The organism is Sphingobacterium populi (assembly GCF_001586775.1).
Taxonomy (GTDB): domain Bacteria; phylum Bacteroidota; class Bacteroidia; order Sphingobacteriales; family Sphingobacteriaceae; genus Sphingobacterium; species Sphingobacterium populi.
Genome location: NZ_LQXS01000003.1, coordinates 519043 through 634385, shown reverse-complemented (window position 1 = coordinate 634385; position 115343 = coordinate 519043). Strand labels below are relative to the sequence as shown.

Sequence of the window (115343 nt, the reverse complement as noted above, 5' to 3'; positions counted from 1 at the left end):
ATCGGTTTGAGTCTTGGCGGAACTACTGGTTACGCTATCAACCCCGCAAGAGATCTTGCTCCACGTATGGTATACTGGATTATTCCATTACCAACAAAGCAACCTTTTGATCCTTCCTACACGTGGATACCGCTGGTCGGCCCAATGATTGGCTCTGCAATAGCTACTTTACTTCACCAAATCCTTATCAGCCCCTAATGTATTACAACTTCATAACCAATCTATAAAATACATCTCACCCCCTAACCTATGAACATGTTATGTAATTCCCCCAACAAAACCGGACTATCTTCCACCAGAAGATATTTCCTGTTATGCGCGTGGATCTTCTGCTTTTTAGGCATTATCCAGCCGATAAGTGCTAACCTTTTAATAGATTCGACAAGTCAAAAACTTGAAACATCCATGCAGGTGCGCGTGGAAGGCAAGGTGTTAGATGCTTCGGACAATAGCCCTATCTCGGGTGCTACTATTCGAAGTGATAATCGATCACTTGGATCTACCAATGCTAATGGTGAATTTACCATCGTAATTGCTCCCGGAACTGAGATCCAAATCACTAGCCTAGGATATGCGATTCATCGCCAGCGTATAGAAACAAGTACCAATAAGATCACCATTCTACTTTCTAGCAATACCAGCGAGGTAGAAGAAGTAGTGGTAACGGCATTGGGAATCGAGCGAAACAAAAAGTCGCTTGGTTATGCCGCCACAGAGATGAAAGGCGAAAAGTTAACCGAAGCTTTGGCCAATAACTGGACAGAGGCGCTATCCGGAAAGATCGCGGGCGTGAATTTAGTTCGCTCTGGCGCTGGGCCGGCAGGTTCCAATAAAATTATACTACGCGGTGAAAATAATCTTACCGGAGACAATCAGGCATTGATCGTTATAGACGGCGTGGTCATTAGCAATAGTAGCGGCAACATGGTTGGCAATGGCCACGGCGCTTATCTTGGCGGCGATTCGCCTTCCGATTTCGGAACTGGGATTAATGACATTAACCCCGAAGACATCGAATCGTTGACGGTATTGAAAGGTGCCAATGCAACCGCATTGTACGGACAGCGTGGCGCTGGTGGTGCCATCGTGATTACGACCAAATCAGGCCGCGCCAGCAAAGGTATTGGTGTTACGCTAACTTCTAACACAACGATTGAGCAGATATCGCGCTGGCCTGACTATCAATATGAATACGGACAGGGAACGGAAGGTGTTCGATATTATTCGTTTTTGGCTTCAGAAGATGGCGGAAGTACACGTAGTACCAGCTCCGCCTGGGGACCAAAGTTTGACGGTCAATATTACTTTCAATACGACCCTACGACTCAGACACGTGGTAACGAACGTACCTTGTGGCAGCCGTATCCAAATGCTCGTAAAGATTTTTTTGACACCGGAGTTACGTTTACCAATTCTGTAGGTATTGATGGCGCAACGGAAAAAACCCAAATGCGATTCTCATTTACAGATCTGCGGAATAGCTGGATAATACCTAATACTGGCTATGCCAGAAATAATGTATCATTAACCGCTAACCACGATGTAACGAGCAAGCTAAAACTACGTACACGTCTCAATTTTCGTCAAAACCGTAGCGATAATCTACCATCGAGCGGATATAATAACCAATCTTTAATGTACTGGAACATGTTTTGGGTACCCAATGCACCGCTGGATTGGTTAGAAGAATATTGGGCAATAGGACAAGAAAATCGTGTCCAAAGTTATCCCTTCAGCAGTTTGGTAGACAACCCCTATCTTATCACCAATGAGATGCTTAACAAAAATAAGCGGAATGGCCTGACGGGTAATATTGAAGCGGCTTACAAGTTTAATGAAGAATGGGACGTAATGGTTCGTACAACGTTGGATCTAAATGCCGAGCAAAGAAGCCAACAACGACCGTGGGATACCGAAAAATTTCGAAAAGGTATGTACCGCACTCAGGCACTCAACAATACCGAGATGACTTCTGAAGTAATGGTCAATTATAATAAACAAATCAATGACGATATAAAAATCCGTGTAACTACTGGTGCTAGCACACTGCGAAACGAAGCCAATCAAGAGCGAAATGCAGCCGATTCACTATCATTTCCAGGGATTTTCAATTTAGGAAACCGTGCTGGCATTCTTATCAGCAATCCTTACCGAAGCGAACTAGTGCTAAACAGTTTATATGCCTTAGCTACCGTTTCATTCAAAGATTATTTATTTGCCGATTTCTCCGCTCGTAATGACTGGAATAGTGCTTTGGCCACTCCGCTCAACAAAGGAAATTCTTCCTTTTTTTATCCTTCGATGAATCTTAGTTTCGTGCTTTCTGATGTGGTAAAGCTTCCTACTGCTTTTTCGTTGGTCAAATTCCGAGGTTCTATTGCCGAAGTAGGAAGCGGATCCATGATCCCATACCGCACATCATACACCTATGCAGTGCAAGATGGCTATCCTGCCGGTTTAGCAAACCCGACGCTATTTCCAAATCAAGCACTTCAGCCTTTAAAAACACTAAGTTACGAAGCAGGCACCGATCTCAACCTATTTAACAATCGCTGGTCACTCAATATGACGTACTATCGATCCAACACAACCAATCAACACCTCACATCTGTGGTAGATCGGGCATCGGGGGTTAGCACCGTATTGGTCAATGCTGGTGAAATTCAGAATAGTGGCTTCGAAGTCGAATCGCGAATTACACCGATCCGTAAGCAAGGGATTTTCGAATGGAATATCAATGCCATGTTTAGCGCGAATAAAAATAAAGTCATAGAACTCGTAAACGGAGATCGAGAAATGACGCTCCAGAATGGACCCGGTAGCCGAGGATCGATCATTGCTCGACTAGGCGGCAGGCTTGATGATTTATATGGCCGCGGTTACCAACGTGCACCAGATGGACAAATCATTTATCAAAATGGATTGCCACAACTAACCGATTCTATGCAATACATCGGACATACAAATCCTAAATGGCGTGCTGGTATTACCAATGAGTTCCGATACAAGCAGTTTAGGTTAAGCGTCCTTTTTGACGCACAATTCGGTGCCGTCGGATATTCACTCACCTCGGCCGTACTTGCAGAGCAAGGCAAAACCATGAACACTGTTCCCGGCCGTTATAATGGTATCATCGGCAATGGTGTAATCGCCAATGGCGACGGTACGTATCGTCCAAACGATGTGATCTCCGAAAACGTATGGGACTATTACAACGCCCATCTAGGTAGAGATAACGTAGAAGGCACATCGTATTCTACCGATTTTCTTAAGCTGCGAGAAATGCGCTTTGACTATAGTCTAAGTAAGAATTTATTAGCAAGAACAGGACTACAACGTGCTACTGTCGGTGTCTTCGGACGCGATCTGTTTATCTGGTCTAGTTGGCCAGCATTCGATCCAGAATTCGGCACACTAGGTAATGGCGACATTACCCGTGGATTCGAGCTTGGCCAGTTCCCAGCAACACGTACGTTTGGACTTAACATAGTAGTCGGTTTTTAAAAGTAATTACAATGATGAAATTAAACAAAATAAGCAGTCAGATTATAGCGTATTGTACCGTTATAGTATTGCTGACTTCCTGCAATAAGAACTTTGAAGAGATTAATACCAACCCCAATGCTAGTCCAGTAGCGCTGCCACAAAACTTGCTGGCTCCGGCTCTGACCAAAGTTGTAGGGTATAATATGAACCGCAGCCAACGAGTAACGAATGAACTAATGCAGGTAACCGTGAACATGGGAGACGGTGAAGGACGTATTTTTCGTTACGAAATTCGTACGGCAGAAGCTGATTACTTGTGGAACAATTGGTACCTACAATTAAAAAACTTCAAAGATATCCATGATTTTGCAGCAGAACTCGACCAACCAGCCTATCAAGGCGTGGCGTTAGTTTGTCAGGCCTGGGTATTTTCATTACTTACCGACACATACGGCGATGTTCCTTATACAGCGGCATCTACTGGACCTGAAACAAATTCATTCAGGCCGGCTTTTGATCGACAAGAAGATATTTATCCAGATTTGCTACGTAAGTTAGAAGAGGCTAATCGGATTTTTTCTACGCTACCCAATACAGCTCGAATATTAGAGTCGTCAGACCCGATTTACCAAGGTAGTGTAGACAAATGGCGGCGTTTTGGCAATTCACTTTACCTACGTTTGGCATTGCGTATTGCACACAAGGCTCCATCTGTCATTGATACTGTATTCCAAAAGATGGTGGACAATTCCCCTAACACTTATCCGCTAATGCGTGATAATGATGATTCAGCAATATTGCGTTGGACTGGACAAGCTCCCTACATTTCTCCTTTTGCAACTTGGCGCTTGGCAGATTGGTATACACCAAAATCCGCAAGTTTCTTTGTCGATAATTTAAACGAACGCAGCGATCCTAGAATACAAAAATGGGTGGCGCTTTTTGAGGGTGACTATGCTGGCGTGCCGAGCGGTTATCCGATCGGACAACCGCCTGTAGCACGTTCTACCCCGCATACAGATCTGATCTCCGAACCATTACTTGGCAATATGATGAATTATGGGGAACTACAACTTATTCTTGCCGAAGCAGCTGTGAAGGGGTGGATTACTGCAGAATCTGCACAAACTTATTATGAGCGCGGCACAGTTGCTGGAATAGAACTATGGGACTTTGAGCTACCCTCTTATTATTTGGGCAGCGATTTAGTAAAGTGGGAAGATGGCTACGATGAGTTTAAGAAAATGGAACTCATTCATATGCAGAAATACTTTTCTTTATTTTTTACCGACTTACAAAGTTGGTTTGAATACAGACGCACCGGGCACCCAGTATTACCTATACGGTCAGGCCATCTTAATAATCAGCAGATGCCTGCACGACTCATGTATCCTGTTTATATCCAATCTTCCAACCGCGACAATTATCTTAATGCTGTACGCGTACAGGGAGCAGATAATATCAACACCTTAGTGTGGTGGCAAAAACCATAGATATCCACGTCATAAAAACCGAAAAAGCTATGAATTACAGATCACTATATAGCCTCCTGTCCATATGCATATTACTAACCGCGTATGCTTGCGAAAAACGCAACATTATTGACGGAACGCCTAGTCCTTACATCGCCATACAAGATTTACGGACGATTCATAAAGATACGGACGTATCATTAGACCCAGACCGACTTTCGCAGGCCGAAAAAATCACTGGTGTGGTTATATCAGATTACCGAAATGGAAACGTACCCGATGGTATGCTCATCATTCAGCAACATCGCCGCAATCAGCTCCATGGTATCGCACTACAACTGGGTGACGACGTAGTCAATTATTTACCTGGCGATTCTTTAATAGTTCACGTTGCTAACAAAGAATTGAAACGAGAAGGTTTCTTGTACATCAGCCATGTAACTCCAGCCGATATCGAAAAAGTAAGCACAGCACCGTACCTCACGTTTCGGACGATAACGGCTTATAACGCTTATCTCCGACCGAATGATTATGAAGGTACTTTAGTAAAGATTGTAGGCGCAGAGCTCAGCCCGAGACCGACCGACGGAGAAACTTTAGAAGGAGTAAAGCACATGTTAAATGGCGCAGATACGCTGTCGATACACACGCAATCTAGTGCTGACTTTGCCGCTACACCATTACCACGCAATGTGAACGCTACAGGTATTTTACTTCGCGAGTCAAATACGTACAGACGTTTCGCTATTTGGCCGAGATACCATAGCGATATCGAAGATGTATCCGACCCAGAGATTCCGGGCGACCTTGGAGATATGCCTCTGATTATTACGGGATTTTGCAATGACCCTGCTGGCGGAGATGGCAATTATGAATACGTACAACTGATGGCGAATACCGACATCGATTTTTCGGAAATTCCTTTCTCCATCGTGACCAGTAATAATGCTGGCTCGGTAATGCATACGGCTGGCTGGGCAACCGGTGGAGCTAGAACGTATAAATTTAACCTCACTGAAGGATCCGTAAAGAAAGGAGAATTCTTTTATGTGGGCGGAAGTCAAAAACGCATTAACGGAGCCAACTCCACTTCTATCGCGAATGCTAACTGGATTCGAACCATTACCTATGCAAGTACGCTGGGAGATGGGTTAGGAAATAATAACAGTAATTTGCTCGCCAACAGTGGCAACGCCAGCGGAATTGCACTTTTCGTAGGCACGAACATTTCTGAAAGTACGATACCAATCGATGTGGTATTTTATGGTGGTACAGGTACCGCTTCGATCATCGATTTAGATCTTGGATTGGGATACCGTATAGCTAACAACGATCATTACACGACTTATTCCAGAGAAAGCGGCGAACTCACGCCATTCTTTTCTATGGGCGAAGGCATCAATGACTTCAGGCATCCGCACCACGGATCGCCAACTAATACAGACATTGGATATTATTTCATGCTTGGTGGCGAATTCAATACGCAAACCCGTGAGTGGACCACTCCTCGTACGCATACGTTGATTCATTTGGATAAACCATCTACACTAGCCGAGATTGAAACCGGCCCAGGAATAACCAAACAGGTCGAGTAAATTATACTGCATACAAATGGCTTCGACCAGTGCCGGTCGCAAGCCATTTGTATGCATTTTTATGTTAAACAGCAAAAAATAAGACAGCATAATTATGAATAGAAGAATATTTTTAAAATCTGCTGGGCTCTTGGTTGGTGGATATTGTCTTTCTGAAAGTGCTTTTGCGCACCTACAAGCAGACGATCACAGTTCAATAATCAGAGGGCGCGTCGTTGCAGTGTCAAAAGGTGTACAAGGAGTGGCGGTGTCAGATGGCTATGCGATCGCCGTAACAGACAAAAATGGCGACTATCAGATCACAACAAATCCAGAGAGTGCGTTCTTGTTTATCTGCAACCCTAGTGGTTATGAGATCGAGCAGGATGCGGGTTTTGCCGCCATCTATCGATCTTTAGACCAGCAACATTATACTTTCCATCTACGAAAAAGCGAATTGGATGATCTGCATCATGGATTTATTGGGTTAGGCGATCCACAAGTACGTGTTCAAGATGATGTTCGTCAATTCCAACAAGAATCGATTCCTGATATGCAACAATTCATACAACTACAGACACACCGCTCCTTTCATGGCATATCTGTAGGAGATTCGATATGGGATAAGCCCGATATGTGGCAACCTTATCAAGAGGCCGTAGCTCAATTGGGCATTCCATTTTTCCAAACGGTAGGCAATCATGATAAGCATGAGAGCACTCAACACCAGCCAGATACTGCCGCGCTATTCAAGATGCATTGTGGCCCTACTTACTATTCTTTTAATCGAGGAATGGCGCATTACGTCGTGCTGGACAACGTGAATTATACAAGCATTAAAGATTATAACGGTGAAATATCCGCAGAACAATTGGCGTGGCTAGCCAAAGACCTAGCCTTGGTACCGCACGATCATCTATTGATTTTAAGCGTGCACATCCCTGTATACAATGCCGTCAAAAACAAACAGGATTTGTATGCACTGCTAGCGCCATTTTCCAATGTTCATATTTTATCAGGACACACACACCAAAACACCAATCATATACATCAGCACATCTTTGAGCATACTATCGCATCGGTATGTGGCGCTTGGTGGACTGGCTCAGTCTGTACCGACGGTACGCCTCGTGGGTATGCTGTATTTGAAGTGCAAGGATCTACACTAAGCTGGTGCTACAAATCGATCGGAAAAGACACCGACTACCAATTCCGGACATCCGTACAGCGACTTAACAAAGGCCATCGTATTACAGTAAACGTCTGGAACTACGATCCTGAATGGAAAGTACAATGGTATGCCGACGGAAAATTGATGGGACATATGGATCAGACAAAAACGCTAGATCCGCTCGCGCGCTCACTGTATGAAGGACCCCAACTACCTGCCGACAGACGAGGTTGGGTAGAACCACGACGTACCGCACACATCTTTTACACTCAGACACGTGCGAAGCAAGTACAAATCGTTGTTACAGATCGTTTCGGCAGGGAATTTAAAGAAGATGTAAACTTGAAAGAAACCTACGCAATATCATAGTTCCTTTCCTATAAAACCGCACAATAAGATATGCTGAGCAGACATTTAATATTATCCCTCATTGCCAGTGCATGCATGATCTATGCTTGTACAAGTCGAAAAGCTTTATTAGCAGAGCGACCTGATACGTTTCCAACTTTTTCTTACGAAGGGCATCGCGGCGCACGTGGTCTATATCCCGAAAATACTATTCATGCGATGTATACAGCTTTGGACTACGGAGTAACCACGCTAGAAATGGATGCACAGATTACGCAAGATAGCCAAGTAGTGATTGCGCACGATGCGTATCTTAATCCGAAATTTGCTAGACAGCCTGATGGTCAGGATATCGTGGACAAAAGCTTGCTCATCTATCAAACAAACTACGAGCAACTTAGTCAGTACGACGTTGGATCGAAGGATCATCCTGACTTTCCTAGTCAACAATCCATTCGAGAATACATTCCTCGGTTAGCAGATTTGATCGATTCAGTGGAAGAGTACAGTCACCAGAAAGGCCTTAAACCTCATTTTTATAATATCGAAACGAAACTAAGTGCGAAAGGCGATGGCAAAAATCATCCAGACCCTGAAACCTTTGTGCGAATGTTATTGACTGTTATTCAGGATAAAAACATTACAGATCGAACAGTAATACAGTCTTTTGACCCACGTACATTGAAAATATTACATCGAGATCATCCTCACATCAAGATATCACTGCTCACAAGCGATACTACGCGAAGCGTGAAACAGCATATTCAATCTTTGGGCTTTATCCCTTTCATCTTTAGTCCAAACTACAAAATGGTGAATGCCGAACTCATTGAGGCATGTCATCGCCTTCATATGCGAGTAATACCTTGGACAGCCAATTCGGCCGAAGATATCGCAAACCTAAAATCGATGAACGTGGATGGAATCATATCAGATTATCCAAACCTGTTCAATTTAAAAGCTAAAAAGTAATTATCATGTGGAAAAATTGGATGCAGCCCGCGCCACATAAGGAATTAGTACCCTTAGACAAAACAGATACGACGTACAAGCAACTACGCTGGAAAGTATTCTTAGGAATATTTATCGGCTATGCCGGATACTATTTGGTACGGAAAAATTTCTCTTTGGCTATGCCAGATCTCATTGCACAAGGTTATTCAAAGTCGGATCTTGGTTGGGCTATTTCAGGCGTATCCATCGCCTATGGACTCAGCAAATTCTTGATGGGCAATGTTTCTGATCGTAGTAATGCCCGTAACTTTCTAACGATTGGCTTGGTATTGTCCGCTTTGACCATGATTGCAATGGGCTTTTTCCAATGGATGACCTCTTCCCTGCTGATCATGTTTGCTATGTTGTTCATTAATGGTTGGTTTCAGGGAATGGGTTGGCCGCCCTGCGGCCGCGTGATGACACATTGGTTTTCGGTACGCGAACGCGGAACCAAGATGGCTATATGGAATGTGGCTCATAACGTAGGCGGTGGCCTGATTGGTCCGTTGGCGATCGTAGGTATCGTCATCTTCGGCGATTGGCAAAGTAAATTTTACTTCCCCGGTATTGTAGCATTGTTGATCGCATGTATCGCATATTGGCTGGTGCGCGATACTCCTCAATCCTGTGGTCTGCCTCCGATCGAAAAGTACAAAAACGATTACCCAAAGGATTACTCCGAGAAAGAAGAAAAAGAACTCAGCGCCAAACAAATTTTTGTAGATTATATCCTAAAAAATAAGATGCTCTGGTATATCGCCATTGCAAATGCTTTTGTATACTTTGTACGATATGGAATTCTAGACTGGGCTCCTACCTACTTGGAAGAGGCCAAAGGATTTTCAGTGAATGAATCTGGTTGGGCGTACTTTGCATACGAATACGCAGGTATACCTGGCACGCTGCTCTGCGGGTGGATTAGTGACAAAGTCTTTCATGGGCGGCGAGCTCCCGCTACTATTATTTACATGACGTTGGTAGCGATTGCCGTAGTTATCTATTGGCAAAACCCTCCAGGAAATATATTAATTGACAATATTGCGCTTATGTCCATCGGATTTTTGATATACGGTCCTGTTATGTTGATCGGTGTACAAGCGCTAGATCTCGCTCCCAAAAAGGCAGCTGGAACCGCAGCAGGACTCACCGGTTTGTTCGGATACCTAGGTGGTGCACTATTCGCCAACATCGCTATGGGCTACATTGTAGATCACTTCCAATGGGATGGCGGTTTTATTGTCATCATCGGCTCTTGTATACTAGCGATACTGTTTACCGCATTCACCTGGAAAAGAGAGATGGCCGTACTGGGAAATACATAATTAATAAGGATCGACGTCTGCGATAACGCGCACGCCCGAATTCTTTTTATCTAACTCGAAATGCAGTAATGCTTGGCGAATCAACTCTTTTACTTTGACAATACTGATACCTGCACGTTCGATCTTTAGGGTAATTGTCTGTATATAATTATTCCGGATACGAGCTACCAACGGTTGTTCTGGGCCGAGAACACGCTGCTCCAAAGAAGTACGTAGCAGGTTGGCTAATTTCTGCGCAGAATCTAGGCATTTGTCCTGATCCGTATGCTTAACATCCAAACGGATCAAACGATAAAAAGGTGGATAATGGTACGCTTTTCGTTCCGTGATTTCGTTAGTAAACATCGCTAAATAATCATGCTGTACCACTTGCTCCAGCACGCGATGGTTAGGCGAATAGGTTTGGATAATTACCCGACCTTGCGTTTGCCGACGTCCGGATCGGCCTGCTACCTGCGAAAACAAGGAATAAGCGCGCTCGTACGACCGAAAATCTGGAAAATTGATCATCGCATCAGCGTTAATGATGCCTATAAGGTTCACACGACCGAAGTCCAAACCTTTGGCCACCATCTGCGTGCCGATCAACACATCAAATTCATGATCATCGAATGCCGTAATCACTTTATCAAATCCGTGCTTACCGCGTGTAGAATCCAAATCCAGACGACCGATGCGCAAGTCTGGCATGAGCAATTCGAGCTCCTCTTCGATTCGTTCGGTGCCGTAGCCTTTATTTTCCAAATGCGTAGAACCACAAGCTGGGCACACCTGTATTGTATCTTCTGAAAAACCACAGTAATGGCAGTGTAGCAGGTTACTGGATTTATGGTACGTCAAGCTCACATCGCACTGCACACATTTGGCGACATAGCCACAGGTCTTACACTGTAAGAAAGGCGTGTGCCCACGGCGATTTTGAAAGAGAATGACTTGTTCTTTCAGAGCCACCGCATCTTCAATGCCTTTAAGCAAAGTTTTGCTGAAATAATTCACCATTTGATCTTTCCGACTTTCTTCTGTCACATGAATGATCTCGATGGCAGGCAACTGTACCTCACCAAATCGCTCAGAAAGCGTTACCAAACCATATTTACCTGCTTTGGCATTGTAAAAACTTTCGACTGATGGTGTGGCAGATCCCAATAACACTTTAGCATCATACGAATTTGCGAGATAAATAGCTGCATCTCGCGCATGATATCGCGGTGCCGGTTCGAATTGTTTGTACGAGCTTTCGTGCTCCTCATCCACCACAATTAGGCCTAGATTTTGAAACGGCAATAGCACGGCTGACCGCGCACCTACAATAATCTTAAGTTCTCCGTTCAGTACTTTGTACCATACCTCTGCTCGCTCGTTATCGTTAAATTTGGAATGATATACACCCAACTGATCACCAAAATACAATTTTAATCGTTCGGTAATCTGCGCTGTCAGCGCAATTTCAGGTAGTAGAAACAGCACTTGCCGACCTTGTTCTAACACCTTTTCGATCAGGCGTACATACAATTGGGTTTTGCCCGACGCCGTGACCCCGTGCAACAAGACGACGTCTTTCTCTTCAAAAAATTCATTTATTTGATCGTACGCTTGTTGTTGCGGTGTACTAAACGTAAAATCTTTTTGCAAGACAATATCAGTACCTTGAAAACGGCTCACTACCTTTTCTTTCACATCAAACACGCCTTTATCGATCAAAGCGGTGATGGCCGATGAACCGCAGCCAGACGCTTCCATAATATCTTGACGAGTGATTTCGCCACCTTGCTTTTGCAGCTGCATAAAAGCTAACACAGCGTCTTGCTGCGTTGGTGCACGGTTCAGTGCATCTAGCAACTCGCGTTTTGCCTCACCATCAGCATATAACGACGATAACGTTAGGAAAGTTTTGACCTTAGGCTTATACTTTTGCTTGATCTCTTCGGATATCAGGATAAAACCTTTATCAAACAAACTTTTCAGTAGAGGAAACACTGTTTTCTGACCTAGTATTTTAACAACATCGCTAATGCGGAGTTCGCCAGCAACATCCAGTGCGTCCATTACGAGAAATGCTTTATCGTTCAATCCGCTACGATCCCGATCTTCTTGATCCGCAGAGCGAATCTTTGTCTCGGAAGCCATTTTCAAAGCCGCTGGCAAAGCCGCTTGCATCACATCGCCAAGGTAGCACATATAATAATCGGCAATCCAGTGCCAGAAATCAAGCTGTTTTACGCCCACTATGCCTTGTTCATCTACTACGTCCAAAATGTATTTTGCTTCGTAGCGTAGCGGGGCTTCTTCCGTTACACGCTCCACTATAGCTGCATAGATTCGATTTTTGCCGAATTGCACAATCACGCGCACACCCAGCTTTACCTTGTCGTTGAGCGCTTCTGGCACACGATACGTATACGACTTGGCTATCGACAAGGGCAATACAACCTCTACAAAAAGCGTCTGACGCGCAGCGGCGGATTCGAAAAGCTGGGGTGATGACATATACAAATGTAAAAAAATACCCTCGATTAGCAGGCACTAACCGAGGGCATCACTAAGTTCTAACATGTAATATTATGCTCGATGGCGCAATGCTGCCGAGAATAAACCGATCCAGCCGATGATAAAAAACAATCCGCCGACAGGTGTAATCGGACCCAAGATATTGATCTGCGTAATCCCAATCAGTTCTCGTGTGCTCAATAAATACAGCGAGCCTGAGAATAAAAATATACCAACTGTAAAAGCGATAAAAGACAATCTTATGGATTGACTTTTTGCCCGCGAAAAAGTGGACAAAAACAAAAGAGCCAACGTATGGTAAAAATGATAACGGTTAGCGGTTTCCCATGTTTCCAACTGAGAATTACTCACCTTTCCTTCTAAGCCATGTGCGCCAAATGCTCCTAATATCACTGCAACCATTCCAAAAAATGCTGCGGTAAGAATAATTTGTTTGTTCATAATAGTATATCAAGCTATACAGCCGATTTCATGTGGATAAATGTATACAATTTGATGCATACTCAGAGCGATTTTTATCAATTTTTAAATATTCTAATTGAAATTTGCAGGCAGATTTTTTTAGGTTTGTAATAGATGAAGGGTACCATTATAGTTTCTATCATATTGTTTGTAGCCGTAGTAGCTGCCTCCGTTTTCTATTTTACGGGGTTAGGGAGTGCGCAAAAGGATATGACCAAGCCGCTCACCTTTCTTCCAGAAGAAACATTACTCATCGCTGCATTCAAAAACGAGGAAACTACGGATAACATTTTCAAAGATTACGAAGTATTTGATGCTTTATTAGGTTTCGAGCAAAAACAAAATATGAACGACCTAAAGCAACAACTCCTACGTAGTCCTACGCTCACTCCGTATCTAGCTGGCACCGACGTGTATGTTTCTTTTCATGACGTAGACAAATCGGTAGAGATGTTGTTTACCATACCCACCATAGAACCAATAAAAGAAAGTTCGGTCAACAACTTTTTAGCACAGCTTTCAGATCGGTATCAATTCACCGCCTTAGATACCCTAGGCCAACGCATCTTTGCGCTGCAACGCGATAGCAGCGAAGTGACGTGGTATGCCGCCTATCATGCCGATATATTCTTTGTTTCTCCAGCGCTCTCAGTTTTAGAAAAAGTGCTCGATAAGAGACACCCTAAGCTGAGTCGTCAGCAGATTGCATTTTTCTTGGAGAATACCAACAGAAATGTGCCTTTGAGTTTCTACTTTGCGCACGAGCAGATCGATAGCTTGTCCAAAAAATTTCTGCGCAATAGGCCAGGACATTTTATACAACAATTTTTGGGATTAGATGGGCAATCCACTTGGAACATTAACTATAAGCAGGATGCGCTGATGCTTACTGGAGAAAGTGAACTGGATAAAAAAGAACAAAATTATTTATCGCTATTCGCTTTCCAACAGAAGACCACCCAACGCTTGTATCACTATTTCCCTGCCAATACTGCCCTGTATTTGGAATACTCCGTTAGCGATTTGCGGAAGTACCGCCAAGATCTGGAAAAATATCTAACACGCAAACCTAATCAAAAGCGGATTTTGGATCAGTTAGAGAATACCCGCAGTAGCCGGCCCAATATTACTAGCGGCTTTGAGGCGGCGGGTGGTAGCGGATTCGCTGTCGCAGAATTGAACAATGGTGACAACTTGGGTTTTCTATCTTTACGCGACTCAACCGCTCTGGATGGAATGCTGTCTGATTTAGCCGAGGATGTGGGCAATGGCCTGTATCGCCTTAAATATGAGAATCTGCTCTATGCCTATTATGGCGATGCTTTTCAAATCTTTCCTCGTCCATATTTCACGATTATAGATGACGTTGTTGTATTCGCAAATCAATCCGCAACAGTTAGCAACTACCTAAGTCAATGGCAAAATAGCGATCTACTGGTAGGCACCTTGGGCTTCAAAAACTACGAACGCATGCAAGGCGACGAAGCCAACGTGACTTTCTTTCTGCATACCAAAAATGCGAGCCGCATGCTCAGCAACAACTTAATTCGACCTCTGGCGCAGAACTTACGAGACAGCAAAGCATATGGATACCAAGATTTTTATGCGTGGTCCGCACAGCTCATGGGCAATGGTGGCAACTTTATCAGTAGTATTTATGGTATCTACAAAAGCTCGACGGCATTAGGCTCATCTCCTGATTGGACATATGCGTTCAACAATCGACTAATAACGCGACCATACGTCTTCGAGCATTCGGATACCAGTCAATTCATCTTGGTACAAGAACAAGATCATACGCTTCATGCCATTCACCCTAGTGGTACCAAAATTTGGTCAACTGTATTTTCTGGTCGAGTGATCGGTGATATGATTCAATTGGCAGATCGCTCTATTCTGTTAGTGACTGACCGAAATCGTCTGTATCGTTTTGACCCCAAAGGCAATGGGTTGCCTGGCTTTTCTATAAGCTTACCCGAAGAGCCTACTGGATCGCCGGTAGTGCTAACTATCGATCGTCGTGATATTATTTTCGTTCCGTTGAGAGATCGTTTACTTGCGTATGACATGGAAGGAAATGCAGTATCTAATTGGGCTTCGACAGCTGTTTCTGGTCGCTTACTCAGCGGCATTTATCTAGCGAATAATGAAATCGTCGTCGGTAGTACATCGGGCAAAGTATATTATTTCAATTCGGAAGGCCAGATTGTACACGAAATAGCGGCCCCGACCGAAGCCGAAGCAACATTCCGGAATCCACTAGGACATATAATCAGCGCAAGTTCAGGTGCCGAGGATGTATTTATCACCACAGATAGTGCTGGCAAGCTTTATCGTTATGCTAAATCCAATGGTGTAAGCAGCACATCCAATGCTGAGCTTTCCGGCAATCATCGCGCATTCTTTGCGCCGCTATCTGTTGCTTCCATACCAGATATGGTCGTTCTTGACGATAATAAGCTCAGTGTCTATCAAACCGCGGACAGCACATCGCTACGCTACAGTCAAGGATTCACCAAAGAAATATATAGTTCTCCTCTGTTTTTCCCCATCTCCCGAACGATAGTACAGTTGGGAGTCAGTGTACCGTCAAACAATTTAATCTACGTATTTACGGAGAATGGCAACGTGATAGACGGATTTCCGGTAGAGGCGCTTCCATTGTTTTATTATGGCCCGATCAACTACAATAGTGGCAATTATTTACTATCCACCAAGCGCGACCATAAACTCTATGCGTACAAACACTAATAATTTATCCCACACCATTTTAGGATGACGAAAAAAATTTTATCAGAATATTTTTTTTGGTAGGTTTGCATTCATAAAACAGATATGTTAGAAGGAAAAGAGAATATCACTTTATTAGACTCCCCGAGGAAAATTGTAATCACCACACATCACAAGCCAGATGGCGATGCGTTGGGTTCTTCATTAGGGCTTTCACAATGGTTACGTGCGGCAGGTCATACAGTATCGGTAGTCGTATCTTCGGATTTCCCGACGTTTCTAGATTGGATGCCTGGCCGCGACGAAGTGATCATTTTCCCCGATCAGCCCGATTTGGTCTACAACCTTTTTGCTGAAGCGGAGATCATCTTTTGCCTTGATTATAGCGCGCTATCGCGCACTAATATTCTGGAGCCCGTGATCCGTGGCGCCAATGGACAAAAATGGATGATCGATCATCATCTTGATCCCGAAGATTTTGCCGACCTCAGCTATTGGGATTCGCAAGCAGCGGCAACTGCACAATTGGTATACCGATTTATTGTCGAAGAATTGGACGGCAAGGATAAATTGAACGCTGATATGGCGACGTGCCTATATACCGGAATCATGACCGATACCGGGTCCTTTCGATTCAAAGCTGCCAATGCAGCCGTGCATCGTATTATTGCCGACTTGATCGAGATCGGGGTACGCAACTGGGAGATTCATCAACAAGTATATAACAGCTCTACAGAGAATCGTCTTAAATTTTTAGGCTATTGCTTGCTAAACTGTCTTGAGGTGATACCTGAATATAATACTGCCATTTTTGCATTAAGCAAAGATGATCTAAAACAGTTTGCTATCACGACCGGTGATACCGAAGGCTTGGTCAACTATGCACTATCCATAAAAGGTGTGCGCCTAGCCGGATTATTTGTTGACAGAACCGAATTAATTAAGCTATCTTTGCGATCAATTGGAGAAATTCCCTGCAACGAGATTTGCAAAACCCATTTTAATGGGGGTGGCCACTTAAATGCATCAGGTGGAAGTTCTACCGAAGATTTGCTAACCGTAGTAGAAAGATTTAAATCCATACTTCCGCAGTATGCTGAAGTATTAACGAATTAACATAAAAATTATACATCAAAATACAAATGAAGAAGTCAATTCTATTTTTAACGGCGGTAGCCGCTCTTGCGATGAGCTCATGTCAAAGCTTCAAAAAAGGTGAAGGTGGGTTAGAGTACAAATTTATTAAAGAAGGCAGCGGTGAGAAAGCGACCACAGGTGATGTGTTAGCATTTAATCTGATCGTGGAAACGGATCGTGACTCAGTGTTGGCAAACACCTACGATATGGGATTGCCACAAGCACAGCCTATCATGCCAGATTCTACTTTGCAAGGATCCTATCCAGGAGATCCGAATAGCATCTTGCGCATGCTGGGTGAAGGCGATAGCGCGGTATTCCGTATTAACTTGGATACTATGGCTGCACGCACAGGTCAACCAAAACCAGAGTTTGCAGACAAATACCTTCAATTTACTTTCAAAGTAGAAAAAGTATTTAAGAAAGGCGATTTGGCTGATTCTGTATTGTTCGAGCAAGTCAACCAATATTTTGAAGGCGAAATAGAGAAAATCAAAAACGCTGAAGAAGGAAAAATCAATTCCTACATCCAAAAAAATAAATTGGAGCCAAAGAAAACAGCTTCCGGACTTCAGTACATTATTAAAGAAGAAGGTGCTGGCAAATTGGCTGCTCTTGGCGATACTGTTGTATTGAACTACACGGGTTCTCTTGCAGCTAACTCCAAAATCTTTGACACTAATGATACTGAATTAGCAAAGAAAAATAAGATTCATAACCCGATGCGTACGTACGAACCAATCCGTATCCGTGTAGGTAAAGATCCAGTGATCCAGGGATGGACAGAAGGTTTACAATTATTGAAAAAAGGTAGCAAAGCGACCTTCATTATTCCTTCTAACTTAGGCTATGGTCAGCAAGGTTCTATGGGAGCTATTCCGCAATATGCACCATTAGTATTCGAAGTAGAGGTACTAGACATTATTGCTGGACCAAAAGAAGAAGAAGCCGATGCGCCTGAGATGCCAGCTATGACGCCTCCGACCACTCGATAATAAAATTGATAAATTTTCAATATAAACGCGATTCTATAACAGAATCGCGTTTTTTGTTGGCAAACAGCATTACTTATCAATAAAATGTTAATTTTGGACATGAGTCGGATTGATCTTGTCCTCACAGACACCCATACCCATATCTACTATCATGCCGGTAGCCCGCTTTTGGCCGAACAGATGAATCGTTGTTTCGAGCAAGATGTGCGTCGGCTATTTTTACCAAATGTGGATGTGGATTCGATAACCTCGGTAATGCAAACCGTAGATGCATATCCGCAACATTGCTTTGCGATGTTGGGTTTACATCCTTGCAGTGTCAAGGAAAATTACATAGCTGATCTTGCCGCAATTGAAAAAGCGATACAATCCCATAAAATCTTCGCTATTGGCGAGATTGGCATCGATCTGTATTGGGACCAATCTACATTGGCCATACAGCAAGACGCCTTTAGAACACAGATTGGATGGGCAAAGGCATTGGGATTACCGATTGACATACACTGTAGAGAAGCATTCGACGAAGTATTCGCGGTTCTCGAAGAACTGAAGGACGATCGCTTGTTTGGCATATTTCACTGTTTCACTGGCACTTTGGAGCAAGCGCAGCGCGCCATTAATCTCGGGTTTAAATTAGGAATCGGTGGCGTTGTAACCTTCAAAAAAGCCGGATTAGATCATGTAGTGAGCCAGATACCATTAGAGCATATTGTACTCGAAACGGATGCACCTTACCTCGCTCCTAGTCCTTTTCGCGGCAAGGAAAATGAAAGCAGCTATCTTCGCTATGTAGCACAAAAGGTGGCCGACTTACATCAGATTTCGATTGAGAAATTAGCAGAGATCACCACACGTAATTCAATAGACGTTTTCGGAATATAGCATATGCACAACATTTTCATCATATACACCGGTGGCACCATCGGGATGGTCAAAGATCCCAAAACAGGTTCGTTCGTACCATTCGATTTTGAATTGATCGCTAATAACCTTCCCGACCTGAGTCGGCTTAACTATAAGATTACCGTGCATTCGTTTGATCCGATTATTGATTCTTCGGATATGAAGGAGCATATCTGGGTCGAGATGGCAAAGATCGTACAGAAGAATTATGAATTGTATGATGGCTTTGTCATCTTACATGGATCGGACACTATGTCCTTTTCGGCTTCTATTCTTAGCTTCATGCTGGAGGGCTTGCAAAAGCCAGTCATTCTATCGGGATCTCAACTTCCGATCGGCGAAATACGAACCGATGCGCGCGAGAACTTGATGACGGCTTTGGAGATTGCTTCGGCGAAACGAGAAGGTCGCTCGATCGTACAGGAAGTCTGTATTTTATTTGACAATAAGCTATTTCGTGGCAATCGTTCCTTTAAGTATAATTCCGCAAAATTTGAGGCCTTCCGTTCGCCCAATTATCCGGTGCTAGCTGAGGCTGGTATACATATTCAGTATAACGAGGATGCCTTGCTGGATAACAGCGGACAGAACTTTATTATGCACACTAGCTTGGATAATCGTGTAGCTGTGCTGAAGCTTTTCCCCGGCATTAATCGCACCACGGTACGGCAGATCTTGCATTGCGGTGCGCGCGGTATTATCATGGAAACGTTCGGCGCAGGGAATACGATGACTGATCAGTGGTTTATCGATGAACTAAGTGAGGCTATCCAGTCCGGTATCAATGTGATTGATATATCGCAATGTAAAGTGGGATCGGTAGAAATGGGTAGGTACGGCACTAGTGCCAAGCTGAAAGGCATTGGCGTATTGAACGGTTATGATATGACCTTTGAAGCTGCGATTACCAAGTTGATGTATTTACAAGGCCATTTTGACGATCAGGCAGAAGTGGCCAAATATGTGGAGCAACCTATTCGTGGTGAGCTAACGCCCAACGATTAAAGAAAGAATGCGCCGATGGCGCATTCTTTCTTTAATCGTATATTCCCTTTCTTAAGAAGACTTAAGCCACTCTCGTACCTGCTTCACCAGTATTGGTAAGGCTGGATATACCATTCCATGATCGTAGCCATCAAGTTCTAATAGTTGGATATTGGTATTTCCCACGATCTTGAGCATCCTTGCCAGATACGCGTTTTCCTCGTAGCGTCCCACCATTTCCAGATCCCGATCGCCTGTTATTAATGTGACTGGCGGCACTTCATTGCGCACCCAGAATAGCGGGGCATGTTGATCTATTGTTGGCTGATTGATCTCGATACCCTGCTCTTGCCTTGCCGTAAAATGTGTAATCGCTTGGCAACTGAATGGCACCACACCGAGCAAATGATCCGCATCGATGGCATGCTGTTGCAAATAATTTTTATTGAGCGCCAGCATTATAGCCAAATAGCCACCCGCGCTATGTCCAGAAAGTACGATCTTCGATTTCGAGCCACCCATATTTTCAATTTCATCAAAAACCCATCTTACAGATTGTGCCGCATCCTGAATAATCTCTTCGACCTTCACTTGCGGCGAAAATCGGTAGCCTACGCCAACCACAGCCATTCCCTTGCCTTTCAGATACTCTGGAATTTCCTTTTGACCTCCGGTCAATCCGCCACCATGAAACCACACAATAGTCGCAAAATCAGATTCCCCTTCAGGGATATAAACATCGAGCAAAGACTGCTGGTTGGTATATGCATCTTGCGATGTGCCATAATAGGCTACATTTTGCTTAGCGAGCTCAGCAGATTGCGCCAATACGCCAACAGTAGATAGCCAAAAAATCGTCGCAAATAGAGTAGTTACTTGTTTTATCATGGATTAAAACTACAAATATTTAGATAAGATCCCAACCAATACTGCTCCCAAAAAATAAAATGAATTTCGTATTTTTACACAAGCTGACAGGCTGACGCTACTTACCCGGTTGACTATATTTTACCCTTAAGCAAATGAGTGACGAGATTAATAACACGAACGCGGAAAACCACGACGAACTTCCTGATGCCCAAAATGGCGAGTTGGCGAGTAATACCATTCCGCTTTCAGGTCTGTATGAAAACTGGTTCTTGGATTATGCTTCGTACGTCATACTAGATCGTGCGGTACCACATATCAACGATGGTTTCAAACCGGTACAACGTCGTATTTTGCACTCGCTTAGGGAAATGGACGATGGCCGGTACAATAAAGCAGCCAACGTAATTGGCAACACGATGAAATATCATCCGCATGGTGATGCATCGATTGGTGATGCCATGGTACAGATCGGCCAGAAAGATTTACTTATTGACTGTCAGGGAAACTGGGGCGACCCGATCACGGGCGATTCGGCTGCTGCACCCCGTTATATCGAAGCGCGCTTATCCAAATTTGCTAACGACGTAGTATTTAATCCGGACACGACTGAATGGCAACTTAGCTACGATGGTAGAAATAACGAACCCATTACTTTACCCGTAAAATTTCCGCTATTGCTGGCGCAAGGTGCCGAAGGTATCGCCGTGGGACTGGCGACGAAGATTATGCCGCACAATTTCGTGGAATTGATCGATGGCTGTATTCAAGCATTACAAGGTGAGAGACCGGATATTTACCCGGATTTCCCCACTGGTGGGATGGCCGATGTATCATTGTACAATGAAGGAACTCGTGGTGGAAAGATTCGCGTACGCGCAAAAATCGAAGAACGCGATAAGAAAACGCTTGCCATCACCGAAATTCCGTTTGGAACGACTACCGGTAGCTTGATTGATAGTGTAGTTGCAGCCAATGATAAAGGCAAAATAAAAATTAAGAAAATCGAAGATAATACCGCAGAGCACGTCGAGATTATCGTGCATCTGGCTCCGGGCATCTCTCCCGACATGACCATCGATGCGCTGTATGCTTTTACATCCTGCGAGAATGCAATCTCTCCGAATACCTGCGTCATCAAAGACAGCAGACCACATTTTATGTCGGTCAATGATATTCTGATCGAAAATGCAAAGCAAACAAAAGCCCTACTTAAGAAGGAATTAGAAATTCGCTTGCACGAATTACAAGAAAAGATTTTCTTTAGTTCGCTCCTAAAAATCTTTATCGGCGAAGGCATGTACAAGCATAGCCAGTACGAGCAAGCAGGCGATTTCAAGACAGTAGTTGCCGTGCTTGACCAATTATTCAGCCCTTTTTTCGATCAGTTTTATCGTGCGATTACCAGCGACGATTACAAACGATTAATCGACAAACCGATGAGTAGCATCACTCGTTTTGATGTGGCCAAGGCCGATGAACAGATGAAGAGTCTGGAAAACGACATAAAAGAGGTAAAACGCCATCTTCGGCAGCTTACCGAATATGCTATCCGTTGGTTTGAATATCTTCGGGAGAAGTATGGCAAAGGACGCGAGCGTAAAACAGAAATTCGTGTGTTCGACAAGGTAGAGGCTGCACAGGTTGCGTTGGCCAATGCCAAGCTATATGTCAATCGAGAAGAGGGATTCATCGGCACAAACATGAAAAAAGATGAATTTGTATCGGAGTGCTCAGACATTGACGATATCATCACATTTCGCGCCGATGGCAAATATTCCATTAACAAGATTCAAGACAAAATATTTGTTGGGAAAGATATTATTCACGTCGCCGTATTCAAAAAAGGTGACGATCGTACAACCTACAATGCGATCTATAAAGACGGTGCCTCTGGCATTAGCTACGTCAAACGTTTCGCCGTCACGGGTGTGACGCGCGATAAACCTTACGACATCACCAAAGGAGCCAAAGGATCCAAAGTATTGTATTTTACGGCGAATGCCAATGGTGAAGCTGAAACGGTCAACATCCAACTAAGACCACATTCTCAACTAAGGAAATTAAGTTTTGATATTGACTTCGCAGAACTTGCTATAAAAGGTCGGGGCTCACAAGGAAATATTGTGAGCAAATACCCCATCAAAAAAATCACATTCAAACATGCTGGCGTATCTACTTTGGCTGGTCGCAAGATCTGGTACGACCCGACTTTGCATCGACTCAATGCCGATGAACGAGGCACTTATCTGGGTGAATTCGACGGTGCAGACAAAATTTTAGTTGTCTTGCCTGATGGCTCGTACGAACTATCTACCTTTGATCTGAATAATCATTTCGACGACAAGATGATCAGGTTGGAGCGCTTCGTACCAGAGCAAATCTATACAGCTATTCAGCAAGATGGCAAAACTGGAACTTACTATGTCAAACGCTTCAAATTTGATGATATACTGGTGGGCAAGCGTGTGAAATTCATCAATGAAGATGCTGGTTCGAAGTTGATATTGCTAACTAATGGTACAGCACCGGTGGTACGGTTGAACATTCTAAAAGGTAAATCGCAAACTCCGGAACAATTTGAGCAACCCTTGCAAGATATTATCGATGTGAAAGGACTAAAAGCCCAAGGTAATCGATTATCATTTCACACGGTCGAAAAGATTAAGCTGCTGACATCCGAAGTGGATTTGTCCGTAATGGCGACCTCAAAGGAAATGGATTCTGATGTAACGGAAAGTGCGGCGTCCACAGCAAATCACAAGGAAAGCAACGCATCGATGGAGGTTGCGAAAGAAGCAGAGAAAGGTGATGGCCCGACTATGGAAATTACCAATCCGGATGATATACATCTGGATGAAGACGGACAGGTTTCTTTGTTCTAAAAACACCTGATTGGGCGTGATCAGATAAAATTAGGCAGGTGCGCTATTCTTTTGTCTGAATGGAGGTCAAAACTTCAGCAACTACAAAAGTACTCCCTCCCACAAAGATCAAATCTCCTGGCTGCCAAGCGGCCAATGCTGCTTTATACGCATCTACTACTGTTTGATAATGGGTTCCTTGTAAATCGTATTGCCCAGCCAGATTTTGCAGCTCTTGAGCGAGCATGGCACGCGGCATATCTGGCGCACAAAAATGGTATAAAGCATCCTGAGGTAGTAAAGGCAAGATATGACTGAGATCTTTATCCTTCATTGCGCCAAGTACGAAGTGTAATTGACGGTATGAAGTACGTGCTAGATTTCGTACGACTTGCCTTACGCCATCTTCATTGTGCCCTGTATCGCAGATCACATAGGGTTCGGTTGAGATAGTTTGCCATCTGCCCATTAATCCGGTACGCTTTTGCACCTGTCGCAAACCAGAATAAATGTGTTCATCAGCAATACGAAATCCTTGCGTACGTAACGTGTGGACGACCTGCAATACACCCTTCAAGTTATTTGTTTGATAGGATCCCAATAAATCCAATTGTATCTGCATAGGATCCGCAGCTTTGCAAAGATTGGTCACGTCCAAAACCTGATAACCTACAACATCTATCGGCGCAGATTCCACTTCCCAGATCTCCGACGCGAAAATGATTGGCGCCTGCTTAGCTTCTGCTTGCTCACGAAATACAGCCGCAGTTTCATGATGCCACTCCGATATAACTACAGGGACGCTCTTCTTTATAATCCCCGCTTTCTCGGCAGCAATAAGGGATAAAGTATCGCCCAGCATATCCATATGATCCAGACCGATATTAGTGATTAATGAAACGATCGGATGAATAACATTGGTGCTGTCTAATCTTCCTCCTAGGCCTACTTCTATAATGGCAACATCTACATTCTGTTGGGCAAAGTAGTCAAAAGCCATGGCTACGGTAACTTCGAAAAAAGAGGGTTTGATCTGCTCAATGAATGCTTGATGCTTTTGTACAAATTGTAATACGTATGTTGGGCTGACGGGCGCACCATGTACGCGTATACGCTCTCTAAAATCCACCAAATGCGGTGAGGTATACAATCCGGTCTTTAGTCCAGCAGCCTCCAAGATGGAAGTGATCATGTGTGACGATGATCCCTTTCCGTTGGTACCTGCTACGTGAATAGTTTTGAACTTTCGCTGCGGATTGCCAAGGTATTCGCAAAATTGAATAGTTCGGTCTAAACCCTTATTGATAGCAGCAGCGCCATCTCTGGTAAACATAGGCAATCGAGCATATAGATAATCAAGTGCCTGTGTGTAATTATTCATAAGAATGTATGATGATAATACCTATCGAACCTTGAAACGGAAGGTCACTTTGCCAACTTGACTGTCGGGCGCGTTGGCTAATGAATTCAGTTTAGCATTTTCTACGGCTCGGATACATTTCTGCACCAATCGGTAATCGGCAATAGTCGTTCTAGAACCTTGGCGCGCACGAATGATGCGTCCGCTTTTGTCAACGGTAAACTCGACTTCGACAATACCTACAGACTGCCCGTCATCTTGTATACTTGGCGGCACATCCCAACGTCTGTTTGCCAGCGAAAGCATCATATTACCAAATCCAGAACCGCCCTCACCATAATTACTGGCCAAAGGATCACCTAACTCTGAGCCTTGGTTGCCTGGCGTAGAACCAGTACCATCGCCGCCACCTTGTCCACTATTTTTTTTGCCTTTAAAAAGAGCATTTTGATTGACGGCCTGCGTTGCATTCTTTTTCTCTACCGTGCTTTGCTCCGCATTATTTTGCTTTGGTTTTTCGGTTTTAGTTATCGCTGGCGCATCATCTACATCTTGTGTTGCAATGGTTTTTTCAGCCACTTGCTGTGTCGGCGTCGGAATTGGTGTGGTATTAGGATCGATTTTATCGGGTCGCACCTCATTTGCATTTTCATCAACCGAAGGTTCGTCAACGCTCATATAATCGTCGCCCATGCCTTCTGGTGATGTCCCATAATTTACTACAATACCACCCATTCCATATTCTGGAATTTGTTGACCAAACACAATAAAAAATCCAATCGCCACTAATCCGGCCATCACCAAACTGGATATGCCCAATGCCTTTGGCATATTGTTCTCTTCCATATTTTGTTGGTGGTACTGCATATTATGATTTATCTTACTGGTCTATAGACCAATCCTGCTACTAATTGTTTAAAGTTTCAACCGAAAATATTTAATTGTTTTTCGGTTCGGTTGCTAAGACGAGTTTTACCCGAAGGCGATTCGCCACATCCATCACAGATATTACGTTTTGTATCGGCACGGTGCTATCTGCGTATAGCATGATGGTCAACTCCTCCCCTGTTGCTAGATTGTTTTGGATGTATCCTTCCAAACTTTCCAATGGGACAGCTTGCTTATCTACGTGATAAACCAAATCACTGGTGATAGAGATTGTCATCGTTTTTTTCGCTACCGATTGTTCACCCGCACTAGAGCGAGGCAGCAGTAATTTTACGACTTGCGGATTGGCCACTGCTGATGCTAGTAAGAAAAACAGCATCAGAAAGAACATGATATCGTTCAGTGCTGCCGTGTGCACTTCTGCCGTAGGCTTATTTCTTTTGTTTCTTAAATTCATTTGAGATAAAGCGTTTTGAGCAGCAGTTATGATCCTGGCTCGTCCAACAGATCGATAAACTCAATAGCATCCGTTTCCATACGCAGGATCACTCGCTCTACCATCATATTTAAAATGTGGTAACCGATGTACGCTAAGATACCAATAGTTAATCCTGATGCGGATGCAATCATTTTAACATATAAACCTCCCGAAACTGAACCGATGTCGATACCACCGGCAATCTCTACTTCGCGAAATATCTGGATAACTCCAAAGATCGTACCTACGAAACCAAGCATCGGCGCAATACCTGCTACGATACCAAGGATATTGATGTTCTTTTCTAACCGTGCAACTTCCAGTTTACCTTGGTTCTCAATCGCGCCTTCAATATCTTTAATTGGGCGTCCGACACGGGTAAGGCCTTTTTGCAGCATACGGGACAAGGCCGAATTACTAGAGCGACAAACTGCAATAGCGGAATCCAATTTGCCAGATAATACATTTGACTTTACTTGTGGTAATAATCCAGCTTCCCGTCTTGATGCTTTGCGTATCGTTAGGTATCGCTCTACAAAGATGACCAATCCAATGAAAAATAATAAAATGATAGGCACCATAATCCATCCACCTCTCATCAACAACTGCAGAAGGTTGGTATCTTCTTGTACTGGAGCTAGATTCACTGTTTGTTGCATTTGGCTTATAGAATCAACCGGATATGCTTGTAAAAGTAATGACATCATGTAATTTAAGATATACTAGTTTAATGTGTATTCAATTTATTTCCTAACCGCCTTGTGCCATGCATCGGCTACAAAGTTTTTGCGCACGTGCCTTAAGGCAGAATCCGCTTTTTCTTTGGTTACGTAAGAATCCCAAATGACGGTAGCAGGACTATCCGTACCCTTTCCAGGAATCAGACGAACTCGTGTTTGACCTTTTTTGTTATATTCTTGTACCATCTGCTTTGCATCGTCCAACGGCAAGCGCGAGCCAATAACAATATACCAATGATGATTTGCAGGAATAATTGGTTGATCCATAGCAAGTGGTGAAGCTGCCGCTGCTGTACTCGACGTAACATTTGCCGTATCGGGTCTGTCACGAAGCACTGCGGATGTATCGATCACGTCTGCGGACGCCGGCGGCACTTGGTACTCTTCATCTATAGCGTATGGATTTCTTTGCTCATCTTCCATGTCAGATTGGCTAATATCCGAGTACAGTGAAACTGGACGCGTCACATACCAAAGGGCACCAATCACTGATAAGGCGACCACCGCCGCAAGAATGTACCAAATCTTTTGCGAGCGATTAGTATCTTCTACATATTCGCTTGCGTAGGTATAACCGTCGTTATCGCTGGATGGAAGTATTTCTGGTGCCGGCGTACTTTTTCCAACGTTGCTTGATAAACTTCCTTGATATTTATTCTGAACCAACGGTGGCGCTTCTGGCACTGGTACAGCACTATGCAAATCTTGTGATACAGATTCCTCCACTAAATTTTGTTCGCTTTCCTTGCTACGTTCGTCGGTATGCTGCGCAACACCAAACTCTTCTTCTTCCAAGGTGGGCACTTTGGAATCAGGTAGTGCGCTAGTACTTTCTGTTTCTGCTTTAGCACTTTCGGCTTCAGCTTCTTCAGTGACGTCGTTTGTATCTGTTTCTATCTGATCGCTTGGCGTATCAGCTATCCCCACAGATTCTTCTTCAATCTGCTGCTCCTCCGAATCAGCTTTATCTAAATCTGAAGAAATCGCTAACACTTCAGATGCTGCGGCTGCTTCACTTTCCAGATCACGCTCAGTAGATTCTTGTTTTTCCGAGATTGATGTATCTTCCGGCTCATCGACTGACGTTATGTTATCTTGTTCAGGCTGATCAGTGACCTGTATCGGTTGCGCGATATTAGAGATTGGCTCGAAAGCGAAACTTGATAAATCTATCGCACGAAAAACGTATCCTGCTCCGTGCGCCAATAGATCACCCAATTGTGGAATATGCGCCTTTCCATGTTCCGTGATATTAGAAGCGATAGCTTCTACTTCGCGCGCTACTAAGTCCTGAGCATCAGTTTTCGAAATTTCATTTTCTTGACGAAGATATTCTGCTAGATCTAGACCATCATCAGCGCGATCGTCGAATTCGATATAATCGACGGGAGGCAAGAATACATTATGCTGCTCATCGAAAGATGACGGTTGATGTACTTTTATAAATGAACCAAGTCCACGCACGTACACGCTTGGATAATGTTTGAGTACTTGTTGTATTTTCTTACCTAAGTCCATAGTGATGATGGGATTAAAACACAAATTTAGTTCAAAGAATCAATTAAAACGAAAAATTGAGCCCACCAATCACGTTAAATCCTAATCTTGGGTAATACAAGTATCGTTGATACTCGTTATTTAACATATTATTTGCTTTCACAAAGATGCCTAATTGCTTAGTAGCTTTATATTCGGCTCCGGCACTAAGGTCCAAGAATGAAGGAATGCTCTGGACTCTAGGGGCCGTTGGATCTATCGCAACACCATCTGAATTGTACGAAAAAGTGCGTGCTGATGTCTGCCCATGAAACAATGCTTCGGCATCGATATATAATTTTTCCGAAATATTGAATCGCGCATTTGCTGTCAAACGAACATTTGGTGTATGCCAAGCTTCGGCTTGGTAAGCCATGGTGTAGTTATCGATGTTCAATCGACCACCTAAGTTAACCGCTTCCGATACTCGGATATTAATTTCGCCTTCAATACCGACGTGTTTTACTGATTCTTCTCCATCTCCATCGTATACTAGATCAAATTGGAAAGGATTAGTTACATTGTTCACAAACAAAGCCATTCCTTCTAGCTGACGGTAGAATGCTTTGGCTTTCCAACCAAATGTAGCACCCGCATTTCCCTTAATACCTCCATAGGCATGCATACGCTCGATCGTATTTTGGATGGTAATGCCCGAAGCCAAAAATGGGTTTAGCCGCGCAAATTCACGATACGGCCCTCGCTCTACTCCACCGGTAACTCCACCGAAAATATAGAAGTATTCGGGCACAAGTGAGAAATCAATTTCTGCCTTTGGAAATATATTAAAAGATGACACATCGCCAAATTCAGAAACTAAGTTGGCACCTAACTGTATGGTGTAATTAGCCCCTTTGAAACTGATGTATGGATTGGCTGACGCCACGGAGTTACTCACTCCTGATCCGCCAAGCATATTCATCGCACCTTCTACATTATTGATATCTACGGCAGCATTAACTCCGACATTAAAGGTGCGCACACGTTTATTTAAAAATCCTCCTAAGGCAAATGAATTTTCGCGTGTATCGTACCGATCCGAGAATGTGTAAGCGTCGGCTTTCAGCGAAAAACTCAAAGCATCTTCATTTTCTGGATCAAAGTTGCTCATCATTTCGCCCGTAAAATAGAGGTCATTAAAGACCTGCCCTTCGCGGGAAGGGTTTAGAGAATTGCCTTCCTGATTAACTGGAATACCATAAAAATTTGTTCCCAAACGATTGTAACCTAGTTGACCATCAATTGTCAGTGTCGGGAAAACTCGTCTACCGAAAGCTCCTACTTCTTGGCGACTGAAACGTTGATCGTCCAAACTACCTTTTTGATTCAAGTGCTTTACAAAACCACCAAAACGGATGTCTTCATAATCTTCTACTGCAAAATACGCTTCGCCTAAGATCGTCCCTAAGTTTCCAACACCAGCTTTCACATAGTTGCTGTACGTATCGCGTGAGCGGATAAACGGAGTTTCCATGATCTTCAACTCGCTCAATCCTGTATTGATATCCAATTTTTTGTCGGGAACATTGCCATATGTTAAGCGTGGCATGTATTCTCTTTTATTGGTCATATCCGGACTACGGCGAATCTTCACCGCGTCTGCTAATAATGGCCGATAGTCACGTACGATCACAAACGAATCAATGGCGACTGGTTTTTCTGTTTCTTCGCGTTGTTGAGCAGCAGCTTCAAAACTGACACCGGTAAGCATCGCTAAAAACGCTGTTTGCGTTAGTATCTTCTGAAATTTCATCTTCACTACCCTAATCTTATTTAATTTTCTGCAATAACTCCTTCGCTTCTTTGACAACGCCATCTTCATCGTTATCGTAGTTGTCGATCACGCTTTCCAAAGTTGCTTTGGCCTGGAAGTTGTCTCCTTTTCCTCTATATGCTTCTGCCATAGTGACAAAACCTTTGGCTACCCAATACTCGAATGACGAGAATTGATCTCCTATTTCCATCGCCGTTTGAATAGCTTTATCCCACTGCTTACTTTGCACTTGCTGTTTGGCAATGAGGTATCGGGCTTCTGCACCAGTCTCTGTTTTAGATTTGGCGGCAGCGGCACTCAGCTCTTTTGTCGCATCAGCAGCTTTGTTAGTTGCTTGATAGGCTTTCGCTGCGTACAAGTGTGCTTTGGCAATCTCTTCTTCTGATGATTTTTCGTAACCTTTGACAATGTTGGCATACGTTAAGGTTTCTACGTAATCATTGATGTTGAAATAACTCACCATTAGGTTGTTAATCGCCCAACCGTAATTCTCTTTGTATTCCGACGTTAGTTCTAATTTTTTGAGTACCTGAACGGCTTCATTGTACGCTTTACTTCGCAAATGCAACCGCGCCACGCTGAGCAAGGTACGCTCCGTATAAGCACTCGTCCAATCATTCATAATGATATTGAAATCGTGCAATGCTTCGGTGTCCTTACGTAATTGCGCATAACTTTCGCCGCGAATAAAACGCGCATGTTTCTCATTGATTGGTTTTGGAAACTTATCGAAGTACGCATTGACTGCTTCGACAGCTCCTTGCCAGTTACCACGGTCAAATAATGTACGTGCTACAGCGAAAGTATGCCCATCTTGCTCTGCTGTACTCAAATCTCCAATATTGGTGCTGGTCGCATAGCGAATATATCCCGAAGCATCATTCTTATCAAGATAAATATTTTCAATAGATGCTAACGATTGCTTAGCTTCGTCTGTAGTAGGATATTGACTTACCACCCGTTGGAAAGTAGCTAATGCAGCATCACGATTATCCTGATTATATTGTACCAACCCAATAGTCACCAATGCACGAGGCACATAGCTACTGCGTGGGTATTGCTCTACCATCTTTTGCAGACCAGCAATTGCTTGATCGTACTGCTCGAGCAAGAAGTATGTGTATGGAATTTCGAAAGCTACGTCGTCCGCATAATTGGAATTCGGAAACTTTTGTACCACCGAATTTAGCGTGGCAATTTTTGCTTGACTGTTGCCCTGCAAACCTTGGATAATACCGCGTTGGAATAACGCATAATCCTGACTTTGTGCACCAGAGCTAATAAGGCGATCGTAATACGACATAGCACGACCGTAGTTTTTAGTGCCAAAGTACGAATCGGCTGCGCGCGCAATCGCGTCGTTACGTGTATTGGCATCGACTCCATCGCGTGCTGCACCAGAAAGAAAACGTTCGAAGTAATTGGCTGCTGTGCTGTAATTATCGTTGCGGAAAGCCGCATAGGCTAATGCATAGTTGGCGTAATGATATACATCTGTTTTGCGTGCCGCTGGCAATTGCAAAAACTTATTGAAATTGGCCGTTGCTTCTTTGTACTTGCGCACTTCGTACATGGCTTCGGCTTTCCAATAGGTAGATAGTGCGTAGATTTCTTCGTCAAAACGATTCTCTTCCGAACGCATAAACATGGATATACCATTTTCGAAAGCACGCTCATTGTAATATTCCAAACCGCGGTAATACGTTACTTTTTGATAAGCTGCTTTTGCTTCACGGCTGCTTCGGTTGATGCCTTCTAGTACGTCTACCGCTGCGCGGTAATTTTTAGTTCCTAAAAGTACTTCGGCCAATAGCGTTTTTGCTTCTTCGCTACGTGCAGAAGATGGATAAGTGGTTAAATATTCTTGAACTGCATCTAACGCTACTTGGTGAAACTCTAATTCGTACGATAGTTTGGCATAGTTAAATAAACCTTCTTCTTTTAATTGTGGATCAAAATCTAACTTAGAAGCACGGAAAAATGCGTTACGTGCACTCTGCTTATTATTGGTTTTGATAAAAGAATCACCCAACGTAATCATGGCACTATGGTAGTAGGCATCTGGCTCGTCAAGCTTTTCTAGCTCCGCTATGGCACGCTCGTAATTCCCTAATTTGTAATTAATGTAGCCGATCTGGTAGCTATCTTGATTGTTTTGTGTGCGCCCTTGATCTGCCGCCTGAAAACGATCGTAATACTGCTTGGATTTATCCAAATCTCCTTTGATAAAATAGGTCGCCGCTACAATACGAAACATATCGGTTTCGCTTTCTTGCTTCGTGTTTTGTAAGATCGGAAGCGCGTAGGCCAGTACATCATCATAGCGCTTATCTAAGAAATAAAGCGCAGTGATATAATATGGATAACTATTTTCATAGGTTTTCGAACCTTTTAATCGCTCAAATTCATTCAGCGCAGTTTTATATTCTGCGTCGAGATAACTGAGGTAAGCATTATAATAAATAGCTGCTTCCTGATATGCGGAGTTACGATCTTTTAGATCTGCAAATACTGGTTTTGCTGCTTCATAATCTTTGGTCATGAAACGAGCGTAGGCCAACTTAAACCGGTATTCCGTATTCTCGGCTCCTGCCAAGCTTTTACTATCTATACGGGTAAACCACTCAATCGCTTTTTCAAACTCCTGCCGAGTATAATAGAATTTACCAATTTGGAAATTGGCTGCTTTGGAATTAGCGCTCGAAGGAAAATCACGAATATATTTTAAGAATAAGCTTTCTGCATTGCTTTCTTCTAATTCTAAAGCACACACCGCTTGATAATAGCGAATATTCTCCTTTAGCAAGGTTAATTCTTGTGTCTCATCTAGCTGCAACGTCGATTTTGTACGTACGCTTTCAGCACGATCAAACTGCTTTGCGGCGGAGCTAAACTTGCCACGCTCAAATAGTTCTAAGCCCGATTTGTAGGCGTTATTCACATCCTGCCAAGCCGTTTGCTGAGCCACTGCAGCTGTGCCCATTAGGCATAATGCCACACCAACTTGATATATCTTATTGTACATATAAACGAATTCTTTCTATTTATTGGATAACGTCCTTTCGTACGGTCACTTTTTCGATCAACATCTACCTGAGCATGACGTCGGTCGACAGATTCCTACAGCATACGAAAATAGAAGTTACCCTTTATGTTTTCCTCAAAAGTTATTAACATTAGTGCATAAGTATGCGTTTTAACGATACTTTAACAGATATAAGCGCAATTGCCCCGTCAAACTTGCTTATCGCAACAGGCACAATTTAGCCACGTTTGCCGGCAAGTAGGTAGAGTACGGCCATCCGTACAGCGACTCCATTTTCGACCTGATCTAAGATGATGGAATGCGAACTATCAGCTACATCCGATGTAATCTCCACCCCACGATTGATAGGACCGGGATGCATGATTACAATCTCTTTATCCAGGTTATCTAAAATTTGCTTGTTCAAACCGTACAGCATAGAATATTCGCGGAGCGAAGGAAAGTAGGCAATATCTTGCCGCTCTAATTGGATGCGCAACATATTGGCGACATCGCACCAATTTAGTGCTTTCATGAGATCATGTTCTACTTTTACACCTAGCGCGCCAATGTATTTAGGAATTAGGGTAGTTGGCCCGCACACCATTACTTCTGCACCTTGTTTTTGCAAGCAAAGAATGTTGGAAAGCGCGACTCGAGAATGCAAAACATCGCCAATAATAGCCACTTTCTTGCCCGCCAAATCTCCTAACCGCTCGCGAATGGAAAAAGAATCTAGTAGCGCTTGTGTAGGATGCTCATGCGCTCCATCACCTGCATTTACAATCTGCGCATTGATATGTCTACTCAAGAATACTCCAGCACCGGCATAAGGATGGCGCATCACGATCATATCTACTTTCATCGCCAAAATGTTGTTGACGGTATCGATCAAGGTTTCGCCTTTGCTTACTGACGAAGAGGACGCCGCAAAATTGATGGTATCAGCAGAGAGACGCTTTTCGGCCAACTCGAAAGACAACCGCGTACGGGTAGAGTTTTCGAAGAATACGTTGGCAATCGTGATATCCCGAAGTGATGGAACTTTCTTAATCGGCCGATTCAACACATCCTTGAAGTTGGACGCCGTATCCAGTATCAATTGTATATCTTGTTCGTTAAGATCTTTTATACCTAATAGGTGACGTGTACTGAGTTGTTCTGTGCTTGACATGTGCTATATGGATCTGTATTCTCTTTATTTTTCTTCTGTGATCAAAACGACGCTATCTTCCTGATCTGTCTCTTGCCAGCTCACGATGACTTTCTGCGCATCAATGGAATCGACTTGCATGCCAATGTAATCTGGCTCGATCGGTAGTTGGCGGGAGAATCTCCGATCGACGAGTACCATCAGTTCGATCTTCTTTGGCCGACCAAAAGACTGTATAGCGTCCATCGCTGACCGGATTGTACGTCCGGTCCACAAGACATCATCTACAAAAACTACGACTTTGTCATCTACCAAAAAGTCGATATCTGTACGGCTTGCTTGCAAAGGACTGGATCCTTTCATACGAAAATCATCACGATGAAAGGTGATATCTAATGCGCCTGTATGCACATGAGCACCAGAAATCGTTTTTATCTCCTGCTGAAGCCGGTTAGCCATATATGGTCCGCGAGGTTGTACTCCGATGATAACGGTATCGCTAAAATCACCGTGATTCTCAATAAGCTGTTGACACAGACGTTTGAGTGTAATCTCAAACCTAGGTCCATTTAAAAGCAAAGATTGTTTCATATGTATATGCTCGTCTTGCACCTTGCAATAAACTCTTGATTTTATTGCAAGGTGCGATAGGTTCAAGAGCTATTTGTATGCGAATTTGTTCAGGCAAAATTAGCCATTTTTTTAAAAAGACCACATGGTCTTTGGATATACAAAAACAGCTTCGGTAAGGAAGCTGTTTATTCTATTTTAAAAATGATTACTAATCGACGTTGTCGTGTAGAAATGAATTGTTCGGTCTGATTTCAGTTTCACCACTATCGAATGATAAAGTAAAACGAGATACTTGCGATTGCGAAGAGTGTGGTACGTCGTCCAACGATTTTTGCTTTCTCTTATATGCAGGTTCATTTTCCATTTCTTGAAGACCGTTTGTAGAACGCAGTTTCATGCTCAATTCTTTTAAGCGAAGGATACGCTCTTTGGTTTTCATCAATTGATCTTCGAAATTAGCTTCTTCGGCTTTAGCATCTTCTAATGCTGATGGCACAGGAGCTGCTGCACTACTCGGTGCTGCGAAGTTATTGGCAGGTTGCTGGTATGCAGCTTGCGAATGTTCTTGAGATCCTAATGCTTGTGGTTGCTGGTATGAATCAAAAACCGTAGGCACTTTGAACTCAAACATCGAAGGCGATGTTTTTAGTTCAAAACCGTGTGTATCTTGCGGCTCTTGCTCTTGTTCTTCCTGCTCATTCAGATCCAAGGTATGACGCACTACGTGCGCTTCATGATCTGCACTGCGTGAAGAAGGTTGCGTTTGTGGCTGTTGTACCGCTGAAGGTTGGGTTAGCGGCGCAGAAGAAAATGATCTATTGATCGAGTTAGCCGTAAATAAATCTGTCTGTTGGATAGGCTGCTCGAATGCTGCGTTTGTAACACCTACTGGTTTTACCACTGGCTCAGCATGACTTGGCCTGTCCGAAAACTGATTTTGAGAAACGGGTTTCACGAAAGCTGATTTAGACTCTTCTGGTGTTAAGCGGTGTGCAATTTTTTCTTTTTCCTTATCCTTGACCCGTTCTTCCGTAGTTTGGAATCCCGTTGCGATGATAGTAACCGACAAATCGTCACCCATATTATCATCAATACAGTTACCCCAGATTAGGTCGGCTGATAAGCCCGCTTTTTCTTGAATATAATCGGTAATGATCGATACTTCATCCATCGTTACTTCTTTAGATCCAGAAGTGATATTTAATAAGATATAGCGTGCTCCTTCAATTTCATTATCTTTCAACAATGGTGATGCCAAGGCTCCTGTAACGGCTTGCAATGCGCGGTCATCGCCGTTAGCAACTGCATTACCCATGATAGCAACACCACTATCATTCATCACCGTGCGCACATCTTTAAAATCCACGTTGACATAACCTGGGATAGTAATGATCTCAGCTATACCTTTGGCTGCAGTGGTTAAAATGTCATCCGCTTTTGCGAATGCAGCAGTCATGGTTAGGTTGCCAAATATTTCACGTAATCTATCGTTGGAAATAACCAAATAAGAATCGACGTATTTGCGCAACTCACCCAAACCTTCTTCGGCTTGAGATTTACGACGCTTGCCTTCAAAAGTGAATGGTGTAGTAATGATGGCAACGGTTAATATGCCCATCTCTTTAGCCGCTTTGGCTAAAACAGGACTTGCACCAGTACCAGTTCCTCCACCCATACCTGCTGTAATAAACAACATCTTGGTATTCGTACCCAACATGCGTTTGATATCTTCGATACTTTCTATCGCGGAGTTTTCGCCTACATCAGGATCTGCTCCTGCACCCATTCCTTCGGTTAAGCTTGCGCCTAACTGGACTTTATTGGGTATTGGACTCAACTCCAATGCTTGTGCATCCGTATTACATATAATAAAATCAACTCCACTAATTCCAGCTTTATACATGTGGTTTACGGCATTACCACCACCGCCACCTACACCAACTACTTTGATGATAGACGACTGCTCTTTTAACATTTCAAATTGTATCGACATATCTAATACCTATTATACTTTAAATCAACCTGTTGCAACGATGAATTTAACCCTCTAATTCTAACGTAATATTAACAAATTATCCACAAGAGTTTTCCACATTTGTCAATTTGTGGAAAAAAGAGACGGTTGTTAATAAATTACTTTTTCCCAATAAAACTATCATCGTCAATATCTTCCCCATCGGTAATCCAATTGCCTAAAATACGCGTGAGCCAACCTTCTTTTCTGCCTTGGTCGCTCGCGATATCGCTTACTTTAATACTGGATTTTGCGCGGGAACTAGCCCCTACTTTTGCTTCTTTTTCGAGTTCTCTTTTCTCACCTTCTTCAATTTCTTGAATTCCTTTGATCAAAAGGCCAATACCGGTCGCATAAAGCGGACTTTTCAATTCGTCAAATGCTTGCTTGTTTAGCATATCTGTCTTTGCTAAGTACTCATTTGGATAGCCAATACGACAGTCAATGCCGGTGACATATTCTACCAACTGCACTAAGTGCTTTAGCTGTGCACCACCTCCAGTAATAACGATACCAGCAATTAATCGATCTTCGTAACCTGAAGCTTTGATCTCATAATGCACGTGCTCAATGATTTCTTCCATACGAGCCTGGATGATGTATGCCAGATTTTTGACAGAGATTTCTTTGGCTTCGCGACCACGGATACCAGGTACACAGATCACCTCGTTCTCCTTATTCTCATCGGCCAATGCGGAGCCATAGCGTACTTTCAGTTGCTCTGCTTGATTGCGCAATACCGAACATCCTTGACGGATATCTTCGGTCACGATATTACCACCTAGTGGAATAACCGCCGTATGACGAATAATTCCTTCGTGGAAGATGGCCACATCTGTGGTACCACCACCAATATCGACCAATACTACGCCAGCCGTTTTTTCCTCTTCATCTAACACAGCTTCAGATGATGCCAATGGCTCAAGGATCAATTCAGATACTTCCAAATCGGAGTTATCGACACAACGTTTGATATTTTTAATATCAGTGACGCGGCCTGAGATAATGTGGAAGTTGGCTTCTACACGACGACCCGCCATCCCGATCGGTTCTTTGATACCGGGCTCGTTATCGATCGTAAATTCTTGCGGAAGCACATGGATAATTTCTTCGCCCGGAGGCAACACTAATTTGTACATATCGGAGATAAGACGTTGCACATCTTCGCGTCCGATTTCGTCATCGTCGTTACGCGTCACAATACCGCGATGTTGTATACTTTTAATATGTTGACCGGCGATCCCTACGCTTACGACCTTGATATCGACATTCGACTGCCCTTCGGCGATCGAGACGGCTTCACGAATGCTGTCTACCGTTTTTTGAATATTAGCCACCACGCCGCGACTAACTCCGGCAGACTCGGCTTTGCCGACGCCCAGTAATTCGACCTTGGTATTGCCACTGCGACGCCCCACTGTGACACAAATTTTGGTCGTACCGATATCCAACCCAACGACGATTGGATTTTCTTTTTCGAGTTCTGTAAATTTTGGTTTCATATGCTGTGTATTTGCTGTGTTATTCTTCGGTATTAATTATTCATTTTCATTTGCAGGCTATCGATAAACCAGTCGCCATGTCTTTCGCAGATAATCTGATCGGCATATTTGACGTTGACTTTGCTGTATGCTTCGGTGCCTACTCTTGGTAAGATTGTCTGATAAAATACTTCTAGCCTACGCAATTTGTCGTCTAGATCGGAAGCATTGCCTAAGATCAAATCTTGCTCTCCCACGCGAGGTACTAACTCAATATCGCCGCTTTCATTAACGTAAAGCTGTACTACTTGATTGCTCCATAATTCACTCGTACTGATATGTCGTACAATCTCTACCAAATCTTCTACTACTTGCGACTCGACTACTTCGAGCGGCTTGCCAAACGATTCTCGGATATTGCCATTCGCCACGATGGTATGTGGTACATATTTAAGCGTAGTTGGGATCTTCTTTCCTTCGGTATCTACATAAAATTCTTGACCTACACGATTAATTACGCGAAGTAGTATGGCGCGCTGTTGCACCGACACCTTCATCACCCCATTGATATCCACATGGATATCTGCACCGGATACGTATGGCAATGCTTTCAACGATGCTTCAATTTTCTGTAGCGGAATATCCAAAAGTTGTCGGCCTACGACAGTACCGTATTGCTGCTCAATTATCGCTGTGATATCGGCCTGATCGATAAAAGTTTCTTTGCCTTCAACCATAATCTGTAAAGCGGTGCACGATTGCGCCGCGTCCTTTTTGGCTACCAAACCCATCAACATAATGACGCCCACGAAAGCTGCCGATCCGAGTGTTATCGAACCGATTAAGCGCCATGGAATGTTTTTGAGCCAATTAAGCATGAGTCAATACTTGTTTTAATGGTTTTACTAAACGATCAATATCACCTGCTCCTACCGTCACGATCAGTTCTGGACGATTCGTTTCGACCGTATCCAATATGTCTTGCGCCGTCATGATGTGTTTATCATCCAATGCAATCTTTTCCAGCAACCATTGCGAATTCACACCCTCGATTGGTTGCTCGCGCGCCGGATAAATTTCCATTAGATACAGCGTATCGGCCAACCCAAGCACTTCTGCGAATCCGTCGATAAAATCACGCGTCCGCGTGAACAAGTGCGGCTGAAATATGACCGTCAGCTTTTTTGTAGGATATAGCTTGCGCATCGATGTTAAAAAAGCACGCAACTCCTCAGGATGGTGCGCATAATCATCGATATATACAGCATCATCCTGTCTTAAGATATATTCAAAACGTCTTTTTGCTCCCTGAAATGATCCTAAAGCGGCGATGATCTTTTCGCCGCTAATGCCTAGCAAATTTGCGACCGTAATTGCCGAAACTGCATTTTCTATGTTATGTAATCCAGGAATTCCTAACCGAATATCTTTGAGCGTTAAATTTTCTGAGTAATAGTCAAAATAAAACTCGCCATTTTTGATCTGAATATGATCGGCATACGCGTCTGCTAAACCTGCATTGGCATATGAGATATCGCCCGCAAATGGCAATCCTTTTTTGATGATCTTCGTACCGCCAGCCACCACGCGATCTAAAAACAGTTGAAACGATTCCACTAGTTGCGATGCATCACCGTAAATATCAAGATGGTCAGCATCTGCCGAGGTGACAATCGCAATATTAGGATGCAGGGTCAAGAAAGAGCGATCGAATTCATCCGCTTCTACGACAACCGTATTATTATCACCGTATAATACGTTGCTCTGATAATTGGTACTAATACCTCCTAAAAATGCGGAGCAATCGTATCCAGAATCTTTGAGCACGTGGGCAATCATGGTCGACGTAGTCGTTTTGCCATGTGTACCTGCTACCGCAATGGTGAATCGACTGGCGCTAATAAAACCTAGTACCTGCGAACGCTTAAACAAGGTAAATCCACGTTCGATCAATGTATTTTTCAAGGTCAAATCTGCTGGTACGGCTGGCGTAAAAATGATCAATGTTTCTTCATTTGGCGTAGCCAAATGATCGGGCAATTCGCGAACATCATCGCGATAAGACACCGCGATACCTTCTTCGACCAAAGCCTTGGTCAAATCGGTTTCTGTCTTGTCGTAACCGGATACAACACAGCCTAAATGTTGGAAATAGCGCGCTAGACCACTCATGCCGATGCCGCCAATACCCAATAAATAAACTGTTCTTATTTGATCGATGTTCATACCCGTTACTTTATCATTTTTAAAACCTCTTGTGCGATTACTACATCGGCTTCCAACAAGGCCATCTTTTTTATATTTTCGCCCAACTCATAGGCTGTCGCTTCATCCTCGATTAATTGGATCAATTCATTGATCAAATGCATTCGTGCGGTCAGGTCATTGACCATAATAGCCGCTTTGTGTTCTGCAAGCGCCAACGCATTTTTGGTCTGATGATCGTCTGACACGTTTGGCGATGGCACTAAGATCACAGGCTTGCCGACCACGGCCAATTCCGATATCGTACCAGCTCCTGCACGGGCAATAATAAAATCTGCCGCAGCGTATGCATAATCCATGCGCTCCAAAAATGGCATGAGCTTCACGCTGTCCGTTAGCTTATCTTTTAATTCTTCCGACAATTTATCGTAGTAATAACTACCACACTGCCAGACAATTTGTATGTTGCTATCTAAGAGTCGATCCAAGCCCTCAGCTACGCAGTCGTTTAGCGTTTTTGCACCAAGGCTTCCGCCTGTAATGAGTACCGTTTTCTTCGTAGCATCAAGCGCGAAGGCGTTTAATGCTTCTTCGCGTTTACCGTCGATTTGTACCGACGAACGGCGAATTGGATTTCCAGTGATCATGATTTTTTCGGCCGGAAAAAATCGCTCCATATTATCGTAAGCCACGCAAACACGTTTGGCTTTTTTACCCAATCTTTTATTGGTCAAGCCGGCATAAGAATTCTGCTCTTGAATCAAGGTAGGAATGCCCATCATATTGGCCACAAGTAATAATGGGCCAGAAGCATATCCGCCAACACCAACGGCAGCCTGCGCGCCGAACTGGCGAATGATTTTCCGTGCCTTCCACATGCTAGCAATCAGTCGAAACGGTAATACCAAATTCTTTAGCATGGATTGGCGATTGAAACCTTGAATATCCAACCCCACGATCTCGTAACCTGCGGCAGGTACGCGATCCATTTCCATTTTACCATTGGCACCCACAAATAGAATCTCCACGTCGGGCTGCAACTGCCGAAGAGCATTTGCAATAGCAATTGCCGGAAAGATATGACCTCCCGTGCCTCCACCGCTTATGATTACTTTGTTTGCCATTTGATCAACCTAATTCAATTATATGGTGCCGACCACCACACGACGTGGTTTTACGACGTCATTTAATTCTTCTTTTCCTTTCAACTCTTCTACATTGCGACTCACACTGAGTATAATTCCCAGTGCAACGCTCGTAAATAGAATAGATGTTCCTCCCATACTTACCAATGGCAATGGAACTCCCGTTACTGGACCTAAACCGACGGCAACTGCCATATTCGCCAATGCCTGAATCGTTAAACTAAAACCTAAACCTGCCGCTAAGAACGCACCAAAAGCACGTGGACTTAGGGTCACGATTCGGATAATTCGATACATTAATGCCAAGTATAGACTGAGCAATACAAAACCACCTACCGTACCGTATTCTTCTATAATGATGGCAAAGATAAAATCGGAATATGGATGTGGAAGTACATTGCGCTGCACACTATTTCCCCAACCTTTGCCAAAAAATCCGCCTGTCGCGATCGCAATTTTTGAATTATTCGCTTGGAAATTTTTATCTTCTTGAAATGGCACCGCTCCAGATCCATCGATCGTTTCTTCGGTATGAAAAAATCCTTCGATCCGACTCATGTATGTGGCACGACGTGGGCCGAGAAATGCAACAAGCATTAATAGTATACCACATCCGATGCATACAATAGAGATCTGCTTAAAGGATATACGGCCGATCAGCAATAACAAAACGCTCACACTAAATAACATCACTGCGGTCGACATATTTGCTACTGCGATGAGTACAAATACGGCACATACGGCACCCATAATTGGTACAAAAGATTTTTTAACGTCTTTGATATCTTCTTGCTTGCGCGACAACATGCGCGCCAGGAAAGTAATCAGCGCCAACTTGGCTAAATCCGACGTTTGGAAAGATTGATTGATCACTGGAATGGTCAACCAACGATTGGCCTGATTGATGGAATCTCCAAATATCAGTGTAGCCAGCAGCAGCGGTATTGTAATAATCATCAACATCTTGGATATACCCGCATAATACCGATAATCCAGTTTGTGCGACAGATACATCAATACCAGTCCGACAGCAATGATCGCAAAATGCTTGAACAGATATAATTCAGTGCCTTTACCCTCTTTGTAGGCTAAAGTGCCGACCGAGCTGTATACCGCCAACAGAGACCAACCAGACAGGATAAGTACGATTATCCAGATCCATTTGTCTCCTTTGAGTTTTGAAAAAATCTGTTCTATAGTCATAATCTATAATGCTATTATTCCCTAAAGTGCCATCACGGCTTCTTTGAACTGATCTCCACGATCTTCGTAGTTCTTAAACCAATCGAAACTGGCGCACGCTGGCGACAACAATACTGTATCACCTTTCTTCGCGATATGTGATGCGATTTCCACTGCATCACCCATCGAAGCACTGTTCACAATGACATCCGTATCGGACTCAAATGCTTCGTGAATACGACCATTGTGTTTACCAATACAGATGATGGCTTTGACCTTGCTTTTTACCAGATCGCGCAACATATCGTAATCATTCCCTTTATCAACACCACCCATAATCAACACGATATCTGGCGAGAAACTTTCTAAAGCATACCAGACGGAATTGACATTGGTCGCTTTGGAATCGTTGATGTAGGTAACGCCACCAATACACGCCACGTGCTCCAAACGATGCGCAATATTGACATAGGATTGCATGCTTTCCTTCATCACACTATTGCGCAATTGCTGCGCTTTAGCGGCTAATCCAGCAGCAGAATTGTTGTATACATTGTGCTTTCCCTGGAGTGATAGTTCTTCAATATTCATCGTAAATGGTTCCCGTTTAGGTATGTTAATAATCAAGTTTCTTTGTTCGTCTATAAATGCGCCTTGTAGCAGCGCAGTATCCACTTGCGTGAATGGCAAGGACATCGCAGGCGACTGATGCCGCGCCAATCCTTTGGTAATTTCTTCGTCGTCGGCGCAGTAGATAAAATAATCTTCCTCCTGCTGATTTTGAATGATGCGGAATTTTGAATCCACATAGGCATTCATATCATAGTTGTACCTATCCAGATGATCCGGAGTGATATTAAGCAGGATCGCAATGTGAGCACGAAAATGATACATATCATCGAGCATAAAACTCGACAGCTCCAATACATACACATCCCGTTGTTCGCGCGCAACTTGCAGCGCAAAGCTTTGGCCGATATTGCCTGCTACACCAACATTCAATCCCGCATGGCGAAAGATTTCGTAGGTCAGCATCGTGGTGGTCGATTTGCCGTTAGACCCTGTAATGCAGCAAAGCGTTGCATCGGTATATTGAGCCGCAAATTCAATTTCCGAAATCACCGGAATGGCAGTTTTACGCAATTGCTGCATCAGCGGCGCCGTCTCTGGAATGCCCGGACTTTTGATAATCAGATTGGCATTCAAGATCGCTGATTCGGTATGCTTCCCTTCTTCGAAGGCGATCGCTTCTTGTATTAGCGTCGTTTTGAAATGATCAGCCAACAAAGCCATATCTGATACAAACACATCAAAGCCTTTATCCTTCGCCAGGATAGCAGCACCCACACCGCTCTCACCGCCACCTAAGATGACGACACGACCGCTTTGCGGATAATGGTTATGTTCGATATTTGGCATCTAACGTATTTTTAAAGTTACGATGGTCAAAATGGCCAACATGATGGATACAATCACAAAACGCGTCACGATCTTCGATTCGTGATAGCCTTTCTTCTGATAATGGTGATGCAATGGCGACATCAAAAAGATGCGTCGACCTTCACCAAATTTCTTTTTCGTGTATTTGAAATACGACACCTGCATGATGACCGAAAGGTTCTCAATTAGGAAAACGCCGCATAAGATCGGAATCAACAATTCTTTGCGGATCAAAATGGCAAATGCGGCAATGATACCACCAATCGTCAAACTTCCGGTATCACCCATAAATACTTGCGCTGGATACGCATTGTACCACAAAAATCCGGTACAAGCTCCTATAAAAGCTCCTGCAAAAATCACGAGCTCACCACTATTCGGGATATACATGATATTGAGGTAATCCGAGAAAATTACGTTACCAGAAACGTAGGCAAGTATCGCTAATGTAATTCCCATAATGGCCGACGTGCCAGTGGCCAATCCATCAATCCCGTCCGTGATATTCGCTCCATTGGAAACTGCCGTGACGATGAACACAATCACCAGCAAGGTCATTCCAAACGTAATCCATGTACCTGAAATCCCTAAAAAGCTCAGCGATTTGGCATAATCGAACTCATTGTTTTTATAAAAAGGAATATTGGTTTTGCTGGACTTCACATCTTCCACATACGTTTTCTCGCCTGTGGATGGATTGATCACAACCGAAACGGGTACCGAATAAGAAGGATTAGTCACTTGCTCACGTACCACAATACTCGGATGAAAATACATGGTAACAGCAATGAAAACTCCCAAACCAATCTGGCCAATCACTTTAAACCGACCAGCTAGTCCTTCTTTATTTTTGCGAAATACTTTAATATAATCGTCTAAGAAGCCAATAGCTCCCATCCACAATGTGGTAATGATCAGCACGATCACATAAATATTATCTAGCTTAGCAAATAGTAACGTTGGGATTAAGATGCCCGCAATGATAATCAGACCGCCCATAGTCGGTGTCCCCTGCTTTTGCTTCTCGCCTTCCAGACCTAGATCACGCACTGTCTCGCCCACTTGCTTACGGTGCAGCAAACGGATTAGTCTACTACCAAATACGGTGGTAATGATCAACGAGACGATTACCGCCATGGCCGTACGGAAGGAGATATACTGGAACAATCCTGCGCCAGGAATGTGCATATGCTCGTTTAACCAGGTAAATAAATAATATAACATCCCTCTTTTATTGCTCGTTAAATGCGTTTGCTAATTGTTCCTTATCATCAAAATGATGCTTCACACCATTAATGTCTTGATATTTCTCGTGCCCTTTGCCCGCCACCACAATGATATCGCCTGGCTGCGCCAAATGACAAGCCGCACGAATCGCTTCTTTGCGATCCGAAATACTGAAAACGCCTTTGCGCTTATCCGCCGGGATACCAACTTCCATTTCTCGAATAATCTGCAAGGGATCTTCGCTTCGCGGATTATCGGAAGTAAGGATTACGGTATCGCTTTTTAGCACCGCAACCTTAGCCATCGTAGGTCTTTTTGTTTTATCACGATCACCGCCACACCCGATAACGGTAATGATTTGTTGCCCCGCTTGGCGAAGAGTAGCTACGGTTTCTAACACATTTTCGACCGCATCCGGCGTATGCGCGTAATCGACAATACCAATTTTACCTTCCGGTGAATGAATAGCTTCGAATCTTCCTTCGGCTCCTACGATATTGCTGATGGCGGTCAATACTTTCATAGTTTCTTGCTCTAGCAGTATGGCAGCCCCGTACACAGCAAGTAAGTTATAAGCATTGAAATGACCCACCAACTTCACCCATACATCCTGTCCATCCAAATGCAATAGCATGCCGTCGAAATGACTTTCTATGATACGCATTTTGAAATCTGCCAAACCTTTTAAAGCATAGGTCTTTTGATAAGCTACTGTATTCTGTAGCATAACGCTACCATTGCGATCATCGGCATTGCTCAAGGCAAAAGCATCGCGATCTAGGTCATCAAAGAATTTCTTTTTGGCCTTAATGTAGTTATCGAAGGTTTCGTGGAAATCTAAGTGATCGTGCGTAATGTTAGTGAATATGCCTCCTGCAAAACGCAATCCTGCAATGCGTTGTTGCACCACAGCATGCGAGCTCACTTCCATGAAGCAATAGTCACATCCTTCGTTGACCATATCCCGCAATAGTTTATTAAGCGAAATCGGATCCAATGTCGTATGTGTTGTAGGGATAACACGACCAGAAATACGATTTTCAACCGTAGATAATAAGCCAACTTGGTAGCTCATTCCAATGAATAGATTGTATAATAATGTGGCAACAGTAGTTTTACCATTCGTACCCGTCACCCCTACCAGCTTCAGTTGATGTGAAGGATTATCATAAAAATTAGCCGCTACTAAACCCAAAGCGTATGAAGAATCGTCTACTAGAATATAAGTGATGCCTTCATGTACGTTTTCAGGCCAATCTTCAACTAATAGTGCAATCGCACCCAGCTCAATCGCCTTTTGCAAATACAAGTGCCCATCGGTATGGCTTCCCCGAATTGCGATAAACAGATTGCCATCTACGATTGCGCGAGAATCAAAGCACAGGCCAGTCACCTCGATATCGAGTGGTCCTTTATATTCCTTTACCGGAACAGCATGAAGTAGATTTTTCAATATCATACAATCCTGTGTTTAATTCAATTCTAACAACACCTTGGAACCGGCTGCGAGCTTTTGCCCTGCCAATAACGACTGAGACACCACTCGCCCTTTACCTTTTACAGCGGTTTTGAAGCCGGCATTTTCCATCGCATAGATAGCGTCCATCAATCCCATTCCTAGGACGCTGGGCACAACACCCTCTTTGAAGTCTGCTTCCGTGAAAACATTCACATTGCGCTGCATACTATCCTTCACTGGTCGCGTTAATGCAGACCAATTATTCACTTGTAATCCCATCCATGCGTATACCTTGGCCGATGCATCTTTCGAACCGACTAACGTACGAGGTGTTTTAGCACCTTTACTATTTACTTTTCTCTTTCCAAAGTTCGTATGTAGACTCAAGTCATTGGCATAAACCATATCGGCTAGTTCTTTAAAGACAGGACCCGCAACGGATCCACCGTAATAGCCATTTCGTGGATTACGAATCACGACGATCATGCTGTATTTTGGATTTTCAGCTGGAAAATATCCTGCAAACGAGGATTGATAGCGACGCGCACCATAACCTCTGGATCCATCGGCCATCTGAGCCGTACCTGTTTTGCCAGCAGCGTTGTACAATGGACTACGAAGACGCTTACCCGTGCCGTTAGTCATCACACTGCGCAACATCCCTTGCATTTTATCTATTGCCTCTTCAGAAGCAATCTGCTTATTGATCACACGTGCTTCGAAGGTTTCGACGGTATTACCTAAATTGCGAATTTCCTTTACAAAAAGAGGGGCAATCATTTTACCGTCATTGGCAACTGCGTTGTACAACGTCAGTGTTTGCAACGGCGTTAGCTTCATCTCGTAACCATATGCCATTTGAATCAAAGACAATTTGCTCCATGATCTGCTTTCTGGTGTTTTGACCCAAGGATCTCCTTCACCAGGAATTTGCAATCCGAGCGGTTTGTCGAGCCCCCAACTGTGCAATTTCTGAATGAATTTACTTGGGTTATTACCATAGTGCGTATGGATCATTTTGGTGACTGCCACATTAGAGGATTCTTCAAATGCCTCTTGTACACTTACTCGCGACTTCTTCGGTGCGTGCGAATCGCGAATTGTATGCGATGGCACTTTATACGTACCATTACCGATATCAATCACTGTAGTGGTATCCACATAACGATCATCTAGCGCCGCTAAATAGGATGCTAACTTGAAAGTAGAACCTGGATCAGCGCCCTGTGCAATAGCATAATTGAATTTTTCGCGATATACACCATCTTTATCTTTAGTAAAATTGGCAATAGCTCGAATCTCTCCAGTAGCTACCTCCATTAAGATTACACATCCGTTATCGGCATTGCTTTGAATCAATTGTTTTTCCAAAGCACGCTGTGCCATATCCTGCATATTCACATCTATGGTAGCGATAATATCTGAACCATCTACTGGTGCGATTTCTACCTCGCGACTCACTGGCACCCACACACCACCTGCAATGCGCTGCATCATTTGCATACCACTTTTACCTTCAATATAATCACCGAAAGCACCTTCTAAGCCCACTCGGTATTCCTCAGTGCGGTACCCAATAGTACGCGCCGCTAAGTTGGTAAATGGTAAAATTCGTTTGTTTTCCTGCACTGCGATCAAACCGCTGGAAAAGCGAGAACGACCTTCCTTGAAACTTTTGAGTAAGGGAAATGTCTTGAGTTCTTTTAAATCTTGGTGCGATACATTTCTTTTCAATAACATATATCGCTGCCCTTTGGCACGCGCCTCTTTAAGCTGTGTCAGGTACTGTCTAGCCGATTTATCTCCAAAAAATTGAGCTAACCGCGCTGCTAAAGAATCTACTCGAGACTGAAAGACTTCACTGTTTTCTTCTGGGATAGCCATCGCATCAAAGCGTATGGTATACTCGGGCACCGAGGTGGCCAGCAGACTTCCATCGTTTGAATAGATATTGCCTCTGGCAGCTTCTACCACACGCTCTTTGATAGTCAACGAATCCGCGATAGCTTGCCAGCGATCGCCATCCACATATTGCACATGCAGGAGCTTGCCAAACACCAATAGGGCGCCAAACACCATTAGCCCGAAGGCCAGGTACACACGAATCAAGATGGACTTTCTGATATTCATGGTAAATGCGTTTTTTTTGCGCTCCCTATTTATCTTTTTTTACTAACTCTATTTTAATCGGTGGTTCGGTACGTTCGGTTAATCCTAATGTATCGGCACGTTTTGCAATTTCTGTCTGCGTTGTCAACTTCATCAACTCGGCATGCAACGACTTGTAGTCCCAACCTAGCTCTTTCACATCCTTACCGAGGCGATCAATCCTACGCACCGTATTCTCCGCCAAATGCCGGTTAGAGATATAAAACAAACCGAGCAATGCGATAAAAGCGATGAACGGCAAGTTTTTGGTCACCAAGTAGGTTGATAGCGGATTAGTAGAGAATACGGAACGGAGAAAATTCTGGGTTTCCTCGACCTTTTCCTCCAGTTCATCAGACATCTCCTCCTGAACCTCTTCACTTAGCTCGCCATTTTTTATTCTATTTCTGGCCATCTGCTTCATCTTTTACGACTCGCTGTGCGACACGCAATTTGGCGCTCCGAGCCCGATTATTTTGTTGTATTTCCTCATCAGTCGCCACGATTGCCTTGCGGCTGATGACTTGAAAAGGCTTGATCTCGTTGCCAAAAAAATCCTTCTCAACATCTCCTTTAAACTTGCCCTTGGCTACAAAATTCTTCACCAAACGGTCCTCTAAAGAATGGTACGACATGACAACCAATCGGCCTTCATTTTTAAGCACTGCCACCGTTTGTTCTAAAAAGTCAGTTAGTGCTTCTAATTCTTTATTTACTTCAATGCGCAAAGCCTGAAAGACCTGCGCATGGTATTTATGTTCTTTTCCGCGAGGCACGAGCGACTTAATCAATTCTTTCAACTGCGTTACCGAAGTAACTGGTTTGGAAAGACGTGCCGTTGCAATCGTTTTGGCTAGCGATTTGGCATTTTGAATCTCGCCATACATACCAAATATGCGATGCAATTCTTCTTCCGCATAGGTATTAAGAATCTTCGCCGCATCCAGATCAGCCACCTGATCCATACGCATATCCAAATTTGCCTCAAAGCGAATGGAAAAACCACGCTCCGCATCATCAAACTGATGGGAAGAAACCCCCAAATCTGCAAGAATACCGTCTACGTGACGCACTCCCTCCAAGCGCAAACTATTTTTCAAAAACTTGAAATTTTGATGCACCAAGCGAAATCTAGGATCATCGATTGCATTTTGTAGCGCATCAGGATCCTGATCAAAGGCATACAAACGCCCATCTGGTCCGAGATGCTTTAGTATTTCTCTGGAATGCCCGCCTCCACCAAAAGTGACATCCACGTACACACCATTCGGTTTTATATTTAAGGCTGCAATACATTCTTGCAGCATCACAGGGACATGATATACCGGATTACTCATCTTCTAGGTCTCCTATATCTAACCCACCCATTACTTTTTCACCTAAAGTGGCAAAATCATCTTCACTCATCTCTCCCAACGTCTCTAGGTAAACAGATTTGGACCATACTTCTATGCGATCAAACTGACAAGCCAACATCAGCTCACCACTGATTTCCGCATATTCCATTAAACTTTTCGGAAGCAGCACCCGATTAGCCGAATCCAGCGTCAATTCGGTAGCACCGCTCATAAATTTCCGAATGAAATTCCGGTTCTCCGCTTTAAACTTATTCAAACGGGATAATTGCTTCATCATCTTAGACCATTCCGACCGAGGATAAATCACTAAGTTTTTCTCGAAACCACGGTTCACGATAAGCCCCTCTTGCTCAATATTGGGTATTTGTTTTTTGAGCAACGCAGGAACTACCATTCTACCTTTGGCATCCAACTTACATATATATTCTCCTGTCAGTTCGGTCATACAGCTAATTAGCCTATTCGAAATCAAATGTAAAATTATACACTTTCTCCCACTTTATAACACTTTGCCCCACAAAAAAGTTTTCCACAACGGCAATATCCTACCAAAAACAATCCAAATAAGCTTACCAGCTCATTATCTTGTGTTTACAAGTACAATTTTCTTACTACACATCAGGTAAAACACTGACTGATATGGCACTAAATAAAAGAGTATCTTACTGCTTCGATCCCTAAAATGGCGTAAAAGTGGGAGAAGCGCCGGCATGGTGGGAAATCGTGTCACTCGATTCTTCCGACAGGGACACACTCGGCAAATTAAGTTTCGTTTTTGTGTCCAAAAACCGATATTTTTGTCACAGATTTTAAAATCTTATAAATACATAATAAGAAATGCACAGAACACATACTTGCGGCGAACTGCGGTTGTCCGATCTGGGAAAGACCGTCACCTTGAGTGGGTGGGTCCAGAAATCACGTGACTTAGGAGGAATGACATTTATTGATGTACGCGATCGCTATGGCGTAACACAATTGGCTTTTAATGTCGACGATGATCAGACCTTGCGCTCAAAAGCATTGGATCTTGGTCGCGAATACGTGATCAAAGTAACGGGCACTGTCATCGAACGTTCTAGCAAAAATAACAAGATTGCAACCGGAGAGATTGAAATCAAGGTAACTGATCTAGATATATTAAATGCATCGGCTTTGCCTCCATTCACGATCGAAGATGAAACAGATGGTGGCGACGATATTCGGATGAAGTTCCGCTATCTGGACTTACGCCGTAATCCGGTACGCGAGAACTTGATTTTGCGTCACAAAATGTCGCAAGAGATTCGTCGCTATTTAGATGGCGAAAACTTTTTGGAGGTAGAAACTCCGGTATTGATTAAATCAACGCCAGAAGGTGCACGCGATTTCGTAGTTCCTTCGCGCATGAATCCGGGCGAATTTTATGCCTTGCCGCAATCCCCACAAACCTTTAAGCAGTTGCTCATGGTTTCGGGCTTCGATCGTTATTTCCAAATTGTGAAATGTTTCCGTGATGAGGATTTGCGTGCCGACAGACAGCCAGAGTTTACACAGATCGACTGCGAGATGGCTTTTGTAGAGCAGGAAGATATCTTGAACATGTTTGAGGGATTGACTAAGCATCTTTTCAAAACAGTAAAAGGTGTTGACTTGGGCGAAGTACCACGCATGACTTACGATGATGCTATGCGCTTGTACGGCTCCGACAAACCGGATACGCGCTTTGGTATGCAGTTCGTGGAGCTGAATGATGTGGCAAAAGGGCACGATTTCCCAGTATTCGAGCAAGCAGAATTAGTTGTTGGTATTAATGCGAAGAATTGTGCTAGTTATACGAGAAAACAACTCGATGCTTTGACTGACTTTGTGAAAAGACCACAAATAGGCGCGACTGGAATCGTTTATGCACGTCATAATGAAGATGGCAGCATTAAATCGTCGGTCGATAAATTCTACGATGCTACTGCATTGGACGCTTGGTCTAAAGCATTCGACAGCGAGCCAGGCGATCTTTTATTGATCATGGCTGGCCCGAAAGATAAGGTACGCAAGCAATTGAACGAGCTACGATTAGAAGTAGCTGGACAATTGGGCCTGCGCGACAAAAACACATTCTCACCACTATGGGTGATCGATTTCCCATTATTAGAATGGGATGAAGATTCGGCGCGCTATCATGCGATGCATCATCCATTCACCTCACCAAAACCAGAAGATATTCATTTATTGGAATCCAATCCGGGCGATGTACGTGCCAATGCCTACGATTTGGTGATCAACGGTGTAGAAGTCGGCGGCGGATCGATTCGTATCCACGATCGCGATTTGCAATCCAACATGTTTAAGCACTTAGGTTTCTCTCCAGAAGAAGCGCAGAAACAATTTGGTTTCTTGATGGAAGCATTCACCTACGGTGCGCCACCACACGGCGGATTGGCATTTGGTTTAGATCGATTGGTATCTATCTTCGCAGGTTTGGATAGCATTCGTGATGTAATCGCGTTCCCTAAAAACAATAGCGGTCGTGATGTGATGATTGATGCACCTTCAGCGATTGCAACAGCACAATTGGATGAGCTGACCTTGCAAGTCAAGGCATAATTTTACGTTGCGGAGAAGCGTTACCTTAACAGATAGCGCACTCCGTAATCTTATTAGGTAAAAGTTGGCAAGATGATTGTCAACTTTTATTATAAATAATACCCCATCATATTATATATGCCGAACACGAAGGAAGAACAATTTAGAAAAGCTTGTGAGGATACGTCTCTAGATCCGCAGCGTAATGCTGTGCTGCGTACACATCTTGAAAATTATCATCAGGCTTTTCAAAATATAGCTCCTCGATTTCAAAATCTCACGAATGCGAAAAAGAAGGCACATTTAATCAAATGGAAAGCGATCGAAAATCTAGATCGCTACTTATTAGATTTTGAAACGAATTTTAGCAGAGCGGGTGGCAAGATAATATGGGCAAACACCGCAACGGAGGCCTTGCAAGAATTAGACAAGCTGCTAACTACTTACCAACCCAATCATATCGCAACTAATCATGCGATGATTCATGAAGAAATCGGTCTTCCAAAGTACCTTTCAGAATCCAAATACCGGGCGGACGAATCTGACCTAGGTCGATATTTAGCACAGCTAAATGGCACAAAGCCAAGCCATGTTATCCAACCAGCAATCGAGCTGAGTGAAGAGCAAGCAATGGCGCTTTGGGACACAAAGCATCCTGAAAATAGTGCTGCACCAAGCACGGAAATAGAAGAATCTGAAGAAAAACAGGAAAATGACGAAGCAGTATCAATAGAAAAACCTGCGACCAAAATCTTGAAAAGTTTTCGTAAAATACAACGAGAGCGCGCAGAATACACGGATGTGATGCTATCGGGAGCAGCATATTTGTTGGCCGATACAGGCAGCGTAGTCATTAGCGAAAATGAGGGCAACAATCGGCTGCACAATGCTAATGCTTCGTATCATATTGTATTTGCTGGCATAGACAAGATCCTGCCATCTATCCATGATTTGGACTTATTCCTACCTTTGGGCGCTTTGCACGATCAAGGGCAAAAATTGCAACGCCACCACTCGCTAATGACCGGACCGCGCCGAGGCCAAGAAAATGATGGCCCAAGCGAAATGGTGTTAATTTTGGTGGACAATGGACGATCCGATGTTTTAGCACTTACTGAACAACGCCAAGCATTGTACTGGATGGATTGCGGGGCAAGTACAAACGCCTGCAAAATATACGAATCAATCGGTGGAGCAGCGTATCAAACCGTCTATCCTGGCCCTATGGGAGCCGTATTCACGCCACATATAGACACGGAAGAATCGTACCATTACTTGCAATATGCTGCTAGCTTCAACAGTACACAACGCCCCAATCCGTTAAATATAGATATTGATCGTTTGCTTTTAAAAAATCGACATGACCGTGTCAGCAATGCCGCAAAACCGTTGCCTGAATCTCGGACCTGGAGTTGGTATACCAAGCTCGCAAAAAATAGAAAATATATCGACTTCTTTGGAAAAGGAATAAAAAATATCCTTATCAAATTATTGTTCAAAAAATCTTGGGGCGATCAACGCGCACTTCCGCGCGTACCGGACAAATCCTTCTCAACGCAATGGCGATCGAAGACCAAGGATACTGATTAAAAATTCCTTACCTTTGCCATCTTAATCAAAATCGCATGTCACGACAAGTTCCAGAAGACGGCACTCAACTTCCATTAATGGAGGAGTTTTACACCATTCAAGGCGAAGGCTACCACACCGGTAAAGCTGCTTATTTCATTCGACTGGGAGGATGTGATGTGGGTTGCCATTGGTGCGATGTCAAGGAAAGTTGGGACGCCAGCATCCATCCGCTCACAGCAGTGGATACCATCGTGCAAAACGCCGACCTACATCCAGCAAAAACGGTCGTAGTGACTGGTGGCGAACCACTTATCTACAATCTGGATCCGCTTACTCAAAGCCTACAAAAACGTGGCATTCGTACTTTTATGGAGACTTCTGGCGCTTATCCACTAAGTGGCAAATGGGATTGGATTTGCTTATCTCCTAAAAAATTCAAAGCTCCTCGAAAAGATGTTATGGATGCTGCTGGAGAATTGAAAGTAATCATCTTCAATAAAAGTGATTTCCAATGGGCAGAAGAACATGCCGCACAAGTCAATCCTTCGTGCAAATTGTATCTGCAACCTGAATGGTCTAAAGCCGCGGAGATGACGCCGCTCATCATCGATTATGTGATGAACAATCCAAAATGGGAAATCTCGTTACAAACGCACAAATACCTGAACATTCCGTAACGCCTAGCTGCGTATAGATCACGTTTATGTTACAAAGCTGATCCAATTATTTTACTTATAATTGGAGTTGATTTCTTTTGTTATGAATTTGCTAAAACGTTTTTTGCCATGTATACTTTGTATCACGGCCGCTCATGCTCAATCGACCATCGATGAAGTAGAACAATTACAGTTTACGCCTTTGGTGTATCAAGTTCAGAAGGTGGATGGCGCGATCACAATTGATGGCCGGGCTGACGAAGCACAGTGGACTACTATTCCTTGGTCGAGCAAATTCATTGATATTGAAGGAGCAGACAAAACGAAGCCAGCGTACGAAACCCGCTTCAAAATGATGTATGATGATACGAATCTCTACATTTATGCCAAGTTAAAAGAACCACATGTGTGGGGAGATATCACCAAGTTCGACGATATCATTTTTCATAACAACGATTTTGAAGTATTTATAAAACCTGATGTACATGAGGATCACTACTATGAATTAGAAGTAAATCCATTGAATACCGTGTTCGATCTCGCATTAGTAAAACCCTATCGTTACGGTGGCAAAGCGCTAATCCATTGGGATATGAAAGGATTGAAAAGTGCAGTACACGTGGAAGGAACTTTGAATGATCCTAGCGATGAAGACCAATTTTGGAGCGTCGAAATTGCCATCCCTTTTACTGCACTACAAAGCTTTGGATCCAGCGATACACCTACATCCGCATCTTATTGGTTATTCAACTTTTCGCGTGTACAATGGCAACATACCGTAAAGAACAATACGTACCAGCGAAAAACAGCTAATGGAACCTTACTTCCAGAAGACAATTGGGTATGGTCTCCAATCGGAATGGTGAATATGCACTACCCCGAAAGATGGGGCTACATCCAATTCGTTGACACGGTAAGCGAACCGAAATTGCCGAGCTTTTATGAAATAAAAAAACTGGGCTGGAATATTCACTATCTACAGCAAGTGTACAAGCGCCAAAGTGGAAAGTATGCAGCACGCCTTGATCAGCTGCCAGAGTATGACCAATACATAGCGCCTGCTTTGCAACAATATTCGATTAGCTACGATCTAGACTCCGATGCGAAGGGATATGCTGTACGCGTTAGCGAGTTAAAAAATAACACTATCTTTCGCATAGATCATCTAGGTAACAACACGTATTATGAATAAACGCGATTTCATTAAAACTTCTTTGCTGGGCTTAGCTGGCTCACAGCTTCCCTCTATCTCTTTTGCCAGTGCAGCTTCTGCTCCGCTTTCTTTTGACTATTGGATGTGGATACGCCCCGACAAAAATGATACCGAAGCGACCGTAAAAAAACGCTACACCTCGTACCGCGAAGCAGGCGTGCGTGGCTTGCTGTTTGAAGATTATAGCGCTCGCCATTTTCAAATCGCCAAAAGCTTGGGGTTGGAAACACATCGTTGGATGTGGACGATGAATCGTGGTGAGCAAGATTTGTTGAGTAAGCATCCGGAGTACTACGCCGTAAGCCGATCTGGCAAATCATGTGCTGATCAACCTCCTTATGTAAATTACTATCGTTTTTTGTGCCCTTCACATCCCGACGTGCCCAAATACTTGGAAGACAAAGCGCGTGAACAGTTGGAAAAAGAAGATATTGACGGTCTTCACCTAGATTACATTCGTTATCCCGATGTGGTATTGCCGGTAAACCTATGGCAGAATTACAACATTGATCAATCGACGGAGTTGGCGGATTACGATTTTTGCTACAGCCCGTTTACTAAAGCAGCCTATCTTAAAGAAACAGGAATCGATATTGATCAGGTCGCTCGTCCAGAACAAAGTCCGTCGTGGCGTGCTTTTCGCTATGAGCAGATCAATCGGGTGGTCAATCGAATTGCCAAAGTAGCCAAAGAATATCAGAAACCGTTGACCGCAGCGGTATTCCCTACGCCAGATTTGGCACGCCGGATCGTGCGACAGGATTGGGCCAATTGGGATTTGGACGCTGTATTCCCGATGATTTATCACGGATTTTACCAAGAGCCAGTAGAATGGGTCGGCCAAGCCGTGAAAGAAGGTGTACAAACGTTGAATAAAAAATTTCCATTATACGCGGGACTATATCTACCTGACTTTAAAGATAGCGAAGAACTAAAGCAAGGAATCGAGTTAGCCAAGAAGAATGGCGCGGCCGGTGTTTCTCTCTTTGGTGAACAAGAATTCGACGCAAAAACTATCAATTTGCTACGATCTTTGAGATAACGATCTGAATCCCACCCGACGGGTGGGATTATTCCTTTTTACAGCTAAAGAATAAAAAAAATACTATCTTTGTATCCCGTACAAAAGACAGATTTTCCATTGCTTTTTAACGCTGGATTATCGCTCAAAAACCCATCAATTACTATGAGTAAATACATCTTTGTTACGGGCGGCGTAACTTCGTCATTAGGAAAAGGCATCATTGCGGCTTCCTTGGCAAAACTTCTCCAGGCACGCGGTCTCAAAGTTACCATCCAAAAATTCGACCCTTATATCAATATTGACCCCGGAACATTGAATCCGTACGAACATGGCGAGTGCTATGTGACAGAAGACGGTGCTGAGACAGATCTGGACTTAGGCCACTACGAACGATTTTTGAATGTACCGACCTCGCAAGCTAACAACGTAACGACAGGCCGTATTTACCAACACGTAATCCAGAAAGAACGTGAAGGCGCATATTTAGGAAAAACAGTACAAGTCGTACCTCACATCACAGATGAAATCAAACGCCGGATGCAACTATTGGGCGAATCGGGTGAGTACGACATCATCATCACAGAATTGGGTGGTACAGTTGGCGATATTGAGTCGCTACCATTCATCGAAGCGGTAAGACAGTTGCGTTGGGAATTAGGAAGCAACAATTCCTTAGTAATTCACTTAACATTGGTGCCATACCTTGCGGCAGCGGGCGAGCTCAAAACTAAACCTACACAGCATTCGGTAAAAACGTTATTGGAATACGGTATACAACCCGACATTTTGGTATGCCGCACAGAGCATAAGCTAACGCAGGATATCCGCAAAAAATTAGCCTTGTTTTGCAATGTGAATATCAATGCCGTAGTAGAATCTATTGATGCATCTACCATTTATGATGTGCCGTTGCTAATGCTGAAAGAACAATTGGATAAAACGGTATTGACCAAATTGAAGCTATCAACCAAAGTAGAGCCGGATTTAGAAAATTGGAAAACGTTCTTAGGTAAACTGAAAAACCCAACCAATGAAGTCAATATTGGATTGGTCGGTAAATACATCGAGTTGCCAGATGCATACAAATCCATCAATGAAGCGTTTATTCATGCTGGATCAGCAAACGAGACTAAAGTAAAAGTAAAATCCATTGCTGCCGAAAGCATTAATGAGGAAAATGTGGCTGATAAATTGAAAGGCTTAGACGGTATACTCGTAGCGCCAGGATTTGGAGCCCGTGGATTGGAAGGTAAACTTGTGGCGATCAAACATATCCGTGAGCAACGCATTCCGTTTTTCGGTATCTGCCTAGGTATGCAATGTTCTGTAATCGAATTTGCTCGCAATGTACTATCGCTGAAAGATGCGAATAGCTTTGAAATGGATGAGCAAACGAAACATCCAGTCATCAACCTAATGGAAGAGCAAAAATCGATCAAAAATATGGGCGGCACGATGCGCTTAGGTGCATATGATTGCGAACTGCGCAAAGGCACGAAGGCACATACTATCTATGGCAAATCGAAGATCACCGAGCGCCACCGACACCGTTACGAATTCAACAACGAATACTTAGCGCAATTCGAAGCGGCCGGTATGATCGCTTCTGGAAAAAATCCAAAGACAGGATTAGTAGAAATCGTAGAATTAAAAGATCACCCGTTTTATGTAGCCGGACAATTTCATCCGGAATTAAAATCAACAGTAGCAAATCCTCACCCACTTTTTGTTAGTTTTGTAGCCGCTGCACTGTCGCACAAGAAAACAGCGAGCAAATAACCTTTAAAAAGAGAGAGAAAATAAATAAAAATGGATAGAAATAATATTATCGGCCTAATCCTGATATTTGCCATCTTCGCAGGCTCGTTTTACCTTATGAAGCCTTCGGAGCAAGAGATAAAAGCAGAGCAAGCTCGGCAAGACTCTACCGAGCGAGCAAAGCAAGGGTTAGCGCCAGTTAAAGATTCGTTACAGACTATTGTAGCTTCTAACGAAGTTGATTCCGCAAAATTGAACGAGCCATTCGGCGCCAGTAGCGTTGGTAGTGAGGAGCTCATTAAACTGGAAAACGAAAAAATTATTGCCCTTGTTTCTACTAAAGGTGGTCGTATCAAATCTGTCGAACTCAAAGGACAGCAAAATTTTGATGGAAATCCGCTGATCTTATTCAGTGGTGAGCACAATAGTTTCGGTCTTGAATTCAATGTACCCGGCAAGGCAGTAAATACCAATGATTTGTACTTCAAATCACAAGGTGCCAACGAGGGTTCATTGACGATGCGTCTCAACTATTCTGACTCGCAATACATTGATTATATCTATAGTTTAGAAAGCGATAGCTACAATGTCGGGTTAGCCATCGAAACAAAAGGCATCCACAATACGATCGATGTGAAGTCGAAAAGTATTTTCTTAAACTGGGAAACAATTCTCACGCAAAAAGAAAAGAACATCTCTTCAGAACGAGATAAATCATCGATTTATTATCGAGATGTAGAGGGTAATATTGATCATCTGTCTGAGAGCAAAGATGATGACGAAACTGTAGAAGAAAAGGTAAACTGGATCGCGTTTAAGCAGCATTACTTTTCCAATATCCTTTCCAGTAAAGAAGGTTTTGACAAGGTGGAATTGACTGTACGTGGAGGCACGAGCGACAGTATTGTGAAGTTTTACAAAGCCAAAACCGAATTGGCAAATACGGGTAAAGACGAACGCTATAATTTAAACTTCTTCTTTGGCCCGAATCAATACAATACGTTGAAAGCCGAAGGTCATGATTACAATAAAATCATCAATATGGGTTGGGGCCCGATCAGCTGGATCAATCGCTTCATCACGGTACCAATTTTTGATTTCTTAGACGGATTTGCTTTATCGTACGGTGCAGTGATCTTGATCTTGACCATCTTATTGAAAGGCGCGATGTTCCCGCTGACTTACAAATCGTACCTGTCGATGGCGAAAATGCGCGTCTTGAAACCTCAATTAGATGAGATCAAAGCAAAAGTAGGTGAAGACAATCCTATGTTGCTACAGCAGGAGCAAATGAAGCTGTACAAACAAGCGGGTGTAAATCCTTTGGGTGGCTGTCTTCCGTTGGTATTGCAGATGCCGTTTACCCTAGCGTTCTTCTTTTTCTTTCCTAATTTGTTTGAGTTACGTGGAGAATCATTCATGTGGGTAAAAGATTTGTCGACCTATGATTCGCCAATCTCATTTGCACCGATCATCTTTGGTATCGATCACATTTCTTTGATGTGTGTATTGATGACGATCACAACATTATTAACAACTTGGTACAACAATACCACATCGGGTGCTGGTGCCGTTGGGCAAATGAAATACATCGGCTACATCATGCCGTTAATGTTTTTCTTCTTACTGAATAACTTCCCTGCTGGATTGAACTATTATTACTTCCTAGCAGCAGTATTTACGTTCTTGACTCAGGTGATCATTCGCCAGTTTATTGACGATGAAAAGATCTTAGCGAAGATCGAAGCTTTCAAAAAGAAGCCACAAGCTGAAAAGAAAACTTCTTCTTTCCAAAAACGTATGGAAGATATGATGCGCCAACAGCAGGCTGCACAAAACCAAAAAAAGAATAAGTAATACGTGCTTGTTTATATAAAGAAAGGCTGAACACATCGGATGTGTTCAGCCTTTCTTTATATCATACACGGCATAAAAGAACTTCTACACGAAAGCGCTAAATCCCGTAATACTTCTACCTACGATTAAAGAATTAATTTCCTTAGTACCTTCGTACGAATAGATCGCTTCGGCATCTGCCAGAAAACGGGCGACGTTGTATTCTAACAAAATACCATTTCCTCCCATCACCTCGCGAGCGCGTGATACGATATCTCGCGTACGCAACGTACAAAACACCTTCGCTAATGAAGCATGTTCATCTTTCAACAAACCTTCGTCTTGCATCTCCGATAGGCGAAACACCAATGTTTGCATTGCGGTAAGATTAGATAACATTTCGACCAAATGATTCTGAATTAATTGGAATGATGCGATTGGTTTACCAAATTGCTCACGCTTCAAGGTGTATTCTAATGCATTTTCGTAAGCACCACGTGCGCATCCAACGGCCATCCAGGCGACACCTGCACGCGTCATCTGCAATACCTTTGCTGTATCACGGAAACTGTTGGCGTTTTGCAAACGATCCGATTCTGGCACCCTACAGTCGGTCATCGTAATCAATCCATTTTGTACGATCCGCAAAGCCATTTTCCCTTTGATCTTTTCGACAGAAAATCCCGGATTCTCTTTACGAACAATAAAACCTTTCACCTGATTATCGTCGACATCACGCGCCCATATTATTGTTATATCCGAGAATGTAGCATTTCCAATCCACTTCTTTTGGCCATTGAGCACCCAGCCGTCCGCAGTCCTTTTACAAGTGGTGGTCAATCCACCAGCAGTTCCAGAACCGACCTCTGGCTCAGTCAGTCCAAATGCGCCAATCTTTTTCAATTGCTGCATTTGCGGCAGCCACTCTTGCTTTTGCTCTTCCGATCCGCACAAATAGATAGAGCCCATCGCTAGGCCACTTTGTACGCCTAGAAAAGTTGCGATTGATGGATCGATACGACCAAATTCGCTAGCGATTATTCCATCCATCAAAGATGATCCTCCTGCACAACCATAGCCTTCATATACGTACCCACACACATTTAGCTCAGCAAGTTTTGGAATAATTTCGAATGGAAAATCGTCGTGCAACCAGTAATTATTGACGATCGGTTTTATTTCTGCTTCGAGGAAGGCGCGCACTTTCATCTTCAAAGCATGATCTTCTGCTGATATCTTCTGCTCGACGCCATAAAAGTCGGCATTTATTGGGGGCGATTCTTTCTTTTTCTTTGATCCCGTAAGCATTTTCATAGCCATATGCAGTTGCTTCTCATCCATTTTGGAGACTGCGGAAATCACTTCGTTAAGATCAACTTTATTAGATAGTTTTTCGAGTGCGTTGAAATCAACGGACTTCGCGAACTTTAGCATATTTTTTATCTTACCAATCATAGGGGATACATTTGTACGAGATAATAACAATTATATAAAAAGATGGTTTTTAATATTTGATAATGTGTAGCGCGACAAACAACAGTATCCAAGTAATCACCGTATACACCTCTATTTAAGCGCCTTTCAAAAAAATAAAAATAAAATATATTTAGTGGGTTACCTAAACATATGGTGCGGTATTAAAGGTTAAATAAACAAATTTGTTTTAATTAAATAGAAAACTAGTAAAATGAAAAACTTATTCAAATTCGGATTTTTAGGTCTAGCGTTAACAGTAGGATTCGCAGCTTGTAACAACTCTGCTGAAAAAACTGAAGAAACAGCTGACACTACTTTGTTGATCGAAGAAAACGTTGAGTTGGATACTACTGCTGTAGTTACTGACACTACTGTTACTACTGACACTATCGAGAACGTTCAGTAATCCGAATTAAAAACGGAAATACTTCAAAGGCCCATTTATGGGCCTTTGTTGTTTTACATACCTAAATAATGCTTGTCGAACTAGGGGCAATTTTGTATTTTTGAGTCCCAAATATAGTTTATCATGACATTATCACCTTTAACTGCCGTTACTCCTATTGATGGCAGATATTACCATACTACAAACGAGCTTTCTGCCTACTTTTCGGAATTTGCGTTGATCAAATATCGCGTACTTGTAGAGGTAGAATACTTTATTGCATTAAGTACCTCTGGCATTCCGCAAATGGCTCACTTGGATGGCAGTCTGAATGACAAACTACGCGAGATATACCAAAACTTTAGCTTGGATGACGCACAATGGATTAAAGACACCGAGAAGGTAACGAACCACGATGTAAAAGCGGTAGAATATTTCTTGAAGCACAAATTCGAATTATTGGGCCTACATGATTCGCTAGAATTCATCCACTTTGGGTTGACTTCGCAAGACATCAACAATACGGCGATCCCCTACTCATGGAAAGCAGCTTTGGACGAAGTTTATATGCCTACGATTCAGGAATTAGTTGGCGAATTGAAAACCCTGGCCTCCGAATGGCAAACTATCCCGATGTTGGCACGCACACACGGGCAGCCTGCGTCTCCAACTACTTTAGGTAAAGAAGTGTATGTTTTTGTTGAGCGCTTGGAAAAACAGCTTGAGTTATTGCAGCAAGTACCACATTCGGCTAAATTTGGTGGTGCTACCGGCAATTTCAATGCGCATACCGTAGCTTACCCGACGCACGACTGGGTGGCATTTGGCAATCAATTTGTGCAAGAAAACTTAGGTTTAACGCGTTCGCAAACGACAACGCAGATCGAGCATTATGATAATTTTGCGGCAAGCTGCGATGCGTTGAAACGTATCAATAATATCCTTATCGACCTCTGCCGAGATGTATGGTCTTACATCTCTATCGATTATTTCAAACAAAAAATAACGGCTGGACAAATTGGTTCGTCGGCGATGCCGCATAAGGTAAACCCTATTGATTTTGAGAATGCAGAAGGCAACCTAGGTATTGCCAATGCGATTTTCGAGCACTTATCGGCCAAGTTGCCGATTTCGCGCTTGCAGCGCGATCTCACCGATTCTACCGTACTTCGCAATGTCGGTGTACCATTTGGGCACACGCTGATTGCATTTAAATCAACACTACGTGGCTTGCGCAAATTGATCCTGAATGAGGAAGCGTTGGCCAAAGATCTGGAAAACAATTGGGCAGTAGTAGCCGAAGCTATCCAAACTATCCTTCGTCGCGAAGGCTATCCAAAGCCTTACGAAGCACTAAAGGATTTGACGCGTACTAATACACATATTACGAAAGCCACCATTGCCGAATTTGTACAGAATCTAAATGTTTCTGAAGACGTAAAACAAGAACTAATTGCGATCTCACCGAGCAACTACATCGGCGTGAAAGCGGTAGGTTTTACGGATTAATGACGTGCGCCAAATTTGCATCCCGTATATTTGTAAAAGTTATATTCATTTGAAATTACCATGGCTACGATAAACGTATATACAGAAACCACCCCCAATCCGGCTACGATGAAATTCTTGGTCAATAAATTATTGATCAATGGTAGTGTAGATTATCCGGACCAGGAAAAAGCACAAGCATCTCCTTTCGCAAGAGAATTATTTAAGTTCAACTTTGTGAATGGTGTTTTTTTCGCGAGCAATTTTGTGACGGTAACGAAGACAGAAGATGCGGAATGGAGCGATATTGAGGCTTTGCTGAAGGAATTTGTGAAAGGTGCTGTAGAATCAGAATTGAAAGTGCAAGAAGTGGTAGCCGATGAGAATGTTTCGTTTGAAGGAACGGAGACCGAAATCAAAATCCAACAGGTATTGCACGATTATGTCCGCCCTGCTGTAGAACAAGATGGAGGAGCGATTGCTTACAAATCTTTTGACAATGGTATAGTAACGGTGGAGCTTCGCGGTTCATGTAGCGGCTGTCCATCATCTACCATTACCCTGAAAGCCGGTATCGAAGGATTGTTGAAAAGAATGGTTCCTGATGTGGAAGAAGTCGTGGCAGAAGCTATGTAATCCTTTTTGAGCAAATCATCAAGATATGAAAGGGCATTGTGCAAGAGCACAATGCCCTTTTCTCATTATAGCGCAATGCAGGGCTACACATCAAGTAAATAAACCATTTGTTTTTCGCAATTCATCCAAATACTCTTTAGGAAATTAAGTATATTAGGAAAATTTTGATAAAAACTGATACATAATGAGTGCAGATATCACTAAGTTAGAACAAATTGCATCCCAAGTAAGGCGCGACATCGTGCGTATGGTTCATTCCTGTCAATCCGGCCACCCGGGTGGATCATTGGGCTGTACCGATTATTTCGTTGCTTTGTATTTTCATGCCATGAAGCATGACCCTTCATTTAATTTTAACGCAGCTGGCGAAGATTTATTTTTCCTTTCCAATGGGCATATATCTCCGGTTTTTTACAGCACGCTAGCGCGCGCAGGTTATTTCCCAGCTTCAGAACTGGCTACTTTCAGACAGATTGATTCACGTTTGCAAGGCCATCCGACAACACATGAGCATTTGCCCGGAATTCGTATTGCATCAGGTTCATTAGGACAAGGCCTTTCGGTGGCCATCGGTGCAGCACAAGCCAAAAAATTAGATAAAGATCCCCAAACCGTATTTGTATTAATGGGCGATGGCGAATTGCAAGAAGGCCAAATCTGGGAAGCAGCAATGTACGCTGCGCATAATAAAATGGATAATATCATCGCTGCAGTAGATTACAATGGGGCACAGATTGACGGTGCTACTAAGGATGTATTGAGCTTAGGCGATCTTCGTGCGAAATGGGAAGCGTTTGGCTGGGATGTGTTGGATATCGAAAAAGGTAACGACATGGCTGCAATTATCGCAGGCGTGGATGAGGCAAAATCACGTTCGGGCAAAGGTAAACCAGTTATGATATTATTGCATACAGGAATGGGATATGGTGTAGATTTCATGATGGGATCGCACAAATGGCATGGCGTAGCTCCAAATGATGAGCAGCTAGCTTCGGCATTGGCGCAGAATCCAGAAACCTTAGGCGATTATTAGTTGCTACAATGCGACGAGCAATCGGATCACTAAAAAAATCACAACAGTTTAAAAAAAATGAAAAAATACACATATACAGAATCTAAAGATACACGTTCGGGCTTTGGTGCAGGCCTTCTAGAGGCGGGCAGAAAAAACGAAAACGTCGTGGCATTATGTGCCGATTTGATTGGTTCGCTCAAAATGAATGATTTCATCAAAGAATTTCCAGAGCGTTTCTTTCAAATCGGTATTGCAGAAGCAAATATGATGGGTATCGCTGCTGGATTGACTATCAGCGATAAGATTCCTTTCACAGGTACTTTTGCCAACTTTTCTACGGGTAGGGTTTACGATCAGATCCGCCAATCCATTGCCTATTCGGGCAAAAATGTGAAAATCTGTGCTTCGCACGCTGGATTGACGCTGGGTGAAGACGGAGCTACGCACCAGATTCTAGAAGATATTGGTTTGATGAAGATGTTGCCTGGTATGACCGTGATCAACACGTGCGATTTTAATCAAACAAAAGCAGCTACATTGGCGTTGGTAGATCATGTGGGACCTACCTATTTGCGTTTTGGCCGACCAGTAGTGCCCAACTTTACACCTGCGGATCAGGAATTTGTGATCGGCAAAGCCGTGATGCTTAACGAAGGTACAGATGTAACTATTGTAGCAACTGGGCATTTGGTGTGGGAAGCGATACAGGCTGGTGAAGAATTGGAAAAATTGGGTATTTCGGCAGAAATCATCAATATACACACAATCAAACCGCTGGACGAAGAGGCTATCTTGACCTCCGTTGCTAAAACAAAATGTGTCGTGACGGCGGAAGAGCATAATAGATTAGGCGGATTAGGCGATAGCGTGGCGCAAGTATTGGCGCGGCACTTGCCAAGCCCACAAGAATATGTTGCAGTTGATGATAGCTTTGGCGAATCGGGCAAGCCTGATGAATTGATGGATAAATATGGCCTCAATGCTGCTGCTATCGTTGCCGCTGCGCGCAAAGTGATAACTCGGAAGTAATATATGGAAGACGCTCTGATAATAGCCAAATTCGCCAACGAGAATACGAGAGAAGAAGCCTTCAATCTATTACTCAACAAATATCAGCAAAAAATCTATTGGCACGTACGGCGCATGGTGATCGATCATGATGATGCGGACGATGTGGTACAAGATGTTTTTGTGAAGGTGTGGCGCAATTTGGAAAAATTTAGAGAGGATTCTCAGCTATATACTTGGCTGTATCGCATAGCGACCAATGAATGTATCACCTTTTTAAATAAGAAGAAGCAGAAACAGCACGTCTCGCTGGACGAGGAAGATTCCTCCTATTTGTCGAGTACGCTGACTGCTTCCTCTTACTTTAATGGTGATGCTGCACAGATGAAATTGCAGCAAGCACTGCTCAAATTACCTGAGAAACAACGCTTGGTTTTTAACATGAAATACTTCGAAGATTTGAAGTATGAAGAAATATCAGAAATCGTTGGAACTAGTGTAGGCGCGCTTAAAGCATCTTATCACCTAGCAGTAAAAAAAATAGAACTGTTTTTTCGGTCAAACGATTAAACCTTTTGCAGGTGGCCCACTCTATAGACATATTATGAAGGAATTGAACACATACGACGACAATCTAGAAGGAGGCCAACTTCCTGATTTACTTGGCGTAAATCCCTTCACTGTGCCTTCCAATTATTTCGAGGAAACAGCCGCACACCTCCGGCGTCTTTGTAAGCTTCCAGCTAACGAAAACGATGCGCAACTGACAGACGCAGCGAATGCTCCGACATATTTTCAGGATTTAGCCGATCAGATTAAGCTTCGCATTTCTTTAGAAGAAGTGCTTTCAACTGATAAAGATGCTGGATTTGAAGTCCCTGCTCATTATTTTGAAGAAGCATCGCAAGAGATTTTGTCGGCGGTGAAGTTGGAAACTTTGTTTGAATCTGCTGATTCTGACGGTCTAATAGTTGATAAGGACTATTTTAAGACCCTGAATTACAATATCATGCAGCGTGTAGCTGCCGAATCTAATAGGTTAGAAAACACGAGTGCCAAGGCCACAAAGATATTTCCAATCCGCAGATGGATGAAGTATACCGCAGCGGCTTGTCTATTATTTGTGCTCTCGATAGCTGCTTTTATGACGCTCAATAAGGAGGAAAACGTATCTCCAGTCGCACAAAAAGCTTTAGCCGAACCGTCATTTGAAGCAATCTCGGATGATGAATTGATTGGCTATCTCGCATTGAATAATGATCATGACCACCTAGATTACTTCGTGGAATATATTTACGACAATGACGAAAACGCCGAAGAGAAAGCCTGCTCGAAGTATAACGATCAGGAATTGGAAGCGTACATAAACCAGATGTTATAATGACCCGATTGAATCATATTTTGTGTACAATAGGGGCTTTGTGTTGCATGTTGACATGGGCCAATGCTCAAAGCGATGAAGCCTACGATAAGATTGAGAACCAGAAGGTTGCTTATGTAACCAAGCATCTTAACCTTACCCCTTCAGAAGCGCAACGTTTTTTCCCATTGTACAATCAATACAATAAGAGCATGCGCTCGGTAAAATCTGCAAAAAGTAATATGCTATCCAACCAAAGTGATCGCAGAAACAATGATATGATAGAATTTGACGCGAAAGAGGTGGACTTAAAGAAACTTTATCGCTCCAAGTTTGCTGAGGTAATTGGATCTGCTCGAGCCTCCGAATTTTTTATGGTGGAGCAGGAATTTAAAGATATGCTATACCGCGAATTGCAGAGTAGAAAAAACCGATAGAAAAGAAGCTTTAAAGCTTCTTTCTTTGTTTTAGCGCATGTACCTTTGTACTTATGATCAGTAATCGAGAACTCTTTCTTCGTAATACCGCGCAGACATCTAATTCGCCACGCCTGATAGAGGTTGAGAGAGCGGAAGGAATCTATCTTTACGGACCAGATGATAAGCGATATATGGATTTAGTATCTGGATTCAACGTTAGTAATATTGGTCATCGACATCCGGCTGTCATCGAAGCGATTCAGCAACAGTTAGAAAAATACCTGCATGTAACTGTTTACGGCGAATTTGTACAGACACCACAGGTGCATTTTGCTACTGAGCTGTTAGCTTGCTTACCCAACTCATTCGAATCTGTGTATCTGACCAATTCGGGAGCAGAATCGGTAGAAGGAGCGATGAAATTAGCCAAAAAATTTACGGGGCGAAGGCAGATTATCGCGGCACACAAGGCCTATCACGGTAGTACACAAGGCGCATTGAGCTTGATTGGCAATGAAGATTATCATCGGGCGTATGCCCCACTCTTACCAGATATATCTTTTATAAACTTTGGTGCCATGCCTGATTTGGAAATGATTACGACGCAGACAGCTGCCGTCATCATCGAACCAATACAAGGCGAAGCGGGTGTACGTGTTCCTTCGGCCAGCTATCTACAAGCTTTGCGCGCTAAATGTACGCTTACAGGCACATTATTAATATTTGATGAAATCCAGACGGGATTCGGACGTACCGGGAGGATGTTTGCATTTGAGCATTTCGATATCGTCCCAGATATATTGCTGCTTGCCAAAGGCATTGGCGGTGGTATGCCATTGGGCGCGTTCGTCGCGCCAAAGCACATGATGGACGTGTTTAAAGACAATCCCATGTTGGGCCATATAACCACCTTCGGCGGACATCCGGTTAGTTGTGCTGCGGCACGTGCTTCGCTGCAAGTGATTCAGAAAGAAAACCTGGTTGATCAGGTAGCGCACAAGGCTGCACGATTTCGACAAGCACTCGCTGTTCCACAAATCAAGGAAATACGTGGATTAGGATTAATGATGTGTTTGCAGTTAGATAATTTTGATCAGGTGTATGCCGTAAGCAACTATTGTGCGACGCATGGCGTAATGATCGACTGGTACTTGCATTGTGAAACTGCACTCCGCTTAGCACCTCCGCTCACCATCACAGAAGACGAAATTGATCATGCCTGTGCTATAATATTAGCAGGTATACGCGAGGTTATTGTTTTGAAGGCATGCTAGTATCGGAAATATATTCCCAATCCAATCTTAAAGATACAGCAAGGTGATCGCTCAAATGCTGTCCACTATCGGTGGAGAATAAATCATCTTCGATCGCATAGCTTTTTGGAATTAATTTTAGGTTTTTACCATTCCGATATAAGATCTTATCAATTGATTCTATATCGGTTGTCAATTCCAATTTATGTGGAATCATAAAGTCAGCATACGGTTCTGGCACCTTTCCTTCTAGGAAAAAATCTACCCAAGGATCTACTGTTCCGGTGCTATGTTTAAAATCATGCAAGTTATCTCCCACAAAAGCATAGTGCGCATTAAAATCTCCCATAACAATCAACGCATTTCCTTCTGAATGTGTGTTGATATATGCTGCCAATTGTTCCATATTATGTCTACGCGCTTGTACGGCAGCATTACTTACGTGCGCGGTAGCGTGTATATTATACAAATCTACAGATGCATCTTTGGCAAGCTGTACACGCATATAAGCAAATCCTTTTGGCGTAAGACAATCTGTACCGCTACATTGCTGCCAAGCAATGCGGCGCAGCTCCATGATTGGATATTTGGAAAGCGTATTAAGGCCGTCTCCAAATGGCACTTTGCCCTTCGTATCCGTGCGAAAGGGATGTTGGTTGTATTGATAAAGATCCACGTTATAGTGGAAATCTTCCTGTACATTGACAAGATCAAATTGATCAATTTTGTGTCCAATCGCTCGTATACTTTCAGCTCGCGGAGTTTTGGCGCTGGAAATGACTTGAGGCAGGCCAGCGATATTATAAGTCAGTAAATTTAAAGTTCCGGTATTCGCTTCGGATAGCTCGTGCTGTACCGGATAAACATAGGTATTTCGGGCGATCGCACGCTTGTAATTGACCAGATACCAAATCACAATACCAAAGATAAGTACTATGCCTAAAAGGAGCCGCCAACGCTCGTAAGGAATAAAAACACTTGTCCAGGTCATTATTTTTAAGTGCTGTTCTACAATCAAATTGACAAAACTCATGTGAAGTTTACACTAATTTACTGTTACGATTTTTCCAAACTTTATACCTTCTAATATACTAACAATAAACTACTACGAAACGCCTATTAATTAAAGTTTAACTTTGAACGAATCGCAAGTTTACACTAGAACGGTAGTTTTATAATTATACAACTACGGCCTATGATAAAAGTTGCACTTTTTGCAGAGATCCTAATCCAAGATTTTGATGGTGCTGCGCGAACGTTGTTTCAATTAGTGGATCGAATTGATCCGGAGAAGTTCTGTTATTTATTTGTGTATGGAAGCGGGCCAGAACAGTTAAGAAATTTCCAATCGATAAAAACCGCTCGCCTCCGACTACCAGTAAATGATGACTATTCTATGGCCTTACCCAGGCTGACCAAACAGCGCTTATACAATCAGTTAGATGAATTTGCACCCGACGTAATTCATATTACAACACCGTCTGCACTAGGATTCTTCGCATTACGCTATGCACAAAAAAGAAATATACCGGTGATTAGCATCTATCATACTCATTTCTTAGCCTACATTCCCTATTATCTCAAAAATCTGCCCATCTTGGAGAAGCCGGTGATGAAATGGATGATGGCAACAATGCTACGTTTCTACAATAGCTGTGACAAGATTTATGTACCTACGCCCAGCATGCTCAGCAGATTGGAGCAGATTGGTATCCACGCGGCACGTATGACGCTTTGGCAACGCGGCATAAATTTACAGCTATTCAACCCAGCACGTCGCAATCCCAAGCGGATGCATCAGATTACGGGTAATCAGAACATCACTATTTTATTCGCCAGTCGGTTGGTATGGGAGAAAAACATACAAACATTGATTGAAATGGCGAAATTGATCGACAAGCAGGAGTTACCATATAATCTCATTGTTGTTGGAGAGGGCGCAGCAATGAAAGAAATGCAACGACAAATGCCTACGGCATATTTTTTAGGGAAACAAACTCACGAATCTTTGGCGGTCCTATATGCATCTGCTGATGTTTTTGTATTTCCCTCTATATCCGAAACGTATGGTAATGTAGTGACAGAAGCGATGGCATCTGGCTTACCTTGCGTGATCGCCAATGGTGGAGGCAGCGCCGATTTGGTTTCGGATGGCATCACCGGCTACAAATGTAATGCGACGAATGCCGAAGAATACTTGCATTATATCATGCAACTTTTAGAAGATGCAGAATTGTATGCCCGGATTCGTGACGGTGCTTTGGCAAGTGTACAACAATTTGACTGGGAGACGCTCGCTAAGCGCTATTTTGACGACGTAGCGAAGCTAGCTGGTAAGAAAGAAGCCAAATGGATCGGAAAAGCAAGCTAATCCTAATCTTTAAGTATATCATCCTTATTACGGTCTGTATTTGCATGATACAATTCCTGCGTAAGATTGATCTTAAGGCTGTTTTTGTCATGTTGCGAGAGGTGGGATATGGTATTCTGCTTATACTGCCACTCACTGGCTTTGCCTACTACTTGGGCACACTATCTTGGCAAGTGCTATTGGGCAATGACTCCAAAAAGGTAAACTCCTTCCAGCTTTTCTTCATTCGACAAATTGGAGAAATGGTAGGAATACTAAACCCCACCAGCATCATTGGTGGCGATCTTACTAAAATATATTATCTACGGCGACACGAAATAAATGAACGATCGGCAACCAATTCGGTGGTATCATCACGCATGACAATGATTTTATCACAGATTTTATTATCAACATTGGTACTCATCTGGTTACTTTATTACGCAGGTAGCACGGTGTTGTTAGACGGATTTAGATCTTTAATATACATTGCATTAGTCATATTGTGCTCCGTGCAAATCGGATTATTTTACTGGATCTATCGTACGCGCTATTGCGCATCATTGTCCCTATCAAACGCCGCAGCTACTACAACCATCGGTCGTATGCGAAGCCGTATAATACAAGCTTTAAAGGATTTAAAAAAGACAGCACGCTCAGATAGCAGCGCGTTTATAATATCTTTTACTCTCGCTTTACTGCATTGGATAGTTGGTAGTCTAGAATTCTATGTCGTGTTAGCCTTTTTGGGCATAGATATCGCCATGATGCAGGCAATCTTAATGGATATGGGTGTTATTCTTATCAAAAATATAGGAGCATTTATACCAGGTCAGATCGGTATAGAAGAATTTGGCAACAAAATAGTTTTGGCCGCAATAGGTGTACAAAGTGCTACGATTTGGTTTAGTATTTCATTGATTCGTAGATTTCGACAGCTAGTCTGGATTATGATAGGATGTATAGCTTATTTTTTCTTAAACCTACAGATAAAGCCCCCGTATACCGTCAATGAATAATTGCTCCATACTATTTGTTAGTCACAAATATCCCCCCGGCACCGGCGGTATGGAAAAGCAGAGTTATGAACTGATAATAGGCATGCAGCGGTACACTCAGGTACACCAAATCGTCTATGACGGTTCTGAATCTATCTTGCATTTCTTTTGGAAACTCAACCGACGCATATTGAAGATCGTAGCCGAGCATCCGGAAATCCGTCTTATTCACTTTAACGACGGACTTATCGCTAGCTTTGCTTTGTACCATAGCGGATACGATCATTTGAAGAAGACAGTCACTGTACACGGCTTAGATGTGGTATTTCCCCTTCGGTATTACCAACGCAAAGTGCTTCCAAGGTTTAATCGCTTCGATCTGATCATTGCCGTTAGCGAAGCGACAGCGCGTGAGATTATTGTTCGAGGAGTAAATCGTGATCGAGTAAAGGTAATTGCTAATGGAATCGATCACGACTGGTCGACGCATCCAAGTATTAGCACGCTAGATTTATTGCTACAAAAGCATCACATACCATGCGGTAAGAAGTATTTGGTACTGCTAGGCAGACCAGTGAAGCGAAAGGGATTTTCTTGGTTTATCAAAGAGGTGCTTCCGCAATTAGATCCTAAATATCATGTGCTGATGATCGGACCTTTTGCTTTCAAAGCGACTTTTGGCGAACGTCTATTAACGATCTTACCATCGAAATGGTGTAATCTGATCATGCTATTTCTTGGTTACCCTTCTGATCAACGGGCGCTACGGTCTATTTTGCAAAATCCCTTGTACGCGATGAAAGTGAGTCACATGGGTAAAATTCCGACAGCAGAGCTACAAGTAGTTTTGAGAGAAGCAGCAGCATTCATCATGCCCAACATCTCCGTAAAGGGAGATATGGAAGGTTTTGGCTTAGTATGTTTGGAAGCGAGTAGTCACGGGGCGATTGTGTTTGCTTCCGCATTGGAAGGCATAACGGATGCCATACAGGATGGAAAAAATGGTTTTCTGGTTGAGTCGGAAGATTCCTCAGCCTGGATATACAGCTTGGCTAGGCTGGATCAAGAAAGCGATGGTCTTTTACAGTGGCGTAGTCAGTTTCGACATTATACCCTATCACAATTTGGCTGGGACAAAATGACGAGAAGCTACTATTGCGCGTTTCGCACATTGCTACAACAAAATGCACAAAAAAACTCCTGATGTTATAAGACCATCAGGAGTTTGAATATCTGAAAATACTATAATAGCTTATTATTTATTCTTGCCGAAGCCCAAAATTTCGAATACAATCTTGAAAGCGATCAGAGAGGCGATAATAATCGCAATATTGGCAATCCATGAAAACAAAGATTCGAATTGATCAAGCGCCACGATAACATCGGGTACAAAACGAATAAATACACCGATCAAACCAATGATGATGGCGAAAGTAAGGGTTACATAGTATTCTGTACGATTCGCATTATTGTCGGTCGTCTTTGCCGGCCTTTCAAACACTGTATTTTCCATAAAATTGTTGATCTCTTTTAAATACGGTACAAATGTACGAAAGTCTGCATCCGATTGAAAATAAATTTCAAAATATCGTTGTAATAATTTGCAATTAATTGCTAAAAATCTACTGGTGATGCATACTTGAATGTATACTGAAGTTCGCGCGCTATCCTATCGCCACGAACCACCTTATCATAGGATGCTTCGTCTTTAAAAGCCGATGGCAAAGCGTATCCATATTTTGCTGCCGAAGCGCGGATTACAGCCTCCTTCTGAGGATGCTGTGGACACACCAAATTATAAACTGACTGAGAGAGTGGCTGCATAAAACCAAGCCATAGCAATGCCAATACGTCCTCGATGTGGATAAAATTGGCCGATTGAGCGCCAGTTTTACAAATCTTGCCCTGAAAGTACTTGGCAAAGATGCGTTGCTGCCCGAACAAGCCCCCGAGTCGATACACAACTGTGTGGGGCACAGCGTGCATTTTCTTTTCTGCAAGTAACAAGTGCTCACTCATCTCCTTTTCTACCGCAAAGTACTCATCAAACTCGCGGGACTGCTCCGGATAGATGCCGATAGAGCTGAGATAAATATGCTTTTTATACGCTACGCACTGCAATGCATCAGCCACCTGTGCAAAGCGCAGACTCAACGTAGTGATATCATTTTTCTTCGAAGCAGGTATGCTATTCAATATATAATCAAAGTGCAGACCATCCAAAGGCAGTCTGGCACTTTGATCAAAATTGTGAACCATCGCATTTATCCCTTCATCTTGCAATCGCTTTGCTTTCTCTGCGGAGGTAACCGTTACTGCCACTTCATGCCCGCGGCTTACCACTAGTTTGGCAAAAGCTTCACCAACCCACCCGCAACCTAGAATCAAGAAATGCGCCATGCTATTATATGCTTTTCGTACTGTAAATTAGTATGCTTTGGCAAAAAGAACTCGGTGACGCGAAGGTTTACCGGTGAAAATACAAACACCATCTTCGTCTTGTACATCCAAAGGAATACAGCGAATAGTAGCCTTTGTTTCTTCTTTCACGCGCTTCTCTGTTTCTACAGTGCCATCCCAATGACAGGACACAAATCCACCCTTATCGTCCAAAACCGCCTTAAATTCGTCATAACTATCTACCGGAGTAATGTGCTCGTCGCGGAAAGTAAGCGCTTTATGGTAAATAGCTTCTTGAATCTCATCCAATAATGCCACAACATGATCCGTCAGGCCATCCTGAGATACTGTTTCTTTGGTTTGATTATCTCTACGCGCTAATTCTACCGTGCCATTAGCCATATCGCGCGCACCTAAAGCGATCCGCAATGGCACGCCTTTAAGTTCCCACTCTGCAAATTTAAATCCTGGTCGCTGTGTATCTCGGTCGTCGTACTTAACAGAAATATCACGAGCTTTCAGCTCAGATGTCAACGTATCAACATAATTGTCAATAGCTTGTTTCTCCTCTTCCGTACGGAAAATAGGCACGATAACGATCTGTATTGGCGCCAATTTTGGTGGTAATACCAAACCTTGATCGTCTGAATGTGCCATAATCAAGGCTCCCATCAATCGCGTAGACACGCCCCAAGAAGTGGCCCACACATGTTCGAGCTTACCTTCTTTTGAAGTAAACTTCACATCAAACGCTTTAGCAAAATTCTGACCCAAGAAGTGAGATGTACCTGCTTGCAATGCTTTTCCATCCTGCATCAGAGCCTCTATACAATAGGTATCCAATGCTCCGGCAAAACGCTCATTTTCTGTTTTACGACCACGAATCACCGGAACGGCCAAAGTGCCTTCTACAAATTCCGCGTACACATCCAACATACGTTCTGCTTCTTCGATCGCTTCCGCTTCTGTTGCATGAGCAGTGTGCCCCTCTTGCCACAAAAACTCCGCAGTACGCAAAAACAAGCGAGTCCTCATTTCCCAACGTACCACATTGGCCCACTGATTAACCAAGATAGGTAGGTCTCTGTAAGATTCGACCCATCCTTTATATGTATTCCAAATGATGGTTTCTGAAGTAGGTCGTACAATTAGTTCTTCTTCTAACTTAGCCTCTTCATCAACAATGATATTACCAGTACCGTCGTTCTTTAACCGGTAATGGGTTACTACCGCACACTCCGTCGCAAAACCTTCCACGTGCGAAGCCTCTTTAGAAAAAAAAGATTTAGGAATAAAAAGAGGAAAATAAGCATTGGAGTGGCCTGTTTCTTTAAATCTTTTATCAAGAACTGCCTGCATACGTTCCCAAATGGCATATCCATAGGGTTTGATCACCATACATCCTCGAACAGCAGAGTGTTCAGCCAAGTCGGCCTTTACTACCAAATCATTATACCATTGCGAATAATCTTCGCCTCTGCTTGTTATGCCTTTGCCCATAAAATCTTTGAATCGAAAAATATATATATTTTAGCTAGACGGATTAAACCACCTATCTAATTGGGGGTCTAAGTTAACAATTAGGACTGAAATTATCGAAAGATTAACGGCATGAGAAACATGAAACACAATCAAATATACTACAGCATTGCGGCATTATTGCTTGTACTATTTAGCAGCGCCTGCTCTAGCAAACGCTATAGCGGAAGTGTAGCATCGCGGGACAGAGGAGTTTATCAGAGTCCAGATTATTATTACACTGGAGTTGCAGGTAGCGCTTCAACAGCACAGGCCGAATATTATGCAGATGATTACTACGGTGATGAAGATGTGATGGACGAAGCTTATGCCGATAATGGCACTTATGCTGGAGGTTACTACGATGACGAGTTTAGTGATCTTGAATACGCTAATCGCATCAATCGCTTCTACTACACGAGCCCTGGCATGATGTATTACGACCCATGGTTTGATCCATGGATGGGATACGGTGGTTTAGGCTTTGGCTGGGGCGGTGGTTTTGGTTGGGGCGGCGGCTTTGGCTGGGGCGGCGGCTTCGGTTGGGGTTCACCTTGGAGAATGGGTTTCGGCTGGGGGCATGGCTTTGGTTTTGGCTGGGGACCTGGCTTTGGTTGGGGACCATGGGGGTACAATTATTGGGGACACCCTTTCTACGGACACTTCGGTGGGCGCGGAGGCTTTTACCGCAACGATTTCTATGGAAATCGTAACCCTAGAGTAGCAAGTGGCCGTGCGTCTGGCGGTAACGTAAGAGCATCAAGCGGTAGAGCCGCTGGAAGAGGTGTAGCTAGAGATGCTAACGGTAGAATATTAAATGGTACATCTGCTGGTCGGTCACGTAATGCCACTGTAGCGAGTGGTCGCGCAAGTTCGTCTGGTAGAGCAAACGTCGGCACACCGGGAAGAGCAGGAACAGTAGGACGCGGTGCTACAGGAAGTTCGTCGGGTCGTGCTGGAACGGTAGGTCGTGGTGCTACAGGTGTTACCCGTCAGCCAGTTGGAAGAGCTCAAGGAGGTAATATAAATCGCGGAACGAGTAGTGGTCGTGCGTCGGGAGCGGCTGTCGGCCGGAGTGCTACACCAAGGTCAGCGACACCTCCTGCTAGATCAACGATAAATCGTGGTAGTACACAGCCTACGAGATCTTCTGGTGGTGGAGGTATGAGTAGAGGTAGTTCTGGTGGTGGCGGAGGTGCTAGTCGCGGCGGCTCATCCGGAAGAAGCCGATAATATTACTGAGGAGTTCTGACCTAAAACAAACATATTGCCATCACCTAGGTGATGGCAGATAACAACGAAGCCCAACAGACTTTTCTGTTGGGCTTCGTTGTTACTTGCACTTACGCATTTAATAGCTTGGCATTATCTTTTGAAGCTCCTAAACTATAAGGCTTGTTCCTGATACTTACGCACAAATAAGGTGTAGTTTTCGTGCTTAATCACAAGAACCTTCTCCCCCATATCTATAAAGCCGTCCATCGCGACAGCCTCATACCAATTGCTCTCTAACTCGATTTTTCCGGAAGGGCGTAAAACCGTCTTTGCGACGCCAACCTTATTAATCAGATTTATTTTTGGCACTGAAGAGGTATATCCTCCTTCTGATAACTGTTCATCAGCAAGTACCAATTTGCGAAATGCCGTAGTACGAAGCACATTTTTACCAAAAAGAATAATAAGGACAATGGATAATACCATAGCTCCTACAACTACTAAAAATGCATTCATTAATAATCCTGGTTTTGAAAGTTGAAAATCTAAAAAATCATTAGCTACCATGGAGAAAGCCAATCCACAAAGCATAAGTATAATACCCGCAATACCGGCTACTCCAAACCCGGGAATCACGAAGACCTCCAGCGCCATCAAGATGACACCCAATACAAATATTAGTATCTCCCAATGATCTGCCAATCCTTGTAAATACAAAGGTGCAAAAAACAGCACGCCACAAATAACAGATAAGACACCTGCAAAGCCAAGTCCAGGGGTTTGCAATTCGAAATAAATACCGCCGATAATACCCATTATTAAAAATCCGCTTATCAACGGATTGATAAGAAAACCGATGATACGATCAACGGTGGTAACCTGATGAACAATGACATCTGGTTGTTTGATTCCCAAACGTTCATAGATCTGCTCGGTAGATTTTATTTCGGCATCTGCTAATCCAGCTTTGACCGATTCGGAGGCTGTCAAAGTTAGTAATTTGCCATCTTCTTTGAGGTGTGGCACAGAAATACTAGGATCGACAAATGCTTCTGCCATTCTGGCATTACGACCTTTGGCTTCTGCGGTCGCTCGCATCAATCCACGCATATACGATTGGTATTTCTCCGGCAGCACTTCACCCGAGCCATCCACCACTGTAGCTGCGCCCAAGCTCGCGCCAGAATGCATAAATATATGATCTGTAGCCAACGAGATCAAAGCGCCTGCAGAAGCAGCATTGTTATTGATGTAAACGATCGTTTGCATATCAGCGTTTAAAAGCAAAGTGCGTATGCTGTCAGCAAAATTTACCGCTCCACCAAATGTATTCAGCTCCATCAAAAGATAATCAGCATCTGAGCTCAACGCTTTCGCATAGGCATTTTTCGTAACATACCACGCGCCCGGACCAATTTCATCTTTTAAGCTGAACTCATAAATTTTTTGTCCGAAGGACTGCAAGCTGATGACGGTAAAGAAAATTACCATCAACCATGTCAATTTCATAAATTTGCTCATACGATTATTCGTTCTTAATGTGCATCGGAGGACATACACATGTTTAAAAATACAATTAAAAAAGCGTTTCAGAAAGACTTAATTGAGAATATCTGGAAGATAGAGGTAAATGGATATGGTGATGAAATCGCCGTGGAAACGCGAGATTCGAAAACCACTAATCCTACGCATCAAATCCTTCGCTTTGCAGACGGTGCAGAACTGATGCGCTATGCAACCGGCGAGAAAGACTGGACGATGGAGGGTATTCAAAAGGATTTTCTAATCCTAAAAAAGGTAGGCGAACAGACTCCCGTAAAAGAAGGAATTCAGGTTATCCAGATTTCAACGCAAAAGCCCGTGTGGATCAGTTATGAATACGTACTGATTGATGTTTTGGAAGATTATCTTCATATCAGACCTCGCAACCTTACGACTGGCGGAGAGCAGTTTGTGGATATAAGCACGGGTGAAGTGTGTCCGGTAAACCAAACTATTTTGCAAAATATCCAAAAAATCGTGTTTCCTTCCCTTTACCCTATGACAATCCACCAGATTTTTTCCCTACTGATCATATACCACGAGATCTTTGGATCAGCAAACTACCAGAAGCTTATTTATGGTGTTATCACACGCAACAGGTTAACGGATATGATCTTCATATAGCAGTAAGTGATCTAGAAGCAATCCACGACGAAGCTATCGTACAACGCGCTATTCCCAAAATGTTTCCCCAGCCGTATTTCCAAGTTGGTAGTCAAATATTCTTTATGGCAGATAATAAACATGAAATTGTTTCGTATTTAGTATAATTGCAAAATATGATGGTATCGATAATGAAGAGGAGATTTAATGGCTTTATACTACTATGTGTAAGCCTGCTAGTTAGTTCTACCACGTTAATAGCACAGACCAACACTGAGCAGAAGACCGAAATAGTAAATGGTAAAACTTACATTATACACCAGGTTAAAGCAAAAGAAACCTATTACGCACTTAGCCGTACCTATAGCATACCAGTTAATGATATTATGGCAGCCAACAATAAAAAAAATCTGCGCGTTGGCGATATTGTGCGCATTCCGAGTACTGTCACTGAAGAGCGCCAATCACTCACAAGTACCCCATCTTCACCCTCAACTAGTGTATCTCCAGAAGATATATTAACCGATTACAAGGTAGGCTCTAAAGAAACATTGTATGCAATTGCCAAACGATTCCAAACAAACGTAGAGGATATTAAAAGACTAAACAACCTGAAGTCGGACAATCTCAAAGAAGGACAAATCTTACGCATACCCGATGGCAACCTGCCCCCTGAACCAGTGGCCGCTATTGAACCTGCAGCGCCAGTTGAAAAGATTGATGATGTGCCCGTACGTAATATCCAAGCCGGACGATATGGTGTACGCGAAACTTCAGAGAAAGGAATAGCCGTGTGGATGGAAAATCTAGAAACCAAGAACAATAGTAATCTGGCTCTGCATAAGACAGCACCAGTAGGTACGATACTAAAAATCACCAATCCTATCTCTAATAGCGTAACCTACGCCAAAGTTGTGGGCAAGTTTGCAGAAAATACAGAAACCCAAGATGCCATTGTAGTCGTTTCAAAATCGGCAGCAGCCTATATAGGAGCTGTAGACAAACGCTTCCGCATTGAAATCACTTACGGAATTCCTACAGAATAATCCCATGCAAAAACCTTATGTAATTGGCATAGCCGGAAGTAGCGGATCTGGCAAAACATTTTTCCTTAATAGTTTTCTCAATCATTTTGAGCAGAAAAGCGTAACACTGATTTCGCAAGACGACTATTATATTCCCGCAAACACCAAAACTCAGGAAGAAAATCGCCTGTACAACTTTGATTTGCCTACGGCCATCGATCGGCAAGCATTCTTCCACGATATCAACGCCCTTTTTGAGGGAAAGAGCATACAAAAAGAAGAATACACATTTAACAACCCCAACCTAAAGCCAAAATTACTCAAGATCGAGCCCGCTCCCATTCTAGTAGTCGAAGGGCTATTTATCTTCCATTATCAAGAGGTAAACAATCTGCTGGACTATCGTATTTTTATCGATGCCAATGAGCAAATCGCCTTAAAACGTAGACTGAAGAGGGATCTCGAAGAAAGAGGCTATGATCACGATGATGTAATGTACAAATGGATAAATCACGTGATGCCATCGTTTAATACGTATTTAGCGCCACACAAAGAAGAGTGCAATCTAGTCATTCACAATAATTCAGATAATCCGCAGATCATCGACAATTATACCAGAGATATTGTAAACGAACTGAAGGTAAAACTAGAAGGTCTATAACTAATTGCCAGTAAAATAGTAACTTTGCGCTATGCATTGCGAGGATAATCAAATCTTATTACCAATACTGGACGCGCCAGATTTGCACGATCTAAATTCGAAAGGAATAAATGTATATGGTGCTGAAAATCTGTGCATTTTCAAAAAATGCTGTAAAAAATACAAAAAAGGCAAACGCTGTAAAAAATGTCCTGATCGATAAATAGTTTTCCTCATTCTAGAAGAGAAAGGTTATTTTTGCATTATGAGGGTCACACCAAAAAGGCTAAAATGGGTACTCCGCTTATATCCACCATTTTTTTTTCAGAGGATATGGGTGAAAAATATTCGAGAGGGCTATACTGGCGCTGATGTAATCATCCGCAAAAGCCTTCTAAATATGAACGGTAATAAATCCATTTTTGGAGGCACCATCTTTTCGTCTATCGACCCGATCTATCCGCTACTGATCGATTCATATGTACGTAGCAACGGATTACGTAAAACGGTAAGCTGGTTAAAATCTGCTCAAATTGAGTACAAGAAACCAGGATATCGTAGCCTACATTTTTCCGTAAACCTCGATCCAGACCAAATGAATGATGCCTTAAACACTTTATTGAAAGATGGCAAAGTCGTTCAAACTTTTAGTACCGAAATTTTCGATACAAATGGGTTACACTGCGCGACTGTACACAACGAAATTTATATTCGTAATCTCCAATTTGATTTCAACACTGTTAATACACAAACATAAAGAAAACGTCATGAACAGAACTATTTTAGCGACTACATCACTTGGCATCGCAGCTATAATGCTCATCTCCTGTCAGAATAATAATAATAATAATCACTCAAACGATAATGAAATTAGTCACAAAACCCTGTCAGAACAAGCTATAGAAGTTCATGACGAAATTATGCCGCAGATCAGCAAATTTGATAAAACAGCGGTAAAAATCGATTCTATATTAAATGGTCTTTCAGCGTCCAAATCTGAAGAAACAGAATTAGATACGACCACAATACGTACCGAACTGACCGCGCTAAAACAAGATATTGAATCTGCTACGGGAAGTATGATGGATTGGATGCGCAACTACAAATTAGATAGCACCGATGTATCCTATCAGCAGAGCGAGGTAGAGCGTATCAAACTTATGCGTACTGAATTTGATCAAGTAAATCAACAGATAGACGCTAAAATGAAATCGTATGTTAAATAATATGATAAAACATACCAACCTATGGTGCAGTTTGCTTGTCATAGTAAGCCTTAATATGGTTTCTTGCGACCAAAAGACCACCAAGCTGCCGATTTACGGGCACCGCGAGCCTGTAGAACGTACAGTCAACGGCAAAACTGTGATCGACACCATTTATCAGACAATACCCGATTTCAGCTTCCTCAATCAAGACAGTGCGATCGTGACACAGTCATTCTTCGATGATAAGGTTTACATCGCCAATTTTTTCTTTACCCACTGCCCAAGCATTTGCCCCACAATGCAAAGAAATATGCTTAAGGTGTACGAGGATTACAAAGGAGATGACAGAATTGCTTTTATATCTCATAGTATCGATTTTAAATACGATCAACCGCATGTCTTGAAAGCATATGCAAACAAATTAGGCGTAACTAATGATCAATGGCAATTTGTAAATGGCACGAAGGCAGACATTTATGGCATGTCTGAAAAATACCTCGTATATACCGCTGAAGATGCAAATGCACCGGGAGGTTACGATCATCAAGGTTATCTCGTCTTGATCGACAAAGAACGCCGAATTCGTGGAGCGTACGATGGTACAGATGACGAGCAGGTCAATAAATTGCAATCAGACCTTAAAATTTTATTAGAAGAACAAAATTCAAGTTCTTAAATGCGAAATACAGTCTTTGTCTTCACTTGTATATTCATAATAGTGGTACTTATGCAGCTGGCAAATAGTTGCAATAATACGTACGACATCAAGACGACGCAATACATGACCAACGGCGAAAAAGTATATCGCGCTCACTGCCAAAACTGCCACGGTAAAGATGGCGAAGGATTGGGCAAACTTTACCCTCCTTTAACAGATCCCAATTATCTTAAGGATAATCGGGATCTACTACCACGCATAATTCGCTATGGATTAAAGGATACTATTCAAGTGGCTAACGAAATCTTTGCAGGCGTGATGCCCGCAAATCCACAATTGACTGATGTCGATATAGCGTACGTACTTACCTATATCACGTTGAGATTTGGCGATTCGGAGGTAAAGTTCGATATTGAAGAGGTTAAAAAGGCACTCTCGACAAAACCAAACTAGCAGTAAAATTTCTTTTAAGCAGCGGTAATGAATTTACCGAAAAGACAATCTCTTTTTGCAGAAAGTATAACGAGAATTTGACAATCAATTTGTAGTTAAAAACACTACATTTGAATCCATCAAATGAACGTTCAATCTACAAACAAAAAAGAGGTTATATTCCAGAGTACGTTGGTCTTACTACAAGACAACGGTTTCCACGGAACGCCCATGAGCCAAATCGCTCAACATGCAAAATTATCCGTAGGCACCATCTATCATTATTTTGAATCCAAAGAAGAGCTGATATTAGAATTGTTTGCTTACTGCAAAGCTCAATTGATGGACTTCATTTTCGATGGTACTACACTTACGGAAGAGCAGTACGAGAATGATTTTAAGAAAGTTTGGCGGAGGTTTGTACAATTTTACACCGATTATCCGACATACTTTTGCTTTATGAATCAGTTTTATTCTTCTCCATTTCATGAGACAGAGCGATTGCGAAAACTACAGCAGCCTAATGAAGATCGAGCGAATATCCAAAATTTCCTCGCTCGTGGAATAGAACTCAATCAATTAAGAGACACCAGCATTCATATCTTAAACTCAGCGTTTACAGGTGTTGCTGTTTCTTATATCAAATCAGTCATTTTTGGAAAAGTTACCATGCAAAAAGAAGAACTTGATGAAATGGTTGATCTAGTTTGGAAATCAATTAAAAAAGAATACGTATGAGCTGCGCAATTAAATATATTTTCTTAACAACCTGCCTCAGCATCACCACCTTTCTGCTTTACGGGCAAGAAAGCAAAAGCTCCCTTTCGGCTACGCCGACCTTACAAGAGCTACTGGACTACGCATTAGAGAACAGAATCACTATAAAAAGAGCCCATTTGGGTGTCGAAATTGGTGAGAAAGAAATTAAATCTGCCTTGTCAGGCTATTTTCCGCAAGTAGAAGCTACTGGTGTATTGAATCATTATCTGCAAATACCGACTACGATTATTGGTGGCAACCTTATTCAAATGGGGCAGCGCAATACGAGCAATGTTGGTGCGCAAGCGACACAGGCACTACTAAATCCAGAGCTTCTGCTAGCATCTAAATCAGCTAGTGTAATCCGCGAACGTTATAAGCAAACGCTTGAGGAGCAAAAGATCAGTGCAGTGGTCGATGTTAGCAAGGCATATTTTGATATTCTTACAACAGAAGAGCAGATTAAAATTATTCAGGAAGATATTGCAAGAATCAAACGTCAATTTACCGATGCGCGCATGCAGTATGAGGTAGGATTAGTCGATAAAACTGATTTCAAAAGAGCTCAGATTTCGCTAAACAATTCGCAAGCCGAATTAAAGAGAACGCACGAGTTTCGTAAATTTAAGTACGATTACTTAAAGCAACTGCTCGCATTGCCTCTATCCTACCCGATGGATCTGTCTTATCATCAGGAAAACCTTGAAGCCAAGGTCATGCTAGACACCACTGAAGTTTTGCAAGAAGAGCGTCGTATAGAGTACCGACAGTTGACCAACATGAAACGCGAGCAAGAACTTAATACAAAGTTTCAAAAATGGCAATTCTTACCCACCATAAGTGCTGCGGCTAATTACCAAATAAATTACTTCAATCCCGAATTCCGCGAATTGTACAACCGCGGTTTTCCAACATCTGCTGTAGGTCTAAGTCTTTCCATACCTGTATTTCAAGGATTCAGAAGACAGCACGAGATTCGAAGATCGCAATTGCAGGAGAAACAATTGGAATGGGATCTACTCGACATGAAAAATATAATCAGTGCCGAATATTCTGAAGCAATTACCAACTACAGAGCTTACATGAACGAGTGGAAAGTAAGTCAGGAGAATGTCGCGCTATCCAAAGAGGTCTACGATATTATAAAATTGCAGTATGACGAAGGCATAAAAACGTATTTGGATTTGATGACATCAGAAACAGACTTACGCACCAGCCAGCTCAATTACCTCAACGCATTGTATATTCTACTTTCCAGTAAAATTGACGTAGAACGCGCATTAGGCAATATTCAAATACAATAAACTAACTCACACCATGACTAAAAATACGATATACTTCTTATTACTATTAGCGTCAACAGCTACCTGGCAGTCGTGCAATAACGACAAAAAAGAAAGCGCAGCCAAAGGCGGACAAGTTGAAAAAAACGTTAGCGTAACTACCGTCGAAGAACAAATTGTGACGGGTTATCGAGAATACCCAGCGTATGTAGTACCATTACAAGAAACCGAACTTCTAGCAGAAGTTTCAGGATATATCACCAATATTTTGGTAAGCGACGGCGCGTTCGTATCAAAAGGACAAAAATTGTATGAGATTGATCGGACAAGATACTTAGCAGAAGTACAGCAAGCTAAAGCTAATGTAGCTATTGCTGAATCAGACTATGATCGTGTGCAGAAAGATCTGGAACGTTATGAAAAGTTAGCAAAAAGTGATGCGATTGCCAAACAAACGCTCGACTATGCTGCAACCGACGTCAACAATCAGCGTGCGCAAGTACAGGCCGCTAAAGCCGCATTAGAAACGGCAAATACTAACCTGCTCCGATCTACCATTTATGCTCCATTCTCAGGCACAGTAGGCATATCTCAAGTGCGTAACGGCGCATTGGTAACAGCCGGGAATACGCTTTTAAATATCATCTCCACTACAAATCCAATTGCAGTAGAATTTCAAGTAAACGAGGTAAACATTGAACATATTCTCAACATGCAAAAAAATGGCACCAACAGCGGAATCGAAGTACGTATGCCTGACGGCACTATATATCCTGAATCAGGAAAAATATCGGTAGTAGACCGTGCTGTGGATAGAACTACCGGCACGTTACGTGTACGCGCTAGCTTTGCCAATGCAGATCATCGCTTACGCGCTGGCATGAACCTCACAATGCGTTTAGCAAATACATCGCAAGAAAAACAAGTAGTTATTCCATTAAAAGCAGTATTAGAGCAGCTAGGTTCGTCCAATGTTTATACAGTAAGTGATAGTAACACCGCCGTATTCAATCAGATCACTTTAGGTACCAAACTTCAAGATAAGGTAGTGGTACAAAGTGGGCTAAAGGCCAACGACCGCATCATCGTAGATGGAGCAAACACGGTAGCAGAAGGTGATAAATTAAGTATCCAAAATAAATAAATCAGTCGTCACTATATAAGGAAGTAAGATGATTTCAGAAGTTTTTATACGTAGGCCTGTCACGGCCATGGTCATATCCATACTCATTTGTATTATTGGTGTGATCTCCATCGTGACTTTGCCAATCAGTCAGTACCCTAATATTGCCCCTCCAACAGTTACCGTTCAGGCAACTTATACAGGTGCCGACGCACAGACTGTCGAACAAACGGTAACCACTCCAATTGAAAGTCAGATCAACGGTACTCCAGGCATGATTTATATGCAATCAAACAGTACCTCAGACGGGACGGCTCGCATCACAGTTACTTTTGAAGTAGGTACAGACATCGACATTGCCACACTGGATGTACAAAATCGCGTAGGTATTGCCGAACCTGTATTGCCAGAAAGTGTGCGCCGGCTCGGTGTGATTACGCGTAAAGCCAACCCAGATATTTTGATGATGATATCGCTCATCTCACCCAATGGCACACGCGACCAAAATTTTTTAGCAAACTATGCAAATCTTTACGTACGTGATGCCATATTACGCGTGAAGGGCGTTGGTGATGTGATGGCTTTTGGACAACCATTCTCGATGCGCGTATGGCTGGATGCTAACAAGCTTTCCAATATTGGATTGACACCTGCGGACGTAAGTTCAGCAATTCAAGAACAAAATTCACGTATACCAGGTGGCAGTGTGGGCGGAAGACCACAGTCCTCGTCACAAGTTTTCGAATACTCGATTGTAACAGATAGTGATCTGAGCACGGTACAGGATTTTGAAGATATCGTCGTCAAAACTAATATAGACGGTTCTATCGTATCATTGAGAGATGTAGCACGTGTTGAACTAGGCCAGTTCATGTACACCACCTCGACAATGGTAAACGGCGTAACTTCAACCGGTATGATGGTCAACCAGATGCCAGGCGGAAACGCTGTAGAGACGGCGGATGGAATATATGCGACCTTGGAGCAGATGAAAAAATCATTCCCAAATGATGTCGATTATGTGGTAAGTTATGAAACCGTATCCGTAGTGCATGCATCTATCGACTCGGTATTAGATACACTTATCGAAGCCCTAATCTTGGTAACAGTTGTTGTATTCTTTTTCCTACAGAGTTGGCGAGCTACACTCATTCCGGTATTAGCAATTCCAGTATCTATTATCGGAACATTCATTTTCTTCAATATTTTAGGCTTCTCTATCAATAACTTGACGATGCTTGCTTTTGTCTTAGCCATCGGTATTGTAGTAGATGATGCCATCGTGGTAGTCGAGGCAGTACAGCATTATATTGACCATGAGAAACTGGATGCCAAAGAAGCGACTCGTAGAGCGATGAAAGATATTACGGGACCTGTAATCGCGATCGGACTAATCTTAGCAGCTGTATTCATTCCGGTAGGTTTTATACCAGGTATGGTAGGTCAGCTCTATCAGCAATTTGCCATCACCATTGCTGTTTCAGTCCTCCTTTCGGCCTTCATCGCCTTAACGCTCACACCAGCATTGTGTTCTATCTTGCTTAGACCGTCGCCGATCAATAAAGATGCAAAGGGTTTGAATCGATGGTTTTATAAATTTAACGTTTGGTTCGAAAAGCTAACAAATAGATATTCGAAGGGTGTCCAAAAAGCGATAAAGGCAACACCATTAGTGCTTATCATTCTACTTTGCATCATCGTTGGTACCGGTGTTATGTTTGCAAAGAAACCCACAGGCTTTATTCCGAAGGAAGATAACGGCTCGTTCTTTATGGGTATAACATTGCCTGAAGGATCATCCAATAGCCGAACAAATGCTGTACTTGAAGAAATATACCAACAGGTAATCGATTCTGTCCCTGAGATACAATTCATGACTCAAATATCAGGAATGAATATTCTTAACAGATCGGCAAAGCCTAATAATGGTTCATTCTTTGTCTTTCTGAAGCCTTGGAAAGAGCGTACGCTCACTAACAATGAAGTTCTCGAAAATGTGGTAGCTAAGTTTGCCAATTACAACAAAGCTACTGTGATGGCTGCTACGCCACCCGCTATACCCGGCTTGGGTTCTGCCGGCGGCTTCTCTATCCTCATTCAAGACGAACGAAGCGTTGATATTAAAGAATTTGAAGCGATTACAAACAAATTCATTTCAGCGGCTAACCAGCGTCCTGAGATCGCACGAGCCTATACCCTCTTCAATACAAATACACCAAATTACAAACTGGAGGTTAAAAGAGAACAAGCTAAAGCGATGGGCGTACCTATTTCAAACATTTATACGACACTATCTGCTTATATGGGCAGTAGCTATATAAATGATTTTACCTTGTACGGACGTAACTTCAGGGTAGTTTCTCAGGCCGATACCACGTTCAGAATGCAAATCGAAGACATTAATAAGCTGTACGTAAGTAACGCCGCAGGAATCCCAGTGCCAATGTCAGCACTGGTGTCTTACGAATTGACTGAAGCTCCAGCTATGATTAGTCACTTTAATTTATTTCGCGCTATCGAAATAATGGGTGATGCAGGTGCAGGATACAGTTCGGGAGATGCATTAGCAGCGCTCGAAGAAGTTGCTCAGGAAGTCCTTCCTGAAGGATTTTCTTATGATTTCTCAGGTACTTCTTTGCAGGAAAAAGAGTCCGGCTCACAGACCGTAGTTGTATTTGCGCTCTGTATTATCTTCGTATTTCTTTTGTTGGCTTCGCTTTATGAGAGCTGGTCCGTACCATTCTCTATTCTATTGTCGGTACCTTTGGGAGTATTTGGGTCCATCCTAGCGCTCACATTGTTGCCGAGAATTGATAACAATATTTTTGCTCAGATCGGTTTGATAACGATTATCGGTTTGGCAGCCAAAAACGCTATTTTGATTGTCGAATTTGCCAAAGAGCGTGTAGATATCGGCATGAACCTGATTGAGGCCACACTTGATGCTGTCAAGCTAAGATTGCGGCCAATCATCATGACATCCATGGCGTTCATTCTCGGGATTATTCCACTAATGATTTCTACAGGTGCGGGAGCTGTCTCTCGACAAACGATCGGCTGGACGGTTTTCGGTGGTATGGCAGCAGCTACATTCTTGGCGATCTTCATCGTTCCAGTATTATTTGTAGTTATCACGCGCTTGGCTTATGGCAAAAAGAAATTAGCTGAATTAGAAGCCAGTTTTGATGAAGAAAAGAAAAACAAGCTTAGTGCACATTAAATCTAGATAGGTACAAGATTCATTGTGGCGACAGCGTAATGATTATTGGATAACAACACGAAGCGGCAAATCAGATGATTTGTCGCTTCGTGTTGTTAGTGTTCCTTATCTCAATGAGGGAATGATATCTTCTGACTAGTAATCTGTCAGCATGATATATACTAAAATGCAGGTGTGATTACTTCAACATTAACCCAATCGAGATACTGAGATGCTGATGTTGAAATTTACGTTGCAGATCGCTCGCTTGGCGGTTCAGTTCCTGATAACCATAGGAAGCAGAAACGGTGTAATCCGCTCTCCCAGACGTCTCATAAACGTATAGCAAACCTCCACGCAACAAAAATCCCCGATCGTACACCGGCCCTATCCGTGGCGCGTAACCTGCGTTCCCAAGAATGCCTATCCAAGACTCATTGCTGAGATAATGTACTGGTACACGTACGTCCGCGAATAGAGGCATTAAGTACGTGTCGTAATCTCGTCGTATTGGTTTTCGATCTGATGGATCTGTACGTTGATACGAACCTCGAAATGTCTCATTACCAACTCCTATACCCACAAATGCACGGTCGTTCAAATTTAATCCAAAGATGAAATGTGCCGCATAACCGTTAAACTGCCCATCATAACCAGGATTGCGTATGCCAAATTGCCCTCCCAACTGAAACTGAGAATAATACGATGTTTGGGCCAAGGCGCCCAGCGATACTAGACTTAAAAATAAAAGCCATACAATTTTCCTAGTCATCATTTGCGTGTTGTAAGTATTGCGTTGCTTAGTGTAAAATTTTATACACGAGCTCACGCATTAGTTCACCTGCTGTAGTATTGGGGCCTACTTGCATTCCTTTTGACTTAAGGTCATACTCTTTTAAGTAATTGATAATATCAAACGTCTTGCGCCGTGAATAGTGGCGAGCTGCCAATTCATAATCTTTGGTAAAGAAAGGATGTACGCCCAACTCTTTAGCCGCCGCCTGCGAAGATTTGTCGGGTAGGTAATGATATTTCAGTACTTTGGTAAAATAGCTACCCAATGAACCAATTACGACAGGAATCGGGTTAGATTTTGGATTAGCAGCAAAGTAATCGACAATCTGAAAGGCTTTAAAAACATTCTTTTTTGTCAGTGCCGTATTTAGCTCAAATACATTGAAATCTTTACTGATTCCGATATTCCGCTCAATATCTTCTGCAGTTACTTCCTTTTCTAAAGGAACATTCAATAGGAGCTTCTCAATCTCGTTGGCAACTTTGGACAAATCAGTACCGAGATAGTCAGCCATCAAAGCAGCGGCTTGAGGATGTATTTGGCGGCCGACCGATCGAAACTGCTCAGCAATCCATGGGGCTACTTTATCATCATACAATTTTTTGGACTCCAGCACCACCCCAGCTTTATCTAGTAGTTTGTAAGTTTTCTTACGCTTATCGACCAAGCCATATTTATGTGCTAGTACCAATATGGTACTTGGCGTAGGAGATTCCAGATATTTTTGCAGCAGATCGTCGTCTTTCCACTTCAGATTTTGCGCTTCTTTCACCAGTACTAACTGATAGTCGCTCATCATCGGATAGCGTTTAGCTACATTGACGATGGTCATGAAATCTGTCTCCTTACCATACAAGATGGTTTGGTCAAATCCTTTCTGCGCATCATTCAAGACCGTATCTTCCAAGGCGTCGGACACGACATCTATGAAATGCGATTCATCGCCATGTAGCAAATACACGGGACTGAACTGTTTTCGCGTTATATCTCCTAATATTGCTTTAACATCCACCGTACGAAAATACAATTTTTTTCCTTTGGCCTACCGGCCAACAGCCCATTGGTTGTAGATTTCTCCGTTTATGCGTATTTTTGCACATGTTTGTACCGATCCCGCTAAACCTTCCTCCTTGTACTTTAAAGCTTACCAAGGGAGACAATTGTACGTATGTGTACGATGAGCTTCGGAAGAAAAAATTGGTGCTTACGCCTGAAGAGTGGGTGCGACAACATTGGATTCACTATTTGCACACACACAAGAAATACCCCAAAAGCCTGATGCAGACTGAAGGCGGATTGGTACTCAACACCCTCAAAAAACGGAGCGATTTATTAATTTATGATACCACAGGTTCCAAGATTTTGCTGGCAGAGTTTAAAGCACCGACTGTCAAAATTTCCGAAAAAACATTTTCTCAAATAGCAAATTATAACAAAGTTCACAAAATTCCATTACTTTTAGTCAGTAATGGAATTGAGCATTATTATTGTACTATAGACTTTGATCGTGAAGACTTTACTTTCATAGAGGAGATTCCCACTTTTCGAAGCAATAATCCGAGGGTTTAGGGAAATAGTAGAAAAAACGTAATTTACAAAACACAAATATTCCGATAAAGGTTAAGAATATGAATATTGATAAAAACGAATTCAGAAAATACGCTATCAAACATCACCGTATAGGCAGCCAGCATGTAGATAGTTTTATAGGTCGCGTAGAAAGTAATATCCCGACCAATCTAACGCCTTACATTATCGAAGAGCGCCAGATGAACGTTGCGCAAATGGATGTATTTTCACGTCTAATGATGGATCGTATCATTTTTATGGGTGATGCCATCAATGATCAGGTAGCGAACATTGTGCAAGCACAGTTGTTGTTCTTACAATCGACCGATGCGCAGCGCGATATCCAAATCTACATTAATTCACCAGGTGGTAGTGTGTATGCTGGATTAGGAATATACGACACCATGCAATACATCACACCCGATGTAGCAACAATATGTACTGGAATGGCAGCATCTATGGGCGCAGTGCTTCTAGTTGCAGGTGCAAAAGGCAAACGTGCAGCGTTGCGCCACTCTCGTGTAATGATCCATCAACCATCTGGCGGTGCGCAAGGCGTCGCTTCAGATATGGAGATCAACTTGAGAGAGATGTTGAAGTTGAAAGAAGAGCTATACACTATCATCGCAGAGCACTCCGGCCAATCGTATGATTGGGTAGAGAAATCTTCTGATCGTGATTATTGGATGCGAGCTGCTGAAGCAAAAGAATACGGCATGATAGATGAGGTTTTGATGCCAAAAAAGGAAATTAAATAAAAAGATGAGTAAGTCGAACCAAAAAGATATACATTGTTCATTCTGCGGTATTAGCAAAAGCGAGGCACAAATGCTGATCGCCGGAGATGGCGCACATATCTGCGATCGATGTGTACAACAAGCTAGTGAAATACTCGCAGAAGAACTAAAACAGCGTAAAAGCAAAAACCTACAGACCGTCTTGAAATTAATCAAACCGGCGGAGATCAAAGAACACCTGGATCAATACGTCATCGGACAAGATGATGCTAAGAAGGTTATCTCTGTAGCGGTTTATAATCATTACAAAAGGCTAAACCAACGGGTAGATCCAGATGAAATCGAGATTGAAAAATCTAATTTAATCGTGGTAGGTGAAACTGGAACAGGAAAAACATTATTGGCAAAAACAGTGGCCAAAATCCTGAATGTGCCATTTTGCATTGTAGATGCTACAGTGCTTACCGAAGCTGGTTATGTCGGAGAAGATGTAGAAAGCATCTTGACGCGATTGTTACAAGCAGCAGATTATGATGTAGCAGCTGCAGAGCGAGGCATCATTTATATTGATGAGATTGATAAAATTGCACGCAAAGGCGACAATCCTTCGATAACGCGCGATGTGTCGGGCGAAGGTGTGCAACAAGCCTTATTAAAAATATTAGAAGGTACCAACGTGAATGTGCCGCCACAAGGAGGTCGCAAGCACCCAGATCAAAAAATGATCTCGGTGAACACTAGCAACATTCTATTTATATGCGGTGGCGCTTTTGACGGAATTCAAAAGAAAATTGCCGATCGTTTGCGCACGCAAACCGTGGGTTACAAGATGAAGGATGACGAGCAAGATATTGATCTGAAGAACCTGTATAAATACATTACACCGCAGGATCTCAAAAACTTCGGATTGATCCCCGAATTAATTGGTCGTTTGCCGGTATTGACCTACCTCGACCCATTGGACAAAGCGACGCTATTGAGCATTCTTACGAAACCAAAAAATGCATTGACGAAGCAATACACCAAACTGTTCGAATACGAAGGAATCGAATTACAATTTGACCAAGAGGTGTTTGATTATATCGTCGAAAAAGCATGGGAATTCAAACTTGGCGCTCGCGGATTGCGAAGCATTTGTGAAGCGATAATGCTAGATGCAATGTTTGAAATACCAAGTAGCAAAGAATATGAAAGCGAGAAAACATTACATGTCACGCTCGACTACGCAAAGAAGAAGATAGCCAAGTCGGATATCAAAAAAATGCAAGTCGCTTAAGACACTTCACCCTCGCCTTTGTGCGGGGGTTTTTATTCATATCACAATTTTTTAAGATGAAAGGACACTATGAGCAAAAACAAAAAATCAAATCTCGAAAACTCACCGATTATTCCAGGACTTAAAAGTAAAGAAGATATCGTGATCAACTGGCTGCCTCGCTATACTGGCCGGCCTTTAGAAGAGTTTGGAGAGTATATTTTACTTACTAACTTTTCCAACTATCTTAAGATATTTTCGGAAATGAACGACAATGCTCCTATTATGGGGTTAGATAAGCCTATGCAAACTTGTACCGCAGGAGGAATCACCATCATTAACTTTGGAATGGGAAGCCCAATGGCCGCCACCATCATGGATCTCTTATCTGCGATAAAACCCAAAGCAGTTTTGTTTTTGGGCAAAGCTGGCGGTTTAAAAAAGAATAATAATATTGGCGATTTGGTACTACCAATAGCCGCTATTCGCGGAGAAGGTACTTCTAATGATTACTTTCCGCCGGAAGTGCCCGCTTTACCTGCCTTTGCTTTACAGAAAGCGATATCCACGACGATCCGCGATCACTCATCCGATTATTGGACCGGTACCGTGTATACGACGAACCGACGCGTCTGGGAACATGATAAAGCTTTCAAAAAATACCTAAAATCCATCCGTGCTATGTGTGTAGATATGGAGACGGCTACTATTTTCAGTGTGGGCTTTGCTAACAAAATTCCGACAGGCGCACTATTATTAGTATCTGATCAGCCGATGATTCCAGAAGGTGTGAAGACAGCTCAATCAGATGTTTCTGTTACTGCAAAATATGTCGAAAAACATATCACGATCGGCATAGACGCACTCAAACAGTTGATAAACAACGGATTGACTGTAAAACACTTGCAATTCTAGATACGCAAGGAGCAACACCATCTACCGATCGGATGTATCAATGTACTTGCTAATTGCGAGTCGTTGATCACATTCCGTTTTTACATTTCCAACCTAACCTACTAACACTTAATTGTATATCTCACCTAATTCTTGTATATTAGGTTTCGAAATTCGCGTATGCAACGCAGGAGATTTCGACCTAATTACAATGAAAAATTCCCTACTACTTGCATGCTTCATGCTTCTTATTTTTACCTCTTGTGTAAAAGAAGAAATAATGGAACATTATCCAGTAGATCAAGACTTGGTTTTGCGCAATGTGCAATATGGCGCACATAAATTGCAAAGTATAGATATCTATTTGCCGGCAAACCGCAGCATAGACCGGACAAAGATGATCGTATACGTGCATGGTGGCAACTGGAGTGCAGGAGATAAGGATGACATCGGTCTGGATGAAAACTCAGTCAAACTATTGCAAGAATACTTTCCCGATTTCGCATTTTTCAATCTAAATCATCGTTTGGCTGGTGATTCTAGCGAAATCGCCATTCATGCAAAAGATGCTGAGATGGATATAGCGAAAGCCATGCGTTTTATCTATCAACAAGCCAATATCTATCAGATTTCAACAGATACATACATGGCTGGCCTAGAATCCGGAGCACAATTAGCCAGTATGTATGCACTACAGAATACGGCGGCGTCCTCGAGCGTGAAAGGCACCCTGATTTTCTCAGGTGCGCTAGATCTGCTGACCATACATCACGCCGCAGATGAAGCTACGCGACAGGCTCTGCAAACCTATATTGGAGATTCAGCAGAAGAACATATTTCCAGTTACAAAATAGCATCACCTATAGAACATATTTCAGCAAGTAGCCCGCCCTTTTTAATCATACATGACACAAACAATATGAATTTTCCTGTTTCGCAGGCTGAAGCATTTGCCAAAAAACTCAACACGTACAATATAGATTATGAATTTATCCAGTATAGTAGCATAAAAGACTCAATTCCAGCGCATGACATGGAAAATACATTTAATAAAATTAAAATATTTTTATTACGATAGATTTTTCCCAATATTAATGTCAAATTTTCTGCATTTTATTAAGATGTAGCGATCAAATAATAGATTTCTAATCTTATTTTTATTTTTGCATCATGCAGAACTGCTTTATTAAGCAAAGTCCAGATCTGTTGCATTTCTGTTTTATCATTCCGATAAACCTTAGGCAGCAGATAGGTCGGATTATCAAAATTAAATATATTATAAATTATGGCTAGCAAACCTGGCGCCCCTACACCGATGCAAAGGCTGTTTAGGCTACTGCATCCAGAGCGAAAAACCATTAATTACATATTTCTATATGCTATCGTTATTGGCGTATTTAGCTTGAGCATACCCTTGGGTATATCTGCCGTTTTCAATTTCCTGACGAATGGAGCAATGTATAGCTCTACATATCTTCTGATCGCTTTTGTACTTACAGGAGTGGTCGTCGCAGGACTATTACTAATCGGGCAGCTTAGTCTTGTAGAATACTTAGAGCAGAAAATATTCTTACGTTCTTCGTTAGAATTTGCCTATCGCTTGCCACGTATTCAGCCAACGGAATTTGAAGGTAAAAATCCGGTCGAGCTAGTCAATCGTTTTTTTGATGTCATTGTAATTCAAAAGGGCATCATTAAGTTGTTGATTGATTTGATTGCTGCTTCGGTCACGATCTTTTCCAGTTTGGTGCTACTATCCTTTTATCATCCCCTTTTTATTGTACTGAGCGTAGTTGTTATCGCTTTAATTGCTATTGTAATCGCAATCTACTATCGGAGCGGCCTTACCGCGAGTATACAAGAGTCGGAGCATAAATACGAAACAGTAGCCTATTTGGAAAATGTTGCAGCTAATATTGATGCTTATCGTGGCGATAAAGAAAAAATGAAAGAAATCATTGCAGATACTGATATGATTACGGGGAAGTATCTTAGCGCGAGAAACTCACATTTTAGAGTTTTAAAACGATTCTTTGGCGCTTCGCTCGTACTAAGAACCCTATTATTCGGGTCCATGCTGTTACTAGGTTCTTATTTTGTAGTTGAGCGTCAAATGACTTTTGGACAGTTTGTGGCAGCCGAAGTACTAATCGTACAAGTAGGATATGCCATTGAAAAACTCTTCACGAACTTAAATACGATATTCGACATGCTAACAGGTAGTGTGAAACTGGGTGCAGTAACTGATCTGGCGTTGGAGGAGGACGCTATACCTTATGGATATTAAGCTAAGGCCTGTAGATCCTAAAGTTGTCAACTGGAAAGATCTTACTAAAGATGGGGAGAAACAACTTATTCCTAATCGAGGGCCGATCTTTATTGGGCGAGTACTAATGGTAGCAGGTCTTATTTTCCTGGGCTTGTTATTCTTGCCTTGGCGCCAGACTATCCCTGGTCGCGGCAGCATTTCTGCACTACGACCAGAAGATCGTCCGCAAACGATACAAAATCAAATCGGTGGTCGAATAGAACATTGGGCCGTAAAAGATGGTGATGAAGTTCGAAAAGGCGACACCCTACTGGTTATTTCTGAAATAATGCAAAATTATTTCGATCCCGAATTGCCTTTACGATTGGACGAACAGCTTGAGGCAAAAAGGAGCAGCGCAAATGCTGCTGAACAAAAAATGGTAGCTACTGAAGCACAGATTGCAGCACTTAGAAATGGACTTCAGTATCAGCTAGAATCAGCAACCAATTCGGTTGAACAGGCACGTAATGTGGTAAAAATCGATAGTGCTGATCTAATCGCTACAAGAAGCTTTCTGGAAACCAGTATAGCACGATTAGAACGCTACGAACAAGGCTACCAAGATGGTTTGTTTTCTTTGACAGATATTGAAACCAGGCGATTAAATTTACAAAATGATCGTGCTAAAGTAATCAGTGCCGAAAATAAATTATCCAATTCCAGACAAGCTTATATCAACGCAAAAATAGAATTGAATAACATCAGGCGCGATATAATGAATCTCTAGCCAAAGCGCAATCGGATTTGGGCTCTGCCCTATCCTCGAAAGCTTCTGCACAAGGAGACATCTCAAGATTACGCAACGAGATTGCAAATATAGATGTGCGTAGAGGACTGTATGTAGTACGCGCACCACAAGATGGTTTCATTGTGAAAACACTGAAAGCCGGGATTGGTGAGACGATAAAAGAAGGTGAGTCGGTAGCGACTTTACAATCTAAGAAACCATTGCTTGCTGCAGAAATTTATGTGAATGCAATGGATGTACCCTTAATAGGCTTAGAAAACGACACGCGTTTGCAATTTGATGGTTGGCCATCTATTCAATTTTCTGGTTGGCCATCGGTCGCTGTAGGCACATTTGCTGGAAGCGTAACAGTCATTGATAAAGTAAGTAGCCAGAACGGCAAATACAGAGTGCTTATTCGCCCGGCAAACCCGGTTCCAGAAGGCGACGATGATTGGCCGATACAACTACGAGTTGGTTCTGGAGTGTATGCACGCATTATTCTAGGCCCTGTACCAGTTTGGTACGAGATCTGGCGTCAATTAAATGGCTTTCCGCCTAGCTTGGAGCAAGAGCAAGGTGGCCACGCTTTAGATTAATTACAATAATCATGTTTAGAATAGTACTAATCATCCTTATTGGACTTTTTACCACTGTAAGCTACAGGACTTATGCGCAGCCGGATACCACATCGTCAATAACCGAGGAGTTTTCCTTACAGGATTTAGAAGATTTCTTATTTACGAATCATCCGGTTTTAAAACAAATCAATCTTTTAAGTGAATCAGCACGTGCATCGGTAACCCAAGCGTTAGGCAAATTTGACCCAGCATTGTACGCCGATTTTCAGAACAAATATTTTGGAGAAACAGCTTATTACAATGATTGGAGCAGCGAACTTAAAGTGCCACTTTGGTTAGCGGGCGCCGATTTGAAAGTTGGCTATGATCGCAATGTTGGAGGATTCACCAATCCGCAAAGCCGCACTCCTAATACCGGCCTTACCGGCATTGGTCTTAGTATTCCACTTGGGCAAGGATTATTAATTGACAGCAGAAGAAATACCTTGAAGCAGGCGCGAGCAATGGTTGAGTATGCTGAAGCAGAGCAAGTTCAGCAGATCAACAGTTTATGGTATCAAGCAATTTCAGATTATTGGGATTGGTACTACTCATATCGTCAATTCAGGCTGCTAGAAGATGGTGTTCGCCTAGCAGATACACGATTTAGAGCGATCAGTGCACAGACGGTGTTGGGCGATAGACCGCCAATTGATTCGGTCGAAGCTGCCATCACCTTGCAAGAGCGAGAGATGCAGTTAGCACAGTATTCTGTCGAATTTCGAAATCGTAAGCTCATACTTTCCAACCACCTTTGGAACGAAAACGAGCAACCCTTAGAATTACCCGAGCACGCTCGGCCAACTACTGTCAACGTAAAAGATTTGCAAGCAGATGATCAGCTTCTTTCTCAATTATTAGAATTGGCGGAGCGGCAGCATCCCGAAATGATGATGTTGGAAAGTAAAGATATGCAACTGAGCATAGAAGAGCGTTATCGACGCGAAATGCTAAAACCACGACTGGATATATCTGGCACGCTGATTTCCTCGCGTCGAAATTTTAGTGAATCTTTACCTCCCATCTACGACTTTAATTTCGGAAACTATAAATTAGGAATGTCTTTCGCCTTTCCTATTTTCTTACGCGGCGAACGTGGTAAACTACGTGAGGTACGGATACAACAAGAACAACTTCGCTATGATCAGGTAATACTAGGACGGAATATCCGAAATGAGATTAACACGACTTATAATGACCTTAGTGCGTATGTACAACAGTTGCGACTGCAAATCAAAAGTATCGCAAATCAAGAGGTATTATTAGCTGGAGAGCTACAAAAATTTGATCTCGGAGAGAGCACCTTGTTTATCATTAATAATCGAGAAACAACATTAATTGATATGCAGCGGCAACGTGAAAATCTCATAGCAGCGTATCAAAAGGCTTTGGCTGCTCTTTATTACAAAGCAGGTACACGTACTACGGAATCGCTTCAACAACAGATTTTGGAGTAAGGTATAGTAGAACGATCTTTAGTAGTTAGATTGTTGTCTGCGGTAAGCACCCCACTAAAAACCAACTTATACTATCATCACGCAAAATTGGAGCAGAAACTTTGTAGCTAAAAAATTACAAGACGACTCGCACGATGGCGGGTATCTGTATCCCATTTTTTTTAGCCGGTATAATCATTAAAACTTGCCAAATAGGCTTGTATCAGCCATTAAACCGCATAAAGTTCAACTATAGCCAATATGTTGGATTGGAGATAATACTAGTTTATTTAAATTGCTGAGTAAATTTGTAGTATTTTGTCTACAAATTGAAATTATACGATATCGAAACTACAAACAACTGTCTTAAACGTAGTAATATTACATAAGAAAAACAAGCTAACATCATACCTATGAGACGTTATATTCAATCCATAACGCCCGATGTGAAAATGTGTAAAAAATTGATGTATTGCAGATTAAGTCGTGCAACTCCTATGTGCAGAGAGCCAGGCTCAATTATTCTTCACTACAGGAATAAGTTTTAAAAAAAAGTTATTCCAACATTATGAAATTATTAACAAGAGTTAAATTCTAAGGGCTAAAACGATGAATTATTACAATCAAAAGCCAAGTACACTTGGTCAAGTTCTTAATCATGAGATTCAGATTCATTTTCCCGAAACCTGACAGACCTTTGATAGCTTTCGACTATTTGTCGTACTACTTAGCTTAAGTTTAGGTATCAATGCAGACTGGCTTAATTATCATTTTCAAGAAACAACATAGATTGCTGAAGCTTAGACAAAATAATCATTCATCAAATAAGTTTAACTAACCTACAATTACAAAATGTGTTTTAAGATGAATTCTATAGTTCGAATCCCTTTCTACTTGCACAAATGTTACTAGAAAATTGATAGAAGCTGAAGAAAATACATCAAGAAAACTTAACCAACATCACTATGAACATTCTATTTGCAGATAGCCAAGGAGTCGTTCGGTTTGGAACCATTAACCTTGCAAAAAGTATCGTCCCGGAGATTCATGCTTTTGAAGCCAATAGTCATCATTACGTTTGTCATATACTTCGAACTGAAGATATCGACATGTTGATTTTAAACACCGATATGTGTGGAGATCATTCGATAGCAGCTATTTCGAAATTTAAAAGTATCAAACCCACGGTTAGAATATTATTAATTTCTACGTACACCGAAAGGGTATTTGCTAGCCGCTTGATAGAGGCTGGAGCTGATGACTTTATTAATATTCGGTCATCTCTTGACCATTTTAAGACAGTAATATTGAGATTTACACAAGGCGTCTCTCATTCTTCTGCTCCTGTTGGCAAATCCAATAGTAAGTCTGTTAATTATCCAGATCAGGCAACAGGCAAGTGGCTCATTGAAAAATTTTCTGAACGAGAGCGTTCTGTGCTAGCATTCTTGCGCAATGGTGTCCCTTTGATCGAAATTGCAAGACTATTAGCGATCAAACCATCGACCGTCTCTACGTACAAAAATAGAATCTACAATAAATTAGGTGTAGTTAATCAACGCGAGCTCACAGATTTGATGAGTATGGCTTGCTAGTACTTCAAAAAACTAGTGAGCTCTTCCCTATTCATTATGCCAAAAAAATGATCTAAAATGAAAATGACACGTGTGTCATGACGCGGTTCCCCGCCAGTATACGACCATCAGCCAACTCTTGACTGAATGGTCGTTGGAAGTTTCCACCGACAGATATTTTTCCTGCATTTATTTCGACACCGACGATTCCTATGGTAGAATGACCGCCCGAGGTAGCTACATCGAATCTATTATCGAGTACATCCTTGGATTGGCTTTCATACAAGACTCCGAGGTTGGGCGATAGTCGTAATTTGTCTTTTACATTAAGTTTGTAGTACAATAATCCGTTGATCGCAATTTTATTAGCATATCGGTATCCATGCTTATTTTCAGTATTTATTTTATACGTGGTATTGATATTCACACCGGCATCCATTAATCGCAGATCGTAAGCGGCATTGATCATAAAATCTGTACTAGCTGTACCAAGCTGAAAAGTATTTGCCGCCCCGGCGCCCACTTTAGATTGTTCGCTGGGATCATATGTTCCGCTCGGCACTTTCACACCGCCACCAATCCATAAAGATTGCATCAACAAGGTGTTGTTACTTGTAGTGTGCATATCGTCAAACAGCTTATAATGGCCCATGGCGACGATATCGCCTAGACCATCTTTAGTGCCGCTTTCTGCCCATTGTGCTCCCGTACCAATTGTGCGGCGATTGAAGCTATATGGAACTATGGCCATTACGCGCCAGCGTTCACCAAAATTCCAAGCTCCCCAGAGTTCCATGGTTTGGTATTGCTCATCAGCCGTGTTTACCGTACGATTTCCCGTCGGACCCAAATGCGTTTGGATACGGTTTTGCTGATAACGCAATCCAACAAAGCGCTTATTAAAATTTGGCAAAATGCCCAAATAATAGCTTCCAACTCCGCTCCCACACACATCACAGGCGTTGGCCTGTGGTACCATCGTGGCAAACAACAAGAAACCAGTAAGTGCGCCTAATTTTTTAAAAATATTCATGGTAGATTTTATGTTATATTTAATTGACAATAAATTCGGAACCGAACGGCTCGGACAATAATGAATTGCTTAGAAAGGTCGGATCTTCCAATGTTTTTAAGAAAGCCAAGAGATCTGATTTTTCGGCGTCGGTCATCGGGATACCAAACGTGCCATCTGCCCGCTTAAATATCGGATCGAGCGTCGGTAGGTCAGATACATCGAATCGATAATGATCTAGCATCCGACTGACGCTCAAATAGCGACCATCGTGCGTGTAAGGTGCCGTATATGACAGATTACGTAAACTCGGCACCTTGAATTTGTACATATCTTTATCATTAGCCGTTACTGTAGCACGACCGTGATCGTCACTACGATTAGGCCGGATACCATTATTGCGATAACTCAAATCGGTAAACAGTGGCTCACTATGGCAGCTCGCACACTGCTTTTGAAATAATAGATAACCATTCTTCTCTGCTGTGGTGAATGTGGCACCATCTTCTGCTCGCATCACTTTATCATATTTCGAGTTGGCACTCGTTGCCAGCAACATAAATTGCGAAAGCGCTTTCAAAAAATACTCATCGGTAATTTCATCCGTGCCAAATGCTTTCTTGAATAGGGCTCGGTATTCTGGCCTTGCGCGCAACTTGATTAATACATTGGGCAATGTTTCGTCCATTTCTACCTCACTATGAATGGCATTGATAGGCGCCAGATCCAAATGATAGGCTCCGCCATCCCAAAAAAACTCTTTGTGCCAAGCCATATTCATGATGGGCATCGGATTACGTGTACCGAGCCGATCGTCGATGCCATGACTCACGTCATGGCCATGATGTGTAAAAGCGGCAGATTGGATGTGACAGCTACCACAAGCTATGCTATTGTTGCGCGATAGCCGCGGCTCGTAAAACAGTTTTCGCCCGAGCTCAAATCCTTCTTTGGTAATCGGATTACGTGTAAAATCATATGCTGGTTCAGGGAAATTGCTCGGTTGCACGAAGCCAACAAAAACCTCGTTGTCTTCTATAAGGTCTGTGCCTTTCTTGCATGCCCAGATGGCTGCACACAGTATCAGCATCACTCCTATTTTTTTCATGCTAATGCGCCTTTTTGTTATTACAATTCTGATTCGCTACGTACAAAATTCTCCGTATGATCATGAGTAAACATGGTCGCATAATTATCGGCAATTTTGCCACTTTCTTCTTTATTGAACATTACGTTAGCACTCTCACTGAGCTTGATTGCATTTGGCCCGTTAAATACTTTCATGATATCTACCGTAAGGTGTACGTTACTACGTAGACCATCGCGCACATACGCTATGTGGTCGCCAGATGCTTGCGTAAGATCAACTGTCACTGTCTTGATATTGTCCATTGCTTCTGGATCGTCGAAAGGATATCCGAAGCCACCGATATGATACTTGAACTGCTGGTTTCCGGTAGGATCTTGCTGAATCGATACCACCGGACTGTTGCCTTCGAGTTTAAAGAAAATATATCCTTGACTCCACGTCCAGAACATACCCGAATGCCCTTCATTTGGATTGAATGATAATACGCCAGTTCGGTGTTCGGGCGTCATCATATTGCGCTCGCGATCTACACCGATCATGAATTGTACACGATTGTAATCTCCTTCGGGCACGCGTACTTTTGTAAATCGGGTATTGCGATCCTCGCCATTAATAAGGAAGTAGCTTTCTTCGGCTGGTACAGCATACTCTGACCCATTGGTACGAAAGAGCTTGATATTACTGATATAATATTTTAGCTCGCGAATAGTAAACTGCTCGCCACTATTATTGCGATACACATAATTGGGATCAATGAAAAATCGATCTTCGCCAACGATATGATCAAATTCTATTGAAAAATCGGCCATCTTGCTTTCATCTATGATGTCAGGATCTTTGCCACAAGACAGGAAAAATAGTAAGCCAAACAGGCCTACCATGAAGTATATTTTAGGGTTTATCATTATGATTGTTATTTATTAGTAGGATTTGAATATGATGCATTATGTAAAAAAGATTCATCCGTCAGGCTATGTAAAAATGTCATCATATCGCGCACTTCTTCATCGCTAATCGGTATTCCTATTCGGCCATCGGGCTGATAGAGTCTACGATCAGTAGTTGCGCCTGCCTGTACTCCGTAGCGATAGTGATTGAATACGTCGCCGATCTCGGCAAGACGCCCATCGTGCATATACGGTGCACTTACCATCACGTTGCGCAATGAAGGCGTTTTGAAAGCGCCCATATCTGCCGGATTTCGTGTGATGCGGAACCGGCCGTAATAAAGCTCTTCGTGCGCATCATTCGTAAAACTAGCGTCCAAGCCATTGTTATGAAATTCATTATCCGTAAACAGCTCGCCTGCGTGGCAGCTGCCGCATTTCTGTCGTACTAAAGCCAATCCACGCAAAGCACTCTCTCCAAGGGCCGTACGATCTTCACCACGTCGATACCGATCATAAGGCGAATTTGCCGAAACGATCGAACGCTGAAATTGGGCAATCGCTTTGGCCACGCCCGTGTAGGTGGGCACTTCGTGAAATGCCCGCTCAAACAAGCGCACGTATTCTGGAATAGCCGCCAAACGATCCACCATCTCTGGAAAATAAATATTCATCTCGTCGGGATGCGTTAGCGGCGCAAGAACCTGCGATTCCAGATTCTTGGCGCCGCCATCCCAAAAGAAGCCAGAATCGTTACCTGTCCAGGCCAAATTAAATAGTACTGGCGAATGGCGCTCCAACGACTTTCCTGACATGCCCGTATTCGATAATACCAAACCATCGGCAAAGGCTTTATCCTGATGATGACAGGTTGCACAGGATACCTTCTTGTTGCCAGAGAGCAGCGGTTCGTAAAATAATTGACGGCCCAAAGCTACACCGGCCTCGGTAAGTGGATTGCTCGGCATTACAGTCGGTTCTGGAAAATATGCTGGTACTTTGAATTCAAATGGCCTATTGCCATATTCTTCCACATCGCGTAAATAGGCATCATCCTTTGCGCAAGAAACCTGCGCAAAGAACAATACGACACCGATTAGTATCCTCATTATTTCTCGGAGTTTATCGACTGCAGTTGTCATCCGTTTAGTTCGTGCTGCTATTCGTAACATCGCCCAGCACGATTGCTTTTTGCAGCAAGGCATCTCTAAACTGAACCATCATATCCGGTCTGGATTGTGATATGACATTGTCTACCCAAGGATTGGTAGTAGTAGTAGATAGTAATTGCTGTATATCGACTTTAAAATCAACTTTAACGCCCTTAGAATGATCAAGTGTGATCGCATTCGCAAAGTTTACGGTTTTCTCCGCGCCGTCGTATAGCGCATTTGACCCGGAATCCCAACGGAGGCTTTTCGTCTCTGTACCTACATACATCTGCGCGTCTAACTTCTGGAAGATGTAACTAGTAAACCACATCCAACCATCTGAAAAACCCATTCCTTTTAACAGACCTAGTTCGCCAGCAGTTAACGTGATGTTGTCGTTATATTCCGGATCGACACCAATTGAGAATTTCAATCCTGTATAGGTTCCAGATGGAATGTTTTTTATCGTGATTTCGTCTCTTTTCGTCGCAGGATAAATATTGCTCGTGACCAAATGCTGAACCACTACTTCCCCAGTTTCTTCGATCAAATAATAAGCTTCAGGAACCGCGAATTCTTCTCCCGTGCTACTGATAAGCTTCACATTGCTCACCCAATAACGCAAACGATCAAAGGCAATCTCGAAATCGGCTTCAACACTTTGATTTGAAGCTTGATAAGCATATCTCTTTTTGAGTTCGAAATCCTGATTGCCATACTGATTATCAAAGCGCACTTGCAACGTATTTCCTTGGTCCGCACCTACTTCTTGGATTTCAGTTTTGGTGCATCCGACTAGAAGCGTAATCAAAAGAGTTGCAAAAATGGTATATTTTTTCATGATTAATTATTGTGTTTTAAAAACTAGCTTTAAACGCTAGATGTTGTGTATAGAATTGGATGAGGCAATAGAATGGTCATCACGCCTTTGCGACAGCATAATTATCATGGCATAAAACTATCTGATCTCCCCTACAATAAGTGGACTACAAATAGAGTTTGCCTTGCAAGCTGCTACTGGATAACGACATTCAAGAAATGCCTTTCTAAAAAATGTAAATGAAAGATTGATTGGCGTTAGCCAAAACATGAACTAAGCAATGACGAGAGGCGTCATGCAATTGGCGGGCGAAACACTGGATCACTTTCCTGAGATAGTAGCCCTGGGGTGATAGGAATAGGAAAGTAACCATGACAAAAACTTACCGCTACACAGGACGACAAAAGTAATTTCTCTTTGTGCAAATACAGAGAACTGTATTCGTACTTGTACATATTTTGCTGGGCTTCTTTCTCTTCCCGATCTCTAATCTGCTTCATCAATTCACACTGCCCGTTACAGTGCAGTTGTGGTTTATCAATGTTGATACATTTGGCCAGATAATCGGGTATGTGCACCTGATAATCCAATACCATCAGCACGCGATACAGAGATTGCATCGTGAGTGCTAAAAGAATGATAATAACCAAAGACTTTTTCAAAGCGGTGTTTTTCCTTTTGGGTAGAGATAGCCACAGAAATAACTGAAACTAATCTAATGCAATTTTACCTACAATTAATGGTATTCGCATTTTACATTTTAGGACTTTTATTTATGTTTTCGTAACTATTCCTCGTTTTTTGTGCTGGCGCCTGTAGCAATAAACATTTAAGTAATTGCCTACGTATGTTACTGCATTAGGTTGCAGTTATTTCGACATGTTGTTTCTTGGCAGAACGTAATTGAGCTTTCGCGTCTTGTCATTTATAAACGTATAATCGAAATTCGCAGGGTCGGTTATTTTGTTAAAGCGGGCAGAATATTTTTTAGTAAGATGTTAAAAGGCAATTTACCACGCCAATTACCATAATTACTTCCTGTAAACACGATGGTAAGATCATATTCTGGAAGCCACATCATATACTGCTCATCATTACCAGAAAAAATATTTCAAAAAATTGGGTAAGGTAGCGATTAATAATTAAATTGTTGCTTGATAAGAAATGATGTTCCCAATATTTACACAACAGTGGAAGCATGACCGTTGCTAAAATCCACACTTCATTTATTAATCTGTATGAATAAGCTCAAGATTGCTCGATTTACTGCCAAAGTTTTACGTCTTATTAATATAAAATGGTATTACAATTATTTGCTAACCATATTTTCAACGCCACCCAAAGTAAAGCACAGACCTTCTGACTTGGCGACTTTGTTTGATGTATCTACAGAGCAGCTAAAAGGTTACAGTCACAAGGTAAATTTTACACTATACAAAAAGTTGACATCTGGTACCGTCATTCTTTTCGCGCATGGTTGGGGTGGTAGTATCCAAAACTTCAAATACCTAATCCGACCCGCATTGGAGCGAAATATCAGTCTCATTGGTTTTGATGCTCCTGCACATGGTGCTTCCACCGGAAAACAGACGCATATAATCGAGTTTAAGGAGGTAATAAAATACTGTTTGGATCAGCTAAATGATTATGAAAAGGTAATCGTTATCGGACATTCCTTAGGAGCAGCCGCTGCTATTTTGGCGGTCATGGAATCTCCCAAAGTCAAAGTTGATCACTTATTTGCGGTAGCAGCACCAGCAGATTTAAAAAGAATCTTTGACGATTATGTAACTACGATGAACATCTCCGTACAAGATGCAACAAATATAGCTACATATGTAAAAGAGAAGATCAACTTGGATTTTGATAGCGAAAACTGGCGCAACAAACCATTGCCTAAACACCTGAAACAGATTACATTTATACATGGCAAAGAAGATGATGTTATCCCTATTGAAGACATTGTGGATCTAGCCGAAAATTGGAAATTGGATGCAATGAATACTGTTCGCATATTGGAAGCACCTGGACACTATAATATATTGAAAAGTCCAGAAGCTATTAAGATTATGCTGTCACACTTGAATTAGGCAAATCAAGTGAATTGTTGCTGCTCCCGAAAACCTGTGGGAGTTAACCGTGTCTGATTTTTGAAAAAATTGGAAAAGTACGCATGATCTACAAATCCGAGCTCAAAAGCAATTTCCTTAATCGAGAGATCCGTCGCTTGTAGTAGTCGCTTGGCCTCAAGCAAGATGCGCTGCTGAATTAATTGCGTAGCAGAAACATTTAAACTTTTTTTGCAAAGGATATTCAGATAATTAGGCGATATGTTGAGGATATCCGCATAATAAGACACCTGTTTTTGCTGTTTAAACTCCCGATCAATTAAAGTTGTAAACTTCGCTAGGCGAGGATTCGATTGAAATACCTTCGCATCAGTAAATACCAACTCTGCAGCCTTACTAACAATAGCGGCAATCACGGCAGCACGCGCGCTGATCACTTCAGAAAGAGATGAGGTTGCCTCCAATTCGTGCTTAATGGCTGTAAACTCGTAATGTAGCAACTCAAAACTTTTGTCTGACAGTGGAATAATCGGATGATTAATGTAATTGCTTGACGAAAAGCGCAGAAAAGTAGAAAACCTATCAAAATAGGGCTGATCAATCATCAACTGATAGCCAGTCGTGGCAGGCTCCATCTGCCAAGTATGTACTTGATCCGGAAATAGAAGATGTATTTCTCGATTGGAAATGGGATACTCTTGAAAATCAATAGTATGAACTCCCTTCCCTTGATCAAATAGAATGATAATAAAAAAATCATGCTTATGTGGTCTCGAAATATGCCTTTCTCCGTGCAGTTCATTATAAAGCAATTCTTTGCGACCAGCAGTTTGCCCGCTTCTGAACTCATGAATACCAAGCACAGGAAAATACATATTTTGATTATTTACAAGCACGATATTGTTTTTTCATTCTAATAATACGTGAATAATAGAAATAGTGACTTAACCAGAATAAAATTCTCAGTTAAGTCACTACCTCCATCATTATTCTCTTCTAAATATAGTAAGACTATTTGTTAGAAAAAAAAATCGTTATCTAGGCTCCTCCTGATCTGTTGGTGTGTGGATAATATCGTAAAAAACTGTAGGATTTGCTTCATCTGGAACAATTCTGTACGTGAACTCTTGTCTAGTCAGTGTCAAAATATCCACAACTCTCGTAAATAATACAGTGCCCGCATCGTCTCTGGCTACCACTGTACGTGTACTACCATCAGCAGGTACTGTCCAGTCACCCTGCAACTTTGGAGTTAGATCAGGGAAATACAAATCGAATGTCCCATTTAATCTAAAATAGGCAAAACCTGTATACTCATCTACACGTGGATCAGTTAACGGAACAACTCTGCCTTGATTATCTCGAGCACCTGTCGTTTCCCAAGGTGTACTAGCAAGAATCTGACTTGGAGTCAATATATTTTCCAGATTGACGTCATCGCTACTGCAACTACTTACTAATGCGCCGCATACTAGCAGAAAAATTAAAACAGCCGAATTACTTAAATATTTCATAATTAATGATATTTGTTTAACCAAAAGTATATAACATTAAATAAAAAGACTTGATGATTTTATCACAATTATTGAATAATTTATCAAAAATAGAATTCTGGATTACTTGAGCGACCTTTTTTGATGCAATAGCTTTTCTGAAAATCGCAGATAATTCCTTAAAATATTGGCACCCATTTTTAAAGATTCGCGGTAAAATGTGTAATGACTTATGGGTTGTATTAAAACACGACAGTACCTTTGTGTATCAACGATTTCACTGATGAGATTCGAGAGACAGCCTCTGCAGAGCACGTAGCCGCTACAAATACCACACTTGCATCATCACCTACCTTAGGCCATTGCTGATCACCGTTATCATCTAATGGTAATACGTTATAGGTAGCAAAAGCCAACACCCTTGAAAGTTGCCACTCTGTTGAATATCCATACAATTCTGCGATCAATTTTGCTTTTTGAAGCATACTACCCGACCCGAAGGTGTTCCAATGATCTTGTATATTATCATTTCCGATCAACACTTGCACACCATGTTTCCGAAGTGTAGGAATAGGCATGATAATATCTCCAAATGGTACCGACGACACGATTCCAACTTCAGCTTCGGCAAGACGCTCTGCCACTAGTGTAATTTCACGCTCATCTAATCGACTCAACGCAAATGCATGACTTACAAAAGAGCGACCTTTCAACTGAGGATTTTCTAATGTTCGTGCGATCAGAAAATCGATCGTCTGCATGCCACTATCGCCCATTTCATGCAGATGTATATCGATACCTTTATCATTATCCACGGCCAGTTGAGTTATTACATCCATGCCTTTTTCGACCGAACCATCTAATGTATACGGATCTACACCGCCAATAAAGTCGATGTCCATCTGCGCAACTTCTTTCAGGAGCGGCAAGGTATCTGTATAAAATATACCATGCTGCGGAAAAGCTACTAACTCAGAACCAAAAGTTTGCTGTTTATTAGATAAAGCTAGCTCAAGATTTTTTAACGATTCAAATCCTGAGGTAGGATCAACATTGAAATGTGAGCGAGCAAAGTCCGTTCCGTAGCTTTGTAGAAAATCTATCATCATTTCTGTCCGTTCAACAGAAGTTTGCAACCACGTCGGTATCATTTTCTGCTCATAGGCGATCATATCTTTTACGGACTTGCGCGTAGCAGATACTGCTTGCCACGGCAATCCAAAAAGCATTTTGTCCAGATGAGCATGCATATCTTTAAAAGCAGGCAACATTAAGTTCCCTTGCGCATCAACCGCATCAGCAGTTGGTTGATTAGGCATAATATTAGTAATTTTTCCGTGTTCTATCTCTACGCAGAATAGATCGGTTTTGGTCTTCACCACATCATCATTAGCATACTCAAACCCCACTTCGAGTAGTACGTTTTTTAAGAGATACTTTCCCTCCATTTTACTTACTTAGTATTTCCACAATTTCTGTATAACCTCTTTTGGCCGCATGTTCTAGAGCTGTGACTCCTCCATTATCCGGGATTTGCAAATCTGCTCCGGCGTTTTTCAATAGTCCAACAATCTCTTGAAAAGGTTGCGTACCATCGCCCAGCACCACAGCTTCCATAAGAGCCGTCCATCCTAAACGATTCACGTGATCTATCGGATAGTTTTCGGTATTAACCAAAAGTCTGACTGTTTCGACATGACCGCGTTCGCATGCAGGAATAAGTGCCGTACCATTATATCGGTTAAATACATCAAATCGAGCACCATTCGCTAGAAATAAACGTACTAGTTCGGTCTGTCCACTAGCGCCCGCATACAAAAATGGGCTATCTTGGTTATTAGCTTGCATATTAACATCTGCACCATTGTCCACAAGCAAAGCTACCATCTCTTCCTGCTTATTAATTGTAGCTAACAATACAAGATTTCTCCTATTCGCGTCTTGCGTGTTCACATCAGTCCCTCGCTCCAAAGCACCTTTAACACCTGCTATGTCATTATTATTTACAAGATTAATAATATTGTCTTGCCTCATATCATTCTCATCTGAATTGGGATGATCTTTTGCACCGCAAGAAAACATCCACATCGCCACCAAAAAAAAATGCTATTTTCATATATCTATTATTTTTATAAAAAGTGAACAACACAAAGTTCCGACAAGTTTATGATCCAACTGTTGAAAAATCTATATGAAGTCTTGCAGAATTTATCACAACAACTTGACGCTCAAAAACATCCAAATTAATAATAACTACAAGGGATGGAATGAATTTTACACAAGCCACCCAGCTAAAAGAAATAACTTTGTAAAGTTAGAGCCAAGAAACATGAAATACGCTGAAATATCACGTTTGGATTTTTTAAAAAAATCAGGATTAGGAATTATGGGTATAGCGATGACATCTAGCCTGGTAGATGCTACTGCGAACGCTATGAATTTTGCTACCGAGAACAGATTGAACCCAGATAAAAGCGGCAGTTATACATTAAAAAATGTATTATTAGAAACGGCTTTTGAGTACGATGACAAAGAGGTTGTACATACTAAAACAGCATTATTCTGCGTAACGATTAGCGACGGAAAAATCACTAAAATTGCGGCAAATAACCCCGATGATTCGGATGCGATTGACGGAAAAGGCCTTCTAATGCTTCCGGCTTTCAAAGACATGCACATACATCTGGATAAAACTTTTTACGGAGGTCCTTGGCAAGCAGTTCGTAAAAGAACAGGCGGTGTAAAAGGGATGATCGCTCTAGAGCAACAGATTTTACCGGAGTTATTAGAAACATCAACACATCGAGCCGAAAAATTAATTGAATTGCTTCAGTCAAAAGGTACGTCTTTTGCCAGAAGCCACGTGAACATTGAACCAACGTCCAAGCTACAGTCACTCACAAACCTTCAAAAGGCGTTAGAGACTAAGAAAAATGGCTTTGGAGCAGAATTGGTTGCCTTTCCACAGCACGGCGTTTTTTATACCGACTCTGCACCGTACATGAAGGAAGCCGCACAAATGGACATCGATTTTATTGGTGGTGTAGATCCTTATACGCTGGATGGATCCATCGAAAAAACCATGGACTTTACCATACAATTGGCACTGGATAATAATAAGGGTATCGACATACATTTGCATGAATCTGGAGAATCCGGATTAAAAACTGTGGAGTACCTCATCCAAAAAGTAATGGAAAACCCAAGCTTGAGCCGCAAAACGTACTTAAGCCACTGTTTTGTATTAGGCAAGCTTGAACCAGCAAAGCAGGAAGCTATTGCC

99 protein-coding genes (2 of these 99 only partly in view) are annotated in these 115343 nt (G+C 42.5%); 56 read left to right on the top strand and 43 right to left on the bottom strand.

Annotated features, from left to right (window positions below; all coding sequences use genetic code 11):
• The 7 genes from A0125_RS10645 to glpT all read left to right on the top strand — a co-directional run.
• Positions 1 to 198, top strand: partial view of an MIP/aquaporin family protein gene (locus tag A0125_RS10645; RefSeq protein ID WP_066755591.1) — the 3' portion only. Its footprint begins 543 nt before the window's first position; 198 of the gene's 741 nt are visible here — the last part of the coding sequence; the start codon falls outside the window, past its left edge; the stop codon is at positions 196 to 198.
• A gap of 207 nt (positions 199 to 405) precedes the next feature.
• Entirely contained in the window at positions 406 to 3504 is a 3099-nt protein-coding gene (locus A0125_RS10640) for a SusC/RagA family TonB-linked outer membrane protein (RefSeq protein ID WP_231863209.1), read from the top strand.
• 11 nt (positions 3505 to 3515) lie between these two features.
• Entirely contained in the window at positions 3516 to 4979 is a 1464-nt protein-coding gene (locus A0125_RS10635; RefSeq protein WP_231863208.1) for a SusD/RagB family nutrient-binding outer membrane lipoprotein, read from the top strand.
• Positions 4980 to 5008: 29 nt separating this feature from the next.
• Positions 5009 to 6553, top strand: a complete 1545-nt coding sequence (locus A0125_RS10630; protein WP_156472511.1) for a DUF5689 domain-containing protein — start codon at positions 5009 to 5011, stop codon at positions 6551 to 6553.
• Positions 6554 to 6647: 94 nt separating this feature from the next.
• The gene (locus tag A0125_RS10625) at positions 6648 to 8072 is read left to right on the top strand and encodes a calcineurin-like phosphoesterase C-terminal domain-containing protein (protein WP_066755582.1); all 1425 of its coding nucleotides are present in this window, start codon (positions 6648 to 6650) and stop codon (positions 8070 to 8072) included.
• A 30-nt stretch (positions 8073 to 8102) separates the two neighbouring features.
• On the top strand, positions 8103 to 9023 hold the full coding sequence (locus tag A0125_RS10620; RefSeq protein WP_231863207.1) for a glycerophosphodiester phosphodiesterase family protein: 921 nt from the start codon (positions 8103 to 8105) through the stop codon (positions 9021 to 9023).
• 5 nt (positions 9024 to 9028) lie between these two features.
• Positions 9029 to 10369, top strand: a complete 1341-nt coding sequence (gene glpT, locus A0125_RS10615; protein ID WP_066755574.1) for a glycerol-3-phosphate transporter — start codon at positions 9029 to 9031, stop codon at positions 10367 to 10369.
• Here the strand turns inward: glpT and priA are convergent, their stop codons facing one another.
• Positions 10370 to 12856, bottom strand: coding sequence for a replication restart helicase PriA (priA, locus tag A0125_RS10610; protein ID WP_066755571.1), 2487 nt, complete (start codon positions 12854 to 12856; stop codon positions 10370 to 10372). It abuts the gene before it with no gap.
• 72 nt (positions 12857 to 12928) lie between these two features.
• On the bottom strand, positions 12929 to 13318 hold the full coding sequence (locus A0125_RS10605; RefSeq protein WP_066755568.1) for a DUF423 domain-containing protein: 390 nt from the start codon (positions 13316 to 13318) through the stop codon (positions 12929 to 12931).
• A 135-nt stretch (positions 13319 to 13453) separates the two neighbouring features.
• On the opposite strand from A0125_RS10605, the gene A0125_RS10600 reads away from it, so the two are divergent.
• The 5 genes from A0125_RS10600 (at position 13454) to A0125_RS10580 (ending at position 20109) form a co-directional block, all read left to right on the top strand.
• Entirely contained in the window at positions 13454 to 16090 is a 2637-nt protein-coding gene (locus tag A0125_RS10600) for an outer membrane protein assembly factor BamB family protein (protein ID WP_066755565.1), read from the top strand.
• A gap of 84 nt (positions 16091 to 16174) precedes the next feature.
• Positions 16175 to 17185, top strand: a complete 1011-nt coding sequence (locus tag A0125_RS10595; RefSeq protein ID WP_066755562.1) for a DHH family phosphoesterase — start codon at positions 16175 to 16177, stop codon at positions 17183 to 17185.
• A 26-nt stretch (positions 17186 to 17211) separates the two neighbouring features.
• A complete protein-coding gene (locus A0125_RS10590; RefSeq protein ID WP_066755559.1) occupies positions 17212 to 18201 on the top strand; it encodes an FKBP-type peptidyl-prolyl cis-trans isomerase in 990 nt (329 codons plus the stop codon).
• Positions 18202 to 18285: 84 nt separating this feature from the next.
• Positions 18286 to 19083, top strand: coding sequence for a TatD family hydrolase (locus A0125_RS10585; RefSeq protein WP_231863206.1), 798 nt, complete (start codon positions 18286 to 18288; stop codon positions 19081 to 19083).
• Positions 19084 to 19086: 3 nt separating this feature from the next.
• On the top strand, positions 19087 to 20109 hold the full coding sequence (locus A0125_RS10580) for an asparaginase (protein ID WP_066755556.1): 1023 nt from the start codon (positions 19087 to 19089) through the stop codon (positions 20107 to 20109).
• A gap of 51 nt (positions 20110 to 20160) precedes the next feature.
• Here A0125_RS10580 and A0125_RS10575 read toward each other — a convergent pair whose 3' ends face one another.
• On the bottom strand, positions 20161 to 20976 hold the full coding sequence (locus A0125_RS10575; protein ID WP_082785004.1) for an alpha/beta hydrolase: 816 nt from the start codon (positions 20974 to 20976) through the stop codon (positions 20161 to 20163).
• 134 nt (positions 20977 to 21110) lie between these two features.
• Between A0125_RS10575 and A0125_RS10570 the strand changes: the two genes are divergently transcribed.
• Positions 21111 to 23840, top strand: a complete 2730-nt coding sequence (locus tag A0125_RS10570; protein ID WP_066755553.1) for a DNA gyrase/topoisomerase IV subunit A — start codon at positions 21111 to 21113, stop codon at positions 23838 to 23840.
• A 43-nt stretch (positions 23841 to 23883) separates the two neighbouring features.
• Here A0125_RS10570 and A0125_RS10565 read toward each other — a convergent pair whose 3' ends face one another.
• From A0125_RS10565 to mraZ, 22 genes are all read right to left on the bottom strand, one after another.
• Positions 23884 to 25200, bottom strand: coding sequence for a bifunctional folylpolyglutamate synthase/dihydrofolate synthase (locus A0125_RS10565; protein ID WP_066755550.1), 1317 nt, complete (start codon positions 25198 to 25200; stop codon positions 23884 to 23886).
• Between the two features lie 21 nt (positions 25201 to 25221).
• On the bottom strand, positions 25222 to 26025 hold the full coding sequence (locus A0125_RS10560) for an energy transducer TonB family protein (RefSeq protein WP_231863205.1): 804 nt from the start codon (positions 26023 to 26025) through the stop codon (positions 25222 to 25224).
• Between the two features lie 91 nt (positions 26026 to 26116).
• On the bottom strand, positions 26117 to 26524 hold the full coding sequence (locus tag A0125_RS10555) for an ExbD/TolR family protein (RefSeq protein ID WP_066755546.1): 408 nt from the start codon (positions 26522 to 26524) through the stop codon (positions 26117 to 26119).
• 26 nt (positions 26525 to 26550) lie between these two features.
• A complete protein-coding gene (locus A0125_RS10550; RefSeq protein ID WP_066755750.1) occupies positions 26551 to 27249 on the bottom strand; it encodes a MotA/TolQ/ExbB proton channel family protein in 699 nt (232 codons plus the stop codon).
• Positions 27250 to 27288: 39 nt separating this feature from the next.
• Positions 27289 to 28803, bottom strand: coding sequence for an HU domain-containing protein (locus A0125_RS10545; protein ID WP_066755511.1), 1515 nt, complete (start codon positions 28801 to 28803; stop codon positions 27289 to 27291).
• A 43-nt stretch (positions 28804 to 28846) separates the two neighbouring features.
• The gene (locus A0125_RS10540; RefSeq protein ID WP_066755508.1) at positions 28847 to 30574 is read right to left on the bottom strand and encodes a TonB-dependent receptor; all 1728 of its coding nucleotides are present in this window, start codon (positions 30572 to 30574) and stop codon (positions 28847 to 28849) included.
• Between the two features lie 16 nt (positions 30575 to 30590).
• A complete protein-coding gene (locus tag A0125_RS10535; protein ID WP_066755506.1) occupies positions 30591 to 33620 on the bottom strand; it encodes a tetratricopeptide repeat protein in 3030 nt (1009 codons plus the stop codon).
• 238 nt (positions 33621 to 33858) lie between these two features.
• Positions 33859 to 34794, bottom strand: coding sequence for an aspartate carbamoyltransferase catalytic subunit (locus A0125_RS10530; RefSeq protein ID WP_066755505.1), 936 nt, complete (start codon positions 34792 to 34794; stop codon positions 33859 to 33861).
• Between the two features lie 24 nt (positions 34795 to 34818).
• Complete coding sequence (gene pyrR, locus A0125_RS10525; RefSeq protein ID WP_066755502.1) at positions 34819 to 35364, bottom strand: bifunctional pyr operon transcriptional regulator/uracil phosphoribosyltransferase PyrR; 546 nt, start codon at positions 35362 to 35364, stop codon at positions 34819 to 34821.
• 190 nt (positions 35365 to 35554) lie between these two features.
• Entirely contained in the window at positions 35555 to 37339 is a 1785-nt protein-coding gene (gene ftsZ / locus A0125_RS10520) for a cell division protein FtsZ (protein WP_066755499.1), read from the bottom strand.
• Between the two features lie 140 nt (positions 37340 to 37479).
• Positions 37480 to 38862, bottom strand: coding sequence for a cell division protein FtsA (gene ftsA / locus A0125_RS10515; RefSeq protein ID WP_066755497.1), 1383 nt, complete (start codon positions 38860 to 38862; stop codon positions 37480 to 37482).
• A 32-nt stretch (positions 38863 to 38894) separates the two neighbouring features.
• Entirely contained in the window at positions 38895 to 39719 is an 825-nt protein-coding gene (locus tag A0125_RS10510; protein ID WP_066755493.1) for a cell division protein FtsQ/DivIB, read from the bottom strand.
• The gene (murC, locus tag A0125_RS10505; RefSeq protein WP_066755490.1) at positions 39712 to 41067 is read right to left on the bottom strand and encodes a UDP-N-acetylmuramate--L-alanine ligase; all 1356 of its coding nucleotides are present in this window, start codon (positions 41065 to 41067) and stop codon (positions 39712 to 39714) included. Before murC ends, A0125_RS10510 begins: the two co-directional genes overlap by 8 nt.
• A gap of 5 nt (positions 41068 to 41072) precedes the next feature.
• On the bottom strand, positions 41073 to 42170 hold the full coding sequence (gene murG / locus A0125_RS10500) for an undecaprenyldiphospho-muramoylpentapeptide beta-N-acetylglucosaminyltransferase (RefSeq protein ID WP_066755489.1): 1098 nt from the start codon (positions 42168 to 42170) through the stop codon (positions 41073 to 41075).
• 18 nt (positions 42171 to 42188) lie between these two features.
• The gene (locus tag A0125_RS10495) at positions 42189 to 43394 is read right to left on the bottom strand and encodes an FtsW/RodA/SpoVE family cell cycle protein (RefSeq protein ID WP_197464844.1); all 1206 of its coding nucleotides are present in this window, start codon (positions 43392 to 43394) and stop codon (positions 42189 to 42191) included.
• Between the two features lie 21 nt (positions 43395 to 43415).
• Positions 43416 to 44792 carry a UDP-N-acetylmuramoyl-L-alanine--D-glutamate ligase gene (gene murD, locus A0125_RS10490; protein WP_066755487.1) on the bottom strand — a complete coding sequence of 459 codons (1377 nt, stop codon included), beginning with the start codon at positions 44790 to 44792 and terminating at the stop codon, positions 43416 to 43418.
• The gene (gene mraY, locus A0125_RS10485) at positions 44793 to 46037 is read right to left on the bottom strand and encodes a phospho-N-acetylmuramoyl-pentapeptide-transferase (RefSeq protein ID WP_066755485.1); all 1245 of its coding nucleotides are present in this window, start codon (positions 46035 to 46037) and stop codon (positions 44793 to 44795) included.
• A 7-nt stretch (positions 46038 to 46044) separates the two neighbouring features.
• Positions 46045 to 47499, bottom strand: a complete 1455-nt coding sequence (locus A0125_RS10480) for a UDP-N-acetylmuramoyl-L-alanyl-D-glutamate--2,6-diaminopimelate ligase (protein WP_066755483.1) — start codon at positions 47497 to 47499, stop codon at positions 46045 to 46047.
• A gap of 12 nt (positions 47500 to 47511) precedes the next feature.
• Positions 47512 to 49629 carry a penicillin-binding protein gene (locus A0125_RS10475; protein WP_066755481.1) on the bottom strand — a complete coding sequence of 706 codons (2118 nt, stop codon included), beginning with the start codon at positions 49627 to 49629 and terminating at the stop codon, positions 47512 to 47514.
• Between the two features lie 25 nt (positions 49630 to 49654).
• On the bottom strand, positions 49655 to 50062 hold the full coding sequence (locus A0125_RS10470) for an FtsL-like putative cell division protein (RefSeq protein ID WP_066755744.1): 408 nt from the start codon (positions 50060 to 50062) through the stop codon (positions 49655 to 49657).
• A complete protein-coding gene (rsmH, locus tag A0125_RS10465) occupies positions 50049 to 50984 on the bottom strand; it encodes a 16S rRNA (cytosine(1402)-N(4))-methyltransferase RsmH (protein WP_066755479.1) in 936 nt (311 codons plus the stop codon). The genes A0125_RS10470 and rsmH overlap by 14 nt, the downstream gene beginning before the upstream one ends.
• Positions 50977 to 51450, bottom strand: a complete 474-nt coding sequence (gene mraZ, locus A0125_RS10460; protein WP_066755477.1) for a division/cell wall cluster transcriptional repressor MraZ — start codon at positions 51448 to 51450, stop codon at positions 50977 to 50979. Before mraZ ends, rsmH begins: the two co-directional genes overlap by 8 nt.
• 392 nt (positions 51451 to 51842) lie before the next feature.
• Here mraZ and aspS point away from each other — a divergent pair, with 392 nt between their 5' ends.
• From aspS to yidC, 7 genes are all read left to right on the top strand, one after another.
• Positions 51843 to 53588, top strand: a complete 1746-nt coding sequence (gene aspS / locus A0125_RS10455; protein ID WP_066755474.1) for an aspartate--tRNA ligase — start codon at positions 51843 to 51845, stop codon at positions 53586 to 53588.
• Between the two features lie 117 nt (positions 53589 to 53705).
• Positions 53706 to 55157, top strand: coding sequence for an LUD domain-containing protein (locus A0125_RS10450; RefSeq protein ID WP_066755471.1), 1452 nt, complete (start codon positions 53706 to 53708; stop codon positions 55155 to 55157).
• A gap of 35 nt (positions 55158 to 55192) precedes the next feature.
• Complete coding sequence (locus A0125_RS10445; RefSeq protein ID WP_066755464.1) at positions 55193 to 55816, top strand: 7-carboxy-7-deazaguanine synthase QueE; 624 nt, start codon at positions 55193 to 55195, stop codon at positions 55814 to 55816.
• Positions 55817 to 55898: 82 nt separating this feature from the next.
• Entirely contained in the window at positions 55899 to 56987 is a 1089-nt protein-coding gene (locus A0125_RS10440; protein WP_082785003.1) for a carbohydrate-binding family 9-like protein, read from the top strand.
• Positions 56980 to 58050, top strand: coding sequence for a family 10 glycosylhydrolase (locus A0125_RS10435; protein WP_156472510.1), 1071 nt, complete (start codon positions 56980 to 56982; stop codon positions 58048 to 58050). Before A0125_RS10440 ends, A0125_RS10435 begins: the two co-directional genes overlap by 8 nt.
• Before the next feature lie 144 nt (positions 58051 to 58194).
• Complete coding sequence (locus A0125_RS10430) at positions 58195 to 59811, top strand: CTP synthase (RefSeq protein WP_066755742.1); 1617 nt, start codon at positions 58195 to 58197, stop codon at positions 59809 to 59811.
• Positions 59812 to 59841: 30 nt separating this feature from the next.
• Positions 59842 to 61647, top strand: a complete 1806-nt coding sequence (gene yidC / locus A0125_RS10425) for a membrane protein insertase YidC (protein WP_066755458.1) — start codon at positions 59842 to 59844, stop codon at positions 61645 to 61647.
• 84 nt (positions 61648 to 61731) lie between these two features.
• On the opposite strand, the gene A0125_RS10420 is transcribed toward yidC, so the two are convergent.
• On the bottom strand, positions 61732 to 63060 hold the full coding sequence (locus A0125_RS10420) for an acyl-CoA dehydrogenase family protein (RefSeq protein ID WP_380883868.1): 1329 nt from the start codon (positions 63058 to 63060) through the stop codon (positions 61732 to 61734).
• A 253-nt stretch (positions 63061 to 63313) separates the two neighbouring features.
• Here A0125_RS10420 and A0125_RS10415 point away from each other — a divergent pair, with 253 nt between their 5' ends.
• From A0125_RS10415 to A0125_RS10375, 9 genes are all read left to right on the top strand, one after another.
• Positions 63314 to 63508 carry a hypothetical protein gene (locus tag A0125_RS10415; RefSeq protein ID WP_066755452.1) on the top strand — a complete coding sequence of 65 codons (195 nt, stop codon included), beginning with the start codon at positions 63314 to 63316 and terminating at the stop codon, positions 63506 to 63508.
• 123 nt (positions 63509 to 63631) lie between these two features.
• Complete coding sequence (gene purB / locus A0125_RS10410; protein ID WP_066755449.1) at positions 63632 to 64996, top strand: adenylosuccinate lyase; 1365 nt, start codon at positions 63632 to 63634, stop codon at positions 64994 to 64996.
• Between the two features lie 60 nt (positions 64997 to 65056).
• A complete protein-coding gene (locus A0125_RS10405; RefSeq protein WP_066755446.1) occupies positions 65057 to 65611 on the top strand; it encodes a NifU family protein in 555 nt (184 codons plus the stop codon).
• A 184-nt stretch (positions 65612 to 65795) separates the two neighbouring features.
• Positions 65796 to 66644 (top strand): transketolase, encoded by an 849-nt coding sequence (locus A0125_RS10400; protein ID WP_066755443.1) that lies wholly within the window; start codon positions 65796 to 65798, stop codon positions 66642 to 66644.
• Positions 66645 to 66701: 57 nt separating this feature from the next.
• On the top strand, positions 66702 to 67655 hold the full coding sequence (locus tag A0125_RS10395) for a transketolase family protein (RefSeq protein ID WP_066755439.1): 954 nt from the start codon (positions 66702 to 66704) through the stop codon (positions 67653 to 67655).
• A gap of 3 nt (positions 67656 to 67658) precedes the next feature.
• Positions 67659 to 68204 (top strand): RNA polymerase sigma factor, encoded by a 546-nt coding sequence (locus tag A0125_RS10390; RefSeq protein ID WP_066755436.1) that lies wholly within the window; start codon positions 67659 to 67661, stop codon positions 68202 to 68204.
• A gap of 34 nt (positions 68205 to 68238) precedes the next feature.
• Positions 68239 to 69015 (top strand): hypothetical protein, encoded by a 777-nt coding sequence (locus A0125_RS10385; RefSeq protein WP_066755432.1) that lies wholly within the window; start codon positions 68239 to 68241, stop codon positions 69013 to 69015.
• A gap of 47 nt (positions 69016 to 69062) precedes the next feature.
• Positions 69063 to 69431, top strand: a complete 369-nt coding sequence (locus A0125_RS10380; RefSeq protein WP_066755429.1) for a hypothetical protein — start codon at positions 69063 to 69065, stop codon at positions 69429 to 69431.
• A gap of 53 nt (positions 69432 to 69484) precedes the next feature.
• Positions 69485 to 70687, top strand: a complete 1203-nt coding sequence (locus A0125_RS10375; protein ID WP_197464843.1) for an aspartate aminotransferase family protein — start codon at positions 69485 to 69487, stop codon at positions 70685 to 70687.
• On the opposite strand, the gene A0125_RS10370 is transcribed toward A0125_RS10375, so the two are convergent.
• Positions 70665 to 71699, bottom strand: a complete 1035-nt coding sequence (locus tag A0125_RS10370; RefSeq protein WP_231863204.1) for an endonuclease/exonuclease/phosphatase family protein — start codon at positions 71697 to 71699, stop codon at positions 70665 to 70667. The two genes, A0125_RS10375 and A0125_RS10370, sit on opposite strands and share 23 nt — an antisense overlap.
• A 162-nt stretch (positions 71700 to 71861) precedes the next feature.
• Between A0125_RS10370 and A0125_RS10365 the strand changes: the two genes are divergently transcribed.
• The 3 genes from A0125_RS10365 to A0125_RS10355 are packed head-to-tail and all read left to right on the top strand — an operon-like array spanning position 71862 to position 75218.
• The gene (locus A0125_RS10365; protein WP_066755417.1) at positions 71862 to 73037 is read left to right on the top strand and encodes a glycosyltransferase family 4 protein; all 1176 of its coding nucleotides are present in this window, start codon (positions 71862 to 71864) and stop codon (positions 73035 to 73037) included.
• Entirely contained in the window at positions 73016 to 74035 is a 1020-nt protein-coding gene (locus A0125_RS10360; protein WP_082785001.1) for a lysylphosphatidylglycerol synthase transmembrane domain-containing protein, read from the top strand. Before A0125_RS10365 ends, A0125_RS10360 begins: the two co-directional genes overlap by 22 nt.
• Before the next feature lie 49 nt (positions 74036 to 74084).
• Positions 74085 to 75218, top strand: coding sequence for a glycosyltransferase family 4 protein (locus tag A0125_RS10355; RefSeq protein WP_231863203.1), 1134 nt, complete (start codon positions 74085 to 74087; stop codon positions 75216 to 75218).
• 51 nt (positions 75219 to 75269) lie between these two features.
• Here the strand turns inward: A0125_RS10355 and A0125_RS10350 are convergent, their stop codons facing one another.
• The 3 genes from A0125_RS10350 to proS all read right to left on the bottom strand — a co-directional run bounded on the left by A0125_RS10350 (position 75270) and on the right by proS (position 77914).
• Positions 75270 to 75527 (bottom strand): hypothetical protein, encoded by a 258-nt coding sequence (locus A0125_RS10350; RefSeq protein ID WP_066755408.1) that lies wholly within the window; start codon positions 75525 to 75527, stop codon positions 75270 to 75272.
• 101 nt (positions 75528 to 75628) lie between these two features.
• Positions 75629 to 76414, bottom strand: a complete 786-nt coding sequence (locus A0125_RS10345; RefSeq protein ID WP_066755406.1) for an NAD-dependent epimerase/dehydratase family protein — start codon at positions 76412 to 76414, stop codon at positions 75629 to 75631.
• Between the two features lie 27 nt (positions 76415 to 76441).
• A complete protein-coding gene (gene proS / locus A0125_RS10340) occupies positions 76442 to 77914 on the bottom strand; it encodes a proline--tRNA ligase (protein WP_066755404.1) in 1473 nt (490 codons plus the stop codon).
• Positions 77915 to 78034: 120 nt separating this feature from the next.
• On the opposite strand from proS, the gene A0125_RS15610 reads away from it, so the two are divergent.
• A complete protein-coding gene (locus A0125_RS15610) occupies positions 78035 to 79165 on the top strand; it encodes a hypothetical protein (RefSeq protein WP_066755401.1) in 1131 nt (376 codons plus the stop codon).
• 153 nt (positions 79166 to 79318) lie between these two features.
• On the opposite strand, the gene A0125_RS10330 is transcribed toward A0125_RS15610, so the two are convergent.
• Positions 79319 to 80668: an NfeD family protein gene (locus tag A0125_RS10330; protein WP_066755398.1), complete on the bottom strand. Its 1350-nt coding sequence runs from the start codon at positions 80666 to 80668 to the stop codon at positions 79319 to 79321.
• 39 nt (positions 80669 to 80707) lie between these two features.
• Here A0125_RS10330 and A0125_RS10325 point away from each other — a divergent pair, with 39 nt between their 5' ends.
• The 11 genes from A0125_RS10325 to A0125_RS10275 all read left to right on the top strand — a co-directional run bounded on the left by A0125_RS10325 (position 80708) and on the right by A0125_RS10275 (position 91640).
• The gene (locus tag A0125_RS10325; RefSeq protein ID WP_066755395.1) at positions 80708 to 81313 is read left to right on the top strand and encodes a hypothetical protein; all 606 of its coding nucleotides are present in this window, start codon (positions 80708 to 80710) and stop codon (positions 81311 to 81313) included.
• A 170-nt stretch (positions 81314 to 81483) separates the two neighbouring features.
• A complete protein-coding gene (locus tag A0125_RS10320) occupies positions 81484 to 82338 on the top strand; it encodes a LysM peptidoglycan-binding domain-containing protein (protein ID WP_066755392.1) in 855 nt (284 codons plus the stop codon).
• A 4-nt stretch (positions 82339 to 82342) separates the two neighbouring features.
• Positions 82343 to 82978, top strand: a complete 636-nt coding sequence (locus tag A0125_RS10315) for a uridine kinase family protein (protein WP_066755388.1) — start codon at positions 82343 to 82345, stop codon at positions 82976 to 82978.
• 244 nt (positions 82979 to 83222) lie between these two features.
• Positions 83223 to 83714: a DUF4442 domain-containing protein gene (locus tag A0125_RS10310; protein ID WP_066755378.1), complete on the top strand. Its 492-nt coding sequence runs from the start codon at positions 83223 to 83225 to the stop codon at positions 83712 to 83714.
• 10 nt (positions 83715 to 83724) lie between these two features.
• Positions 83725 to 84183, top strand: coding sequence for a transposase (locus A0125_RS10305; protein WP_156472508.1), 459 nt, complete (start codon positions 83725 to 83727; stop codon positions 84181 to 84183).
• Position 84184: 1 nt separating this feature from the next.
• On the top strand, positions 84185 to 84841 hold the full coding sequence (locus A0125_RS10300; RefSeq protein WP_066755736.1) for an SCO family protein: 657 nt from the start codon (positions 84185 to 84187) through the stop codon (positions 84839 to 84841).
• A 51-nt stretch (positions 84842 to 84892) separates the two neighbouring features.
• Positions 84893 to 85276: a c-type cytochrome gene (locus tag A0125_RS10295; protein WP_197464842.1), complete on the top strand. Its 384-nt coding sequence runs from the start codon at positions 84893 to 84895 to the stop codon at positions 85274 to 85276.
• Between the two features lie 123 nt (positions 85277 to 85399).
• Positions 85400 to 85993 (top strand): TetR/AcrR family transcriptional regulator, encoded by a 594-nt coding sequence (locus A0125_RS10290; RefSeq protein ID WP_066755368.1) that lies wholly within the window; start codon positions 85400 to 85402, stop codon positions 85991 to 85993.
• Positions 85990 to 87318 carry a TolC family protein gene (locus A0125_RS10285; protein ID WP_066755365.1) on the top strand — a complete coding sequence of 443 codons (1329 nt, stop codon included), beginning with the start codon at positions 85990 to 85992 and terminating at the stop codon, positions 87316 to 87318. The genes A0125_RS10290 and A0125_RS10285 overlap by 4 nt, the downstream gene beginning before the upstream one ends.
• Before the next feature lie 13 nt (positions 87319 to 87331).
• Positions 87332 to 88441, top strand: a complete 1110-nt coding sequence (locus A0125_RS10280; protein ID WP_066755362.1) for an efflux RND transporter periplasmic adaptor subunit — start codon at positions 87332 to 87334, stop codon at positions 88439 to 88441.
• Positions 88442 to 88469: 28 nt separating this feature from the next.
• Positions 88470 to 91640: an efflux RND transporter permease subunit gene (locus A0125_RS10275; RefSeq protein ID WP_066755357.1), complete on the top strand. Its 3171-nt coding sequence runs from the start codon at positions 88470 to 88472 to the stop codon at positions 91638 to 91640.
• A 178-nt stretch (positions 91641 to 91818) separates the two neighbouring features.
• Here A0125_RS10275 and A0125_RS10270 read toward each other — a convergent pair whose 3' ends face one another.
• Positions 91819 to 92394, bottom strand: a complete 576-nt coding sequence (locus A0125_RS10270) for a hypothetical protein (protein WP_156472507.1) — start codon at positions 92392 to 92394, stop codon at positions 91819 to 91821.
• Between the two features lie 25 nt (positions 92395 to 92419).
• Positions 92420 to 93427 carry a DNA polymerase III subunit delta gene (gene holA / locus A0125_RS10265; protein WP_066755353.1) on the bottom strand — a complete coding sequence of 336 codons (1008 nt, stop codon included), beginning with the start codon at positions 93425 to 93427 and terminating at the stop codon, positions 92420 to 92422.
• A gap of 86 nt (positions 93428 to 93513) precedes the next feature.
• Here holA and A0125_RS10260 point away from each other — a divergent pair, with 86 nt between their 5' ends.
• The 10 genes from A0125_RS10260 to A0125_RS10215 all read left to right on the top strand — a co-directional run bounded on the left by A0125_RS10260 (position 93514) and on the right by A0125_RS10215 (position 103559).
• Positions 93514 to 93984, top strand: coding sequence for a type I restriction enzyme HsdR N-terminal domain-containing protein (locus tag A0125_RS10260; protein WP_066755351.1), 471 nt, complete (start codon positions 93514 to 93516; stop codon positions 93982 to 93984).
• A 59-nt stretch (positions 93985 to 94043) separates the two neighbouring features.
• A complete protein-coding gene (gene clpP, locus A0125_RS10255) occupies positions 94044 to 94742 on the top strand; it encodes an ATP-dependent Clp endopeptidase proteolytic subunit ClpP (RefSeq protein WP_066755349.1) in 699 nt (232 codons plus the stop codon).
• Positions 94743 to 94746: 4 nt separating this feature from the next.
• The gene (gene clpX / locus A0125_RS10250) at positions 94747 to 95997 is read left to right on the top strand and encodes an ATP-dependent Clp protease ATP-binding subunit ClpX (RefSeq protein ID WP_066755347.1); all 1251 of its coding nucleotides are present in this window, start codon (positions 94747 to 94749) and stop codon (positions 95995 to 95997) included.
• Between the two features lie 69 nt (positions 95998 to 96066).
• On the top strand, positions 96067 to 96891 hold the full coding sequence (locus A0125_RS10245) for an AMP nucleosidase (protein WP_066755345.1): 825 nt from the start codon (positions 96067 to 96069) through the stop codon (positions 96889 to 96891).
• 259 nt (positions 96892 to 97150) lie between these two features.
• The gene (locus tag A0125_RS10240; RefSeq protein ID WP_066755343.1) at positions 97151 to 97948 is read left to right on the top strand and encodes an alpha/beta hydrolase; all 798 of its coding nucleotides are present in this window, start codon (positions 97151 to 97153) and stop codon (positions 97946 to 97948) included.
• A gap of 207 nt (positions 97949 to 98155) precedes the next feature.
• A complete protein-coding gene (locus A0125_RS10230; RefSeq protein WP_066755337.1) occupies positions 98156 to 99157 on the top strand; it encodes an ABC transporter transmembrane domain-containing protein in 1002 nt (333 codons plus the stop codon).
• Positions 99147 to 99908 (top strand): biotin/lipoyl-binding protein, encoded by a 762-nt coding sequence (locus A0125_RS16160; protein ID WP_231863200.1) that lies wholly within the window; start codon positions 99147 to 99149, stop codon positions 99906 to 99908. Before A0125_RS10230 ends, A0125_RS16160 begins: the two co-directional genes overlap by 11 nt.
• A gap of 17 nt (positions 99909 to 99925) precedes the next feature.
• Entirely contained in the window at positions 99926 to 100507 is a 582-nt protein-coding gene (locus A0125_RS16155) for an HlyD family efflux transporter periplasmic adaptor subunit (RefSeq protein WP_231863199.1), read from the top strand.
• Between the two features lie 11 nt (positions 100508 to 100518).
• Positions 100519 to 101985, top strand: a complete 1467-nt coding sequence (locus tag A0125_RS10220; RefSeq protein WP_066755335.1) for a TolC family protein — start codon at positions 100519 to 100521, stop codon at positions 101983 to 101985.
• 944 nt (positions 101986 to 102929) lie between these two features.
• Positions 102930 to 103559, top strand: coding sequence for a response regulator transcription factor (locus A0125_RS10215; protein WP_066755333.1), 630 nt, complete (start codon positions 102930 to 102932; stop codon positions 103557 to 103559).
• Positions 103560 to 103611: 52 nt separating this feature from the next.
• On the opposite strand, the gene A0125_RS10210 is transcribed toward A0125_RS10215, so the two are convergent.
• From A0125_RS10210 to A0125_RS10185, 6 genes are all read right to left on the bottom strand, one after another.
• Entirely contained in the window at positions 103612 to 104571 is a 960-nt protein-coding gene (locus A0125_RS10210) for a transporter (protein ID WP_066755331.1), read from the bottom strand.
• Positions 104572 to 104590: 19 nt separating this feature from the next.
• Entirely contained in the window at positions 104591 to 105658 is a 1068-nt protein-coding gene (locus A0125_RS10205) for a cytochrome-c peroxidase (protein WP_066755330.1), read from the bottom strand.
• 20 nt (positions 105659 to 105678) lie between these two features.
• Entirely contained in the window at positions 105679 to 106545 is an 867-nt protein-coding gene (locus A0125_RS10200) for an MbnP family protein (protein ID WP_066755329.1), read from the bottom strand.
• Between the two features lie 8 nt (positions 106546 to 106553).
• Positions 106554 to 107636: a cytochrome-c peroxidase gene (locus A0125_RS10195; RefSeq protein WP_082785010.1), complete on the bottom strand. Its 1083-nt coding sequence runs from the start codon at positions 107634 to 107636 to the stop codon at positions 106554 to 106556.
• Positions 107637 to 107673: 37 nt separating this feature from the next.
• Complete coding sequence (locus A0125_RS10190) at positions 107674 to 108519, bottom strand: MbnP family protein (protein ID WP_066755328.1); 846 nt, start codon at positions 108517 to 108519, stop codon at positions 107674 to 107676.
• 272 nt (positions 108520 to 108791) lie between these two features.
• Complete coding sequence (locus A0125_RS10185; protein ID WP_156472505.1) at positions 108792 to 109160, bottom strand: hypothetical protein; 369 nt, start codon at positions 109158 to 109160, stop codon at positions 108792 to 108794.
• 576 nt (positions 109161 to 109736) lie between these two features.
• On the opposite strand from A0125_RS10185, the gene A0125_RS10180 reads away from it, so the two are divergent.
• On the top strand, positions 109737 to 110588 hold the full coding sequence (locus A0125_RS10180; RefSeq protein ID WP_066755325.1) for an alpha/beta hydrolase: 852 nt from the start codon (positions 109737 to 109739) through the stop codon (positions 110586 to 110588).
• A gap of 5 nt (positions 110589 to 110593) precedes the next feature.
• Here A0125_RS10180 and A0125_RS10175 read toward each other — a convergent pair whose 3' ends face one another.
• From A0125_RS10175 to A0125_RS10160, 4 genes are all read right to left on the bottom strand, one after another.
• Positions 110594 to 111442, bottom strand: a complete 849-nt coding sequence (locus A0125_RS10175) for an AraC family transcriptional regulator (protein ID WP_066755323.1) — start codon at positions 111440 to 111442, stop codon at positions 110594 to 110596.
• A 159-nt stretch (positions 111443 to 111601) separates the two neighbouring features.
• Positions 111602 to 112081: a DUF4822 domain-containing protein gene (locus A0125_RS10170; protein ID WP_066755321.1), complete on the bottom strand. Its 480-nt coding sequence runs from the start codon at positions 112079 to 112081 to the stop codon at positions 111602 to 111604.
• 221 nt (positions 112082 to 112302) lie between these two features.
• On the bottom strand, positions 112303 to 113508 hold the full coding sequence (locus A0125_RS10165; protein WP_066755319.1) for an amidohydrolase: 1206 nt from the start codon (positions 113506 to 113508) through the stop codon (positions 112303 to 112305).
• Position 113509: 1 nt separating this feature from the next.
• Complete coding sequence (locus A0125_RS10160; protein WP_231863198.1) at positions 113510 to 114094, bottom strand: ankyrin repeat domain-containing protein; 585 nt, start codon at positions 114092 to 114094, stop codon at positions 113510 to 113512.
• A gap of 295 nt (positions 114095 to 114389) precedes the next feature.
• On the opposite strand from A0125_RS10160, the gene A0125_RS10155 reads away from it, so the two are divergent.
• On the top strand, positions 114390 to 115343 hold the 5' portion of the coding sequence (locus A0125_RS10155; protein WP_066755314.1) for an amidohydrolase. The gene runs 396 nt beyond the window's last position; 954 of the gene's 1350 nt are visible here — the first part of the coding sequence; the start codon lies at positions 114390 to 114392; its stop codon lies off the right edge, out of view.

Excerpts from the sequence above, each read along its gene's own strand:
- A0125_RS10640 (WP_231863209.1), top strand. The coding sequence starts at position 406 with ATGCAGGTGCGCGTGGAAGGCAAGGTGTTAGATGCTTCGGACAATAGC.
- A0125_RS10635 (WP_231863208.1), top strand. The coding sequence starts at position 3,516 with ATGATGAAATTAAACAAAATAAGCAGTCAGATTATAGCGTATTGTACC.
- A0125_RS10630 (WP_156472511.1), top strand. The coding sequence starts at position 5,009 with ATGAATTACAGATCACTATATAGCCTCCTGTCCATATGCATATTACTA.
- A0125_RS10625 (WP_066755582.1), top strand. The coding sequence starts at position 6,648 with ATGAATAGAAGAATATTTTTAAAATCTGCTGGGCTCTTGGTTGGTGGA.
- A0125_RS10620 (WP_231863207.1), top strand. The coding sequence starts at position 8,103 with ATGCTGAGCAGACATTTAATATTATCCCTCATTGCCAGTGCATGCATG.
- glpT (WP_066755574.1), top strand. The coding sequence starts at position 9,029 with ATGTGGAAAAATTGGATGCAGCCCGCGCCACATAAGGAATTAGTACCC.
- priA (WP_066755571.1), bottom strand. The coding sequence starts at position 12,856 with ATGTCATCACCCCAGCTTTTCGAATCCGCCGCTGCGCGTCAGACGCTT.
- A0125_RS10605 (WP_066755568.1), bottom strand. The coding sequence starts at position 13,318 with ATGAACAAACAAATTATTCTTACCGCAGCATTTTTTGGAATGGTTGCA.
- A0125_RS10600 (WP_066755565.1), top strand. The coding sequence starts at position 13,454 with ATGAAGGGTACCATTATAGTTTCTATCATATTGTTTGTAGCCGTAGTA.
- A0125_RS10595 (WP_066755562.1), top strand. The coding sequence starts at position 16,175 with ATGTTAGAAGGAAAAGAGAATATCACTTTATTAGACTCCCCGAGGAAA.
- A0125_RS10590 (WP_066755559.1), top strand. The coding sequence starts at position 17,212 with ATGAAGAAGTCAATTCTATTTTTAACGGCGGTAGCCGCTCTTGCGATG.
- A0125_RS10585 (WP_231863206.1), top strand. The coding sequence starts at position 18,286 with ATGTTAATTTTGGACATGAGTCGGATTGATCTTGTCCTCACAGACACC.
- A0125_RS10580 (WP_066755556.1), top strand. The coding sequence starts at position 19,087 with ATGCACAACATTTTCATCATATACACCGGTGGCACCATCGGGATGGTC.
- A0125_RS10575 (WP_082785004.1), bottom strand. The coding sequence starts at position 20,976 with ATGATAAAACAAGTAACTACTCTATTTGCGACGATTTTTTGGCTATCT.
- A0125_RS10570 (WP_066755553.1), top strand. The coding sequence starts at position 21,111 with ATGAGTGACGAGATTAATAACACGAACGCGGAAAACCACGACGAACTT.
- A0125_RS10565 (WP_066755550.1), bottom strand. The coding sequence starts at position 25,200 with ATGAATAATTACACACAGGCACTTGATTATCTATATGCTCGATTGCCT.
- A0125_RS10560 (WP_231863205.1), bottom strand. The coding sequence starts at position 26,025 with ATGGAAGAGAACAATATGCCAAAGGCATTGGGCATATCCAGTTTGGTG.
- A0125_RS10555 (WP_066755546.1), bottom strand. The coding sequence starts at position 26,524 with ATGAATTTAAGAAACAAAAGAAATAAGCCTACGGCAGAAGTGCACACG.
- A0125_RS10550 (WP_066755750.1), bottom strand. The coding sequence starts at position 27,249 with ATGTCATTACTTTTACAAGCATATCCGGTTGATTCTATAAGCCAAATG.
- A0125_RS10545 (WP_066755511.1), bottom strand. The coding sequence starts at position 28,803 with ATGGACTTAGGTAAGAAAATACAACAAGTACTCAAACATTATCCAAGC.
- A0125_RS10540 (WP_066755508.1), bottom strand. The coding sequence starts at position 30,574 with ATGAAATTTCAGAAGATACTAACGCAAACAGCGTTTTTAGCGATGCTT.
- A0125_RS10535 (WP_066755506.1), bottom strand. The coding sequence starts at position 33,620 with ATGTACAATAAGATATATCAAGTTGGTGTGGCATTATGCCTAATGGGC.
- A0125_RS10530 (WP_066755505.1), bottom strand. The coding sequence starts at position 34,794 with ATGTCAAGCACAGAACAACTCAGTACACGTCACCTATTAGGTATAAAA.
- pyrR (WP_066755502.1), bottom strand. The coding sequence starts at position 35,364 with ATGAAACAATCTTTGCTTTTAAATGGACCTAGGTTTGAGATTACACTC.
- ftsZ (WP_066755499.1), bottom strand. The coding sequence starts at position 37,339 with ATGTCGATACAATTTGAAATGTTAAAAGAGCAGTCGTCTATCATCAAA.
- ftsA (WP_066755497.1), bottom strand. The coding sequence starts at position 38,862 with ATGAAACCAAAATTTACAGAACTCGAAAAAGAAAATCCAATCGTCGTT.
- A0125_RS10510 (WP_066755493.1), bottom strand. The coding sequence starts at position 39,719 with ATGCTTAATTGGCTCAAAAACATTCCATGGCGCTTAATCGGTTCGATA.
- murC (WP_066755490.1), bottom strand. The coding sequence starts at position 41,067 with ATGAACATCGATCAAATAAGAACAGTTTATTTATTGGGTATTGGCGGC.
- murG (WP_066755489.1), bottom strand. The coding sequence starts at position 42,170 with ATGGCAAACAAAGTAATCATAAGCGGTGGAGGCACGGGAGGTCATATC.
- A0125_RS10495 (WP_197464844.1), bottom strand. The coding sequence starts at position 43,394 with ATGACTATAGAACAGATTTTTTCAAAACTCAAAGGAGACAAATGGATC.
- murD (WP_066755487.1), bottom strand. The coding sequence starts at position 44,792 with ATGCCAAATATCGAACATAACCATTATCCGCAAAGCGGTCGTGTCGTC.
- mraY (WP_066755485.1), bottom strand. The coding sequence starts at position 46,037 with ATGTTATATTATTTATTTACCTGGTTAAACGAGCATATGCACATTCCT.
- A0125_RS10480 (WP_066755483.1), bottom strand. The coding sequence starts at position 47,499 with ATGATATTGAAAAATCTACTTCATGCTGTTCCGGTAAAGGAATATAAA.
- A0125_RS10475 (WP_066755481.1), bottom strand. The coding sequence starts at position 49,629 with ATGAATATCAGAAAGTCCATCTTGATTCGTGTGTACCTGGCCTTCGGG.
- A0125_RS10470 (WP_066755744.1), bottom strand. The coding sequence starts at position 50,062 with ATGGCCAGAAATAGAATAAAAAATGGCGAGCTAAGTGAAGAGGTTCAG.
- rsmH (WP_066755479.1), bottom strand. The coding sequence starts at position 50,984 with ATGAGTAATCCGGTATATCATGTCCCTGTGATGCTGCAAGAATGTATT.
- mraZ (WP_066755477.1), bottom strand. The coding sequence starts at position 51,450 with ATGACCGAACTGACAGGAGAATATATATGTAAGTTGGATGCCAAAGGT.
- aspS (WP_066755474.1), top strand. The coding sequence starts at position 51,843 with ATGCACAGAACACATACTTGCGGCGAACTGCGGTTGTCCGATCTGGGA.
- A0125_RS10450 (WP_066755471.1), top strand. The coding sequence starts at position 53,706 with ATGCCGAACACGAAGGAAGAACAATTTAGAAAAGCTTGTGAGGATACG.
- A0125_RS10445 (WP_066755464.1), top strand. The coding sequence starts at position 55,193 with ATGTCACGACAAGTTCCAGAAGACGGCACTCAACTTCCATTAATGGAG.
- A0125_RS10440 (WP_082785003.1), top strand. The coding sequence starts at position 55,899 with ATGAATTTGCTAAAACGTTTTTTGCCATGTATACTTTGTATCACGGCC.
- A0125_RS10435 (WP_156472510.1), top strand. The coding sequence starts at position 56,980 with ATGAATAAACGCGATTTCATTAAAACTTCTTTGCTGGGCTTAGCTGGC.
- A0125_RS10430 (WP_066755742.1), top strand. The coding sequence starts at position 58,195 with ATGAGTAAATACATCTTTGTTACGGGCGGCGTAACTTCGTCATTAGGA.
- yidC (WP_066755458.1), top strand. The coding sequence starts at position 59,842 with ATGGATAGAAATAATATTATCGGCCTAATCCTGATATTTGCCATCTTC.
- A0125_RS10420 (WP_380883868.1), bottom strand. The coding sequence starts at position 63,060 with ATGCTAAAGTTCGCGAAGTCCGTTGATTTCAACGCACTCGAAAAACTA.
- A0125_RS10415 (WP_066755452.1), top strand. The coding sequence starts at position 63,314 with ATGAAAAACTTATTCAAATTCGGATTTTTAGGTCTAGCGTTAACAGTA.
- purB (WP_066755449.1), top strand. The coding sequence starts at position 63,632 with ATGACATTATCACCTTTAACTGCCGTTACTCCTATTGATGGCAGATAT.
- A0125_RS10405 (WP_066755446.1), top strand. The coding sequence starts at position 65,057 with ATGGCTACGATAAACGTATATACAGAAACCACCCCCAATCCGGCTACG.
- A0125_RS10400 (WP_066755443.1), top strand. The coding sequence starts at position 65,796 with ATGAGTGCAGATATCACTAAGTTAGAACAAATTGCATCCCAAGTAAGG.
- A0125_RS10395 (WP_066755439.1), top strand. The coding sequence starts at position 66,702 with ATGAAAAAATACACATATACAGAATCTAAAGATACACGTTCGGGCTTT.
- A0125_RS10390 (WP_066755436.1), top strand. The coding sequence starts at position 67,659 with ATGGAAGACGCTCTGATAATAGCCAAATTCGCCAACGAGAATACGAGA.
- A0125_RS10385 (WP_066755432.1), top strand. The coding sequence starts at position 68,239 with ATGAAGGAATTGAACACATACGACGACAATCTAGAAGGAGGCCAACTT.
- A0125_RS10380 (WP_066755429.1), top strand. The coding sequence starts at position 69,063 with ATGTTGACATGGGCCAATGCTCAAAGCGATGAAGCCTACGATAAGATT.
- A0125_RS10375 (WP_197464843.1), top strand. The coding sequence starts at position 69,485 with ATGATCAGTAATCGAGAACTCTTTCTTCGTAATACCGCGCAGACATCT.
- A0125_RS10370 (WP_231863204.1), bottom strand. The coding sequence starts at position 71,699 with ATGAGTTTTGTCAATTTGATTGTAGAACAGCACTTAAAAATAATGACC.
- A0125_RS10365 (WP_066755417.1), top strand. The coding sequence starts at position 71,862 with ATGATAAAAGTTGCACTTTTTGCAGAGATCCTAATCCAAGATTTTGAT.
- A0125_RS10360 (WP_082785001.1), top strand. The coding sequence starts at position 73,016 with ATGGATCGGAAAAGCAAGCTAATCCTAATCTTTAAGTATATCATCCTT.
- A0125_RS10355 (WP_231863203.1), top strand. The coding sequence starts at position 74,085 with ATGGAAAAGCAGAGTTATGAACTGATAATAGGCATGCAGCGGTACACT.
- A0125_RS10350 (WP_066755408.1), bottom strand. The coding sequence starts at position 75,527 with ATGGAAAATACAGTGTTTGAAAGGCCGGCAAAGACGACCGACAATAAT.
- A0125_RS10345 (WP_066755406.1), bottom strand. The coding sequence starts at position 76,414 with ATGGCGCATTTCTTGATTCTAGGTTGCGGGTGGGTTGGTGAAGCTTTT.
- proS (WP_066755404.1), bottom strand. The coding sequence starts at position 77,914 with ATGGGCAAAGGCATAACAAGCAGAGGCGAAGATTATTCGCAATGGTAT.
- A0125_RS15610 (WP_066755401.1), top strand. The coding sequence starts at position 78,035 with ATGAAACACAATCAAATATACTACAGCATTGCGGCATTATTGCTTGTA.
- A0125_RS10330 (WP_066755398.1), bottom strand. The coding sequence starts at position 80,668 with ATGAGCAAATTTATGAAATTGACATGGTTGATGGTAATTTTCTTTACC.
- A0125_RS10325 (WP_066755395.1), top strand. The coding sequence starts at position 80,708 with ATGTTTAAAAATACAATTAAAAAAGCGTTTCAGAAAGACTTAATTGAG.
- A0125_RS10320 (WP_066755392.1), top strand. The coding sequence starts at position 81,484 with ATGAAGAGGAGATTTAATGGCTTTATACTACTATGTGTAAGCCTGCTA.
- A0125_RS10315 (WP_066755388.1), top strand. The coding sequence starts at position 82,343 with ATGCAAAAACCTTATGTAATTGGCATAGCCGGAAGTAGCGGATCTGGC.
- A0125_RS10310 (WP_066755378.1), top strand. The coding sequence starts at position 83,223 with ATGAGGGTCACACCAAAAAGGCTAAAATGGGTACTCCGCTTATATCCA.
- A0125_RS10305 (WP_156472508.1), top strand. The coding sequence starts at position 83,725 with ATGAACAGAACTATTTTAGCGACTACATCACTTGGCATCGCAGCTATA.
- A0125_RS10300 (WP_066755736.1), top strand. The coding sequence starts at position 84,185 with ATGATAAAACATACCAACCTATGGTGCAGTTTGCTTGTCATAGTAAGC.
- A0125_RS10295 (WP_197464842.1), top strand. The coding sequence starts at position 84,893 with ATGCAGCTGGCAAATAGTTGCAATAATACGTACGACATCAAGACGACG.
- A0125_RS10290 (WP_066755368.1), top strand. The coding sequence starts at position 85,400 with ATGAACGTTCAATCTACAAACAAAAAAGAGGTTATATTCCAGAGTACG.
- A0125_RS10285 (WP_066755365.1), top strand. The coding sequence starts at position 85,990 with ATGAGCTGCGCAATTAAATATATTTTCTTAACAACCTGCCTCAGCATC.
- A0125_RS10280 (WP_066755362.1), top strand. The coding sequence starts at position 87,332 with ATGACTAAAAATACGATATACTTCTTATTACTATTAGCGTCAACAGCT.
- A0125_RS10275 (WP_066755357.1), top strand. The coding sequence starts at position 88,470 with ATGATTTCAGAAGTTTTTATACGTAGGCCTGTCACGGCCATGGTCATA.
- A0125_RS10270 (WP_156472507.1), bottom strand. The coding sequence starts at position 92,394 with ATGATGACTAGGAAAATTGTATGGCTTTTATTTTTAAGTCTAGTATCG.
- A0125_RS10260 (WP_066755351.1), top strand. The coding sequence starts at position 93,514 with ATGTTTGTACCGATCCCGCTAAACCTTCCTCCTTGTACTTTAAAGCTT.
- clpP (WP_066755349.1), top strand. The coding sequence starts at position 94,044 with ATGAATATTGATAAAAACGAATTCAGAAAATACGCTATCAAACATCAC.
- clpX (WP_066755347.1), top strand. The coding sequence starts at position 94,747 with ATGAGTAAGTCGAACCAAAAAGATATACATTGTTCATTCTGCGGTATT.
- A0125_RS10245 (WP_066755345.1), top strand. The coding sequence starts at position 96,067 with ATGAGCAAAAACAAAAAATCAAATCTCGAAAACTCACCGATTATTCCA.
- A0125_RS10240 (WP_066755343.1), top strand. The coding sequence starts at position 97,151 with ATGGAACATTATCCAGTAGATCAAGACTTGGTTTTGCGCAATGTGCAA.
- A0125_RS10230 (WP_066755337.1), top strand. The coding sequence starts at position 98,156 with ATGGCTAGCAAACCTGGCGCCCCTACACCGATGCAAAGGCTGTTTAGG.
- A0125_RS16160 (WP_231863200.1), top strand. The coding sequence starts at position 99,147 with ATGGATATTAAGCTAAGGCCTGTAGATCCTAAAGTTGTCAACTGGAAA.
- A0125_RS10220 (WP_066755335.1), top strand. The coding sequence starts at position 100,519 with ATGTTTAGAATAGTACTAATCATCCTTATTGGACTTTTTACCACTGTA.
- A0125_RS10215 (WP_066755333.1), top strand. The coding sequence starts at position 102,930 with ATGAACATTCTATTTGCAGATAGCCAAGGAGTCGTTCGGTTTGGAACC.
- A0125_RS10210 (WP_066755331.1), bottom strand. The coding sequence starts at position 104,571 with ATGAATATTTTTAAAAAATTAGGCGCACTTACTGGTTTCTTGTTGTTT.
- A0125_RS10205 (WP_066755330.1), bottom strand. The coding sequence starts at position 105,658 with ATGAAAAAAATAGGAGTGATGCTGATACTGTGTGCAGCCATCTGGGCA.
- A0125_RS10200 (WP_066755329.1), bottom strand. The coding sequence starts at position 106,545 with ATGATAAACCCTAAAATATACTTCATGGTAGGCCTGTTTGGCTTACTA.
- A0125_RS10195 (WP_082785010.1), bottom strand. The coding sequence starts at position 107,636 with ATGAGGATACTAATCGGTGTCGTATTGTTCTTTGCGCAGGTTTCTTGC.
- A0125_RS10190 (WP_066755328.1), bottom strand. The coding sequence starts at position 108,519 with ATGAAAAAATATACCATTTTTGCAACTCTTTTGATTACGCTTCTAGTC.
- A0125_RS10180 (WP_066755325.1), top strand. The coding sequence starts at position 109,737 with ATGAATAAGCTCAAGATTGCTCGATTTACTGCCAAAGTTTTACGTCTT.
- A0125_RS10175 (WP_066755323.1), bottom strand. The coding sequence starts at position 111,442 with ATGTATTTTCCTGTGCTTGGTATTCATGAGTTCAGAAGCGGGCAAACT.
- A0125_RS10170 (WP_066755321.1), bottom strand. The coding sequence starts at position 112,081 with ATGAAATATTTAAGTAATTCGGCTGTTTTAATTTTTCTGCTAGTATGC.
- A0125_RS10165 (WP_066755319.1), bottom strand. The coding sequence starts at position 113,508 with ATGGAGGGAAAGTATCTCTTAAAAAACGTACTACTCGAAGTGGGGTTT.
- A0125_RS10160 (WP_231863198.1), bottom strand. The coding sequence starts at position 114,094 with ATGAGGCAAGACAATATTATTAATCTTGTAAATAATAATGACATAGCA.